Source organism: Pseudonocardia sp. OZ21 (assembly GCF_059359135.1).
In genome coordinates this window covers 171,214-283,878 of sequence record NZ_JCADBN010000004.1, presented here as the reverse complement: position 1 = coordinate 283,878, position 112,665 = coordinate 171,214, and the positions used below count along the sequence as shown (strand labels likewise).

At 72.2% G+C, this 112,665-nt stretch carries 115 protein-coding genes (2 of these 115 cut by a window edge); 58 read left to right on the top strand and 57 right to left on the bottom strand.

Translation table 11 applies throughout. The features are described 5' to 3' along the window. On the top strand, nt 1–377 hold the end of the coding sequence (gene ilvA, locus AC5L35_RS11235) for a threonine ammonia-lyase (RefSeq protein ID WP_495059521.1). Its footprint begins 868 nt before the window's first position; the window shows 377 of its 1,245 coding nt (coding positions 869–1,245); its start codon lies off the left edge, out of view; it ends in the stop codon at nt 375–377. Between the two features lie 49 nt (nt 378–426). Here the strand turns inward: ilvA and greA are convergent, their stop codons facing one another. Next, on the bottom strand, nt 427–912 hold the full coding sequence (gene greA, locus AC5L35_RS11230) for a transcription elongation factor GreA (protein WP_312859528.1): 486 nt from the start codon (nt 910–912) through the stop codon (nt 427–429). 550 nt (nt 913–1,462) lie between these two features. Between greA and mca the strand changes: the two genes are divergently transcribed. From mca to abmR, 4 genes are all read left to right on the top strand, one after another. Then, on the top strand, nt 1,463–2,377 hold the full coding sequence (mca, locus tag AC5L35_RS11225; protein WP_495059520.1) for a mycothiol conjugate amidase Mca: 915 nt from the start codon (nt 1,463–1,465) through the stop codon (nt 2,375–2,377). 21 nt (nt 2,378–2,398) lie between these two features. After that, on the top strand, nt 2,399–2,776 hold the full coding sequence (locus tag AC5L35_RS11220; RefSeq protein ID WP_495059519.1) for a hypothetical protein: 378 nt from the start codon (nt 2,399–2,401) through the stop codon (nt 2,774–2,776). A gap of 12 nt (nt 2,777–2,788) precedes the next feature. After that, on the top strand, nt 2,789–4,807 hold the full coding sequence (locus AC5L35_RS11215; protein WP_495059518.1) for a thioredoxin domain-containing protein: 2,019 nt from the start codon (nt 2,789–2,791) through the stop codon (nt 4,805–4,807). Nucleotides 4,808–5,101: 294 nt separating this feature from the next. Next, the gene (abmR, locus tag AC5L35_RS11210) at nt 5,102–5,722 is read left to right on the top strand and encodes an ATP-binding transcription factor AbmR (RefSeq protein ID WP_495059517.1); all 621 of its coding nucleotides are present in this window, start codon (nt 5,102–5,104) and stop codon (nt 5,720–5,722) included. A gap of 144 nt (nt 5,723–5,866) precedes the next feature. Here abmR and trhA read toward each other — a convergent pair whose 3' ends face one another. Next, entirely contained in the window at nt 5,867–6,547 is a 681-nt protein-coding gene (trhA, locus tag AC5L35_RS11205) for a PAQR family membrane homeostasis protein TrhA (protein WP_495059516.1), read from the bottom strand. 139 nt (nt 6,548–6,686) lie between these two features. On the opposite strand from trhA, the gene AC5L35_RS11200 reads away from it, so the two are divergent. Both AC5L35_RS11200 and phoH2 read left to right on the top strand, forming a co-directional pair. Next, nucleotides 6,687–7,442, top strand: a complete 756-nt coding sequence (locus tag AC5L35_RS11200) for an isoprenyl transferase (RefSeq protein ID WP_495059834.1) — start codon at nt 6,687–6,689, stop codon at nt 7,440–7,442. Nucleotides 7,443–7,898: 456 nt separating this feature from the next. Beyond that, the gene (gene phoH2, locus AC5L35_RS11195) at nt 7,899–9,236 is read left to right on the top strand and encodes an RNA 5'-3' helicase PhoH2 (protein ID WP_495059515.1); all 1,338 of its coding nucleotides are present in this window, start codon (nt 7,899–7,901) and stop codon (nt 9,234–9,236) included. 95 nt (nt 9,237–9,331) lie between these two features. Here the strand turns inward: phoH2 and AC5L35_RS11190 are convergent, their stop codons facing one another. The 10 genes from AC5L35_RS11190 to glpX all read right to left on the bottom strand — a co-directional run bounded on the left by AC5L35_RS11190 (nt 9,332) and on the right by glpX (nt 21,245). Next, complete coding sequence (locus AC5L35_RS11190; RefSeq protein WP_495059514.1) at nt 9,332–10,771, bottom strand: GuaB1 family IMP dehydrogenase-related protein; 1,440 nt, start codon at nt 10,769–10,771, stop codon at nt 9,332–9,334. Between the two features lie 138 nt (nt 10,772–10,909). Continuing rightward, the gene (locus AC5L35_RS11185) at nt 10,910–12,418 is read right to left on the bottom strand and encodes an ATP-dependent DNA ligase (protein WP_495059513.1); all 1,509 of its coding nucleotides are present in this window, start codon (nt 12,416–12,418) and stop codon (nt 10,910–10,912) included. A 113-nt stretch (nt 12,419–12,531) separates the two neighbouring features. Then, nucleotides 12,532–13,524: an ABC transporter ATP-binding protein gene (locus tag AC5L35_RS11180; RefSeq protein ID WP_495059512.1), complete on the bottom strand. Its 993-nt coding sequence runs from the start codon at nt 13,522–13,524 to the stop codon at nt 12,532–12,534. Beyond that, the gene (locus AC5L35_RS11175; protein WP_495059511.1) at nt 13,521–14,312 is read right to left on the bottom strand and encodes an ABC transporter permease; all 792 of its coding nucleotides are present in this window, start codon (nt 14,310–14,312) and stop codon (nt 13,521–13,523) included. Before AC5L35_RS11175 ends, AC5L35_RS11180 begins: the two co-directional genes overlap by 4 nt. Then, on the bottom strand, nt 14,309–15,211 hold the full coding sequence (locus AC5L35_RS11170; RefSeq protein ID WP_495059510.1) for an ABC transporter permease: 903 nt from the start codon (nt 15,209–15,211) through the stop codon (nt 14,309–14,311). Before AC5L35_RS11170 ends, AC5L35_RS11175 begins: the two co-directional genes overlap by 4 nt. Nucleotides 15,212–15,219: 8 nt before the next feature. Continuing rightward, on the bottom strand, nt 15,220–16,356 hold the full coding sequence (locus AC5L35_RS11165) for an ABC transporter substrate-binding protein (RefSeq protein ID WP_495059509.1): 1,137 nt from the start codon (nt 16,354–16,356) through the stop codon (nt 15,220–15,222). Between the two features lie 202 nt (nt 16,357–16,558). Then, complete coding sequence (locus AC5L35_RS11160) at nt 16,559–17,755, bottom strand: EAL domain-containing protein (RefSeq protein WP_495059508.1); 1,197 nt, start codon at nt 17,753–17,755, stop codon at nt 16,559–16,561. A 127-nt stretch (nt 17,756–17,882) separates the two neighbouring features. After that, nucleotides 17,883–19,289 carry a class II fumarate hydratase gene (locus tag AC5L35_RS11155; RefSeq protein WP_495059507.1) on the bottom strand — a complete coding sequence of 469 codons (1,407 nt, stop codon included), beginning with the start codon at nt 19,287–19,289 and terminating at the stop codon, nt 17,883–17,885. A 64-nt stretch (nt 19,290–19,353) separates the two neighbouring features. Then, the gene (locus AC5L35_RS11150) at nt 19,354–20,010 is read right to left on the bottom strand and encodes a L,D-transpeptidase (protein WP_495059506.1); all 657 of its coding nucleotides are present in this window, start codon (nt 20,008–20,010) and stop codon (nt 19,354–19,356) included. 158 nt (nt 20,011–20,168) lie between these two features. After that, entirely contained in the window at nt 20,169–21,245 is a 1,077-nt protein-coding gene (gene glpX / locus AC5L35_RS11145) for a class II fructose-bisphosphatase (RefSeq protein WP_495059505.1), read from the bottom strand. Between the two features lie 155 nt (nt 21,246–21,400). On the opposite strand from glpX, the gene AC5L35_RS11140 reads away from it, so the two are divergent. Continuing rightward, entirely contained in the window at nt 21,401–22,060 is a 660-nt protein-coding gene (locus AC5L35_RS11140; protein WP_495059504.1) for a DUF4245 domain-containing protein, read from the top strand. Between the two features lie 22 nt (nt 22,061–22,082). Here the strand turns inward: AC5L35_RS11140 and AC5L35_RS11135 are convergent, their stop codons facing one another. From AC5L35_RS11135 to AC5L35_RS11125, 3 genes are read right to left on the bottom strand one after another with little or no spacing between them, the layout of a single operon-like run. Then, nucleotides 22,083–22,301, bottom strand: coding sequence for an exodeoxyribonuclease VII small subunit (locus tag AC5L35_RS11135; RefSeq protein WP_495059503.1), 219 nt, complete (start codon nt 22,299–22,301; stop codon nt 22,083–22,085). Further along, nucleotides 22,298–23,632, bottom strand: coding sequence for an exodeoxyribonuclease VII large subunit (xseA, locus tag AC5L35_RS11130; protein ID WP_495059502.1), 1,335 nt, complete (start codon nt 23,630–23,632; stop codon nt 22,298–22,300). The genes AC5L35_RS11135 and xseA overlap by 4 nt, the downstream gene beginning before the upstream one ends. Further along, nucleotides 23,629–24,258, bottom strand: coding sequence for a lipid droplet-associated protein (locus tag AC5L35_RS11125; protein WP_495059501.1), 630 nt, complete (start codon nt 24,256–24,258; stop codon nt 23,629–23,631). The genes xseA and AC5L35_RS11125 overlap by 4 nt, the downstream gene beginning before the upstream one ends. 97 nt (nt 24,259–24,355) lie before the next feature. Between AC5L35_RS11125 and AC5L35_RS11120 the strand changes: the two genes are divergently transcribed. Then, a complete protein-coding gene (locus tag AC5L35_RS11120) occupies nt 24,356–25,327 on the top strand; it encodes a 4-hydroxy-3-methylbut-2-enyl diphosphate reductase (RefSeq protein ID WP_495059500.1) in 972 nt (323 codons plus the stop codon). Here the strand turns inward: AC5L35_RS11120 and AC5L35_RS11115 are convergent. The 8 genes from AC5L35_RS11115 to AC5L35_RS11080 form a co-directional block, all read right to left on the bottom strand. Beyond that, nucleotides 25,242–25,814 (bottom strand): DUF6542 domain-containing protein, encoded by a 573-nt coding sequence (locus AC5L35_RS11115; protein WP_495059499.1) that lies wholly within the window; start codon nt 25,812–25,814, stop codon nt 25,242–25,244. The genes AC5L35_RS11120 and AC5L35_RS11115 overlap by 86 nt on opposite strands. After that, complete coding sequence (locus AC5L35_RS11110) at nt 25,811–27,337, bottom strand: DNA recombination protein RmuC (RefSeq protein ID WP_495059498.1); 1,527 nt, start codon at nt 27,335–27,337, stop codon at nt 25,811–25,813. Before AC5L35_RS11110 ends, AC5L35_RS11115 begins: the two co-directional genes overlap by 4 nt. A 142-nt stretch (nt 27,338–27,479) precedes the next feature. Beyond that, a complete protein-coding gene (locus tag AC5L35_RS11105) occupies nt 27,480–27,983 on the bottom strand; it encodes a methylated-DNA--[protein]-cysteine S-methyltransferase (RefSeq protein WP_495059497.1) in 504 nt (167 codons plus the stop codon). Continuing rightward, entirely contained in the window at nt 27,980–29,512 is a 1,533-nt protein-coding gene (locus tag AC5L35_RS11100) for an AlkA N-terminal domain-containing protein (protein WP_495059496.1), read from the bottom strand. The genes AC5L35_RS11105 and AC5L35_RS11100 overlap by 4 nt, the downstream gene beginning before the upstream one ends. Before the next feature lie 102 nt (nt 29,513–29,614). Then, nucleotides 29,615–30,124 (bottom strand): hypothetical protein, encoded by a 510-nt coding sequence (locus tag AC5L35_RS11095; protein ID WP_495059495.1) that lies wholly within the window; start codon nt 30,122–30,124, stop codon nt 29,615–29,617. Between the two features lie 118 nt (nt 30,125–30,242). Continuing rightward, nucleotides 30,243–30,812 carry a hypothetical protein gene (locus tag AC5L35_RS11090; protein WP_495059494.1) on the bottom strand — a complete coding sequence of 190 codons (570 nt, stop codon included), beginning with the start codon at nt 30,810–30,812 and terminating at the stop codon, nt 30,243–30,245. Between the two features lie 80 nt (nt 30,813–30,892). Then, nucleotides 30,893–31,528, bottom strand: a complete 636-nt coding sequence (locus AC5L35_RS11085) for a DedA family protein (RefSeq protein ID WP_495059493.1) — start codon at nt 31,526–31,528, stop codon at nt 30,893–30,895. After that, nucleotides 31,522–32,118, bottom strand: a complete 597-nt coding sequence (locus AC5L35_RS11080) for a class I SAM-dependent methyltransferase (RefSeq protein WP_495059492.1) — start codon at nt 32,116–32,118, stop codon at nt 31,522–31,524. Before AC5L35_RS11080 ends, AC5L35_RS11085 begins: the two co-directional genes overlap by 7 nt. Nucleotides 32,119–32,251: 133 nt before the next feature. Between AC5L35_RS11080 and AC5L35_RS11075 the strand changes: the two genes are divergently transcribed. From AC5L35_RS11075 to ychF, 3 genes are read left to right on the top strand one after another with little or no spacing between them, the layout of a single operon-like run. After that, nucleotides 32,252–33,475 (top strand): sensor histidine kinase, encoded by a 1,224-nt coding sequence (locus tag AC5L35_RS11075; RefSeq protein WP_495059491.1) that lies wholly within the window; start codon nt 32,252–32,254, stop codon nt 33,473–33,475. Further along, the gene (locus AC5L35_RS11070) at nt 33,406–34,080 is read left to right on the top strand and encodes a LuxR C-terminal-related transcriptional regulator (protein WP_495059490.1); all 675 of its coding nucleotides are present in this window, start codon (nt 33,406–33,408) and stop codon (nt 34,078–34,080) included. Before AC5L35_RS11075 ends, AC5L35_RS11070 begins: the two co-directional genes overlap by 70 nt. A 24-nt stretch (nt 34,081–34,104) precedes the next feature. Continuing rightward, nucleotides 34,105–35,178, top strand: coding sequence for a redox-regulated ATPase YchF (gene ychF, locus AC5L35_RS11065; RefSeq protein ID WP_495059489.1), 1,074 nt, complete (start codon nt 34,105–34,107; stop codon nt 35,176–35,178). 28 nt (nt 35,179–35,206) lie between these two features. On the opposite strand, the gene AC5L35_RS11060 is transcribed toward ychF, so the two are convergent. Next, on the bottom strand, nt 35,207–35,530 hold the full coding sequence (locus AC5L35_RS11060; RefSeq protein WP_495059488.1) for a tyrosine-type recombinase/integrase: 324 nt from the start codon (nt 35,528–35,530) through the stop codon (nt 35,207–35,209). A gap of 750 nt (nt 35,531–36,280) precedes the next feature. Beyond that, entirely contained in the window at nt 36,281–36,493 is a 213-nt protein-coding gene (locus AC5L35_RS11055) for a helix-turn-helix transcriptional regulator (protein ID WP_495059833.1), read from the bottom strand. A gap of 273 nt (nt 36,494–36,766) precedes the next feature. Here AC5L35_RS11055 and AC5L35_RS11050 point away from each other — a divergent pair, with 273 nt between their 5' ends. Next, nucleotides 36,767–37,564 (top strand): DUF899 family protein, encoded by a 798-nt coding sequence (locus AC5L35_RS11050; RefSeq protein WP_495059487.1) that lies wholly within the window; start codon nt 36,767–36,769, stop codon nt 37,562–37,564. A gap of 401 nt (nt 37,565–37,965) precedes the next feature. Here AC5L35_RS11050 and AC5L35_RS11045 read toward each other — a convergent pair whose 3' ends face one another. From AC5L35_RS11045 to AC5L35_RS11000, 10 genes are all read right to left on the bottom strand, one after another. Further along, on the bottom strand, nt 37,966–38,985 hold the full coding sequence (locus AC5L35_RS11045) for an LLM class flavin-dependent oxidoreductase (RefSeq protein ID WP_495059486.1): 1,020 nt from the start codon (nt 38,983–38,985) through the stop codon (nt 37,966–37,968). Nucleotides 38,986–39,134: 149 nt separating this feature from the next. Beyond that, nucleotides 39,135–39,497, bottom strand: a complete 363-nt coding sequence (locus AC5L35_RS11040; protein ID WP_495059832.1) for a VOC family protein — start codon at nt 39,495–39,497, stop codon at nt 39,135–39,137. Nucleotides 39,498–39,596: 99 nt separating this feature from the next. After that, nucleotides 39,597–40,244: a class I SAM-dependent DNA methyltransferase gene (locus AC5L35_RS11035; protein WP_495059831.1), complete on the bottom strand. Its 648-nt coding sequence runs from the start codon at nt 40,242–40,244 to the stop codon at nt 39,597–39,599. A 44-nt stretch (nt 40,245–40,288) separates the two neighbouring features. After that, nucleotides 40,289–41,005 carry a hypothetical protein gene (locus AC5L35_RS11030; RefSeq protein ID WP_495059485.1) on the bottom strand — a complete coding sequence of 239 codons (717 nt, stop codon included), beginning with the start codon at nt 41,003–41,005 and terminating at the stop codon, nt 40,289–40,291. 738 nt (nt 41,006–41,743) lie between these two features. Further along, nucleotides 41,744–43,510 (bottom strand): MOSC domain-containing protein, encoded by a 1,767-nt coding sequence (locus AC5L35_RS11025; protein WP_495059484.1) that lies wholly within the window; start codon nt 43,508–43,510, stop codon nt 41,744–41,746. A gap of 174 nt (nt 43,511–43,684) precedes the next feature. Further along, nucleotides 43,685–44,827 (bottom strand): LLM class flavin-dependent oxidoreductase, encoded by a 1,143-nt coding sequence (locus AC5L35_RS11020; RefSeq protein WP_495059483.1) that lies wholly within the window; start codon nt 44,825–44,827, stop codon nt 43,685–43,687. Further along, nucleotides 44,824–46,194, bottom strand: coding sequence for an NtaA/DmoA family FMN-dependent monooxygenase (locus AC5L35_RS11015; RefSeq protein ID WP_495059482.1), 1,371 nt, complete (start codon nt 46,192–46,194; stop codon nt 44,824–44,826). The genes AC5L35_RS11020 and AC5L35_RS11015 overlap by 4 nt, the downstream gene beginning before the upstream one ends. Nucleotides 46,195–46,220: 26 nt before the next feature. Beyond that, nucleotides 46,221–47,405 (bottom strand): LLM class flavin-dependent oxidoreductase, encoded by a 1,185-nt coding sequence (locus AC5L35_RS11010; RefSeq protein ID WP_495059481.1) that lies wholly within the window; start codon nt 47,403–47,405, stop codon nt 46,221–46,223. Between the two features lie 492 nt (nt 47,406–47,897). Continuing rightward, complete coding sequence (locus AC5L35_RS11005; protein ID WP_495059480.1) at nt 47,898–49,013, bottom strand: sensor histidine kinase; 1,116 nt, start codon at nt 49,011–49,013, stop codon at nt 47,898–47,900. Nucleotides 49,014–49,045: 32 nt separating this feature from the next. After that, complete coding sequence (locus tag AC5L35_RS11000; protein WP_495059479.1) at nt 49,046–49,720, bottom strand: response regulator transcription factor; 675 nt, start codon at nt 49,718–49,720, stop codon at nt 49,046–49,048. A 66-nt stretch (nt 49,721–49,786) separates the two neighbouring features. On the opposite strand from AC5L35_RS11000, the gene AC5L35_RS10995 reads away from it, so the two are divergent. From AC5L35_RS10995 to AC5L35_RS10975, 5 genes are all read left to right on the top strand, one after another. After that, on the top strand, nt 49,787–50,470 hold the full coding sequence (locus AC5L35_RS10995) for a M15 family metallopeptidase (protein WP_495059478.1): 684 nt from the start codon (nt 49,787–49,789) through the stop codon (nt 50,468–50,470). 163 nt (nt 50,471–50,633) lie between these two features. Then, the gene (locus tag AC5L35_RS10990; protein WP_495059477.1) at nt 50,634–51,332 is read left to right on the top strand and encodes an alpha/beta fold hydrolase; all 699 of its coding nucleotides are present in this window, start codon (nt 50,634–50,636) and stop codon (nt 51,330–51,332) included. Between the two features lie 78 nt (nt 51,333–51,410). Continuing rightward, entirely contained in the window at nt 51,411–51,746 is a 336-nt protein-coding gene (locus AC5L35_RS10985; RefSeq protein WP_495059476.1) for a YciI family protein, read from the top strand. Then, nucleotides 51,743–52,984 carry an RNA polymerase sigma factor gene (locus AC5L35_RS10980; protein WP_495059475.1) on the top strand — a complete coding sequence of 414 codons (1,242 nt, stop codon included), beginning with the start codon at nt 51,743–51,745 and terminating at the stop codon, nt 52,982–52,984. Before AC5L35_RS10985 ends, AC5L35_RS10980 begins: the two co-directional genes overlap by 4 nt. A gap of 331 nt (nt 52,985–53,315) precedes the next feature. Then, nucleotides 53,316–53,813, top strand: a complete 498-nt coding sequence (locus AC5L35_RS10975) for a hypothetical protein (protein WP_495059474.1) — start codon at nt 53,316–53,318, stop codon at nt 53,811–53,813. Between the two features lie 58 nt (nt 53,814–53,871). On the opposite strand, the gene AC5L35_RS10970 is transcribed toward AC5L35_RS10975, so the two are convergent. Together AC5L35_RS10970 and AC5L35_RS10965 are read right to left on the bottom strand one after the other, a co-directional pair. Continuing rightward, nucleotides 53,872–54,930 (bottom strand): 3-deoxy-7-phosphoheptulonate synthase, encoded by a 1,059-nt coding sequence (locus AC5L35_RS10970; RefSeq protein WP_495059473.1) that lies wholly within the window; start codon nt 54,928–54,930, stop codon nt 53,872–53,874. Nucleotides 54,931–55,085: 155 nt separating this feature from the next. Beyond that, nucleotides 55,086–55,775 (bottom strand): DUF2848 domain-containing protein, encoded by a 690-nt coding sequence (locus tag AC5L35_RS10965; RefSeq protein WP_495059830.1) that lies wholly within the window; start codon nt 55,773–55,775, stop codon nt 55,086–55,088. Nucleotides 55,776–55,879: 104 nt separating this feature from the next. Between AC5L35_RS10965 and AC5L35_RS10960 the strand changes: the two genes are divergently transcribed. Beyond that, complete coding sequence (locus AC5L35_RS10960) at nt 55,880–57,244, top strand: MFS transporter (RefSeq protein WP_495059472.1); 1,365 nt, start codon at nt 55,880–55,882, stop codon at nt 57,242–57,244. On the opposite strand, the gene AC5L35_RS10955 is transcribed toward AC5L35_RS10960, so the two are convergent. After that, nucleotides 57,216–57,875, bottom strand: a complete 660-nt coding sequence (locus AC5L35_RS10955) for a GntR family transcriptional regulator (protein ID WP_495059471.1) — start codon at nt 57,873–57,875, stop codon at nt 57,216–57,218. The two genes, AC5L35_RS10960 and AC5L35_RS10955, sit on opposite strands and share 29 nt — an antisense overlap. A 31-nt stretch (nt 57,876–57,906) precedes the next feature. On the opposite strand from AC5L35_RS10955, the gene AC5L35_RS10950 reads away from it, so the two are divergent. After that, complete coding sequence (locus AC5L35_RS10950) at nt 57,907–58,695, top strand: carbon-nitrogen hydrolase family protein (RefSeq protein ID WP_495059470.1); 789 nt, start codon at nt 57,907–57,909, stop codon at nt 58,693–58,695. A 57-nt stretch (nt 58,696–58,752) separates the two neighbouring features. Here AC5L35_RS10950 and ppk2 read toward each other — a convergent pair whose 3' ends face one another. Together ppk2 and AC5L35_RS10940 are read right to left on the bottom strand one after the other, a co-directional pair. Continuing rightward, the gene (gene ppk2, locus AC5L35_RS10945; protein WP_495059469.1) at nt 58,753–59,547 is read right to left on the bottom strand and encodes a polyphosphate kinase 2; all 795 of its coding nucleotides are present in this window, start codon (nt 59,545–59,547) and stop codon (nt 58,753–58,755) included. Nucleotides 59,548–59,573: 26 nt separating this feature from the next. Next, nucleotides 59,574–59,900, bottom strand: a complete 327-nt coding sequence (locus AC5L35_RS10940; RefSeq protein WP_495059468.1) for an ArsR/SmtB family transcription factor — start codon at nt 59,898–59,900, stop codon at nt 59,574–59,576. An 89-nt stretch (nt 59,901–59,989) separates the two neighbouring features. On the opposite strand from AC5L35_RS10940, the gene AC5L35_RS10935 reads away from it, so the two are divergent. Further along, nucleotides 59,990–61,177, top strand: a complete 1,188-nt coding sequence (locus AC5L35_RS10935) for an MFS transporter (RefSeq protein ID WP_495059467.1) — start codon at nt 59,990–59,992, stop codon at nt 61,175–61,177. A gap of 97 nt (nt 61,178–61,274) precedes the next feature. Here the strand turns inward: AC5L35_RS10935 and AC5L35_RS10930 are convergent, their stop codons facing one another. The 4 genes from AC5L35_RS10930 to AC5L35_RS10915 all read right to left on the bottom strand — a co-directional run bounded on the left by AC5L35_RS10930 (nt 61,275) and on the right by AC5L35_RS10915 (nt 64,671). Continuing rightward, nucleotides 61,275–61,571: a 4a-hydroxytetrahydrobiopterin dehydratase gene (locus tag AC5L35_RS10930; protein WP_495059466.1), complete on the bottom strand. Its 297-nt coding sequence runs from the start codon at nt 61,569–61,571 to the stop codon at nt 61,275–61,277. A 177-nt stretch (nt 61,572–61,748) separates the two neighbouring features. Beyond that, nucleotides 61,749–62,609 carry an ABC transporter permease subunit gene (locus AC5L35_RS10925; protein ID WP_495059465.1) on the bottom strand — a complete coding sequence of 287 codons (861 nt, stop codon included), beginning with the start codon at nt 62,607–62,609 and terminating at the stop codon, nt 61,749–61,751. Then, nucleotides 62,606–63,589, bottom strand: coding sequence for an ABC transporter ATP-binding protein (locus AC5L35_RS10920; RefSeq protein ID WP_495059464.1), 984 nt, complete (start codon nt 63,587–63,589; stop codon nt 62,606–62,608). Before AC5L35_RS10920 ends, AC5L35_RS10925 begins: the two co-directional genes overlap by 4 nt. Next, nucleotides 63,586–64,671, bottom strand: coding sequence for a LolA family protein (locus AC5L35_RS10915; protein WP_495059463.1), 1,086 nt, complete (start codon nt 64,669–64,671; stop codon nt 63,586–63,588). The genes AC5L35_RS10920 and AC5L35_RS10915 overlap by 4 nt, the downstream gene beginning before the upstream one ends. 75 nt (nt 64,672–64,746) lie before the next feature. Between AC5L35_RS10915 and AC5L35_RS10910 the strand changes: the two genes are divergently transcribed. The 11 genes from AC5L35_RS10910 to AC5L35_RS10860 all read left to right on the top strand — a co-directional run bounded on the left by AC5L35_RS10910 (nt 64,747) and on the right by AC5L35_RS10860 (nt 79,490). Further along, nucleotides 64,747–65,430 carry a response regulator transcription factor gene (locus AC5L35_RS10910; RefSeq protein ID WP_495059829.1) on the top strand — a complete coding sequence of 228 codons (684 nt, stop codon included), beginning with the start codon at nt 64,747–64,749 and terminating at the stop codon, nt 65,428–65,430. Nucleotides 65,431–65,446: 16 nt separating this feature from the next. Beyond that, entirely contained in the window at nt 65,447–66,799 is a 1,353-nt protein-coding gene (locus tag AC5L35_RS10905; protein ID WP_495059462.1) for a sensor histidine kinase, read from the top strand. Between the two features lie 144 nt (nt 66,800–66,943). Then, entirely contained in the window at nt 66,944–67,804 is an 861-nt protein-coding gene (locus AC5L35_RS10900; protein WP_495059461.1) for an NUDIX domain-containing protein, read from the top strand. Between the two features lie 190 nt (nt 67,805–67,994). Beyond that, the gene (locus tag AC5L35_RS10895; protein ID WP_495059460.1) at nt 67,995–68,879 is read left to right on the top strand and encodes an endonuclease domain-containing protein; all 885 of its coding nucleotides are present in this window, start codon (nt 67,995–67,997) and stop codon (nt 68,877–68,879) included. 496 nt (nt 68,880–69,375) lie between these two features. Further along, the gene (typA, locus tag AC5L35_RS10890; protein WP_495059459.1) at nt 69,376–71,304 is read left to right on the top strand and encodes a translational GTPase TypA; all 1,929 of its coding nucleotides are present in this window, start codon (nt 69,376–69,378) and stop codon (nt 71,302–71,304) included. An 83-nt stretch (nt 71,305–71,387) separates the two neighbouring features. Next, nucleotides 71,388–73,280, top strand: coding sequence for an ABC transporter family substrate-binding protein (locus tag AC5L35_RS10885; protein WP_495059458.1), 1,893 nt, complete (start codon nt 71,388–71,390; stop codon nt 73,278–73,280). Nucleotides 73,281–73,509: 229 nt separating this feature from the next. After that, on the top strand, nt 73,510–75,267 hold the full coding sequence (locus tag AC5L35_RS10880; RefSeq protein WP_495059457.1) for an ABC transporter family substrate-binding protein: 1,758 nt from the start codon (nt 73,510–73,512) through the stop codon (nt 75,265–75,267). Nucleotides 75,268–75,408: 141 nt separating this feature from the next. After that, nucleotides 75,409–76,389, top strand: a complete 981-nt coding sequence (locus AC5L35_RS10875; protein ID WP_495059456.1) for an ABC transporter permease — start codon at nt 75,409–75,411, stop codon at nt 76,387–76,389. Further along, complete coding sequence (locus AC5L35_RS10870) at nt 76,382–77,323, top strand: ABC transporter permease (protein ID WP_495059455.1); 942 nt, start codon at nt 76,382–76,384, stop codon at nt 77,321–77,323. Before AC5L35_RS10875 ends, AC5L35_RS10870 begins: the two co-directional genes overlap by 8 nt. Then, nucleotides 77,320–78,438 (top strand): ABC transporter ATP-binding protein, encoded by a 1,119-nt coding sequence (locus tag AC5L35_RS10865; RefSeq protein WP_495059454.1) that lies wholly within the window; start codon nt 77,320–77,322, stop codon nt 78,436–78,438. Before AC5L35_RS10870 ends, AC5L35_RS10865 begins: the two co-directional genes overlap by 4 nt. Nucleotides 78,439–78,449: 11 nt before the next feature. After that, nucleotides 78,450–79,490 (top strand): ABC transporter ATP-binding protein, encoded by a 1,041-nt coding sequence (locus tag AC5L35_RS10860; RefSeq protein WP_495059828.1) that lies wholly within the window; start codon nt 78,450–78,452, stop codon nt 79,488–79,490. Between the two features lie 43 nt (nt 79,491–79,533). Here the strand turns inward: AC5L35_RS10860 and AC5L35_RS10855 are convergent, their stop codons facing one another. The 5 genes from AC5L35_RS10855 to AC5L35_RS10835 form a co-directional block, all read right to left on the bottom strand. Continuing rightward, nucleotides 79,534–80,550, bottom strand: coding sequence for an ABC transporter ATP-binding protein (locus tag AC5L35_RS10855; RefSeq protein ID WP_495059453.1), 1,017 nt, complete (start codon nt 80,548–80,550; stop codon nt 79,534–79,536). Continuing rightward, nucleotides 80,547–81,548: an ABC transporter ATP-binding protein gene (locus AC5L35_RS10850; protein WP_495059452.1), complete on the bottom strand. Its 1,002-nt coding sequence runs from the start codon at nt 81,546–81,548 to the stop codon at nt 80,547–80,549. The genes AC5L35_RS10855 and AC5L35_RS10850 overlap by 4 nt, the downstream gene beginning before the upstream one ends. Beyond that, a complete protein-coding gene (locus AC5L35_RS10845) occupies nt 81,548–82,510 on the bottom strand; it encodes an ABC transporter permease (protein WP_495059451.1) in 963 nt (320 codons plus the stop codon). Before AC5L35_RS10845 ends, AC5L35_RS10850 begins: the two co-directional genes overlap by 1 nt. Continuing rightward, nucleotides 82,503–83,429 carry an ABC transporter permease gene (locus AC5L35_RS10840; protein WP_495059450.1) on the bottom strand — a complete coding sequence of 309 codons (927 nt, stop codon included), beginning with the start codon at nt 83,427–83,429 and terminating at the stop codon, nt 82,503–82,505. The genes AC5L35_RS10845 and AC5L35_RS10840 overlap by 8 nt, the downstream gene beginning before the upstream one ends. Before the next feature lie 100 nt (nt 83,430–83,529). Then, complete coding sequence (locus AC5L35_RS10835; RefSeq protein ID WP_495059449.1) at nt 83,530–85,131, bottom strand: peptide ABC transporter substrate-binding protein; 1,602 nt, start codon at nt 85,129–85,131, stop codon at nt 83,530–83,532. Nucleotides 85,132–85,377: 246 nt separating this feature from the next. Here AC5L35_RS10835 and mshB point away from each other — a divergent pair, with 246 nt between their 5' ends. From mshB to AC5L35_RS10820, 3 genes are read left to right on the top strand one after another with little or no spacing between them, the layout of a single operon-like run. Then, a complete protein-coding gene (mshB, locus tag AC5L35_RS10830) occupies nt 85,378–86,262 on the top strand; it encodes an N-acetyl-1-D-myo-inositol-2-amino-2-deoxy-alpha-D-glucopyranoside deacetylase (RefSeq protein WP_495059448.1) in 885 nt (294 codons plus the stop codon). Then, nucleotides 86,246–86,644 carry a hypothetical protein gene (locus tag AC5L35_RS10825; RefSeq protein WP_495059447.1) on the top strand — a complete coding sequence of 133 codons (399 nt, stop codon included), beginning with the start codon at nt 86,246–86,248 and terminating at the stop codon, nt 86,642–86,644. Before mshB ends, AC5L35_RS10825 begins: the two co-directional genes overlap by 17 nt. Next, nucleotides 86,637–87,404, top strand: a complete 768-nt coding sequence (locus AC5L35_RS10820; RefSeq protein ID WP_495059446.1) for a hypothetical protein — start codon at nt 86,637–86,639, stop codon at nt 87,402–87,404. The genes AC5L35_RS10825 and AC5L35_RS10820 overlap by 8 nt, the downstream gene beginning before the upstream one ends. 24 nt (nt 87,405–87,428) lie before the next feature. Here the strand turns inward: AC5L35_RS10820 and AC5L35_RS10815 are convergent, their stop codons facing one another. Next, nucleotides 87,429–88,394, bottom strand: a complete 966-nt coding sequence (locus AC5L35_RS10815; protein WP_495059445.1) for a GNAT family N-acetyltransferase — start codon at nt 88,392–88,394, stop codon at nt 87,429–87,431. 115 nt (nt 88,395–88,509) lie between these two features. Between AC5L35_RS10815 and fdxA the strand changes: the two genes are divergently transcribed. The 3 genes from fdxA to AC5L35_RS10800 all read left to right on the top strand — a co-directional run bounded on the left by fdxA (nt 88,510) and on the right by AC5L35_RS10800 (nt 91,166). Continuing rightward, on the top strand, nt 88,510–88,836 hold the full coding sequence (fdxA, locus tag AC5L35_RS10810) for a ferredoxin (RefSeq protein ID WP_169396823.1): 327 nt from the start codon (nt 88,510–88,512) through the stop codon (nt 88,834–88,836). 30 nt (nt 88,837–88,866) lie between these two features. After that, nucleotides 88,867–89,964 carry a succinyldiaminopimelate transaminase gene (dapC, locus tag AC5L35_RS10805; RefSeq protein ID WP_495059444.1) on the top strand — a complete coding sequence of 366 codons (1,098 nt, stop codon included), beginning with the start codon at nt 88,867–88,869 and terminating at the stop codon, nt 89,962–89,964. A gap of 62 nt (nt 89,965–90,026) precedes the next feature. After that, nucleotides 90,027–91,166, top strand: coding sequence for an MFS transporter (locus AC5L35_RS10800; RefSeq protein ID WP_495059443.1), 1,140 nt, complete (start codon nt 90,027–90,029; stop codon nt 91,164–91,166). Between the two features lie 12 nt (nt 91,167–91,178). Here the strand turns inward: AC5L35_RS10800 and dapD are convergent, their stop codons facing one another. Then, entirely contained in the window at nt 91,179–92,129 is a 951-nt protein-coding gene (gene dapD, locus AC5L35_RS10795) for a 2,3,4,5-tetrahydropyridine-2,6-dicarboxylate N-succinyltransferase (RefSeq protein WP_495059442.1), read from the bottom strand. A gap of 170 nt (nt 92,130–92,299) precedes the next feature. Here dapD and dapE point away from each other — a divergent pair, with 170 nt between their 5' ends. From dapE to AC5L35_RS10750, 9 genes are all read left to right on the top strand, one after another. Further along, nucleotides 92,300–93,373: a succinyl-diaminopimelate desuccinylase gene (gene dapE, locus AC5L35_RS10790; protein ID WP_495059827.1), complete on the top strand. Its 1,074-nt coding sequence runs from the start codon at nt 92,300–92,302 to the stop codon at nt 93,371–93,373. A gap of 97 nt (nt 93,374–93,470) precedes the next feature. Beyond that, complete coding sequence (locus AC5L35_RS10785; RefSeq protein WP_495059441.1) at nt 93,471–94,250, top strand: LOG family protein; 780 nt, start codon at nt 93,471–93,473, stop codon at nt 94,248–94,250. Next, entirely contained in the window at nt 94,247–94,882 is a 636-nt protein-coding gene (locus AC5L35_RS10780) for an LOG family protein (RefSeq protein ID WP_495059440.1), read from the top strand. The genes AC5L35_RS10785 and AC5L35_RS10780 overlap by 4 nt, the downstream gene beginning before the upstream one ends. 62 nt (nt 94,883–94,944) lie before the next feature. Next, on the top strand, nt 94,945–95,760 hold the full coding sequence (gene folP, locus AC5L35_RS10775) for a dihydropteroate synthase (protein WP_495059826.1): 816 nt from the start codon (nt 94,945–94,947) through the stop codon (nt 95,758–95,760). 159 nt (nt 95,761–95,919) lie between these two features. Next, nucleotides 95,920–96,849: a glucosyl-3-phosphoglycerate synthase gene (locus AC5L35_RS10770; protein WP_495059439.1), complete on the top strand. Its 930-nt coding sequence runs from the start codon at nt 95,920–95,922 to the stop codon at nt 96,847–96,849. A gap of 27 nt (nt 96,850–96,876) precedes the next feature. After that, a complete protein-coding gene (locus tag AC5L35_RS10765) occupies nt 96,877–97,221 on the top strand; it encodes a DivIVA domain-containing protein (RefSeq protein WP_495059438.1) in 345 nt (114 codons plus the stop codon). Next, nucleotides 97,218–97,712, top strand: coding sequence for an SRPBCC family protein (locus tag AC5L35_RS10760; protein WP_495059437.1), 495 nt, complete (start codon nt 97,218–97,220; stop codon nt 97,710–97,712). The genes AC5L35_RS10765 and AC5L35_RS10760 overlap by 4 nt, the downstream gene beginning before the upstream one ends. Next, nucleotides 97,705–98,271 (top strand): DNA-3-methyladenine glycosylase I, encoded by a 567-nt coding sequence (locus AC5L35_RS10755; protein ID WP_495059436.1) that lies wholly within the window; start codon nt 97,705–97,707, stop codon nt 98,269–98,271. Before AC5L35_RS10760 ends, AC5L35_RS10755 begins: the two co-directional genes overlap by 8 nt. 144 nt (nt 98,272–98,415) lie before the next feature. Next, nucleotides 98,416–98,583 (top strand): DUF3117 domain-containing protein, encoded by a 168-nt coding sequence (locus AC5L35_RS10750; protein ID WP_084211001.1) that lies wholly within the window; start codon nt 98,416–98,418, stop codon nt 98,581–98,583. 126 nt (nt 98,584–98,709) lie between these two features. Here AC5L35_RS10750 and AC5L35_RS10745 read toward each other — a convergent pair whose 3' ends face one another. Further along, nucleotides 98,710–98,895 carry a hypothetical protein gene (locus AC5L35_RS10745; RefSeq protein WP_495059435.1) on the bottom strand — a complete coding sequence of 62 codons (186 nt, stop codon included), beginning with the start codon at nt 98,893–98,895 and terminating at the stop codon, nt 98,710–98,712. Nucleotides 98,896–98,971: 76 nt separating this feature from the next. Here AC5L35_RS10745 and AC5L35_RS10740 point away from each other — a divergent pair, with 76 nt between their 5' ends. Next, nucleotides 98,972–99,541 (top strand): CGNR zinc finger domain-containing protein, encoded by a 570-nt coding sequence (locus tag AC5L35_RS10740; RefSeq protein WP_495059434.1) that lies wholly within the window; start codon nt 98,972–98,974, stop codon nt 99,539–99,541. A gap of 5 nt (nt 99,542–99,546) precedes the next feature. Here AC5L35_RS10740 and glgA read toward each other — a convergent pair whose 3' ends face one another. Then, the gene (glgA, locus tag AC5L35_RS10735) at nt 99,547–100,716 is read right to left on the bottom strand and encodes a glycogen synthase (RefSeq protein ID WP_495059433.1); all 1,170 of its coding nucleotides are present in this window, start codon (nt 100,714–100,716) and stop codon (nt 99,547–99,549) included. Between the two features lie 188 nt (nt 100,717–100,904). On the opposite strand from glgA, the gene glgC reads away from it, so the two are divergent. Further along, complete coding sequence (gene glgC, locus AC5L35_RS10730) at nt 100,905–102,155, top strand: glucose-1-phosphate adenylyltransferase (RefSeq protein WP_495059432.1); 1,251 nt, start codon at nt 100,905–100,907, stop codon at nt 102,153–102,155. Nucleotides 102,156–102,196: 41 nt separating this feature from the next. Here the strand turns inward: glgC and AC5L35_RS10725 are convergent, their stop codons facing one another. Beyond that, complete coding sequence (locus tag AC5L35_RS10725; RefSeq protein ID WP_433278683.1) at nt 102,197–102,847, bottom strand: O-methyltransferase; 651 nt, start codon at nt 102,845–102,847, stop codon at nt 102,197–102,199. A gap of 242 nt (nt 102,848–103,089) precedes the next feature. On the opposite strand from AC5L35_RS10725, the gene sigE reads away from it, so the two are divergent. The 4 genes from sigE to tatB all read left to right on the top strand — a co-directional run bounded on the left by sigE (nt 103,090) and on the right by tatB (nt 106,686). Next, on the top strand, nt 103,090–103,722 hold the full coding sequence (gene sigE, locus AC5L35_RS10720; protein ID WP_495059431.1) for an RNA polymerase sigma factor SigE: 633 nt from the start codon (nt 103,090–103,092) through the stop codon (nt 103,720–103,722). After that, on the top strand, nt 103,719–104,504 hold the full coding sequence (locus AC5L35_RS10715) for an anti-sigma factor family protein (protein ID WP_495059430.1): 786 nt from the start codon (nt 103,719–103,721) through the stop codon (nt 104,502–104,504). Before sigE ends, AC5L35_RS10715 begins: the two co-directional genes overlap by 4 nt. Nucleotides 104,505–104,592: 88 nt before the next feature. Then, on the top strand, nt 104,593–106,116 hold the full coding sequence (locus AC5L35_RS10710) for a S1C family serine protease (protein WP_495059429.1): 1,524 nt from the start codon (nt 104,593–104,595) through the stop codon (nt 106,114–106,116). 162 nt (nt 106,117–106,278) lie between these two features. Then, nucleotides 106,279–106,686, top strand: coding sequence for a Sec-independent protein translocase protein TatB (gene tatB, locus AC5L35_RS10705; RefSeq protein WP_495059428.1), 408 nt, complete (start codon nt 106,279–106,281; stop codon nt 106,684–106,686). 3 nt (nt 106,687–106,689) lie between these two features. On the opposite strand, the gene AC5L35_RS10700 is transcribed toward tatB, so the two are convergent. Genes AC5L35_RS10700 through AC5L35_RS10690 form a run of 3 tightly spaced genes read right to left on the bottom strand, consistent with a single transcriptional unit; the run spans nt 106,690 to nt 109,533 of the window. Then, nucleotides 106,690–107,133: a nuclear transport factor 2 family protein gene (locus AC5L35_RS10700; RefSeq protein WP_495059427.1), complete on the bottom strand. Its 444-nt coding sequence runs from the start codon at nt 107,131–107,133 to the stop codon at nt 106,690–106,692. A 58-nt stretch (nt 107,134–107,191) separates the two neighbouring features. Next, nucleotides 107,192–108,616: an amidase gene (locus AC5L35_RS10695; protein ID WP_495059426.1), complete on the bottom strand. Its 1,425-nt coding sequence runs from the start codon at nt 108,614–108,616 to the stop codon at nt 107,192–107,194. Beyond that, nucleotides 108,613–109,533, bottom strand: a complete 921-nt coding sequence (locus AC5L35_RS10690; RefSeq protein ID WP_495059425.1) for a D-2-hydroxyacid dehydrogenase — start codon at nt 109,531–109,533, stop codon at nt 108,613–108,615. Before AC5L35_RS10690 ends, AC5L35_RS10695 begins: the two co-directional genes overlap by 4 nt. Nucleotides 109,534–109,677: 144 nt before the next feature. On the opposite strand from AC5L35_RS10690, the gene AC5L35_RS10685 reads away from it, so the two are divergent. The 5 genes from AC5L35_RS10685 to AC5L35_RS10665 form a co-directional block, all read left to right on the top strand. Beyond that, entirely contained in the window at nt 109,678–110,184 is a 507-nt protein-coding gene (locus AC5L35_RS10685) for a DUF3830 family protein (protein ID WP_495059424.1), read from the top strand. Between the two features lie 6 nt (nt 110,185–110,190). Further along, nucleotides 110,191–110,958, top strand: a complete 768-nt coding sequence (locus AC5L35_RS10680; protein WP_495059423.1) for a maleate cis-trans isomerase family protein — start codon at nt 110,191–110,193, stop codon at nt 110,956–110,958. Beyond that, nucleotides 110,955–111,731, top strand: a complete 777-nt coding sequence (locus AC5L35_RS10675) for a maleate cis-trans isomerase family protein (RefSeq protein ID WP_495059422.1) — start codon at nt 110,955–110,957, stop codon at nt 111,729–111,731. Before AC5L35_RS10680 ends, AC5L35_RS10675 begins: the two co-directional genes overlap by 4 nt. Beyond that, nucleotides 111,715–112,425: a GntR family transcriptional regulator gene (locus AC5L35_RS10670; RefSeq protein ID WP_495059421.1), complete on the top strand. Its 711-nt coding sequence runs from the start codon at nt 111,715–111,717 to the stop codon at nt 112,423–112,425. The genes AC5L35_RS10675 and AC5L35_RS10670 overlap by 17 nt, the downstream gene beginning before the upstream one ends. 106 nt (nt 112,426–112,531) lie before the next feature. Next, nucleotides 112,532–112,665, top strand: the beginning of a protein-coding gene (locus AC5L35_RS10665) for a cupin domain-containing protein (RefSeq protein WP_495059420.1). The gene runs 220 nt beyond the window's last position; only the first 134 of its 354 coding nucleotides appear in the window; the start codon lies at nt 112,532–112,534; the stop codon falls past the right edge of the window.

The following is a 112,665-nucleotide window of genomic DNA, read 5'->3' as shown; positions in this document are numbered from 1 at the left end:
CCGCGGTGGCCGCGCTCCTGGAGCACCCGCGCCGATTCGCCACACCCGCGGTCGCCGTGCTCTCCGGCGGCAACGTGGATCCCCTCGTGCTGCTGCACGTGATCCAGCACGGCATGGCCTCCGCAGCCCGCTACCTGTCGCTGCGGGTGCGGGTGGGCGACCGGCCCGGCGCACTCGCCGAGCTGCTCGCCCACGTCGGCTCGCTCGGCGCCAACGTTCTCGACGTCGAGCACTCGCGGATCTCGGGCACGCTGCCCCTCGGTGAGGTGGAGGTGGCGCTGGCGCTCGAGACCCGAGGAACCGAACACTGCAGCGAGCTGGTGCAGGCACTGCGCGGTGCCGGCCACGCCGTCGTCGAGGTGGCCGGACCGCGCTGAAGCCTGCTCCGGCCGTTGCCGGGCAGTGTGTGGTCGAGTGGGCTGTGCGTCAGCCCCGGAACGGCTCCGCGGAGACCAACGAGACCTTCATGTTGCCGCCGTCGGGCAGCTGGTACTCCCGTGTCTCCCCGGCTCGCGCGCCGAGCAGGGCGGCCCCGAGGGGCGAGTTCGGCGAGATCACCTGCAGGTCGCCGTGGCTGCCCTCCTCGCGGGAGCCCAGCAGCACGGTCTCCGAGTCCTCGTCGTCGTACCGGATCTTCAGCACCATGCCGGGGGCGGCGACGTCGGACGAGGTGGGCGGCGTGCCCACGTGTGCCGTGCGGAGGAGCTCCTGGAGCTGGCGGATGCGCGCCTCCTGCTGGCCCTGCTCCTCGCGCGCGGCGTGGTAGCCGCCGTTCTCCTTGAGGTCGCCCTCCTCGCGGCGGGCGTTGATCTCGGCAGCGATGACGGGGCGGTTGGCGATCAGCTCGTCGAGTTCCTGCTTGAGCCGGTCGTAGGCATCCTGGGTCAGCCAGGTCACCTGGGTGTCCGTCACGGTCATCACTCCTCCAGCCTGTCCAGGTCCATGCAGCCACGGACCGTTCGCCCGCGGGGAACGAGGTCCGCCGACAGCGCGGCCCCGGTCTCGTGGGCGGCATAGCCCCGAGTAAGGAAAAACACGACCCGCCTGCGGGCCGTGTGCGGGCAACGGTAACACGGTGGCAGCCGCTCGTCGCAGCCATTCGACGAACGGTTGGGGTGTTCGAGAAGTTCCCGGGGATCTCATCGTCGCAGGTCAATGGCCTCTCGGCGGTGACATGCGGCGCTCGGGCGGTACCCGGCCGGAGCCCCGGCGACCGCTCACCGTAACCGGAACCGCCGCGTGGGCCGTGTGGTAGAGCCCGGCGGGGTGTCGACCATCCGGTGGCGCAGGTGACCTTACCCGTCACAAGGTGGTGGCGGGCACCAATAGGAGGGGAAGCACTGGCGAGCCATCGGTGTTGACCAGGGGAGGAAGGGATTGTCCGGGTGATCTGCCACCATCGGCATCCGGCACGTTCTCTCTGAACTGTTCCGTTTCGTCCCGGAAGGACCGCCCGACCCCCATGTCCTCTCTTGCTCCGTACAGCGGCGGACCACTACGGCTCATGACAGTGCACGCCCACCCCGACGACGAGTCCAGCAAGGGCGCTGCCACCAGCGCCCGTTATGTCTCGGAGGGCCATGAGGTCATGGTCGTCACGTGCACCGGCGGGGAGGCCGGGAGCATCCTCAACCCGGCCATGAACCGTCCCGGTGTGCTCGACGATCTTCCCGCGGTCCGGCGCGCCGAGATGGCCCGCGCGGCCGAGATCCTCGGCGTGCAGCACCGCTGGCTCGGGTTCGTCGACTCGGGGCTCCCGGAGGGCGACCCCAAGCCGCCGCTTCCGGAGGGGTGCTTCGCGCTGCAGGACCTGGAGGTCGCCACCAAGCCGCTCGTGGCCCTGATCCGCGAGTTCCGACCGCACGTCGTCATCACCTACGACGAGACGGGCGGTTACCCGCACCCCGACCACATCCGCTGCCACGAGGTCTCCGTGGCCGCCTTCGACGCCGCAGGCGACCCCGACCGCTTCCCCGGCACCGGTGCACCGTGGCAGGCGCTGAAGCTCTACTACTCCCACGGCTTCTCGCGCACTCGGCTGGCGGCGCTCCATGAGGCGCTCACCGCGCGCGGCCTCGAGTCGCCCTACGCCGAGATGCTGACCAACTGGCCGGCGGACCGTCGCGATCCCGGTGAGCGCGTCACCACCCGCGTGACGTGTGCCGACTGGTTCGACGTGCGTGACAAGGCCCTGCTCGCCCACGCCACGCAGATCGATCCCACCAGTCGCTGGTTCATCATCCCGCTCGACATCCAGCGCGAGGTGTGGCCTTTCGAGGAGTACGAGCTTGCGCGCAGCTTCGTCGACGTGCCCGATCCGGAGGACGACCTGTTCGCCGGGATCGAGGCCGGGGTGGCGGTGCGCCCGGCCGTCTGACCGGCGCGTATCGTTCACGGTGTGAGTCCGCTGGCGGCCGAGCCGTTCCTGACCGGGTCGCTCCTGATCGGTCAGGGTGGCGCGGCTCCTGTCATGCCCGCGTCCATCACGGTGCTGGCGCAGGACCCGGCTCCGCCGCCGGGCAAGGGCCCGGAGTTCGGCGAGGCGTCGCCGATCGCGCTCGTGGTCATCGTCGTGCTGGCGATCGTCACGGCCGTGCTGATCCGGTCGATGACCAAGCGCCTCAAGAGGCTGCCGCCGAGCTTCGATCCCGTCGACGAGACGGCTGAGGGCCGGCCAGGCGAGACGCCCGACGGCTCCGGCGAGAAGGCCGACACCGAGCCGGGTGTGAGCCGGGCAGGGCGTCGCCCAGAGGATGCCGGGGGCGGCCGGCCCTGACAGGCTGGTGACATGCCGAACCGGCTCGCCGTCGCCACCAGCCCGTATCTGCTCCAGCACGCCGACAACCCCGTCGACTGGTGGGAGTGGTCCGACGAGGCGTTCGTCGAGGCGGCCCGCCGGGACGTTCCGGTGCTGCTGTCGGTGGGCTACGCGGCCTGCCACTGGTGCCACGTCATGGCCCACGAGTCGTTCGAGGACGGGGCCACCGCGAAGCAGATGAACGCGGACTTCGTCGCGGTCAAGGTCGACCGCGAGGAGCGCCCGGACATCGACGCCGTCTACATGTCCGCCACCCAGGCACTGACCGGCCAGGGTGGCTGGCCGATGACCTGCTTCCTCACCCCGGCGGGCGAGCCGTTCCACTGCGGCACCTACTACCCACCGGCCCCGCGCCACGGGATGCCGGCGTTCCGCCAACTCCTCGACGCCGTCACGAGGGCGTGGCGTGACGACGGCGAGCGCGTCCGTCGCTCGGCGGGCGAGATCGCGGCCCGGCTGGCCGACAGCGCTGCCGCGGCACTGCCGCCGTCGGCCGTCGACCCGGACTCCCTCGACCGGGCCGCCGCCACCCTCACGGAGCTGTTCGACGAGCGGGCAGGCGGGTTCGGGGGCGCCCCGAAGTTCCCGCCGTCGATGGTGCTGGAGTTCCTGCTGCGCAACCACGAGCGCACCGGCTCCGACAGCGCGCTGCGCCCCGTCGTCCTCACGTGTGAGCGCATGGCCCGCGGCGGGATGTACGACCAGCTCGCCGGCGGGTTCGCCCGGTACAGCGTCGACGCCGAGTGGGTCGTGCCGCACTTCGAGAAGATGCTGTACGACAACGGGCTCCTGCTGCGCGTCTACGCCCACCTCGCGCGGCTCACCGGAGCCGCGCTGCCCCGGCGCGTCGCCGAGGAGACCGCCGCATTCCTGCTCCGCGACCTGAGGACCGCCGAAGGTGGCTTCGCCTCCGCGCTCGACGCCGACACCGACGGCGTCGAGGGCCTCACCTATGCGTGGACCCCACAGCAGTTGCGCGACGTGCTCGGCGACGACGACGGGATCTGGGCCGCGGGCCAGCTGACGGTCACCGACGGCGGCACGTTCGAGCACGGCTCGTCCACCCTGCAGCTGCTGATCGACCCCGACGACCCCGAGCGCTGGGAGCGGATCCGAGCCGCGCTGCTGGCGTCGCGCAACACCCGGCCGCAGCCCGCGAGGGACGACAAGGTGATCACGTCCTGGAACGGGATGGCGATCCTCGCCCTCGCCGAGGGCGGAGCCGCGTTCGGCCGCAGGGACTGGGTCGACGCCGCGGCGGAGGCCGCCGACCTCCTGCTGCGGCTGCACATGGTGGACGGGCGGCTGCGCCGCTCGTCGCGCGACGGCGTGGTGGGCCACGCCGCGGGAGTGCTGGAGGACCACGGGTCCCTGGCCGAGGCGCTGCTCGCGCTGCACCAGGCCACCGGCGCCCCGCGCTGGCTCACCGCGGCCACGAACGTGCTCGACGTCGCGCTCGAGCACTTCGCCGACCCGGAGCGCCCGGGAGCCTTCTACGACACCGCCGACGATGCGGAGGCGCTCCTGCACCGGCCGCGCGAGTTCACCGACAACGCCACGCCCTGCGGCAGCTCCGCGCTCGTCTCCGCCCTGCTCACGGCGTCGGTACTGGTGGAGGACCCAGCCCGGTACCGCGAGGCTGCGGAAGCCGGCCTACGCGGCGCGGGCACGCTGGCCGAGCACCACCCCCGGTTCGCCGGCCACTGGCTCACCGCGGCCGAGGCGATGGTCCGGGGGCCCCTGCAGGTGGCGGTGGTCGGAGGCGACGGCGACCCGGCCCGGGAGGCCCTGTTGGCGCACGCCCGCCACATCGCGCCCGGCGGCACCGTCATCGTCCCCGGCCAACCCGATGCGGCCGGAGTCCCGCTGCTGGCCGACCGCCCACTCGTGGGCGGCGGGGCGGCGGCGTACGTCTGTCGCGGCTTCGTCTGCGACCGTCCCGTCTCGACGGTCGAGGAGCTCACCGCCGGCCTCACCCTCCGCCCCTGACCCCTACCCCCAAGCCCCCGCGAGTCGCCCGTTTTCGGTGCGCGAGTCGCCCGCCCCGCTCCGCGAGTCGCCGGCCCCCGTCCCGCGAGTCGCCCGCTTTTGGTGCGCGAGTCGCCCTTTACCGCTCCGCGAGTCGCTCGTTCCTGCTGCGCGAGTCGCCCCGCCCCGGGCCGCACTCTGGCCCGGCGAGGGTCACCCACCTCGGGCATGACGCGGTTCGCTCCCGGTGAAACCATCCCGTTCACGCCAGTTGCTGTGTAATCTCGTAATCAGTTCACACAGGAGGTGGCGTTGATGACCGGAAGGATGCACCGCGGGTGGCCAGGGGCCGGCGGACGAGGCGGCCGCGGCCCGGGCCGAGGGGGCTGGCAGCAGGCCGACCTGCCCGGTGCCGAGGACGCGTCGGCCTGGCTGCAGGGCCGGCTGCCCGACGGGTGGTTCGTGGCTGTGCCGGAGGTGACCGTCGACCGCGAGGAGATCCTCATCGTCGGGGCGCTGCCGCCGCTGGAGGGCGAGTTCGCCGACACCGAGGCGGGCCGAGCCGACCGTGCGGCTGCGGTGGCGGGGCGCATCTCGCGCTTCCGCGAGAGCACGCGGGAGGAGCGCATCGAGATCGCGCGGCAGGCGGAGCACCGCTACCAGCGCAAGGTCGCCTGGGGTGCGCGTCTCGGCGACACGGTCGAGCTGTTCACCGTGGCCTCCGTGCCGGTGATGACGCGGCTGCGTCAGCCGGAACGCATCGTGCTCGACACGTTGGTCGACTCCGGCGTCGCACGGTCGCGATCCGACGCCCTGGCGTGGGCCGTGCGCCTCGTCGGGCAGCACGCCGACGAGTGGCTGGGCGAGCTGCGTGACGCGATGGCGAAGGTCGACGAGCTGCGGGCGAAGGGTCCCACCGGCGGCGACGTCCCCTGACCGGCGCGCCGGACCGGCGACTCGCCGACGCAAAGCGGGCGACTCGCGGGCGTAGATCGGGCGACTCGCGGCGCTGGGGCGGGCGACTCGCGCACCAAAAGCGGGCGACTCGCGGGGCGGGGGGCGGGCGGCTCGGGGGGCGGCTCAGAACAGGATGAGCCAGATCGCGATGTAGTGGCAGATCGCGGCGAGCACCGTGGCCGCGTGGAAGAACTCGTGGTAGCCGAACGTGGCGGGCCACGGGTTCGGCCTGCGGGTGGCGTAGAAGACCGCCCCCACCGTGTAGAGCAGCCCGCCGGTCAGGAGCAGCACGAGCGCCGCGACCCCACCGCCGGTGAGCATCGCGGGGATGACGAACACGGCGACCCAGCCGAGCGCGATGTAGATCGGCACGCCGACCCACGCCGGGGCGTGCGGCCACACCGTCTTCAATACAACGCCTGCGAACGCGCCCGCCCAGACCACGATCAGCACCCAGCGGGCGGTGCTGGGGTCCATCGCCAGCGCGGCGACCGGAGTGTAGGTGCCCGCGATGAACAGGAAGATCATCGAATGGTCGAGCCTGCGCATCACGGTCCGGCTGCGCGGGGTGCGCCAGGTGCGGCGGTGGTACAGCGCGCTGATGCCGAAGAGGCCGAGGATCGTGACGCTGTAGACCGAGGTGGCAAGGGCGGCGCCCCTGCCCACGAGCGCGGCCGAGACGGCGATCAGCGTGGCCGACGCAGCGATCGACACGGTGAACGACCAGAAGTGCAGCCACCCGCGCATTCGTGGCTTGACCAGCGGCGCGCCGGGAGGCACGGGGACCGTCCGCATGCTCACCATGTCGAGGTTACGGCACGTCGAGTGCTCCACATGTGTACCGGTTTGTGAACAACACCATGCGGTTTTCCGGAGCTGCCGTGCGCCGCAGGGGCCCGTGGCGCCGGGCGTACGCTGACGGCCCGTGGGCGTCCGTGACGTGCTGTACTCGCTGTACGAACGCAAGCTGAGCCACGAGCTGAGCAGAGGCACGGCGGCCAGACCGCGGCATGTCGCTCTGATGCTCGACGGCAATCGTCGGTGGGCGCGCGGCGAGGGTTTCACCGACGTCAACGACGGCCACCGGGTCGGTGCCGCCAAGATCGTCGATCTGCTCGAGTGGTGCGACGAAGCCGGCGTCGAGGTCGTCACCCTGTGGCTGCTGTCCACCGACAACCTCAGCCGGCCTGCGGACGAGCTCGAGCCGCTGCTCGAGATCATCACCAACGTCGTCGACGAGCTGAGCAGCCCCACTGCTCGCTGGCGGCTGCGGATCGTCGGCGCGTTGGAGATGCTCCCGCGCGACATGGCCCACCGGCTCTCCGCCGCGGCGGCCCGCACGGTCGGGCGTCCCGGCCTGGAGCTGAACATCGCTGTCGGCTACGGGGGGCGTCAGGAGATCGCCGACGCCGTCCGCAAGCTGCTGCTCCAGCACGCCGAGTCGGGCACCTCGATCGAGGAGCTGGCCGAGGTGCTGGACGTCGACCACATCGCGGCGCACCTGTACACGTCGGGCCAGCCGGACCCGGACCTGGTGATCCGCACGTCGGGCGAGCAGCGGCTCTCCGGCTTCCTGCTGTGGCAGTCCGCGCACTCCGAGTTCTGGTTCTGCGAGGCGTACTGGCCCGCGTTCCGCCGCGTCGACTTCCTCCGCGCCCTGCGTGACTACGCCGCGCGTCACCGCCGCTTCGGTTCGTGAGCTTCGCCCCACTCCGTCACCGGCTCGAGCGACCGCCAGGTCCGGATAAACGGACAAATGCCGCAGCGTTGACGACAGGCGGTGTTCATTGGGCGATGAGCGGTAGTCCGTTCTGTTAATTCTCGCTGCGAAGTCTCAGGCTGACGCGGTGTTGCTGTTGACCGCACCCGGGTGACCGCCGGTAGCGTTCTCGTCAGCGGCCCGTACCCGATGCGGACCGCTCGGGAGGCCCTGGTCGTGGTGTCACTTGCACCCGAGGGGGCCGGCACCCGGCCCTCGCGGGCGTGGTCGGCGGCGAGCTCCAGGCCGTCGAGAACGCCCCGGCCAAGGCCCGCCGGCCCAACGGTGATGTGGGCGCGGTGTCGCGCTCACCAGGGAGCAATCGTCGGCTGTACTTCCGGAGTCGCCTCGAACGACCCGGGATTCGGCTGAGACGAGCGCTAGCGAGGAGCCTTCGTGACCGACCGTCGTACTGCCCCCGCTTCGCATTCCACCCGCTGCTACGTGCTCGACACCTCCGTGCTGCTGTCCGACCCGTGGTCGCTGACCAGGTTCGACGAGCACGAGGTCGTCCTGCCGCTAGTGGTGATTACCGAACTCGAGGGCAAGCGGCACCACCCGGAACTCGGGTGGTTCGCCCGCACGGCACTGCGCATGCTGGACGAGCTCCGCATCGAGTACGGCCGCCTGGACGCCCCGGTGCCGATCGGCACCGTGGGTGGCACCCTGCACGTCGAGCTCAACCACACGGATCCGGAGGTGCTCCCGGCCGGGTTCCGTACCGACTCCAACGACAGCCGCATCCTTGCATGCGCGCTGAACCTCGCCGCCGAACGCAAGCTCGACGGCCGGGGTGAGGTGGTGCTCGTCAGCAAGGACATGCCGCTGCGTGTGAAGGCGGCCGCCGTCGGGCTGCAGGCCGACGAGTACCACGCACTCGACGTGGTGCCGTCGGGTTGGACGGGGATGACCGACCTGGACGTGACGTCCACCGATGTGGACGCCCTGTTCCGGGACGGCGTGATCGACCACGACGCTGCACGCGACCTTCCGTGCAACACGGGCCTGCGGCTCACGGGCGGCGGTTCGGCTGCCCTGGGCCGGGTGACGTCCGACAAGCGCGTCCGCCTGATCCGCGGCGACCGCGAGGCGTTCGGGCTGCACGGTCGCTCGGCTGAGCAGCGCATCGCCCTGGACCTGCTGCTCGACCCCGAGATCGGGATCGTCTCCCTGGGTGGCCGGGCCGGCACCGGAAAGTCGGCGCTCGCGCTCTGCGCGGGGCTGGAGGCGGTGATGGAGCGCCAGCAGCACCGCAAGGTCGTCGTCTTCCGGCCGCTCTACGCCGTCGGCGGCCAGGAGCTGGGATACCTGCCCGGCAACGAGAGCGAGAAGATGGCGCCGTGGGCGCAGGCCGTCTTCGACACCCTCGGTGCGGTCGTCAGCCAGAACGTGCTCGAGGAGGTCATGGCCCGCGGCATGCTGGAGGTGCTGCCGCTCACGCACATCCGTGGGCGCTCGCTGCACGACAGCTTCGTGATCGTGGACGAGGCTCAGTCGCTGGAACGCAATGTGCTGCTCACGGTGCTGTCCCGGCTGGGAACGGCGTCACGGGTGGTGCTCACCCATGACGTCGCGCAGCGCGACAACCTCCGCGTCGGGCGGCACGACGGCGTCGCGGCGGTGATCGAGAAGCTGAAGGGCCACCCGCTCTTCGCGCACGTCACGCTCACCCGCAGTGAGCGGAGCCCGATCGCCGCGCTGGTGACCGAGATGCTGGAGGGCCCGGCGGCGTAGACGTCGCCACGGCCCGTCGATTGCAGCAAAGCCACTTTCACGCAACCACGTTGCATGAAAGTGGCTTTGCTGCAATCCCCCGGGGCCGCGGGGGGTCACAGGCCGTGCGGGGTGCCCTCCGTGAAGCCTGCTGTGGTCTGCACGCCCACGGCTGCGTGCTCGTGCAGCTCGTCGAGGGTGCGGGCGCCGGCGTAGGTGCACGCCGAGCGCACCCCGGAGCAGATGCCGTCGAGGACGTCCTCGACGCCGGGGCGGGCGGGGTCGAGCAGCTGCCGCGAGCTCGAGATGCCCTCCTCGAACAAGGCCTTGCGGGCCCGCTCGAAGCTGCCGTCGCCGCGGGTACGGGCCCCGACCGCGCGCTTGGACGCCATCCCGAACGACTCCTTGTAGGGGCGCCCGTTCTCGTCGCGCAACAGGTCGCCGGGTGACTCGTAGGTGCCGGCCAGCCAGGACCCGATCATCACGGCGGACGCGCCGGCGGCGAGGGCGAGCGCGACGTCCCGTGGGTGGCGTACGCCGCCGTCGGCCCAGATCCGGACGCCGTGGTCGCGTCCCGCGTCCGCGCACTCGAGCACCGCGGAGAACTGCGGGCGCCCCACGCCGGTCATCATCCGGGTGGTGCACATGGCACCAGGGCCGACGCCGACCTTGATGATGTCGGCGCCCGCCTCCGCGAGGTCGCGCACACCCGTGGCCGTGACCACGTTGCCCGCCACGATCGGCACTGCGGAGCCCGCGTCGGCCACCACCTTCCGGACGGCCCGCAAGGCGTCCAGCATCTTGTCCTGGTGGCCGTGGGCGGTGTCGACGACCAGCACGTCCACCTCCGCGGCCAGCAGCGCCTCGGCCTTGACGGCGACGTCGCCGTTGATGCCGACCGCCGCGGCGGTGCGAAGCCGTCCCCGCGCGTCGAGCGTGGGGGAGTAGATCGCCGAGCGCAGGGCCCCGAGCCCGGTGAGCAGGCCCGCGAGTCGCCCGTCCCCGTCGAGGCCGAGGGCGACCCGCCGCGTGCCGAGTGCGTCGAACACCTCTCGCGGCGGCGTGTCCATCGGCAGCATGACCGGCGAGGGGTCGAGCACGTCGCCCAGCCGCGTGAACCGGTCGACGCCGCTGCAGGCGGCCTCGTCGACCGTGCCGACCGGCCGGCCGTCCTCGTCGACCACGACGACCGCGCCGTGGGCGCGCTTGGACAGGAGGTTGAGCGCGTCCGCCACCGCGTCGGCGGGAGTGAGCACGAGCGGGGTGTCCCAGACGGGGTGCCGGGCCTTGATCCAGGCGACGATCTCGGCAACCGCGTCGGAAGCGACGTCCTGCGGTAGCACGGTGAGTGCTCCGCGGCGGGCCAGTGTCTCGGCCATCCGCCTGCCCGCGACCGCCGTCATGTTGGCCGCGACGACCGGGACCGTGGCCCCGGAGCCGTCGGCGGTGGTGAGGTCGACGTCGAACCGCGAGGCCACGGATGACCGGCCCGGAACGAGGAAGACGTCGTCATAGGTCAGGTCGTGGTGGGGCTCCTGGCCCTCGAGGAAGCGCACGAGAAGACGACGTTACGCCCGTAGGCCGCATCGCGCTCCCCGTCCGGCGGCGAATCGGCTACCGAACCGGCTGATCGGCCATCGACTGTGCGTTCAGGCCGACCAGCGCTCAGGCGGTATGAGACCGCCGCCCGGGCATCACTCCCGCAGCAGCGCGCGCACGGCGTCGATCGTGTCGGCCTCCGCGGGGGTCTTGTCGGGCCGGTAGCGCAGCACCCTGGCGAACCGCAGCGCGACGCCGCCCGGGTAACGGGGGCTGCGCTGGGCGCCGTCGAGCTCGATCTCGACCACGAGCTCGGGCCGCAGCAGGACCACGTGGTCCGACCGCTCCCGAGCCAGGGCGGGGAACGTGCTGGTCTGCCACGCGAGCAGCTCGTCGGTCATGCCCTTGAAGGTCTTGCCGACCATGATCGGCTCGCCGCCGTCGGGATCGCGGGCGCCGAGATGGATGTTGGAGAGCTGCCGGGAGCGGCGGCCGTGGCCCCACTCCGCGCCGAGCACCACGAGGTCGAGCGTGTGCACCGGCTTGACCTTCTGCCACGCCCGGCCACGCCGGCCCGCCGCGTACGGCGCGTCGAGCGACTTGACCATGACGCCTTCGTGGCCTGCGGCGATCGCCTGGTCGAGCAAGGCGGCGGCCTCCTCCGGGGTGGGGGAGAGCAGGCCAGGCATGCGGTGGCTGCCGACCGCGGTCTCGAGGGCGTCGAGCCGCCGGGAGAGTGGTGCGTCGAGCAGGTCGGTGCCGTCGAGGTGCAGGCAGTCGAAGAAGAACGGCTGTAACAGCAGCTCGCCCGCCGCCGCGCCGAACCGGCTCATGGTCTCCTGGAACGGGCGGGGGCCGCCGTCGTCGCGCAGCGCGAGCGTCTCCCCGTCGAGCACCACCGAACGGCACGGCAGGGCCCGCACCAGCTCGACCAGCTCCGGAACGCTGGGCGTGATCTCGCGCAGCGTGCGTGTCCACACCCGCACGTCGGGACCGTGGCGATGGACCTGGATGCGGGCGCCGTCGAGCTTGTACTCGACGCTCGCGCGGGGCCCGATCTCCGCCAGCGCGGCGTCGAGCGCCTCGGCTGGCGAGGCCAGCATGGGCCGCACCGGCCTGCCGACCTGCAGCCTGACGGCGTCGAGGCCCGCGACGCCCTCGGTGAGCGCCAGCCGGGCGGTGTCGGGGAGCCGGCCGGAGAGCATGAAGGCGCGCCGGACCGCGGTCGCGGGGACCTCGGCGGCCGCGGCGACGGACTCCAGCATGACGCCCTCCAGGGCGCCCTGGCGCAGCTCGCCGGTGAGCAACCGGCGCAGGAACGCCTGCTCATCGGCGGTGGCGGCACCGAACAGCTCCGCGAGCAGCGCGGCTCGCCGGGCCGTGGAGCCGGTACCCGTGGTGGCGGCGAGGGTGTCGAGCATGGCCTCGACCGCGGCCACCTCCAGCCCAGGCTCGGCGACGGGCGCGGCGTCGATCCCGGCGAGCGTGCGCCAGCCGGTGCCGAGGCGGCTCTGCCGGGGCTCGCCCGCCAGCCAGGCGGTGGCGGGCTCGACCTCGTGGGGCTCCGCGCTGCGCAGCAGGGCGGCCAGCGTGGCCGTCTTCGCCGTGCGGGAGCGCGTGGCCCCTACCGCGGCGGAGGCGGAGACGACGTCGGCGAGCAGCACGGACCCATCCTGGCAGCGCACACCGACACTGGATGGCCCCGTGGTTCAGGAAAGCCACTTTCCTGCCCGCAGAGGGCCTGAAAGTGGCTTTCCTGAACTTTGGGTGGGGACTCCTACGGGGCCAGGGTGACGGTCGTCGGCTCTCCTGCTGCCGGGAGGTCGGGCCGGCTCGTGACGTCGACGATCAGCTCGCCGACCTCGGTGGTGACCACGAGCCGGGTGACCGCACCGAGGAACGTGCTCGTGAGCACGGTGGCGGGCAGCCCGTCCGGGTCGCCGACGGCGAGCCCTTCCGGACGCACCTGACGCGTTTCCGCGCCGGGCCGGATCCGGCCGTCCACGACGGGGACGTGGTTGGTGACCCCGACGAACTCGGCGACGAACTCGGTGGCGGGCCGGGTGTACACCTCCTGCGGGGTGTCCACCTGCTCGAGGCGTCCCTTGTTGAGCACGGCCACGCGGTCCGCCACGGCGAGGGCCTCCGCCTGGTCGTGCGTGACGAAGAGCGTGGTGATGCCCTCGGCCAGCTGCACGCGCCGGATCTCGTCGCGCAGTTGGACGCGCACGCGCGCGTCGAGTGCCGAGAGCGGCTCGTCGAGCAGCAGCACCGACGGCGAGACGGCCAGCGCCCGGGCCAGCGCGACGCGCTGCTGCTGACCGCCGGACATCTCGTGCGGGTACGAACCGCCCCGGTCGCCGAGCCCCACGACCTCGAGCAGCTCCGCTGCCCGCTTGGCCCGCTCCGCCGCGCCCACGCGGCGCATGCGCAGCCCGAACGCCACGTTCTCCGCAGCCGTCATCGTCGGGAACAGGCTGTAGGCCTGGAACACCATGCCGGTGTCACGCTTCGACGCCGGGATGCCGGTGACGTCCTTGCCACCGATCAGGACCTGGCCCGACGTCGGGGTGTCGAAGCCGGCCAGCAGCCGCAGCGCGGTGGTCTTCCCGCACCCGGACGGCCCCAGCAGGGCGAGCAGCTCGCCGGGCTTCAACGCCAGGTCGAGCCCGTCGAGGGCGTGGGCGCTGCCGTAGGTGCGCCGCAGGGCACGGAACTCCACGGCGGTGCCGCGTTCCGTCGCCTGCGGTGCGGTGATGACGTCGGTCATGCGGAGGTCCTCCTCGAACGGGTGCGGCCGCCACCGGCGAACGACACCGCCAGCAGCAGCACCCAGGTGAACAGCAGGCTGGCCAGTGACAACGCCACCGAGACGCCCGCGGCGCTGCGCCCCACCTCGACGACGGCGATGGGGAACGTGTCGGTGTAGAGCAGGATGCGGGCGATGACGATCTCGCCGAGCACCAGGGCGAGGGTCAGGAACGCGGCGCCGAGCACGGCGGTGCGGATGGCCGGCAGGACCACGCGCACCAGCGCCGACGGCAGGCCCGCGCCCAGGTTGCGGGCCGCCTCCACGAGCGTGCGCAGCGGGATCGCGGCGAGCCCGTTGTCCACCGCCCGGTAGGCGAACGGGAGCGCGAGCACCACGTAGAACGGGGTGAGCGCGGTGGTGGACGAGGCGAACAGGGTGCGGAACACCGGGCCGCCGAGGTTGGCCTGCACGAACGCGATGCCGGCCGCCATCACGACCGGCGGGACGACGATCGGCAGGATCGTGGCGCTCTCCAGCAACCCGGCCACCGAGGGGAAGCGCAGGCGTACCCACACGGCTGTGGGTATGACGAGCACGAGCACCACCACGGCGGTGAGCACGGCGATCTGCAACGACGTGAGCAGCGAGGTGAGCAGCACGTCGTCGTGGGCGATCGCCAGGTAGTTGCCCAGCCCGTAGCCGCCGCCGGGGACGCGGAGGCTGAACTCGGCTGCCGACAGCAGCGGCACCAGGAAGTAGATCGCCGCGATCGTGAGGACGACGACGCGCCAGCGCCGCCCCCTCACCGTGCGCTCCAGCGAGCGGCCCTGCGCTGCAGGAACAGGTAGCCGACCATCACGACCGCGATGACGACCACCATGTCGAAGCCGAGCGCGAGCCCGACGTTCTGCTGGTTGGCGAGCACGTTGCCCGACAGCGCGGACGCGATCGCGGTGGGCAGCAGCGGGATCGAGCCGCTGGTGAGCGCCAGCGCGGTGGCGTAGGCCGCGAAGGCGTTGCCGAACAGCACGAGCGTGGCCCCGCCCAGTGCGGGCGCGAGCACCGGGAACGCGACGTGCCGCCAGTACGTCCACGCCGACGCGCCGAGGTTCTCGGCCGCCTCGCGCCACTGCGGGAGCAGCCCTTCGAGGGCCGGCGTGATCAGGATGACCATCAGCGGCACCTGGAAGTAGACGTAGGTGAGACCCAGGCCGGTGAGCGAGTCGATCCGGAACCCACCTGCGTAGAGGTCGATGCCGATGCCACGCAGGAAGATCGTGGCGAGCCCGGTCTGGCCGAGCGCGGCGATGAAGGCGAAGGCGAGCGGCACGCCACCGAAGTAGGCGAGCACGCCGGACGCCGTGGCGACGATCCGGCGCAACGGGCTGTCGGGGCGCCCGGTGAGCACGGCCTGGGCGAGGAACGTGCCGAACACGGCGCCGATCACGGCCGTGATGGCCGAGAGCAGCAGGCTCGACAGGAACGCCGCCCGGTACTGCGGCTCGGTGATCGAGGCGAGCACGTTGGCCGCGGTCGGGCGGCCGTCCGGGTCGGAGAAGGCACCGCTGATCACGAAGAAGAGTGGGCCACCGAGGAACACCAGCATGTAGCCGAGGAACGGCAGCAGCCCCAGCGCCGCCGCCCAGGAACGGGTGGATCGCACCCGTTCCGGGGGAGCGGCGGGGGCCTCGAGCAGTGCGGTCATCTCTGCTCCTAGGAGGTGGCCCCGGACCAGCCCTCGGCGACGACCTTCTGCGCCGCGTCGGTCTGGGCCTGCGTCGGGAACTTCGGCTCACCGCTCACCGGCGGCAGTGCCGCGGCGAGGTCCTTGTCGACGGTGCCGGCGTCCGTCATCGCCTGCAGCCGCACCGGGCGGGCCTTGCCTGCCAGCCAGAGGTTCTGGCCCTCGTCGGAGTAGAGGAACTCCTGCCAGAGCCGGGCCGCGGCGGGGTGCGGGGCGTTCTTGTTGATCGCCTGCGTGTAGTACTGCGCGAAGAGACCGTCCGACGGCACCGCGACCTTCCACTCGAACGACGCCTTGACCTTCTCGGCCTGCGCGACGTTCAGGTAGTCCCAGTCGAGGACGATCGGGGTCTGTCCACTCTCGACGGTGGCGGGCGTGGGGTCGACCTTCAGGAGGTTGCCGCCCTTGGCGAGCTTGCTCCAGTACGCGACGCCGGGGGAGATGTCGTCGAGCGAGCCGCCGTTGGCCAGCGCTGCCGCCCAGACACCCGCGAAGGCCGCCGCGGCCTGCGTGGGGTCACCGTTGAGCGCCACCTTGCCCGCGTAGTCCGGCTTGGCGAGGTCGGCGAACGTGGTGGGGCAGACCGGCACCAGCTTCGCGTTGCAGCCGATGGACATGAAGCCGCCGTAGTCGTTGACCCAGGCGCCTCCTGCGTCCTTGTTCCCGGCCGGGATCGAGTCCCAGGTCTGCACCTGGTACGGCGCGAAGAGCGGGGTGTTGCCGGTGGCGAAGGACTGCCCGAGGTCGAGCACGTCGGGCGCCCGGTCCTGGGTGCCCAGCTGCTGGACGGCGTTGATCTCGTCCTGGCTGCTGCCCTCGGGGTTCGCAGAGTTGACCTTGATGCCGTACTTGTCGCCGAAGGCCTTGATGATGGCGCCGTAGTTGGCCCAGTCCGGCGGGAGCGCGATGACGTTGAGCTGGCCCTCGGCCTTCGCGGCGGTGACGAGCGCGTCGAACCCGCCACCTGTCTGGGCCGACGTCGCGGTGGCCCAGCCGGTACCGCCGGCGGCGTCCGTGCTGGTCGAGCCGCCTGAGCTCACGCATCCGGCCGCGCTCAACGCCAGCGCGGCGCCGATCGCGGCCACCAGTACGCGGCGTGCGGTCATGGGGAGCTCCTTCTTCACTGACTGATTCACCCGATGGAGACGCCGCAGCCTGCACTGTTGACATTTCGGCCGCGTGGCGATCACCCGTCTGGGGAATGTAGCGGCGGGTACGGCCGGATTGCGAGACCTCGCCACGCTCGCGGCCACGTCCGGTATCCCCTCGTGACCTGCGCGAGACGGCGTGCCGGAGGGCCGACCATGATCAGGCGGCGGACGGGTTCCCGGTGGCTTCCTGCAGCAGATCGGTGACACGCACGATCCCGCTGCAGACGCGGCTTGCGTCGAGCAGCACGAGGTCGTCGTAGCTGCGGCTGCGGTCACCGGACAGGCAGAACTTCAGCGCGCTGTGCACGTCCGTGGTGGCGGGGATCGTGCGCGGCTCCTCCGCGAGTGCGATCGCAGGCCGGTTCGCGTACAGCGCCCGGCCGAACGGGCCCGAGATGGCCAGCATGAACCGGTTGCGGTCGAGGAAGCCGGTGGGCTGTCCGTTCACATCGAGCAGCACGACGCAGCCGGTCTGCGGGTGGTCGGCGAGCGCCTGGCGCACCTTCTCGGCGGTCACCGACTCCGGCAGCGCCACCGCGGCCTGCGCGAGGTCGGCCACGGACTGACGCGGACGTTGCTGTTCGAGGGGGGCGGTCTCCGGGCCACCGGGTGGGGGATGCGGGGCGCGGGTCCGGGGCATGAGCTCCACCGGGAGCAGGATCCCGCTCGTCGAGGGGCGCCTGCGCGGTTCGGCGAGCAGGGGTCCCTGGGCCCAGGGGATGCCGTGGTCGCGCACGGCGGCGAGCTGCTCCGGCGTGCTCACCCCGGTGGCGGACACCCGCACGCCGACCACGCGGCACACGTCGAGCAGGGCCTGCACCACGGCACGTGCTCGCGGCACGTGCGGCATCCGCGCGACGAGCGCCGGGTCGATCTTGACGAGGTCCGGTTCGAGCTCGGCGATGAGATCGAGCCCGAAGCCGCGGCTCACCGCGTCGAAGCCGATGCCGAAGCCGTCGGCCCGCAGCTCGGCGACCCCCTCGGCGAGGGCGTCGGGCGGCGCGGCCGACAACGCGGGGTTGATCTCCAGCAGGATCGGCGGGGTGAACCCCGCGGGGTCCCGGTTGCGGAGCGAGGTGCGCACCTGCGCCACGCGCCGCCTGGCCGCCACCACCGTGTCGGCCAGGACGTCGACGTGCAGCGGCACCGTCGCGTCGTACTCCGTGCCGTACAGCACCGACGCGATCGCGATGCCCGAGTCGAACTCCGCGAGCTGCCGGGTGCCCCACACGGACTGGCGGGCGACCACCTCGATCTGGTCACGCGCTTGGCAGCGGCGCACCTCCATGCCCACCGGACGGCCATTCACCAGGTTCAGCAGCGGCTCGAACGTGAACCTGCCGTAGTCGCTCACCAGGTTCTCCCTCCGCTACTTGCCTCCGCATGCAATCACGTGGTGTAGCGAAAAGGGTGAACATCGGGTGAATCATCACGCAGTGCGACGAGCTTCGAGCCGTGTGGGTGAAACCTCCCCCGTCGCGTCAGGAGGTTTTGCTGCCGCGGGCCATCGTCAGGACGTCGAGAGCGGCGTCGAGCTGGTCGGCCGTGAGCTTGCCCGAGTCGACGTGCCCGCGCTCCAGCACCACCTCGCGGATCGTCTTGCGCTCCTTCAGCGACTGCTTGGCGATCGACGCCGCCTCCTCGTAGCCGAGGTAGCGGTTGAGCGGAGTGACCACGGAGGGCGACGACTCGGCGAACTCCCGGGCGCGGTCCGCGTCGGCCTCGGTGCCGGCCACCACCTTGTCGGCGAGCAGGCGGGCCGCGGCGGCGAGCAGGCGCGCCGACTCCAGCACGTTGCGCGCCATCACCGGCATCATCACGTTCAGCTGGAGGTTGCCCTGGCTGCCCGAGAAGGCGACGGTGGCGTCGTTCCCGATCACCTGGGCGGCCACCATCATCGTGGCCTCGCAGATCACCGGGTTGACCTTCCCCGGCATGATCGAGCTGCCCGGCTGCAGGTCAGGCAGGTGCAGCTCGGCGAGCCCGGTACGTGGCCCCGACCCGAGCCAGCGGATGTCGTTGGCGATCTTGAACAGCGACACGGCCACGCCGCGGAGCGCACCGGAGGCCTCCACGAGCCCGTCGCGCGCGCCCTGCGCCTCCATGTGGTCGCCCGCCTCGGACAGTGCGTCGAGTCCGGTGGCCGTCCTGAGCTCCTCGACGACGGCGCCGCCGAACCCGTCGGGCGCGTTGAGTCCGGTGCCCACCGCGGTGCCGCCGATGGGCAGCTGCCCGAGCCGCGGGAGCGTGTCGCGCAACCGGGCGGCGCCGTACTCGGCCTGCGTCGCCCAGCCACCGGCCTCCTGGCCGAGGGTGATCGGCACGGCGTCCATCAGGTGGGTGCGCCCGGCCTTGACGACCTCGGCCCAGTCGTCGGCGCGCCGGCGCAGCGTGCCCGCGAGGTGCTCCAGCGCCGGGATGACCTCGGTGACGAGCGCTTCGGTGGCCGCGAGGTGGATCGTGGTCGGGAACACGTCGTTGGACGACTGCGACGCGTTGACGTGGTCGTTCGGGTGCACCTCGACGCCGGCGCCTGCCGCGACGGAGGCGATCACCTCGTTGGCGTTCATGTTGGAGCTGGTGCCCGAGCCGGTCTGGAACACGTCGACGGGGAAGTGCGCGTCGTGCTTCCCGGCGGCCACCTCGTCGGCGGCGGCGGCGATGGCCTCGGCGAGCTCGGGTGCGAGCACCCCGATCCGCCCGTTGACGCGCGCGGCGGCGCCCTTGACCAGGCCCAGCGCGCGGATCTGGGCCCGTTCGAGGCCTCGACCGGAGATGGGGAAGTTCTCGACGGCACGCTGGGTCTGGGCCCGCCACAGCGCGTCGGCGGGCACCTTCACCTCGCCCATCGTGTCGTGTTCGATGCGGAAGGCGGCGTCGTCGCTCATGTGGCCCAGTCTTCTCGTACCGGTAGGGACGCGCAGCGGAGAGTGCCCGACGGCACCAAACCGGCTAGCGTGCCACCTGCACGACGTCGCCGACGCCCAGCGAGGCGAAGAACTTCTGCGCGGCGGCACGCGAGAGGTGGATGCACCCGTGCGAGAGCTGCTTCAGACTGCCCTGGTGGAAGGCGATGCCGCCGTTGAAGAACACCGAGTACGGCATCGGGGCGTTGTCGTAGATCGAGCTGCGGTGGTTGATGCTCTTGAACGACACCTTGAAGGTGCCGGGCGGTGTGCGGTAGCCGGCGCGCCCGTGGGTGATCGGGACGGGGCCGTACTTCACGACACCGCCGCTGATCAGCCAGGCGCGGTTGGCCGACAGGTCGATGCATGCGTCGGCCGTGGACATGCAGGGGGTACCGGGCACCGCCCGGGGCCTGACCGGGACGGCCGCCGGGGCCGGGCGAGCCGGGGCTGCCGGTGCCGGGACAGCGACGGGGGCGGAGGCCGGGGCGGCTGCCGGTACCGGAGCGACAGCCTGTGCGACCGGCGGCGCTACGGCGCCATGCTGCACGACGGCCCCGGCGGTGGACACGGAGTTGGCGGGCACCATGAGGGCCGCCGAGACGATCGCGACGCTGGTGGGCGCGGTGCCGGCCGCCGCGCCGCTGAGCAGGGCCGTGAGGACCACCGCCCCGATGATCCCCAACAGCTTCAGCGCGCGCATGCCGAACTCCCGTGCTCGATACCCAGCTGACCGGCCGTGGGCCCCCGTGCGCACCCCAGCGCGGCCGGTCCTTTGAGCATCGGTCGTCGGCCCGTCCCGATCAAGGCTGGGGGCGCGAGTGCCTGCTCACGATTCCATTACGGAATGCATTGTTTCAGCTACGGAAGAGGAGGGGCAGAGTGCTCGACGGCGGCGAGTTGCTCATCGGACAGATCGAAGTCCACCGAGGAGTACTCGCGCAGCTTGGTCAGCCGGTGGTAGCCGTCGATCATCCGGACGGTGCCGGACTTCGACCGCATCACGATCGACTGCGTGGTGCAGCCACCCGCGCGGTAGTGCACGCCGCGCAGCAGGTCGCCGTCGGTGATGCCGGTGGCGCAGAAGAACACGTTGTCGCCGCGCACGAGATCGTCGGTGGTGAGCACCCGGTCGAGGTCGTGGCCCGCGTCGACGGCCTTGGCGCGCTCGTCGTCGTCGGTGGGCCAGAGCCTGCCCTGCATCGCGCCGCCCATGCACTTCATCGCGGCCGCCGTGATGATGCCCTCCGGGGTGCCGCCGATGCCGTAGAGCAGGTCGACACCGGTGTTGGGGCGGGCGGCGGAGATCGCGCCTGCCACGTCGCCGTCGGAGATGAAGTGGATGCGCGCACCCGTGCGGCGGATCTCCTTCACCAGCGACTCGTGACGTGGCCGGTCGAGTACGCACACCGTGACGTCGGTGACGTCGAGGTGCTTGGCCCTCGCGACGCGGCGGATGTTCTCCCCCACCGGGACGGTGATGTCGATGACGTCCGCGGCCTCGGGGCCCACCGCGAGCTTCTCCATGTAGAACACGGCCGACGGGTCGAACATCGCGCCGCGTTCGGCCACGGCGAGCACGGCCACCGAGTTGGGCATGCCCTTCGCCATCAGCGTGGTGCCGTCGATCGGGTCGACGGCGACGTCGCACCACGGGCCCTCGCCGTTGCCGACCTCCTCACCGTTGAACAGCATGGGCGCCTCGTCCTTCTCGCCCTCGCCGATCACGACGACGCCGCGCATCGACACGCTGCCGATGAGCTGGCGCATGGCGTCGACGGCCGCACCGTCACCGCCGTTCTTGTCGCCGCGGCCCACCCAGCGCCCGGCGGCCATGGCTGCGGCCTCGGTGACGCGGACGAGCTCCATCGCCAGGTTGCGATCGGGTGCCTCCCGACGCCGTTCGCGCGCGGTGGTCCCGTTCTCCGAAGCACTCATCTGCGGCTCCTCCTCCTGATGGCGAGCACGTGCGGTGCCCGTGGGGGCCGTTGGGATCGCTCCTGATCCTGGCAGATCGGCATCACCAACGGTGGTCAAGACGCCGGAAAGCGGCGCGGCTGAGACGATGCGCACGTGCTGGGACGATGGGTGCCGTGACCTCCGACCCCGACCTGCCGCCTCGGCCGACCGCCCGCCCCGACCCCGGCCCGCCGTCGAAACCGCCGCGGTCGGCGATGACCATGCGCGACATGCTCGTGGCGCTGGGCGTGCTGATCGTCGTGGTGATCGCCATTGCCGGGCTGCAGGGGTCGTGGTCGTTCGCGCCGGGCGGGCCGACCGTCGACCCCGGCGCCGTCCCGGTGGTCGACGCTCCTGCCGAGCTGCGCCAGCTCGCGCCGAATGTGCCGTTCCCCGTGCGGGTCCCGGCGGTGCCGGCGGACTGGCGGTCGAACTCCGTGGACCAGGACCCCGTGGACGGGGGCGGGAAGGCCGTGCAGGTCGGCTACATCACGCCGGACGGCCGCTTCCTGAGCCTGCTGCAGAGCGACGCGTCCGAGCAGGCGCTGCTGGCCGTCGTGGCCGGTAAGGAAGCCGTGCCGGGGCGCGGCCCGGTGGACGTCGACGGGCAGCAGTGGGTCGCCTACGGCGGGCAGGGCACGTCCGGCCCGCGGGACGAGCCGATCTGGATCACCGAGGTCGCGACGCCGGGCGGTGCGCCGGTGCGGATGCTGATCACGGGCAGCGGGTCCGAGGAGTCGTTCCGCACCCTGGCCGAAGCAGCACAGACGAGCACCCCGATCCCTCCCCGCTGAGCGGCCCCGCATGGGGGGTGGCTCAGTCGGTGGCGTCGGTCGCGTCCAGGACCTTCTGGACGCGTTCCCGGGCGCCTGCCAGCTGCTGCTCGCACCGGCGGGCGAGGGCCTCGCCCCGCTCCCACAGCGCCACCGACTCGTCCAGGCCGAGCCCGCCCGTCTCCAGAGCGCGCACCACCTCGGCGAGCTCGTCGCGGGCCTGCTCGTAGCCCAGCCCGTCGACGCCAGGCTGTTCGGTCATGTCGTGCTCGCCTTTCTCTTCCGGGTACGCGGCGGCTTCGCCGTATCGCCATCGGCGGCCCCGTCGCCTGCGCCGCGGTCGGTGCTGCCGGGTGCGCTGTCGTCCGCCACGGTGGCCGCGACCGCCCCGTCGGCCACCCGGATCCGCAGCCGGGCTCCCGGCTCCACCTCGGTGGTCGACCGCAGGACCGGGAGCACCGCGCCCGGCTCGGTGCCGTCGGGCACGCGTTGCACCACGGCGTATCCGCGGGCCAGCGTCGCGGCCGGACCGAGCGTCGTCAACCGTGCCCGGACGTGGTCCAGGTCGCTGCCCCGGCGGTCGAGGCCGCGCACGAGGCAGGCACGGGCCGCCTCGCGCAGCCGCTCGACCTCCGCGACGCGTCCGTCGAGTGCCTGCAGCGGGTCGGCCAGCACCGGCCGTCCACGCAGCGCGGTGAGCAGCCGCTGTTCGCGGTCCACCCAGCCGGCGAGCGCACGCCGGGCGCGGTCGCGCAGCCCCGCGATGCGCGCGGTCTCCTCGGCCAGGTCCGGAACGAGACGGCGCCCCGCCTCCGTCGGCGTGGAGCACCGGACGTCGGCGACGTGGTCGACCAGCGGGGTGTCCGGCTCGTGGCCGATCGCCGACACCACAGGGGTGCGGCAGGCAGCGACGGCCCGGCACAGCGTCTCGTCGGAGAACGGGAGCAGGTCCTCGACGCTGCCGCCGCCACGGGCCAGCACGATCACGTCGACCTGCGGGTCGCGGTCCAGCACGGCGAGCGCGTCGACGATCTGCGGAACGGCCAGCGCGCCCTGGGTGGCGGTGTGCTCGATCCGGAAGCGGACCGACGGCCAGCGTGCCGTCGCGTTCGACACGACGTCGTGCTCAGCCGCCGACGCCCGGCCGGTGACGAGCCCGATGCAGCCGGGCAGGAACGGCGGCCGGCGCTTGCGGGCCGGGTCGAACAGTCCTTCGGCCGCCAGCAGCTTGCGCAGGCGCTCGATCCGCGCGAGCAGCTCCCCGATACCGACGGCGCGGATCTGGTCGACGCGCAGGCTGAGCGTGCCCCGTCCGAGGAAGAACGACGGCTTCCCGTGGACGACGACCCGGTTGCCCTCGGCCACCGCAGGACCGCCGTCACGCACCAGGCCGATCGGCGCCGTCAGCTGCAGCGACACGTCCGCGGCCGGGTCGCGCAGCACCAGGAACGCGGTGCCGGTGCCGGCGCGGGCGGTGACCTGGGCGAGCTGGCCCTCCACCCACACCGCCCCGAGCCGGTCGATCCATTCGGCGATCTTCCTGGCGACCGTGCGGACGGGCCACGGCTGCTCGGGGGAGTTCGGCTGGGTCACCCTTCGGTGACCGTGGTGATCCGGTTCGAGAGCATCGTGACGAACGGCGGACGGTTGTCGTGGGTGGTCTCCCAGTCCAGGAGCGCCCGCAGGTCCTCCACGCCGAGGTGGCGCAGCCGGCCGCGCAGCTGGGGGATCGTCAGCTCCCGGTAGCCGGGCAGGACGTTCGGTCCCGCGCTCCCGGCGACGGTGGTGCCGGACTTCTGGGGAGAGGCATGACCCGCCGCGGTGGCAGTGGTCTCGGCCGCGACCTCGGCTGCCGTCTCCACCACCTTCTCGGGCTCCGCGGGAGCCGGTGCGGGCTCGGCGGCGATGGTGACCACGGCGTCCCGCGCCCGTTGGTGCAGCTCGCTGACGTTGCTCCCGCCGTTGTGTTCCACCGGCTCCTCGTCGTCGAAGACGGCCCAGCTCGGCCGCTCCTCGACCGGACGCAGCGTGCCGAGGGCGCGATCACCCTTGATCGCCAGCTCGGTGACCTTCTGCTGCACGCGCATGGACGCCTGCAGGGCCTGGCTCACCGCGGTGACGGGGAGCTCGACGACGAGTCGGGGCAGGTCACGGGCCTGCTCCACGGCGGTGGCGACAAGACCGGCGGCAATCCGCACCGGCAGCGGCAGCGGGCTCATGCCTCCAGTCTCCCCTGCCGGGTGCCGGGGAGCAGCCTGGGGGTTTCGCGTGGTGCACGACGTCTGCGCGATCGGGCGGGGGCCGTAGGCTGGGGACATGTCCGGAGCGAACAAGCGCGTACTGCTGGCCAAGCCGCGCGGTTACTGCGCAGGTGTTGACCGGGCCGTCGAGGCCGTGGAGCAGGCGCTCGAGCAGCACGGCCCGCCGGTGTACGTCCGGAAGCAGATCGTCCACAACGTCCACGTCGTGGAGACGCTCACCGAGCGCGGTGCGATCTTCGTGGACGACGCCGACGAGGTCCCGCAGGGTGCGCTCGTGGTGTTCTCGGCCCACGGGGTGTCCCCCGCGGTGCGCGACCAGGCCCGCCAGCGCGAGCTGCGCACGATCGACGCCACCTGCCCGCTCGTCACCAAGGTCCACCACGAGGCCAAGCGCTTCGCCCGTGAGGACTACGACATCCTCCTCGTCGGCCACCACGGTCACGAAGAGGTGGAGGGCACAGCCGGGGAGGCTCCGGCCCACATCCAGCTCGTCGAGACCGCAGCCGATGTGGCAGGCGTCACGGTCCGGGATCCGGAGCGCGTCGTGTGGCTCTCGCAGACCACGCTGTCGGTCGACGAGACCATGGAGACGGTGCGCGCGCTGCGGGAGCGGTTCCCGTCGCTGCAGAACCCGCCGAGCGACGACATCTGCTACGCCACCCAGAACCGGCAGGTCGCCGTCAAGGCGATGGCCGCCCAGTGCGACCTCGTGCTCGTGGTGGGCTCGAAGAACTCGTCCAACTCGGTGCGGCTGGTCGAGGTGGCGTTGCAGGCCGGGGCAGGCGCCGCGTACCTCATCGACTACGCGCGGGAGATCGACGAGAGCTGGCTCGACGGCGTGGGCACGGTGGGGCTCACCAGCGGCGCATCGGTGCCGGAGGTGCTGGTGCGGGGCGTGCTCGACCACCTCGCCGAGCGCGGCTGGAACTCCATGGAGGAGATCACGACCGCCGAGGAGACTCTGACGTTCTCGTTGCCCCGCGAGCTTCGCCCCGCGCGGGCCGCGCAGAGCTCCGCCGGGCGCTGACCGGCGGTTTCGTGGGCGGGCCCGCATCCGCCGTCGGAGCGTCGAGCGGGCGCTGCACGATCAGCCGGAACACGCCGAGGGCCAGCACGACGCCGGTTGTCCACGCCATCGTCGGGAACGCGTTGACCAGCGGTGCGCCCACTACGAGCAGGCGCTCGGTCACGCCAGCGCCCGGCTTCGGCGACCCGGCGGCCAGCACCACCACGGGCACCGCCACGGCCACCAGCAGCGGCGGCTGGACCATGGGCCCGAACAGCCCGTCGCGGCGCACCCAGGCCACCGCGAGCACGCATCCGGCGATGTAGCAGATGGTGAAGACCAGATCGAGGCTGCCGACGCGGACCAGGTCGACGAACACGCCCACCGCGGTCAGCACGGCGCCGAGCCCGACCGCCGCAATGGGCGGGACCCCGAGCACCGTGGCCAGCAGGGACCGGTCGGCCATCGGCCACCTGCCCCCGGAGCCCCGTACGCCGCGTTCGCTCACCTGGTCACGGTAGCTCTGCTCTCCGGCCGACCGTCGCCGGCAGGCCGCTCGGTGCGGCTGAGCTCATGGAGGGCGACCAGTGAGTCGGCCGCAGACGCCACGAGCTCAGGGGCGGCCACGGTGCGTGGCGCGCGTTCGACCTGAGCCGGGGCGGCGATCTCCTCGTCGGCCACCTCGAGGTCGGTGAACTTGCGCGCGGTGACCAGCACGCGCGCCTCCAGCGAGGAGACCGTCTGGTTGTAGCTCGCGACGGCCGAGTCGAGGCTGCGCCCCAACTTGGCGACGTGGGTGCCCATCGTGGCCAGGCGGCTGTGGAGCTCCTTGCCGAGCTGGTGGACCTGGGCGGCGTTGCGGGCCAGCGCCTCCTGCCGCCAGCTGTAGGCGACGGTGCGCAGCAGCGCGATGAGCGTGGTGGGCGTGGCGACCACGACGTTGTGCGAGAACGCGTGCTCCAGCAGCGCTGGGTCGGCCTGGAGTGCGGCCTCGAGGAACGGGTCGCCCGGCACGAACAGCACGACGAACTCGGGCGACGGTTCGAACGCCGCCCAGTAGCTCTTGGCCGAGAGCGCGTCGACGTGCTGGCGCAGCTGCCGGGCGTGGGCCGCGAGCCGCTCGCGGTGCACGTCGGGGTCGCGGCTCTCCACGGCCTCCAGGTAGGCCGCGAACGGCACCTTGGCGTCGACCACCACCTGCTTGCCCCCGGCCAGGTGCACGACCATGTCGGGCCGGACCGTGCCGTCCTCGCCCTGCCCGGTGACCTGCGTGGAGAAGTCGCAGTGCTCGACCATGCCGGCCAGCTGGACGATCCGCTCCAGCTGCAGCTCGCCCCAGCGACCGCGCACCTGCGGGGCGCGCAGCGCGTTGACGAGCTGCTTGGTCTCGTGCTGCAGCTGCTCCGAGCTGAACCGCATGGCGCTGACCTGCTCGCGCAGCCCCGCGTACGCCGACTCGCGTTCCTTCTCGACCGTGCGCAGCTGCCCCTCGACGCGCTGCAGCGTGGACGCCATCGGGTCGAGCAGCCGCGCGATGGCCTGGGCGCGGCTCGTGGCGTCGCCGTCGGCCTTCGCGGCCAGCGCGGCCGTGGCCTCCTTGATACGGCCCTCGGCCAGCGTGACGAACTGCTCGTTGTTGCGGGCCAGCGCGTCGGCCGACAGAGCCTGGAACGCCTGCTTGAGCTCGGTGTCCCGGCGCGTGAGCAGCTGTTCGCGCTGGGCGCCCGCCTCCCGTTCGCTCTGCAGCGCGGCCAGGGCCGCCGCCGCCTCCGACTCCGCGTGGCGCAGGCGCTCGGAGGCCCGCTCGAACTGCTCGGTGAGCTGGTGGAGCCGCTCCAGCAGCCCGGTGCGCTCAGCGCGCAGACCTGCGGCGTCGGCCCTGGCCATGGCGGAGGCGTCGGCCGCCGCGCGCCCGGCCTCCGCGGTGGCCACCCGGGACCGGGACGCGAGAAGGAGCCAGACGGCGCCCGCACCGAGCGTGGCGCCCACGACCAGACCGATGAGCAGCACGGAGACGGTGGCGGTGTCCACGGAGATCAGCGTGCACCGCGCCCCCGACGGAATCGGGACAGGCGCGCCGGACCCGCGGACCAACGGGCCACACCAATCGCCGAGCGGTCGAACAGATGGTCGAGAAGCGGGTGGCGGCCCCTGAACCCCCAGCGGAGGGGCCTCAGGCGCCTGGGGCTTCGTGTTTCAGGAGCCAGCCCTTGGCGGTGACGCCCCAGCGGAAGCCGCCCAGCGTGCCGTCCGTACGGAGCACGCGGTGGCAGGGCACGAACAAGGCTGCGGCATTGCGCGCACACGCCGACGCCGCGGCCCGCACCGCCGCGGGCCTGCCTGCCTTTGCCGCGTACTCGGTGTAGGTCACCGGGGCGCCGGGTGGCACCGTGCGCAGCACGTCCCAGGCGTGCTGGAGGAACTCGCCCGACCGCTGCCGCACCGGCACGTCGGCCACGGCCGAGAGCTCTCCTTCGTGGTAGCGGATCACCGCGTCCCCGACGGCGCCGATGTCGCCTGCGACGAGCTCGGTGGGCCGCAGGGACAGGTGGATCTGCGGGAGCAGCTCATCGAGGGACGCCGTCCAGCCCGAGGCGATGACGGCCCCGTCCTCGTCGACGACGGCAGTGAACGGCCCGATCGGTGTGTCGAGCGTGGACCACACGGCAGTGCTCATGACGTCCTCCTGGACGGTGTGGTGGCGGCGGTCCGCCACAGGTGGGTGGCGGCGTAGGACCGCCACGGCTTCCAGTTCTCGGCGCGTGCGGCGAGCCCGTCCACATCGGACGGAAGTCCGAGTGCGGCGGCACCGCGGCGCACCGCGAGGTCGGTGGCGAGCAGCTCGTCGGGATCGCCGAGCAGCCGCATCGCGAGATAGCCCGCCGTCCACGGTCCGATGCCGGGCAGGGCGATGAGGGCGGCCCGCAGGTCGGCGGGGTCGCGCCCCGCGTCGAGTACGAGCGAGCCGTCCGCCACCGCCTCGGCCAGCCGGAGCACGGTCGCGATGCGTGTGGCCGGGCCGGTGAGCACCTCGGCACCGCGTTCGGCGATCGCGGCAGCGGTGGGGAACAGCAGGTCCGGCGGGTCGTGCTCGGCGTCCGCGGATGCGGCACCGGTCAGCTGGGGTGGCAGCCGCTCGCCGAGCGCAGCGGCCAGCCGTGATGCCGCCGTGCGGGCTGCGGCCACCGACACCTGCTGTCCGAGCACGGTGCGCAGCGCCGTCTCGACGCCGTCGACGGTGCCCGGGAGCCGGATGCCCGGCGTCGCGGCCACGGACGGGGCCAGGTCGGGATCAGCACCCAGCAGTGTGTCGACGGCGACCGGGTCGGCGTCGAGGTCGAGCAGCCGGCGCAGCCGGGCCACCGCGGGCCCCAGGTCGCGCGGGTCGCCGAGCCGCACGGAGGCCACGACGTGGCCGGTGGTGGCGGCGCCGCCGCGGTCCGTCGGCCGGAGGTCCAGCGCCACCGTGGCCGCGGCGTGCGGCAACCGCAGTGTCCGGTGGTACGTGCCGTCCACCACGGACTCGACGCCGTCCAGAGCGCGCGCGGAGAAGAACGCGAGCAGGCCGTCGCCGTCGAACGGTGGGCGGTACGGCAGGCGCAGCACGAGCGTCCCGGCCGGGGCGGGCACCGCTCCTCGGCGCCTGCCCGCCTCCGTGCGCAGCGTGGTCGGGGGGACTCCGTAGACCTCGCGCACGGTGTCGTTGAACTGCCGGACGCTCGCGAACCCGGCCGCGAACGCGATGTCGGCCATCCCCAGCGGGGTGGTCTCGATCAGCAGCCGGGCCGTGTGCGCCCGGTGCGCCCTCGACAGGGCGAGCGGCCCGGCGCCGAGTTCGGCGGTGAGGACCCGGTTGAGCTGGCGCTCGGAGTACCCGAGCCGCGTTGCGAGCCCCACGACGCCGTCGCGCTCGACCACACCGTCGGCGATCAGCCGCATCGCTCTGGCGGCGAGGTCGGCGCGGATGTTCCAGTCGGGCGAGCCGGGCACCGCGTCGGGCTGGCAGCGGCGGCAGGCGCGGTAGCCGCGCTGTTGCGCGGCGCCCGCGGTCGGGAGGAACTCGACGTTGGCGCGCTTGGGTGTCATGGCCGGGCACGACGGCCGGCAGTAGATGCCGGTCGTGCGCACGGCGGTGATGAACTGCCCGTCGAAACGGGCGTCGCGGGCGGCGACGGCGCGGTAGCAGCGTTCCTGGTCCAGCAGCACGACACTGACTCTGCCACCGCAAACGCCTCTGCACTGGCGGAAATCGGACGCGACCAGCCGGGGCGGTGGAGGCGTCCCGCCTGCGCGGGTGGAGAGAGCGGGTCAGGTGCCTCGGCAGATCGAGCCGCGCAGTCGCCCGTCGTCGCACGCCTCGCGGATCCTGTTGTGCATGCGCTGGTAGGCCTCCTGCCGCGGGTCCGGCGGCGGCTTTGCGGCAGCGGCCCGCTGGGCCTCGGCGCGGGCCGCGGCGGCCTTCGCGGCCACCTCTCGGGCCGCGTCCTCGGCTCGCGTGCGTTCGGCGAGGATGGCGGCGACGCGGTCACGCGCCGGGTTCAGGGCGAGTCCGGCGATCTGTGCACCCGTGACGGGCGGGGCGGCGACGGGGGCGGCGGGATCGGGGACCGTGCTGTCGAACTCGGGCACCTTCACGGCGGCGGGGGCCGTGGTGCCGGACTCGGGGGCGTGGACGGCGGCGGCCGCCGTCTCGTCGAACCGGGGTGTCTTCTCGGCGGCGGTGGCGGTGCCGCTCGTCGCGATGAGCATCGCTCCGCCGCTCGCGGTCACGAGCCCGAACAGCGAGCCCGCGAGCAGCAACCGGGACGGGATCCCCACGACTATCCCCACTTCTGCGTGCCGACAGTGACTATCAGGACCATCGACGCGGGGTCATGAGTGTTAGCCGGTACACCCGATCGGGTGATGCATTCGGGCAATGGTGATCAATCCGTGATCACCGGCAGACGAGGCCGACGAGCGGCAGTCGCTCGCACGTGTCGAGCAGCGGCCGGGTGAGCTCGCCGAGCACGTCGCCGTCGTCCTGGCGCCGGGGTCCGTCGTCGCGGGACCTGCTGACGGCGTGGTCGCCGCGCTCGCCGTCGCGGGACGGCTCGGGCGAGGTGGACCGCCGGGTCTCGGGGAGCGCGGTGGGGGAAGGGGCGACCGGGGTCGGGACCGCGGCCGGCCGCGCGGACGGGGGCCGCGCCCGTTCCGCCCGGGTCAGAGGGGCACGGAGGACGGAGCGACCAGCGGGTTCGCGGAGCACCGGGTCCACCTGCCGGCCGGGTGCGGCCGCGGTGGTCCGGGCCTCGGCCGGCACCACAGCAGGCGGTTCGGCGGCCTCGGAGGTGGGAGGGGCGGTGGCGCTGGTGGTCAGGGGTGCTGCGGACGGGGCGACGACGGCCGCGCCGGGAGCGGCGACGGGGGTGGCGGCGGGCGCGGTGAGCGTGAACACCGCGCTCCCGCTCGCGACGATCGCCGCACCGACGGCGGCAGCGAGGAGGGTCCTGATCGTCGAGCGCACTGCTGCCTCCGCGGGTCGGCTGCGTCCGGAGCAGCGAGCGCGTTTCGTTGCCAGCTCAGCTCCATCCGGGTGGCGGCACGCTACCGAACGGAGGAGCCGGTGGCGACCGATCGCCGCCGGGACTGCAGCGTCAGTCCCCCGATCAGCACCACGACGAGCACGACGGGCACCCACGTGCCGTGGGTGAGCACGTGCTCTCCGACGCGGTTGCCGAGGAGGACGAACGTCGCCGCCCAGGCGGTGCCCGACGCCACCATCGCCGGACCGGCGATCCGGTAGGGCACTCCCGCCCCACCGGCGATCCGCGGCATCAGCGGACGGGCGGCGGCCGCCCAGTGTCCGCACGCGAGGAGCACGGCCGTCGCCGCAGGTCCCCGCCCTGCGAGCCAGTGCTGCGCCCGTACCGCACGCGCCTGCACGGCCCGCCGCCACCGCCCGGGGGAGTCGGAGGCCGACAGGAGCACGCCCTGGTGCGACCGGCCACGCCACCGGGAGACGTGGGCGCCGGTCACCGTGGCGGCCCCGGCGACGGCGATGGCGGGCAGCAGCGCGTCCGGCGCCGTGTGCGACCACAGCCCGAGCGCCACCAGGAGCGTGCTGCCCGGCAGCGCGATCCCCACGAGCGTGCCGCTCTCGGCCACCAGGACCAGCGCCGCGACCAGGAGCACGAAGGGCGCGGGCAGGCTCGCGATGGCGTCGAGCAGCACGGTCAGCACGATCGCGGACCGCGGCAGACGTAGAGGCGCGACGGCGGGACGTTGCGCCACACCGGCGCCGTCGCGGCGACCTCGGCGAACGTGGAGTCGAGGCTGCGGCGCAGCTCACGCACCCTGGGGGGCAGGGCGGTCAGGGTGGTGATGGTGGTGAAGACGCCACCGGGGGCGAGGGTGGACGCGATCCGGGCCAGCATGCCGCGCTGCCGGGCCGCGGGCAGCAGCGTCCACGGCAGCGACGAGACCACCACGTCCACCGGCCCGACCCCGGCCCCGTCCAGCAGCGTCGCGAGGTCGGCGGCGTCGCCGTGCAGCACCTCCAGCCACGGCATCCTGCGGCGCAGATGCGCGACGAGCTCGCCGTCCACCTCGACGGCGACGTAGCGCGACCCCGGCGAGAGCCGGCTCCGGATCGCCGGGGAGATTGCGCCCGTTCCGGCCCCCAGCTCCACGACGGTCGGGGTACCGGTGCCGGGCAGGACCGCGGCGACCTCCGCGGCCAGCGCCGCCCCGGTCGGTGCGGGTGCGCCGATCAGGGCGGGCCGGCGCAGAGCGCGGCGCAGGAAGGTGCGGTGGTCGGTCCATGCGGTCATGGCGATCACGCTCCCGTCGCGCGGGTCGGAATTCGATCGGGCTGGACCGCCCTTTCAACCACGGGCCAGCCGCATGCCGGGGGTAGGGCCAGACCCCCTGCGCCCACCCGTCGTGATCGGCCAGACTGCTCGCGTGACGCGTGTCCTGGACTGGCTCATCGCGGCCTTCCGGCTGGTCGGCGCGGTCGTCACGGCGCTCGTCGCGCTGGTGCTGCTCCTCGCGCTGCTCACCGGCCTGGTCCTGGCTCCGGTGTTCGGGGTGGGCGTGCCGGTCGTGGCCGGGGCACTGGGGGCCACCCGCGCGCTCGCCGACCTGCACCGCCGCGAGGCCGGCCGCGTGCTCGGCGTGCCGCTGGCCGGCTCGTACGCCTCGCAACCCAGCTGGTCGTGGCGCGACCTGCTCGCCTGCCTGCGCGACCAGCAGAACGGCCGCGACGCGATCTGGCTGGCGGCGCACGGCGTGGCCGGTGTGGTCGTCTTCTGGGTGGCCTACGGGCTGCTGGCCGCTCTGTCGGGCCTGGCCGTCGGGGCCGGTGGCCCCTTCTCCGTCCTGACGTTCCCGGTGCTCGTCATCGCCGCCGTGATCTGGTGGATGGTGCCGTGGACCGTCCGCGGGTTCGCGCTACTGGCCCGCGTGCTGCTCGCCCCGTCCGACGCGGGGCTGGCCCGTCGCGTGGAGCAGCTCACCGAGTCACGCGCGGCGGCGGTGGATGCGCAGGCCGCCGAGCTGCGCCGGATCGAGCGCGACCTGCACGACGGCGCCCAGGCGCGGCTCGCCGCTCTGCGGATGACCCTGGGGCTGGCCGCCCAGGCCGTCCGCTCCGACCCCGACCAGGCCGCAGCGCTGCTCGAGGAGGCCCGCGCCGACGCAGGCAAGGCGCTCGCCGAGCTGCGCGACCTCGTCCGCGGGATCCACCCACCGGTACTCGCCGACCGGGGTCTCGTCGGTGGGCTCGAGGCGGCCGCCCTGCTGTGCCCGGTGCCCGTCGCGCTCGAGATCGACCTGCCGGTGCGGCCGCAGGCCCCGGTCGAGTCGGCGCTGTACTTCGCCACGGCCGAGGTGCTGGCCAACGTCGGGCGGCACTCCGGGGCGGCCACGGCGTGGCTGCGGGTGCGCCACGCGAGCGGCGTGCTCTCCGTCGTCGTCGGTGACGACGGCCGCGGCGGCGCCGACCCGCGACGTGGCACCGGGCTGCGGGGCATCGAGCGCCGGCTCGCCGCCTTCGACGGCACCCTGCGCGTGACCAGCCCGTCCGGCGGGCCGACCGAGATCATGATGGAGCTGCCGTGCGCACTGCCCCCACCAGCCTCAGGACCGTCATCGCCGAGGACCACGTCCTCCTCCGCGACGGTCTGATCCGGCTGCTCGGTGCCAACGGCTTCGACGTGGTGGAGGCGGTCGACAACGGGCCGATGCTGCGCGAGGCGTTGCTGAGGCACCGCCCGGACGTCGCGGTGGTCGACGTCCGGCTCCCGCCGACCTTCACCGACGAGGGACTGGTGGCGGCGATCGCGGCCCGCCGGGACGTCCCGGGGCTGCCGGTGCTCGTGCTCTCCCAGTACGTCGAGCAGCTCTACGCCCGTGAGCTGCTGGCCGACCAGGCAGGCGGGGTCGGGTACCTGCTCAAGGACCGCGTCGGGAACGTCGACGAGTTCGTCGCCGCGGTGCGCCGGGTCGCGGCGGGGGGCACCGCGATGGACGCGGAGGTGATCGGCCAGCTGCTCGGACGCCGCTCCGCACCGCTCGCACGGTTGACGGCGCGGGAGCGGGAGGTGCTGGAGCTCGTCGCCGAGGGCCGGTCCAACACCGCGATCGCCTCGGCGCTGTTCGTCACGGAGAAGGCCGTGGGCAAGCACATCACCGGCATCTTCACGAAGCTGGACCTACCGCCGTCCGACGACGACAACCGCCGGGTCCGGGCCGTCCTCGCGTACCTGCAGGCGGCGCCGGGGGGACGCTGACCGGCGCGACTACCCTGGACCCTCGTGTCACTCACCCTCGGCATCGTCGGCCTGCCCAACGTCGGCAAGTCGACTCTGTTCAACGCCCTGACCCGCAACGACGTGCTCGCCGCCAACTACCCGTTCGCCACGATCGAGCCGAACGTCGGGGTGGTGCCGCTGCCCGACCCCCGCCTCGACGTGCTCGCCCGCATGTTCTCCTCGGCGAAGGTCGTGCCCGCCGTCGTGTCGTTCGTCGACATCGCGGGGATCGTGAAGGGCGCGTCCGAGGGCGCGGGGCTGGGCAACAAGTTCCTGGCGAACATCCGTGAGTCCGACGCGATCTGCCAGGTCGTCCGCGTGTTCGACGACCCCGACGTCGTGCACGTCGACGGGCGCATCGACGCCGCAGCCGACATCGAGACGATCTCCACCGAGCTGATCCTCGCCGACCTGCAGACCCTGGAGAAGGCCGTCCCGCGGCTCACCAAGGAAGCTCGCATGCAGAAGGACCGGCGGGTGGTGCTGGAAGCCGCCGAGGCGGCCGTCGAGATCCTCAACTCCGGCACCACACTGTTCGCGGCGGGCGTCGACCGCGAGCCCCTGCGCGAGCTGACCCTGCTGACCACCAAGCCGTTCCTCTACGTCTTCAACGCCGACGAGGGCGTGCTCTCCGACGAGTCGAAGCGCAAGGAGCTCACCGAGCTCGTGGCACCGGCCGACGCCGTGTTCCTCGACGCGAAGGTGGAGGCCGAACTGCTGGAGCTCGACGAGGACTCGGCCCGCGAGCTCCTGGGGTCGATCGGCCAGGACGAGCCCGGCCTGCACGCCCTCGCCCGCGCCGGCTTCCACACCCTCGGCCTGCAGACCTACCTGACGGCAGGCCCCAAGGAGTCGCGGGCCTGGACGATCAAGAAGGGCGACACCGCTCCCCAGGCCGCCGGCGTCATCCACACCGACTTCGAGCGCGGGTTCATCAAGGCCGAGATCGTCTCCTACGAGGACCTCGTGGAGGCCGGCTCGATGAACGCGGCGAAGGCGGCCGGGAAGGTGCGGATGGAGGGCAAGGACTACGTCATGGTCGACGGTGACGTGGTGGAGTTCCGCTTCAACGTCTGAACGGGCCCTCTTTCGCCTGGTCAGGGCCCTACGCCGCCGGTTCGTTCGTCACTGGTTCGTCAGCAGCACCGAACACGTCGACGAGCAGGGCGGCAACCGCGGTGCGCGTGCGGTCCTCGGCCGTGGGCCACAGATGCGCGTACGTGTTCAGCGTGACCGTCGCGCTGGAGTGCCCGAGCGCGCGCTGAACGGTGACGACGTCGCACCCGGCAGCGATCAGTCCCGAGGCGTAGAAGTGCCGGAGGTCGTGCAGCTTGATCGTCGGGTGGCCGGCGTGGCGACGGGTCTTGCGCCACCAGTAGCCCACGGTGTTCTGATGCGGCGGGTTGCCGTTCTCGGTCCGCGAGGCCATCCGCCAGATAGATCGTCCGCTCGCTCCCGTACTTCGGCGGTCGCAGGTCGACCTCCCCGGCGTTCTTGCGCTGCACCTGCCGACGCACCACCAGGCGGCGCCCCGGCAGATCGAAGTCCCCGACCTGGAGCGCGGCGGCCTCGCCGAGCCGGAGCCCAGCGAACGCGCACAGCGCCACGAACTCTCGAAAGTCCCGATCGGCCGCGTCGAGAAGCTCGCGCACCTGTTGAGCGGTGGGCAGCTCCATGGCCACATCAGCACGTCGACCACGCGGCAGCTGCACGCCCTCGCTCGGGTCAGCGGCGATCACGCGGTCCTTGACCGCTCCGCGCAGCGCACCCCGGACGTTGTTGAAGCGGGTACGGATCGTGCCCGGCGCGAGCCCGGCCGTCCTGCCCTCGCCGCGGTCGGCGGTCTGCATCTGCTTGACCCACGCCTCGATGTGCGAGCGCACGAGCATGCGCATGGGCACGTCCCAGAACGTGACCGAGCGAGCGGCGAGGTACATGGCGCGCTCCGTGCCCGGTGCCCAGACCTGGCGAGCTGCCCAGCGCCCGAAGTAGGCGCCGAAGGGGACACGTCCCGCGTTCGGGTCGACGTAGTTCCCGCTCACCAGGGCCGTGGTCTGCTCGTCGAGCCGGCGTTGCGCGTCGACCTTGCGCCGCGTCGTCCTCGTGAACTGCTTGCCGCCCGGCACCGGTCGGTACTGCGCCTGCCACCGGCCGTCGGACAGCTTGCGGACGCTCGCCATCAGGCCGAGGCCTTCACGAGCATGGCGACCCACGCCCGCACGTCCTCCGGGCGGTACTTCACGTACCGGCCCACGCGCACTCCGGGCGGTCCGTAACCCTTCGTGCGCCACTGGTAGACCGTCTGCGCTGGTACGTCGAGGTACTCAGCCACGTCCTGGACGCCCCACAGTCGCCTATCCCGCGCATCGTCCAGCGGGAAAATCTGGTCCATCACCGTCGCGCCCTCGTCGAGTATCGCGTGTCAGCTGATACCGGTAGACCCGCTCGGTCACGCCCGTAGCGCTGTGCCCCACGAGCCGGGAGACGCCCTCGATCGGCACCCCGGATGCCGACGGCACGGACACGAACGAGTGCCGCAGCTCCCGAGGAGTCCACTCCTGCGGGCGCAGGCGTGGCGGTCGAATTGATGAGCCTGCCGACCGATGACTTTCGGCAGGCGCGCGAGTCAGCACCGTGGAAGCCAGTCCGAGCGAGGGAGCAGCGCATGACCAGCATCCACGAGAACCGCCCGACCCAGCACGAGGCGTCGGCCGCGTCCGCCGCCCCCCCGATCGTCGACAGGGGGGCCTGGCAGGCCGCCCGCGACGAGCTACTGGTGCGCGAGAAGGCGTACACCCGCGAGGGCGACGCGATCGCCGCGGCCCGCCGTCGGCTCCCGATGACGGAGGTTGACGCATCCATCAGTGTCGTCGGGCCGGACGGGCCGACGACCCTCCTCGACCTTTTCGATGGGCGCGAGGAGCTCGTCGTCTACAAGCACATGTGGCACCTGGGCGAGCCGTTCGAGAACCAGTGCCCGGGCTGCACCCTGACCTACTTCGCCGTGCAGAACCCGGCCTACCTCCACGCGCGGGGCGTCTCGTTCGCCGTGTTCGCCAAGGCGCCCTACCCCGACCTCGCGGCGTTCGTCGGCTTCATGGGCTACCCCCACCACTGGTACTCCGTGGCCGACGTCGAGGACGACATCGTGAGCGGCGACGACTTCGGGACCTGGGTGTGCTTGCTGCGCCATGGCGACCGGGTGTTCCTCACCAACACCGTCACCGGCAGGGGCTGCGAGGCGACGATGCCCGCGCTCGCCCTCCTCGACATGACCGCCCGCGGACGCATGGAAGCCTGGCAGGACTACCCCGAGGGCTGGCCCGAAGGCAAGAACCCAGGCTGGTTCTGGCGCAGCCACGAGGACGGCATCGGGAACAACTGGACCGGCGGGCGGCCCACCGTTCAGTGGACCCGTTCCGGCGTCGGAGCAGTGACGCCCGAGCCCCACCGTCACCACTGACGCCACCGGGACAGCACGACATCGAGAGCCGATCTTCGGCAGCACGGCCGCCTCCGTCGACGGCCCCATCACGGGCCGGATGTACGAGGCGAGTCATAGTGGGAACGGAACGGGGCTCACCTGCAGACCGTCCGAGCAGTCTTTGTGACACTGTCTCAGGCAACGGCCGCCCACATCGTCCATCTCACTGTCGACGGGATGCCGCACGAGCCCCAGCGTGGCGGAGAACGATGGCCGAGTCGTTCGTCAGCCGTTCGTCAGGACATCCACCGGCAGCGCGAAACGCCGAGAACCGCCGACGAGCGTCCATGCAGCTCAGGGGCCTTCCCCGGACATCGGTGCAGGTAGGGGTCCTGCCCGGATTCGTTCCGCTCAACGTGTAGCGCCGCCCTCCCGTCGGATCAGCGCCAGCCCAGCTCGGGGGCGAGGTGGGTGAGCACGCTCTCGATGACGTGGGCGTTGTAGTCGACGCCCAGCTGGTTGGGCACCGTCAGCAGCAGCGTGTCCGCAGCGGCGATCGCCTCGTCCTCGGCGAGCTCGGCGACCAGCTTGTCCGGCTCACCCGCGTATGTCCGGCCGAACCGGGCGTTGCCGCCGTCCAGCCGGCCGACCTGGTCGGTGCTGTCCCGCTGCTGCCAGAAGAGCTGCCGGTCGAGGTCGTTGACGATCGGGAAGATGCTGCGGCTGACCGAGACGCGCGGCTCGCGGTTGTGCCCAGCGGCCTCCCAGGCGGTCCGGAACCGCTGGATCTGTTCGGCCTGGAGCTGGTGGAAGGGCACGCCGGTGTCCTCGGAGAGCAGCGTCGAGCTCATCAGGTTCAGCCCCTGCTCGGCCGTCCACTCCGCGGTCGCCCGGGTTCCGGCGCCCCACCAGATCCGGTCCCGCAGACCCGGTGAGTGCGGCTCGACCCGCAGCAGGCCCGGCGGGTTGGGAAACATCGGGCGCGGGTTGGGCCGGGCGAATCCCTCGCCCTTGAGCACCTCGAGGAACGCCTTGGTGTGCTCGCGCGCCATGTCGGCATCGCTCGTGCCCTCCGGCGGCACGTGCCCGAAGTAGCGGAAGCCGTCGATCACCTGCTCGGGTGATCCGCGGCTGATACCCAGTTGTAGCCGGCCACCGGAGATGAGATCCGCGGCCCCGGCGTCTTCTGCCATGTAGAGCGGGTTCTCGTACCGCATGTCGATCACGGCCGTGCCCAGCTCGATCCGGCTGGTCCGCGCCCCGGCCGCGGCCAGCAGCGGGAACGGGGAGGCGAGCTGCTGGGCGAAGTGGTGGATCCGGAAGTACGCGCCGTCGGCGCCCACCTCCTCCGCGGCAACCGCGAGCTCGATCGACTGCAGCAGGGCGTCCGCCGCTGACCGCACCATCGAGTGCGGCTCCGCCGACCAGTGCCCGAAGGAGAGGAACCCTATCTTCTTCACTCTGCAACCAACTCGGCGGCGACGAGCGGCATTCCGCGCCCCGGCACGGGAGTTGGGCTGCGGACCGGGCGAGATCGACCTCAGCGGGTTTGCGACTGCGCCCCAGCCCCACCATGTCGATCTCGCTTGCTCGCCCCGATGAAACGAGATCAGCCCTCGTCCAGGCAGAGGCAGAAGGGATGGCCTGCCGGGTCGAAGAGCACTCGGACGTTCCCCTGCGGTTGCTCGTCTGCCTCCGTCGCTCCGAGAGCGAGAGCATCGGCGACCGCCGAATCGAGGTCGCCGACCTGGAAGTCGAAGTGCATCATCGGACGCTGCTGCCCGTCCACGGGCGGCCAGACCGGGGCCCGGTAGTCGTTTGCCTGCTGGAACACGAGGTAGATGGAGCCCTGGGGCGGCACGATGATGGCCGTTCCCGGTTCCTCGTGACCGATGGGCCAACCCAGCAACTCGGAGTAGAACCTCGCCAAGGCGCCGGGATCTGGCGCTTCTATGGAGGTTCCCCACCACATACCGGCCATTCGTGAGCGCACCCGCGCAGCCTGGCGCTGTGGATCAAGCACGTCAACAGGAAGTCCTGGTCGACGCGGAATGCCGGACCGTCGCGCTCACTACTCGCCGCGCCGAGCCATCAGGTAGCCGGCACCCGCCGCCCCCTGGTCGACCGGATCGAGGACGAGGCGGGCCTCGACCGTGAACCCGGCGTTCCGGAGGAGGGTGGCCACGTCGTCGGAGGTACGTCGGTGGATGTGGACGCGCATCGGGTGCTCCCCGTACCCCTGGGTCTTGAGACGGCTCCCGTTTCCGTGGTGGAAGCCGACGAGCGCCACCCCGCCGGGACGCAGCACCCGGTGGAAGTGCTCGAAGACCGGGGGGAGGACGTGGTCGGGGGCGTGGTGGACGACGTACCACGAGAGAAGCCCGGCGAGTGACGCGTCGGTCGGCGCGAGATCTGTCATCGACCCGACCTCGAACCGCAGATCCGGATAGGTGCTCCGGGCCACATCGATCATGCGGGGGGACAGGTCGATTCCGAACGCGTCGAGGTCGAGTTCCCGGAGGTGCGCCGTCAGATGGCCCGGACCACAGCCCACATCCGCCACGGGCCCCCCTCCGCTTGTTTCGACAAGCTCGGCGAAAAGCGCCAGCACGGCTCGCTCGTACGGCCGTTCCGCCAGCGCCGTGCGGTAGAGATCGGCATAGCTGTCGGCCACCGTGTCGTAGGAGTCGCGGGTGTCGGACAACCATGCATCGGTGATCACCGGTCGATGCTAGAGCCGTGCCGGTGATCGTCCCGGAGGGTTCAGCAGACCAGGTTGGTGTCGAAGCCACCGTCCTGGCTGAACTGCACCAGCTTGGTCCGGCCGCCGGTGAAGCTCGTCGAACACGTCGTCCTCGCCCGGTCGGTGGTCCCGTACGTGGCGATCCACAGCGGGGCGTCGTCCAACGGGTACAGCGGGGTGAACTGGGACTTCCACGCCGCCCGGTAGCCGTCCGCGGACGCTGCGGTGTACCCGCCGGTGATCTTGTGCCACTGGTAGGCGGTGGAGTACAGCCCGACCTCGGCCACTCCGTGGCTCAACAGGAAGTCGGCCATGCCCTGCAACATGGAGGTGTTGGAACTGCCGTCGCCGTTCCACTTGTTGGCAATTTCCACATCGAGCCACCAGATGTGCCTGGTCACCGAACCGTCGAGTTGAGTCGCATTGTCGAACGCGTTGGCGGCCGCGTGCCAGCCGTAGTCGTAGGAACAGCCCGGATCGGTTTTCGAGGTGCCGTCGTTGCACAGCACGGGATCGGCGACGCCCGACCGTGGCCAGTAGTCGGAACTGCTCGGTGCAGGATTGCTGGTATTGACGTAGACCGCCGCTTCGAAAGGGCGGCCGGCGGCCCACTGATACTGCGCGGCGAAACAGGGGTTGACGGAGAAGGGTCGTCCCTTGTTGATACCGACGATGCCGAAGGCGCTGTTCGAGGGGAGGGTCCCGCCGCACTGTGGATGGGACACGTCCTGCCCCACGCCGCCTGCGGGCATGTCGGTTCGGAGATCACTGACGGGAGCGGCGGGAGCGGCAGGAGCGGCAGGTCCGGTTGCTCGCGCTGGGGAGGCCTGGATGTCGCCGGGGGGAGTCGCGGGCCGGCCTGGGGGAGCCTGAGGGACGGCGGGGGGAGCCGGGGGCCGGCCCCGGGGGGCCTCCGGCCGGCCGGGGGGAGCGGTGGCACCTCCGGTCGGAGGATCGGCCCAGGCGGCCGACGCCACGAGGGCCGTGCTCAGCGTCGCCAGTGCCACCATCAGCACGATCGTCCGTGTCCACATTCGAACCAGTGCCCGACGCATCTTGTCCATTCCCCTACCGCCAGCAGTGGACGGGCGGTCTTTTCGCCGTCGCGATGCCGATCGGGTCAGGAGTGCGGATGTGTTGCCCGCGGGGCGGTCGGGTGGACGGAATCATGGGTCAAGAGGTTAATCCCGGAGGCCGCCCGCGGGCGGTAGGCGTGGCCCATTTCATCTGAACCTCGACGTTCCGCCGACCGGGACGATTCGATCAGAAACGTGCACACCGGCCACATTTGCTTCCATATCGGAAAGGTATCGGATTCAGTTCTACATCGGCATCTGAGATATCCGCAGATGACGCCTGTTTCGATGCGCAGGATTCCGGTCGGGAGCATCGAACAGCGACGTGGACACATGTCGCTGTTCCCGCGCTCGTCCAGCCACGACATGTGTCCATGTCGCGGGCCGGGTCGAGGACGCTCAGAGGTCGAGGACTACATCGTCCTTCGGTCGCGAGCAGCAGATCAGGAGGTTGCCGTCCCCGGGTGGCTCCACCGGGTCGGGCGAGTAGGCGACGGTGCCGGACAGCAGCCCTGTCTCGCAGGTGTGGCAGATGCCGGTGCGGCAGGACCAGCGGGTGGGCACGTCGCACGCCTCTGCCAGTTCGAGCAGGGTGGCGTGGTCGGTGTCCCACCGCACGGCGAGGCCGCTGCGGGCGAAGGAGACCGTGGGCCCGGTGCCGGGCGGCCCCGGGGGCGGGTGCGGCGCCCGGGGGGCCCCGGCAGCGATGCCGGGGGTGAGGGCGGCGCCTGCGCCGAAGAGTTCCGTGTGGGTTCGGGCGGGATCGATGCCGAACTCGGCCAGTGCGGGGACGAGGCCCTCCATGAACGTGGACGGCCCGCACAGGTAGGCGTCCGCCGTCCGGGGCACGCCGAGGCGGTCGAGCAGGTCGACCGACAGCCGTCCAGCGCTCTGGTAGTCGATGCCAGGACGGTCCTCGGGGGCCGGTTGGCTGTACGCGACATAGCCGTGCGCACGGGGGAGCGCGTCGAGCAGGGTGCGGCTCTCGCGGGCGAAGGGGTGCTCCGCGCCGTTGCGCGCGCCGTGCAGCCACCACACCTCACGGCCGGAGTGCTCGGCGGCCAGTTCGTGGAGCATCGCGAGAACGGGGGTGACTCCGACTCCGGCCGACAGCAGGAGGACCGGTGCCTCGCCGTCGCGGAGGGTGAAGGTGCCGCGAGGGGCGGCGACGTCGATGGAGTCACCGGCACGGACGTGCGTGTGCACGTAGGTGCCTGCCACCCCGTGGGGCTCCCTCTTGACGCTGACGCGGTACTCCGGATCGCCGGGACCACCCGAGAGCGAGTAGCTGCGGATGACCGGCGGACCGTCCGGGTCGGGGCGCAGCCGCAGGGTGAGGAACTGGCCCGGTCGGGCGGCCGGCAGGGGGGACCGGTCGGTGGCCGCCAGCCGCAGCGACACCACCTCGCGGCTCTCGGTGTCGACGCCGACCACCTGCAGCGGCCGGAACCCGGACCAGGCGGGCGGCGGGCCGCCGGCCACGCCCGACAGCCCCGGGTTGCCCGCTCCGGCGTGGTCGCCGTCGGCCTGGTCCAGCAGCGCCTGCATGGACGCCTGCCAGCCGGGGCTGAGCGCGGGGATCCGCAGGGCACGGGCGAGTTGCGGGCGCGGGTGGTCGTGCAGGTAGAGGAGGGCGTCGATCTCCGCCACGGTCATGCGCTCGGGGCCGGATCCGACCTTGACGATCTCGTCGCCCGCCTGCACCTCTCCTTCGTCGACGACGCGGAGGTAGAAGCCGGGCCGGTGGTGGGCGATGAGCAGGGCGGGCATCTGCGGTTCCCCCAACCGCAGGCCCACCCGATAGCAGGTGACCCGCGGCTGGGTGACCTCGAAGACCGCGCCTCCGATCCTGTAGCGGTCGCCGATGCAGACCTCGTCGTCGGGCAGCCCGTCGACGGTGAAGTTCTCGCCGAACTGCCCGGGCACGAAGTCGTCGCGCCCGAGGACCTTCTGCCAGTAGCGGTAGGAGTCGAGCTGGTAGACGAGCACGGCTCGGTACTCACCGCCGTGCCCGTCCAAGTCGCCCTGGCCGTCACCGTCGATATTGGTCCGGCGGGCCATCCGCGGCCCCTCGACCGGGTGCTTCCAGACGCCGGTGTACACCGTGCGGCCCTGCCACGGCACATCCTGCGGCAGCCCGACGTTCAGCGCCGACAACGTTGGCATCGGGGCCTCGCAGAGTGGTTGCGGATCCGCGGATCAGTTCATCAGGCACTTATCGTGCATTTCCCGATACGGTGTGTGCATTCATCATCCGCCGAGAACCAGCACATTATAATTCGCCGAACGATCCGATGATCGCAATGTGTGGGCTCAGCCCTGCGGCGCCCCGGCGGTCGGTCATTCTCGTGCCCCTTGCTGGTGGGAGGCGTTGTCGTCGGGGTGCTCGACGGCGGTGAAGCCCGCGGCGCGTCCGGTGTCCTGCGGTCCCCAGAGGGTGGTGGAGACCTCGCGGCGGACCAGCGGTGCCACCTCCTCGGCGAACCGTGTGAGCACCTCCTGCTGCTGCTCGTAGGGCAGCATCGGGAACACCGAGACCGACTGGACGTCGTGGCGGTAGGCCTTGTGGTAGTCGATGATCTTGGCCGCCACCCGCTCGGGGTTGCCCACCAGCGCGGGCCCGTGCGCCACGGCCTCCTCGATCGTCGCGAACGAGGTGGCCTTGCCCGGGCGGTTGTCGCCGGCGTGCGCCGCCCGCATCCTGGTGGCGATGGCCTCGTAGATGGGCCGGTACTGCTCGATCGCCTCCGCGTCGGTGTCGGCGAGGAAGAGACCGCCGGACCCGGAGCCGACGTAGCCGACGGCGGGATCGTGCCCGTTGGCCTCGAGCTGCTCGCGGTAGCGGTTGATCAGTACGAGGTAGTTCTCCCGGGGCTGGAAGGCGTTGGCCGAGAAGATCGGGTCGCCCCACTTGGCGGCGAGGTCGACCGACGTCGTGGAGGTCGCGGACCCGTGCCAGATGCGGAACGGTCCGTCGAACGGCCGCGGGTACGTGGTGACCTCGTGGAGGTCGGCATGGTGGGTGCCCTGCCAGGAGACCTTCTCCTCCCGCAGCAGCAGGCGCAGCAGTTCGTAGTTCTCGGTGAGGTACTCGTACTGCTTCTCGAGCTGGAGCCCGAAGAGGGGGAAGTGCTTGTCCTCGTTGCCCTTCCCGATGACGATCTCCAGCCGGCCACCGGAGAGCTGGTCGATCGTGGCGTAGTCCTCGGCGACACGGACGGGGTCGAGCAGCGAGAGCACCGTGACGCCCGTGCTCAGCAGGATCCGGTCGGTGGCGTTGGCGAGCGCCCCGAGCAGCACCGTCGGCGCGGAGGAGACGAACTCACCCGCGTGCCGCTCGCCCACTGCGTAGGAGTCGAAGCCGAGCCGCTCGGCGAGCACCGCGGTCTCCACCACGCGCTCGAGCCGCTCGTGCACGCTGATGATCTCGCCCGTCACGGGGTGGGGGGTGTGCGGGACGATGTCGAGAACCTGGAACCTCACGGGCGGACCCCTTCGGATGCGGAGCGGACGGGAGCAAGCCCCAGGTGCTCGCGCAGCGTGGTGCCCTCGTACTCGGCACGGAACGCGCCGCGCTCCTGCAACAGCGGGACGACGGAGTCGGCGAACTCGTCGAGGCCGCCGGGCGTGATGTGCGGGACCAGCACGAAGCCGTCACTCGCGTCGGTCTGCACGAACTCGTCGAGCGCGTCGGCGACCTTGGCCGGGGTTCCGATGAACGACTGCCGGCCGCTGACCTGGATGATGAGCTCTCGGATCGAGAGCCCCTTCTCGTCGGCCAGAGCACGCCACTCGCGCGCGGTGGTGATGGGGTCCCGGTGCTGGCGCACGCTCGCCCGGCCGCGCGAGATGTGGTTCTCCGCGACGAGCGGGTCGCTCTCCGGGAGCGGGCCGTCCGGGTCGTAGGCCGAGAGGTCCCGGTTCCACAGCTGTTCGAGGAACTTGATCGCGGTCTGCCCGCTCACCTGCTGGTGGCGGATGACGTCGGCCTTCTCGTGCGCCTCGGCGTCGGTGTCGCCGAGCACGAACGTCGCCGCCGGCATGATCTTGAGGTCGTCGGGTGAGCGGCCGTACTTCGCGAGCCGTGCCTTCACGTCGGCGTAGAAGGCCCGACCGGCCTCCAGCGTGCCGTGCCGCGTGAAGATGGCGTCCGCGCCGGACGCGGCGAACTCGCGGCCCTCCTCGGAGTCGCCCGCCTGCAGGATCACCGGGCGCCCCTGCGGGCTGCGCGGCACGCTGAACCGGCCGCCGATGTCGAACTGGTCGGACGTGATGCGGAAACGCCCGGCGTCCGGGTCGGTGAGGAAGGTGCCCGACGTGGCGTCGGCGACGACCTCGTCACCCGACCAGGAGTCCCACAGCTCCTGGGTCGCGGCCAGGAACTCCTTCGCCCGCAGGTAGCGCTTGTCCTGGGGCAGGAACCCGCCCCGGCGGAAGTTCTCCCCGGTGAACTCGTCCCATGACGTCACGACGTTCCACGCCGCCCGTCCGCCCGAGAGGTGGTCGAGCGAGGCGAACTGGCGGGCGACCTCGTACGGCTCGTTGAAGGTGGAGTTGATGGTGCCGGCGAGCCCGAGCCGGTCGGTGACGGCGGCGAGCGCGGCCAGCACCGTGAAGGTGTCCGGGCGGCCCATCACGTCGAGGTCGTAGATCAGCCCGTTCTGCTCGCGCAGCCGCAGCCCCTCGGCGAGGAAGAGGAAGTCGAACTTCGCCCGTTCCGCGGTGCGCGCGAAGTGGGTGAAGGACCGGAAGTCGATGTGGCTGCCGCCTGCCGGGTCGCTCCACACCGTGGTGTTGTTGACGCCCGGGAAGTGGGCGGCGAGGTGGATCTGCTTGCGTGGCCTGGTCATCGTCGCGTGTCCTCTTCTCGTGGCCCTCAGGCCGCCGCGTAGCGGTTGGCGGGGCGGGACAGGCCGAGCAACCCGCGCAGGGTGTCCGCCTCGTACGCGGTGCGGAAGGCACCGCGGCGCTGCAGTTCGGGAACCAGACCGCCGGTGATCAGCGGCAGGTCGTGCGTGACCCCGGCCGGTCTCAGGCGCACCCCGCTCAGCCCCGCGTCGTGCCAGTCCTGCACGAGGTCGGCGAGCTGGACCGGGGTGCCCGTGAAGATCCGCGCATCGCTGCGGAGCACGGCTCCGTCCAGGTCGTCGAGGCGGGCCCTACGGGCAGCGGCCTCGCCCGGGTCGTCGTCGAGGAAGACCAGCACGTCGCCCAGGACGTGCACGGTGTCGTCCGCGCGGCCCGCGGCGGCCTGCTCGGCGCGGATCTCCCGCAGGATCGCGTCGATGTCGATCCTGGTCTGCGGGGTGACGAAGCCGAGGTCGGCGGAACGGGCGAGCAGCCGGTAGGCGACGGTCCGGTGGGCGAGCGCGCTGACGATCGGCTGGCCCTGCGGCGGCCGCGGCGTGATCGACGGCCCCCGGACGGAGAACTGCGCGCCCTCGAAGTCGATGTAATGCAACTTGTCCCGGTCCACGAACCGCCCGGTGGCCACGTCACGGATCTCCGCGTCGTCCTCCCAGCTGTCCCAGAGCCTGCGCAGGACCTCGACGTAGTCGGCGCCCTCGTCGAACAGCGCGGCGAGCGCGTCGTCCGCGAGCCGGACGGGCGGGAAGTCCCGGCGGCCGAACAGCGCGGCCTCGTCCGGACGGTCCGAGACCCGGACCCTCACCCCGGCACGGCCCGTGCTGACGAAGTCGAGGGTGGCGATCGCCTTCGAGAGGTGGAACGGCTCGGTGTGGGTGGCGACCGCGGTCGGGACGAGGCCGATGTGCTCGGTCAGCGGCGCGACCCGGGCCGCGACGAGCACCGCGTCGAGCCGCCCCCGGACGTGGTCCGTGCGTTCGTCCGGCTTGAATCGGTGATCGGACTGGAGGACGAGGGAGTCCTCGATCGTCACGAGATCCAGGAGTCCCCGCTCCGCCTCCTGCACCAGGTCGGTCCAGTACCCGGCGGTCAGCAGCTCGGCAGGCCGGGCGCCGGGCTCGCGCCAGGACGCCGGATGCCAGCCGGTGCCGTCGAGCGCAACGGCGAGGTGCAATGTGGACTGCGGTTCACCCATGGAGATCATCGCTCCTCTGTGCGATGCGGACGCGCGCAGGAGCGGGGCCGGAACGCCCCGGTCGTGCGACGCGCACTGGAAGAGCTGGAGTCGTGGCTCACGGGCTCGGGTGAGCGGGAGCGGTCAGCTCCGACAGCTCGCGCTCGCCACCCTGAGGAGGTCGACGTGCAGTCTGTGAGCCGCACAGAACGAGCTGTGTGCGCGCACCTCGGCCTCCATCGCTTCCGGCGCGAGCGCCCGCTCCGGCGGGGTTGTCGCGGCGTCGTCGAGCCGGGTCTCCCGGCCGCTCCGAACGGGTACGGCCGATAGTCCGTGACACGACTGTAGGGATCCGAGCCTGCTGCTTGTCAACCATCGAGTGTCCGGATCACACGGGGTGGTCGGTGACGGCTGAACGGGGACGTCCGGTTCCTGCCGTTCTCGCTCGGTCAGGTCGTTCATCGCAGGCGACCAGGCCGCCTTCGTCCGGCTGGTGGCCCGATCTCAACGAGTTCAAGCACACGTCGATCCCGCGCCGACCGGCGCGCGGGTGCTGAGCACGGCGGTGACGACGAGCCCACCGCCGGGCCTCGGCTCCAGGGCGAGCGTGCCGTCGTGGGCGGCCACGATCCGTGCGACCAGGGCCAGTCCCAGCCCGTGGCCCGTCACCTGGCCCGCCACTCTGACGCGTCCCCCACCCCGGAGGAACGGCTCACTCAGCTGAGCGGCCGTCTCGGGGGAGTACTCCGGTCCCGGGTTCTCCGTGCGGAGGGCCACGGTGCCGGAGGCGGGGTCGTGGCCGGTGCTGACGTAGGCGGTTCCCGGCCGCGTGTTGTGGCGTATCGCGTTCTGCACGAGGTTGGTGACGAGCTGCTCGAGCAGGACGGGGTCGCCGAAGGTCGGTGCCGGATCCAGCCGGCCGTGGACGGTCACCTGATGGCGCACTGCTTCCGTGTGCTGCTCGGTGAGCGACCGGTGCGCGACGCCGGCGAGATCCACCAGCACCGACGTGGCCCGGACGGAGGCAGCGTCGGCGTCGGCGAGCCGTAGGAGGGCGTCGGTGATCCGGATCGCGCGGTCGTTGGTGACCTGGAGCTGGTCGAGAAGCCTCGGATAGTCCGGCTGCTCGGGACTCGAGCGCGCGACATCGAGCAGGGTCGAGGTGACGGTGAGCGGTGTGCGGAGCTCGTGCGAGGCGTTGGCCGCGAAGCGCTGCTGGGCGTCGAACGCGTCGCTCAACCGGGTGAGCATGTGGTCGAAGTTGTCGGCCAGCTGCTGGAACTCGTCGTTGCGACCCACCAGGTTGATGCGGTGGTCGAGCTTCCCGGTGGCCGCGATCTGCGCGGCCTCGTTGATCTGCTGGAGCGGTCGCAGCACCCAGCCGGCGAGCGCCCAGCCGCCGGCAAGGCCGATCGCGGCGAGCAGCAGCAGGATGCCCCAGGAAATGGTGAGCAGAGTGTCCAGGATCTCCCCACGCGCGGGTGTCCACGACGTGTCACGGGGGTTGGAGGCCGTGAGCGGATAGCTCGGGATGTACCGGATGATCACGTATGCCGCCGCCGCCGTGACCATTCCCGCGGCCACGAGGAACCCGGCGTAGCCCAGGGTCAGCCGCATGCGGGCGCTCACCCGCCGGCGGTTCCTCGCCCCCGCGGCGGACGTCACGGGGCGGGGACCTGGCGAGCGAGGCGGTAGCCGACTCCGGCGACCGTCGCGATGAGATCGGGATCGCCCAGGCGCTTGCGCAGCGTGGAGATCGTGACCCGCGGCGCGCTGGTGAAGGGATCGGCGTTCTCGTCCCAGACCTTCTCCAGCAGTTCTTCGGCGCTGACCACGCCGCCGCGGGCGCGCATCAGGAGTTCGAGCACCGCGAACTGCTTTCTCGTCAGCTGGACGTACCGCCCGGCGCGGTACACCTCGCGCCGGTACGGGTCGAGCCGCACATCCCGGTGCTCGAGCACCGGCGGCGCGGTCGCCGCCGGGCGGCGGGCCAGCGAGCGCAGCCGGACCACCAACTCCTCCAGCGCGAACGGCTTCGTCAGATAGTCGTCGGCGCCGCTCTCGAACCCGGCGACCTTGTCCCGCAGCGTGGCCGCCGCGGTGAGCATCAGAACCCGCACCGTGGGGTGCTCGCGGGCCACCACGGCGCACACCTCGTCGCCGTGCGTCCCCGGGATGTCGCGGTCGAGCACGACGATGTCGTAGTCGTTCGTGCCCAGGTGTTCCAGTGCGTCGTCACCGTCGAGCGTGACGTCGGCCGTGATCGCCGCATGCCGCAACCCGGTCTGTAGCGCCTCGGCGAGGTAGGGCTCGTCCTCGACGATCAACACGCGCACACGGACCTCCAAGCCGACCCCGCTGACGCCGCGGCACGCTACCTCCGTGGATGTTGCGTCGATGTTGTGAAAGGAGTCGACGGCGGCGCAACGACAGCTCCGTTGTGCTCCAGGAACCAGGCCGCGGCGCATCGCCCGCTGCCACCACAGGAGGGTTCCTCAGTGCGACTGCCGATTCCGTTCTCGGCGCGTTGCCGCCGCCCGCTCGCGGTTCTGCCGGTCGCGTTCGTGATCGTCTGCCTTGCCGCCGGGTGCTCGGCGAAGGTCGACGGATCAGCATCCGCCGACCCGGGGGCAGAATCCGCCTTCTCGGCTGCCGACGGGCACATTCCGCAGGGGGAGATGATGTCGCCGTTCGCCGATGTGCCGGCGATCATGAATCTCGATCCCGCCCTCCGCGCGGCCGTTCAGCAGGCGACCGAGGATGCCGCGGCGAGGAACGTCGAGATACGGATCTCCTCCGGGTGGCGCAGCGAGCGCTATCAGAACTTTCTGCTGCAGCAGGCCGCGGGCAAATACGGCGGAGAGGAGGAAGCCCGTCGTTTCGTCCGGACCGCGGAGACGTCCAGTCACGTGACCGGGCGCGCGGTGGACGTACTGCCGACCAGGGCGGACGACTGGCTCATCCAGCACGGCGACACCTACGGCCTGTGCCAGTCCTACGCCAACGAGATGTGGCATTTCGAGCTGTCCGTCGCCCCCGGCGGCACCTGCCCCCCGCCGGCGTCCGACGCCGATGCCGCCGGCTGAGCTTGGTGTTCCGCGCGCCGGCTCCGGTCCGCACAGCGCCCGTGGGTGCTGCGAGGACCCCAACGGGCGCGCATCGCGATCGACATGTCCGGTTCGCCGATGAGTTCCGGGTGCCCGGGCTGTCTCACCTACGGCCCGGCAACCCGACGACGAGGACCCCCGCATGCGCACTCACGCGAGCCCCACCTTCGTGCTGATCCCCGGCGCCGGGGGGAGCGCCTTCTACTGGTACCGGCTCGTCGAGGAGCTGACCGGGCGCGGCCGTGAGGCCGTCGCCGTCGAACTGCCCGGAGCGGACGACTCCGCCGGGCTCGCGGAGTACGCGGATGCGGTGGTGGCCGCGATCGGCGACCGCGCCCGGATCGTCCTCGTGGCCCAGTCGATGGGCGGGTTCACCGCGCCCCTTGTGTGCGAGCGCATGCCGGTCGACCTGCTCGTCCTGCTCAACGCGATGGTGCCGGCGCCGGGCGAGACACCGGGGGACTGGTGGGAGAACACCGGCCAGCCGCAGGCCCGCGCCGCCCACGCGGCGAGCAAGGGCAGGCCGTCGGGTGGTGAGTTCGACGCGCTCGTGGAGTTCTTCCACGACGTCCCGCCCGAGGTGACGGCCGCCGTGCTCGCCCGGCACGAGCCCGACCAGTCCGGCACGCCGTTCGAGAAGCCGTGGCCGTTGGAGCGGTGGCCGGACGTTCCCACCCGGTTCCTGCAGGGCCGCGACGACCGCTTCTTCCCGCTGGAGTTCCAGCGGCGGGTGGTGGCGGAGCGGCTCGGCATACCCGTCGACGAGATGCCCGGTGGTCATCTCGTCGCGCTGAGCAGGCCCCGGGAGCTGGCCGACCGCCTGGAGACGTATCTGCTCTGAGATTTTCCGCCCGGGCTGTCGATCCTGGCGTCTCCCGATTGTCGATGTGGCGACCGGACGGAAACGATGGAGGATCCCGTGCAGTACATGCTGTTGATCTGTGGCACCGACGATGCACAGCCGGCGCCCGATTTGGACATGGCCGCCGCCACCGAAGCGTGGGTGAAGGAGATGGACGGCCGCGGCGTCCGCCTGCAGGGCAACCGGCTGCGCCCCGTCACGGACGCGACGACGGTCCGGGTGCGGGCGAGCGAGGTGCTGGTCTCGGACGGCCCGTTCGCGGAGACCAAGGAACAGATGTTCGGGTTCGACCTGATCGAGTGCCAGGATCTCGACGAGGCGATCGAGGTGGCCTCGAAGCACCCCGTCGCGCAGTTCGGGATGATCGAGGTGAGGCCGCTCTGGACGGAGTGAACGGCGTCGCGGCGGCGGCAGAGGCCGTCGCCGCGACGTTCCGCGAGGAGTGGGGCCGGATCGTCTCCACCCCGATCCGGGTCACGGGCGACTGGGATCTCGCGGAGGAGTGTGCCCAGGAGGCGCTGGCTCAGGCGGTGGCCCGTTGGCCGCGCGACGGCGTCCCACGCAGCCCGGGAGCGTGGCTCACCACCACGGCGCGCAACCACGCGCTGAACCGCCTGCGCCGCAGCGCACTGGAGGCGACCAAGCTGCGGGAGGTCGCGCGGGAGCCCGTCGCCCATGACGAGTCCGAGGGGAGCGCCGTGCAGGACGACCGGCTCCGACTGATCTTCACCTGCTGCCACCCCGCGCTCCCGCTCGAAGGCCGGGTGGCGCTCACCCTGCGCACCCTGGCCGGGCTCACCACCGCAGAGATCGCCAGGGCGTTCCTCGTGTCGGAGCCGACGATGGCGCAGCGCCTGGTGCGCACCAAACGCAAGATCCGCGAGGCCGGGATCCCGTTCCACGTGCCGCCCGGCCACCTCCTGCCCGACCGGACGGCTGCCGTCCTCGGTGTGGTCTACCTGCTGTTCAACGAGGGGTACGCCGCCGCGGCCGGTTCCGAACTGGTGCGCCACGACCTGTGCGCCGAGGCGATCCGGCTCGCCCGCACGCTCGCCCGGCTGATGCCCGACGACCCCGAGGTCCTCGGCCTCACCGCCCTTCTGCTCCTCCAGGACTCCCGACGCGGGGCGCGGCTGGACGGCAGCGGCGAACCGGTCACGCTGGAGGACCAGAACCGCTCCCTGTGGGACGGCGCCGAGGTCACCGAAGGGCTCGCGCTCCTCGACGCCGCCCTGCGGCGCGGGCAACCCGGGCCGTACCAGGTGCAGGCGGCGATCGCGGCCTGCCACGCCCAGGCGGAGCACGCTGCCGACACCGACTGGCCACAGATCGCGGCGCTCTACGGGAGGCTCGTCGAGCTGACACCGTCGCCGGTCGTGCGGCTCAACCGGGCCGTGGCCGTCGCCATGGCAGAGGGCCCCGCTGCCGGGCTGGAGTTGGTGGACGAGCTGGCGGGCGAGCTCGCGGACTACCGCCTCCTCCCCGCCACCCGCGCCGACCTCCTCCGCCGCCTCGGGTGCCGCGAGGAGGCGGCGGAGGCGTACCGGGCGGCGCTGGAACGCACGGAGAGCACGGCGGAACGCCGCTTCCTGACTCGCCGCCTCGCGGAGGTGACCGGGCCGCCGGCCTGAGCGTCTTCGCAGAGGTAGTCCATTCTTCGCAGAGCCGGTGTGCTCGTCGCAGGTGCTGTGGGGTCTGCGAGGAACACACCGCCCTTGCGAGGAGACCCTGAGCGATGGGCCAGCCGGGTGGATATGTCCCTTGTAGATCGATTCGGGTGGTTCTGCGCCTAGCCTCACGAGTCGATCACCCGAGGAGGGCGTCTTGCCGCGGCACACCAAGAGGGACGACAAGGGGCGGTTCGCGCGGCACGGTGGAGGAGCCCTGGCTGTCGTCTTCGCTGTTGCGCTCGGGACCGGGGGGACCGCGGTCGGGGTGTCGGCAAGCGGCGGTGGTGCGAGTGTGTCGAGTACGTCCAGCTCGTCGAGCGCGGCGCGGAGCGGCCAGGCCCGTCAGCGGTCCTCGGTCAACGTGAAGCTGCGTCTCGAGCAGCGCGGCTTCAGCGTCGATTCGAAGTTCGACTCGAGCGCTGACTGCGCTGCGCGCTCCTACGGCCAGGTCCGGGAGTTCTTCCGGCGCCAACCGTGCGTGGAGCTGTCCCGGGCATCGTTCGAGGTCCGCGACAGGCGGGGCAACCTCGTTCTGGTGGCCGTCGCCTGGGTGGAGATGCCCCACTCCGCCGCCGCGCGGGAGTTCCACGAGTTGGTCGACAGGCACGGCACCGGCAACGTCACGGAACTCTCCCGTGAGCAGGGGCGGCACCGGAGCGTGCGGTTCACCGGCGAGTACTACGCGTCACGCCGGGACGGGACGACCGTCGTGAACGTGCAGGCCCAGCCGGTGGGGCGGGCCGCCGTGGCCGTGGGCCTCGCGGAGGTCGTCGCCGAATCCGCGCGGTGAGATGGACACCAGCGTTGTTCTCGCCCGAGAGAACAACGCTGGTGTCCATCTCGACCGGCTACCGGCGGGCGGCCACCGCCTTCGCGAGCTCGGCCAGCAGGTCGGCTGTGGTCGCCCAGTCCATGCAGGCGTCGGTGATGCTCTGGCCGCGGGTCATCGAGGGGCCGAGGTCCTGCCGGCCGGCGACGAGGAAACTCTCCATCATCACCCCGGCCACGCCCGTCTCGCCGTGGGCGATGCGCCCGGCGATCTCGCCGACCACCTCCGCCTGCCGGACGTGGTCCTTGTTGCTGTTGCCGTGGCTGGCGTCGATGATCACGCGGTCGGGGAGGCCGGCGGCCTGCAGCCGGTCGAGGGCGGCGGCCACCGAGGCGGCGTCGTAGTTGGGGCCGCCTGAGCCGCCGCGCAGGATGACGTGGCAGTCCGGGTTGCCGGCCGTGGTGATCAGGGCGGCGAGGCCGTCGGGGTTGATCCCCATGAACACGTGGCTCGCGGCCGCGGCGCGCACCCCGTCCACCGCGACCTGGACGTCGCCCTCGGTGGAGTTCTTGATGCCGACGGGCATCGACAGCGCGCTGCACAGCTGTCGGTGGACCTGGCTGGCCGCCGTCCGGGCGCCGATCGCGCCCCAGCTCACGGTGTCGGCGAGGAACTGAGGCGTGATCGGGTCGAGGAACTCGCACCCCACGGGGAGGCCGAGCGCCGAGACGTCGAGCAGCAGCCGCCGTGCCGTCCGCAGCCCGGTGTTGACGTCGAACGTCTCGTCCAGGCCCGGGTCGTTGATCAGGCCCTTCCAGCCGACGGTGGATCGCGGCTTCTCGAAGTAGGCCCGCATCACGACCCGGAGCTCGCCGGAGACGCGCGACGTGTGCTCGGCGAGCCGGTGGGCGTAGTCGAGGGCGGCGTCGGGGTCGTGGATCGAACACGGACCCACGACGACGATCAACCGGTCGTCACGGCCGTCGAGGATGTCGACGACCTCGGCGCGAGCCCGGGTGACGGTCTCGGCGACGACGGAGTTGATGGGGAGCTCGTGGCGAAGCAGGGCCGGGGACAGCAGGGGACTGATCCGGGTGGTGCGATGCTCGTCCAGCGCGGGGACGGCGGCGACGGTCATGACGTGGGCTCTCTTCTCAGCCGAGCCGCCCGTCGAGATTCCCGCCGAGCCGGCTCGTGTCCGGCTCGTGGGGTGGAGGTCAGCGCAGCGGTTCGCCCGCCGACCCGTCACGGGCCGGAGCGGTAAACCAGTACAGGCGCTGCACGGCCGCGACTCTAGCCGATCGGATCGAGCATGCGCTCGACGCGGTACGAGAGCTCGAGCACCTTGCCGGTGACGGAGTCGGCGAGCTCCACCCGCCAGGAGTCGGCGAACTGGTCGACGCCGGGGAGCATCGCGACCGTTCCCGACAGCAGCACCGTGCCGGGCACCAGGAGCTCGCCCAGCTCGTCCAGCCAGTACCTCGGCGGCAGCAGAGCGGACAGTGCGGCCTCCTGGATCAGCTGTTCCTCGTCGCCGCCCCTGGTGACCCACGCGCGTAGCCACACGTCGTCGAGATGGTCCTCGACGTCGGCGAGCCGCCAGGCGCCCCGGCCCAGGACGTCGAGGCCGGCGTTCTTGCTCCACGCGACGCCGTGCACCTCGAGATCCCGGTCGGTGTGGTCGCAGGCGACGGTGAGCAGGACGTCCTGCGGTGTCTCGCCCGCCACGACGAGCGCCCACTCGGCCTCACCGGACGTGCGCCCGTGCTGGACGGGTACCTGGCTGACCTGCGCGGCGAGGTAGGGCGCCACCGGGTAGAGGGCAGGAGTGGTCCTGGGGGCCGGGACTCCGAGCTCGGCCAGCTCGGCGATGTGGGCTGCAACCCCGTCCTGGTCGCTGCCCGCGTACCCGGCGTTGAGCAGCCGGGTCACGGTGACCGCAACGGTGCTGTCGTCGGGTAGGTGAAATACGAGGTCATTCAGCACGACTTCTCCAAAAGCTTGCGCATGCCGCTTGTATACAGCAAGTATTGCGACTCCGGCGACCGCGTGTGCCACTGCGCACCCGCCACCGACAGGAGGATTTGATGCCCGACCCCACACCCGGGGCCCCGGCACCGGAGATCGACCGGCGTTCGCTGACGCGAGCGTTCGCCGCGAGTCTCACCGGCACGTCGCTCGAGTGGTACGACTTCGCCGTCTACTCCGCAGCCGCTGCCCTGGTCTTCCCCCAACTGTTCTTCCCCGGCTCCGACCCGCTGACCGGCACGCTCCTCGCTTTCTCGACCTACGCGGTGGGATACGTCTCGCGTCCGCTCGGGGGGCTCGTCTTCGGGCGCCTCGGCGACGTCATCGGGCGCAAGCAGGTGCTCGTGCTCACGCTGCTCCTGATCGGGGTGGCCACGTTCCTGATCGGTCTCCTGCCCACCTACGCCTCGATCGGCGCGGCGGCCCCGGCCCTCCTCGTGGTGCTGCGGTTCGCGCAGGGCGTCGGTGTGGGCGGGGAGTGGGGCGGCGCGGTGCTGCTCTCCAGCGAGTACGGCGAGCCGCGCAAGCGGGGGTTCTGGTCCTCGGCCGCTCAGATCGGGCCGCCTGCGGGCAACCTCCTGTCCAACGGCGTTCTCGCCCTGCTCACCCTGGCGATGTCGAACGAGGCGTTCCTCGCGTGGGGCTGGCGGATCGCGTTCCTGCTGTCGGCGGTGCTGGTCGGCTTCGGGCTGTGGATCCGGCTCAAGCTCGAGGACACCCCGGTGTTCCGCGCGATCCAGGAGCGGGGCGACCAGCCCGCGGCACCGGTCGGCGAGGTCTTCCGCACGCAGCGCCGCGCGCTGGTGGCCGGCGTGCTCTGCCGGATCGGGCCCGACGTCACGTACGCGCTCTTCACCGTCTTCGTGATCACCTACGCGACCGGCGAGCTGGGGATGAGCCGCGGTCAGGTGCTCACGGCCATCCTCGTGGGCTCGGTGTTCCAGCTCGGGCTGATCCCGCTGGCGGGTGCCGTCTCCGACCGGGTCAACCGCAGGGTCCTCTACGGCTCCGCCGCAGTGTGTGCCGGGATCTGGCCGTTCCTGTTCTTCCCCGCCATGGGCGACTCCTCCATGCCGATGCTGGTCATCGGCACCGTCGTCGGGCTGGGGCTGCACTCGTTCATGTACGGGCCGCAGGCCGCGTTCGTCACCGAGCAGTTCTCCACCAGGCTTCGCTACACCGGTAGCTCGCTCGCGTACACGATCGCGGGCGTCTTCGGGGGTGCCGTGGCGCCGCTGGTCTTCACCGCGTTGCTCGGCAGTTCGGGGTCGTGGGTGCCGGTGGCGGTCTACGTGCTGGTGGCGTCGCTGCTGACGCTGGCCGGGCTGGCCATCGGGCGCGACCCCGACCCGGCGGAGGACGAGGCCTACCTCGTCCTCCGAGGCGAGTCTGCGGTCATGCCTCCAGGAACAGCCGCAAGGTGATCGCCAGGTGGTCCTCGATCGCCGTGTGGGCGGCGGCCTCGTCGCCGGACTCCAGTGCGGCGACGATGCGGGCGTGCTCGTCGCACACCCCGCGCTGCCGGTCGGTGGTGCGGAACATGGCGGCGACACCCACCCGTACCTGGCGGGTCCGCAGGCCCGCGTAGGTGCGCGCGATGAGGTCGTTGCGGGCCGCGTCGACGAGGACCTGGTGGAAGCGGCGGTCCCATTCGATGAACACCTGCGCGGTGGCGGGGTTGGCCACCGCGTCGGTGAACCGCTCCTGCTCGGCGAGGGCTTCGCGCATGGCCGCCAGCGGCACTGTGCCTTCGGTGAGGGTGACGGACGCGGAGTGCCGTTCCAGCAGCCCGCGCAGCTCCATCAGCTCCTTGATCTGCCGTCCGGACAGCGGGGGCACGTACGCTCCCCGTTTCGGCACCATCTCGACCAGGCCTTCGGCTACCAGTAGCAGCAGGGCCTCACGCACCGGTGTGCGCGACACGCCGATGGCCTGGGCGAGCCCACCCTCGTTGAGGAAGGTTCCTTGCACCGCTGGATCGACCAGCACCGTTTCCCTGAGGTGGCGGTAGGCGCGATCGCGCCCCGACTCGGGGGACGGGTCCGCTGCTTGCATGCAACATGTATACAGTAACCGGAGGCTTCCTGTGCGTATCGCGCTCGCCCAGATCCTGTCGACACCCGACAAGGCCCACAATCTCACCCTGATCGAGGACGGCACCTGCCGCGCCGCCGAGGCAGGGGCCGCCGTCGTGGTCTTCCCGGAAGCGACCATGAGCTGCTTCGGGGTGCCGCTCGGTCCCGTCGCCGAGCCGTTGGACGGGCCGTGGGCCGAGCGGGTGCGGGCGATCGCCGCGGCCGCAGGCATCACCGTCGTCGCCGGCATGTTCACCCCCGCCGACGACGGCCGAGTGCACAACACGCTGATCGCCACCGGCGGTGGCGTGGAAGCCTCCTACGACAAGATCCATCTGTTCGACGCGTTCGGCTTCGCCGAGTCGCGCACCGTGGCTCCGGGGTCGAAGCCGGTGAGCATCACCGTCGACGGCGTCAGCGTCGGCCTGGCCACCTGCTACGACCTGCGCTTCCCTGGGCTGTTCCAGGAGCTCGCCGACGGCGGCGCCCGTGTCGTGCTGGTGCCGGCCTCGTGGGGTGCCGGGGTGGGCAAGCGCGAGCAGTGGGACCTGCTCGTGCGGGCCAGGGCGCTCGACAGCACGGCCTTCGTGGCGGCCTGTGACCAGGCCGACCCCACCACGGCAGGCCGCGAGCCGGGCAGCGCGCCGACCGGGATCGGCGCGAGCCTCGCGGTGGGGCCGCTGGGTGTGGTGCTCGACCAGCTCGGCGCGGAGCCCGGCCTGCTGGTGGTCGACCTCCCCCTCGACGAGGTGGAGCAGGCGCGCCGTGCCGTACCGGTGCTCGCCAACCGCCGGTTCTGACCGCGCGGCCGCCGGCGCCCGACGCCGGGGAGCGTGGAGAACCGGCCGGTGCTCGGCTCAGGCCTCCAGGGCCGCCGCGTGGTCGGGAACCTCGTGGAAGCGTTCCCGCGGGGGGCGCTTGTAGCCCCGCCGCGCGGGCCGGGCGGGGAGCTTCAGGTCCCGCGACGGCACCGGCTCCCACGGGACGCTGCTCAGCAGATGCGCGATCATGTTGATCCGCGCGCGCCGCTTGTCCTCGGCCTCCACCACGTGCCACGGGGAGGACGGCGTGTCGGTGTGGGCGAACATCTCGTCCTTCGCCCGTGAGTAGTCCTCCCAGCGCGTGATCGACTCGAGGTCCATCGGGGAGAGCTTCCACTGCCGCATCGGATCGGACATCCGGTCGCGGAAACGTCGCTCCTGCTCCTCGTCGCTCACCGAGAACCAGTACTTGCGCAGGAGGATCCCGTCCTCGGCGAGCAGCTCCTCGAACACCGGGCACTGCCGAAGGAACCGGGCGTACTCGTCGGGCGTGCAGAAGCCCATCACCCGCTCGACGCCGGCGCGGTTGTACCAGCTGCGGTCGAGCAGCACGATCTCCCCGGCCGCGGGCAGGTGCTCCACATAGCGCTGGAAGTACCACTGCGTGCGCTCCCGCTCCGACGGTGCGGGGAGGGCGACGATGCGGCAGATGCGCGGGTTGAGGAACTCCGACACGCGCTTGATCGCGCCACCCTTGCCTGCGGCGTCGCGACCCTCGAAGACCACCACCAGGCGAGCGCCGCTGGTGCGGACCCACTCCTGCATCTGCACCAGCTCGCCCTGAAGGCGCAGGAGTTCCTTCTCGTACGGCTTGCGGGGCAGGCGCGTCATCCCGGCATCGTGCCAGGTCGGCGTCCTCAGTGCGGGGCGCCGAGCACGGCGTCGAGCAGGCCGGGGTAGAGCGTGTCGAGGTCCGAGCGGCGCAGGGTGCTGATCCGTCGGGTGCCCTGCGCCCGAATGGTGAGCACCCCTGCCTCGCGGAGGATGCGCATGTGGTGGGTGCGCGTGGAGTTGGTGACGGGCAGCGGGACCGCACCACAGGCCAGGCCGTCGGTGGCCGGTGCGAGCGCCCGGACGATCTGCAGGCGCACCGGGTCTCCGAGCGCCTGCAGCACCTGTTCGATCCGGATCTCCTCCAGCGCGGGCTGGGGGAGGGCGGTCTGCACCGCGGCGCTGGGCGACATGGAGCAATGATACGACGCACATCGTACTTCGACCATTGTCGTAGTACGGTCATCGTCGTAAGAGATGGCGCCGCCTCGGAAGGTTCTTGATGTCCGCACGCACCTACCTGCTCGCCGCCGGTGCCTTCGCCGTCGGCACGAGCGCCTACGTGGTGTCGGGCGTCCTGCCCGCCGTCAGCGACGAACTGGGCGTCTCACTGACGGCCGCGGGGCAACTCGCAACAGCGTTCGCGCTCTCCTACGCCATCGGCGCCCCGCTGCTCACCACCGTCACCGGACGCTGGGACCGGCGCACCGTCCTGCTCGCCGCGCTCGCCGTGGCCGCGGTCGGGAACGGCATCTCCGCCCTGGCCACCACCTACCCCCTGCTGATCGCAGGCCGGATCATCGCCGCGCTCGGCGCGGCCGCCTACACCCCCGCCGCGACCCTCGTCGCCACCGCGTTGCTTCCACCCGCCCAGCGCGCACGGGCCGTCGCCATCGTGTTCGGTGGCCTGACCGTGGCGCTTGCTGTCGGCGTTCCCGCCGGTGACCTGCTCGGGAGCACCATCGGCTACGGCGGCGTGTTCGGAGCGGTGGCCGTGGTCTGTGCGGTGGTCGCCGCCGCAGTACCCGTGTTCCTGCCCCGCATGGCGGCGCCGCCCCCCGTATCCCTACGCAAGCGCTTCGCCGTGGGGGCGGACCCACGCGTCCTGACCGTGCTGGCCATGACCGTGATCGGCGTCCTCGCCGTGATGGTCGTCTACATCTACGTGTCGCCCCTGCTGAAGGCCACGGCCGGGCTCGACGGCACCGGCACCACCATCGGGCTGCTGCTGCTCGTCTACGGCATCGGAGCGGTGATCGGCAACGTCTGGGGCGGCCGCGCCGCCGACCGGTTCGGCACCATCCGCACGCTCTTCGTCGTCCTCGCCGGGATCGCGGTCACGCTCGCGACGCTGACGCTGACCGCGAGCACCGTCGCGGGTGCGGCGGCGGGCCTGTTCCTCTGGAGCGTCTTCAGCTGGGCGTTCAACCCCCCGCTGCAGTCACTGCTCCTGGAACTGGCGCCCACCGGCGGGCTGGTGCTGTCGCTCAACGCCTCCGCGATCTATCTCGGCACCGCGATCGCCGGGGTGGTCGGCGGCATCGTGATCGGCATGGGAGGGGTCCTGGTGCTGCCCATCGTGGGCGGGGGACTGGTGCTGGTCGTGATCGGCCTGCTGCTCGCCCTGCACCTGGGCTCGCGCCGACAGTCGCAGGCCCCGGCCCGCGCGGTGCTGGAGCCGGCGACGTAGCGGCGGGGCGGGCGCGTCCGGAGGTTCAGGAAAGCCACTTTGCAGTCCGGAGAGGGCGTGAAAGTGGCTTTCCTGAACTCCGCAGGCCGGCCGGGGGTCAGCCGGCCGTCGCGTCGATCTGCTCCGAGATCGACGCGGCCAGCGCCACGTCCTTCTCCGTGATCCCGCCCGCGGAGTGCGTCGAGCACCGGAACCTGAGGGTCCGCCAGCGGATGTCGATGTCGGGGTGGTGGTCGCGGTCCTCCGCGATCTCGGCCACCCGGCCCACCACCGCGACCGCGGCGGGGAACGAGGGCAGGATCGCGGTGCGCACGATCGCGTCGCCCTCGCGTTCCCAGCCGGGCAGGTCGGCGAGGGCGGTGGTGATCGCGGCGTCGTCCAGCAGTTCGGCCATGGGCGACATCCTGCACCGCACCCGGTGAGCCGGGTCCGGATCCGCATCCTCATATCGGGCGACTCGCGCAGCCGGCCCGGGCGACTCGCGGGTCGGAAACGGGCGACTCGCGGGGCTGGACCGGGCGACTCGCGGGCGCGAAACGGGCGACTCGTGGGGTGGGGTGGGGTGGGTGGGTCAGGCGTCGCGGCGCAGCATGCGGTGCACGGTCAGCCCGGAGCCGATGGCGGTGTAGCAGAGGGCGCGTAGCGAGCTCTCTGCCATGCCGCCGAGGGGGAGGGGGTCGCGCAGGGCGTCGGCACCGGCCGTCCACCCGCTGGTGAGCAGGTAGGGCTGGAGCCAGTCCAGCGCGGGGATCGCAGTGAGCACCCCGAACACGATCAGCCCGCCGAGCACCGACGCCAGCACGACGAGCGGGTGCTCGGTGAACGAGGAGATCGCCAGCGCGACCGCGCCGACGGCCGCGAGCTGCCCCACCGTCCAGACGACGACGAGCGCCACCCGGGCCAGGGCCTCCCCGACGCCGACCGTGGTGCCCGACAGCGTGACGAGCTGACCGTCGGCCCCGCCGACCACGACGAGTCCGGCCACGACACCGACCACCGCGAGGGCCAGCGTGGCCAGCGTGGCCACGACGAGCACCCCGTACGCCTTCATCACGACCAGCCGCAGCCGCCCGACGGGCGCCACGAGCAGGCCCCGCAACGTGCCGTGGGACGCCTCACCCGCGATGGCGTCGGCCGCCGCCATCGACACCGCCAGTGGCAGCAGCAGGGCGAGCGCAAGGGTCATCGCCGCCACCGGCAGCACCAGCCCGTTGCCTGCGACCGCCCCGACCAGGCCCCCTCCCGGGCCGGAACCCCGACCGGCGACGGCCACCCCCACCGAGATGAGCACGGGCACCAGCGCGAACACTCCGAGCATCACCAGGGTGCGCGGGCGGCGCAGCACCCAGCGCAGCTCGGCGCCGAGCAGCCTGCCGAGAGGTGCGCTGCGCGGAGCGTCGACCGGCGTGGTGGTGAGAGCGGTGCCGGTCATGTGGACTCCTCGGTCAGCCGGGCGAACAGCTCCTCGAGGTTGGCACGGCTGCGGCGCGCCTCGTGCACGGCGACGCCCGCGCGCACCAGCAGGGCGATCACCTCCGGGGCCGGGGGCCCGTCGTCCTCCACGACCACAGCCTGCTCCTCACCGGGCGCCCGCTCGGCCCGGTAGGCCTTGGCGCCCGCGCCGCGCAGCGTGTGCAGCGCGAGGTCGACGTCGGGGGTGGCGATCACGAGCCCGCCACTTCCCGCCTGGAGCAGGGTGCCGAGCTCTCCCGCCGCGACGAGCGACCCCGACTGCAGCACGGCCACGTGGGTGCACGTGGCCTCCACCTCGGCGAGCAGGTGTGAGGAGACGATGACCGTGGCCCCTCCGGCGTGCAGTTCGGCGATGATCCGCCGGACGTCACGGGTGCCTGCCGGGTCGAGGCCGTTGGTCGGCTCGTCGAGCACCACGAGCGAGCGGGGCAGGAGCAGCGCCGCGGCGAGCCCGAGGCGTTGCTTCATGCCGAGGGAGTAGCCGCGGAACCGCCGGTCCGCGGCGTGGCCGAGCCCGACGCGCTCCAGCGCCGCGTCGACCGCCCCCGTGATCTGCCGGCTGCCGAGCAGCGGTTCGGTGGCCGCGGCCCGGCGCAGGTTCTCGCGGCCGGACAGGAACGGGTGGAACCCGGGCCCCTCCACCAACGCGCCGACCTGTGGCAGCGCCCGTGCCGCCTCGTCGGGGACCGGGTGGCCCAGCAGTTCGGCGGCTCCCGCGGTGGGCCGCGTCAGCCCCAGCAGCATGCGGATCAGGGTCGTCTTGCCCGAGCCGTTCGGCCCGAGCATCCCGAGCACCGCACCGGCCGGGACGTCGAGGTCGATCCCGTCGACCGCGACGGTGCGGCCGAAGACCTTGCGCAGCCCGAGGGCCCGCGCGGCAGGCGGCCGGTCGGGCGCGTTCCGGACGGGAGCCGCGTCGAGCCGGGGAGTGGTGGTCACGCGGCGAGTGCCTCGGCGAGGACCGGCTCGGGCACGGCCCCCACCGCGATCCGGCCGTCGTCGGTGATGATCGCACCACCCAGTGCCGTGGTGATCAGGTGCCCGGTGCCCCACGGTCTGTTGACCGGCGTGCTCAGCGCGGACAGGTCGGGGACGTCAGACCGACGGCCGTCGGTTCCCTCGCTCTGCGCGGGCGCCGGCATCCTCGCGACGACCACGGCGTCCCAGCCCGTGCCGACCACGGTGCGCTCCACCTCCGGCTTCGCCGGCCGGCCGTCGTCCCGCTGCTGGTCGTCGCGCACGGTGGAGCCGGGCGGCGGGGTGAAGGTGAACAGCCCCGGATCCTGCGCACCGAACGTCAGGTCGGTGAAGCCGAGCCGCAACGCAGGATCGGACGACCCGTTGGCCAGCACGGTCAGCCGCAGCGGTGCGCGCGTGGCGGCGTCGACCGCGATCCGCACCTCGCGCAGCAGCGTGCGCTCCGAGGGCAGCGGGGAGAGCACGAGCTCGTAGGCCGGGCGCCCCGCCACCTCCGCGGTGCCGTCGACACCGACCTCGCTGCTGGACCGGAGCGCGGCGAGGGCCTGGGTGGCAGCCGCGGTGGGGTCGGTGGCGGCGCCGGGGGAGCCCTCGGCCCGCTGCCCGGTGTGCTCCGGCGCCCGGGTGACCGTGCGGTCCTCGGAGTTCCATGACCAGAACGTCGTGCCGTCCGAGACCAGGGTGCGCTCACCCGAGTCGGTCGGCAGCTGGATCCGGCCGCGGCCCTCGCCGTCGGACCACACCCGTGCGGTGCTCGTGCCGTCGGCGGCCTGCGGCAGGTTCGGCAGCGACGGCAGGCCGAGCTGGTTGTCCAGCTCGACGGTGCCGCCGAACGGCCCGGGGTGGGCCGCCAGCACCGAGCTGACCAGTGCCTCCGCCGTGATGGGCGGCAGCTCGGGCGCCGCCCCGGCGCCTGCGGGGATCGTGAGCAGTCCCAGCCCCACCGCCCCCGCGACGGCTACTCCTGCGGCGACCGCCCGTCCGGTCGTCCGCCCACTCCGACGTCCCGCCATGATCCGTCCCGGCCTGATCCGCGCTGCCATGTGCACAGCCTGACTCATGCCTGCTGAGAGTGTTCTGAGGTAATGATCCGCTCGGGCCGGTAGCGTCCGCCGGTGATGGCACGCGTGCTGGTGGTGGACGACGAACCGGGCATCCGCACGGCCGTGGCACGCGGGCTGACCGCCGAAGGCATGGAGGTCGTGGCCGTCGGCGACGGACCGACCGCGCTCCGCGCCGCGCTCACCGGCGGCTTCGACGCGATCGTGCTGGACATCATCCTTCCCGGCCTCTCCGGCTACCGCGTGATCGAACAGCTGCGCGCGGCCGGCGTCGACACGCCGGTGCTGGTGCTGTCGGCGAAGGACGGCGAGTTCGACCAGGCCGACGGGCTCGACCTCGGAGCGGACGGGTACCTCCCCAAGCCGTTCGCGTTCGTCGTGCTGGTCGCACAGCTGCGCGCGCTGCTGCGGCGCCGCGACGCCGCGCTCGGCCGCACCGGGCAACGGGTCCGGCTGGGGCCGCTGATCGTCGACCCCGTGGCCAGGGCGGTCAGCTGGGAGGGCGCCACGGTGGAACTCTCACCTCGGGAGTTCGCGCTGCTGCACGCGCTCGCCTGCCGGCCCGACACGGCCGTCGCGAAGGACGAGCTGCTGCGCCTGGTCTGGGGCGACGAGCAGGCGGCCAGCCGCAACGTCGTCGAGGTGTACGTGGGGTACGTGCGCCGCAAGCTCGACGCGGTCGGGGCCGGTCACGTCCTGAAGACGGTGCGCGGATACGGCTACATCGTCGAGACGCCATGAGCGGGCTCGGCCTGCCGTGAACCGGCGGGTGGAGCGGCTGCGGCGGTGGTGGGCCGCGCGGCCGCTGCGGTTCCGGATCGCGACCGTGGTGGGCGTCGTCGCCCTCATCGCGCTGCTGGCGCTGAGCCGGCTGGGCGTGGGTCTGCTCTACGGAACGATGCTCGGTGCGGCCGACGCGGAGCTGCGTGGCACGGCCACGGGGGTGGCGGGCCAGCTGGCCCGGGGAGTCCCTCCCCCGCTGGTGCGCGGTCCGGAGGTGCGTGTCGTCGACAGTGCCGGTGACCCCGTCGACGGCGGTCCGGACCTGCCGCTGGGCCCCAAGCAGATCCGGGAGCTGGCGGCAGGCGAGGCACTCACCGCCGGTCGTTTCACGGAGCTGCGGCGCTGGCTCGCCGTGAGCGCCGTGACGCCGGACGGCTCCACGCGCCTCGTCGTCGTCACGGCCGACATCGTCGGTGGGGCGATCCTGCTGGCGCACGCGGCGGTCGGGTTCCTGGTGGGCGCGCTCGTGGTGGCGGGCGTCGTCGTGCTCGCGGCGTGGGTGGCCACCAGGGCGGCGCTGCGTCCGGTCGACCGGATGCGCACCGCGGCCGCGGCGCTGCCGCCGGGGGAGCGCCTGCCCGTTCCGGTGCCGCGGGACGAGCTGCGCGCACTGGCCGAGGAGATCAACCTCCTGCTGGCGAGGCGGGACGAGGCCGTGACGCGGCTGGAACGCTTCACCGGCGACGCGGCGCACGAGCTCAGGTCGCCGGTTGCGGCGATCCGCGCGCAGGCCGAGGTGGCGGTCGCGCACCCCGATCCCGATCTGGCGCAGGAGTCGTTGCGTTCGGTGGCCGAGGAGGCGGCCCGGCTGTCCACGCTGCTCTCGGACCTGCTCGCACTGGCCAGAGCCGACGCCGGGCAGCGGCTGCGGGCGCGGCCCGTCGACCTGGTGGCCGCGGCCCGGTCGGCGATGGCCAGGGCCGGGGAGGGCGACGCCGACGAACCGGTGTTGCAGCTCGTCGCCCCCGCCCCGGCCCATGCTGCGGCGAGCCCGTCCGAGGTCGATCTGGTGCTGGACAACCTCATCGCCAACGCGCGCCGCTACGCCCGCTCGTTCGTGCGGATCGGCGTGCTCCCGGCGAGCCGTTCGGTGCGGCTGGTCGTGGAGGACGACGGCCCCGGTATCCCGGAGGCCGACCGGCAGCGCATCTTCGACCGCTTCCTGCGCCTGTCCCCGGAGGCTGGCGGGGGCGCCGGCCTCGGGCTGGCGCTGGTGGCGGCCCTGGTCCGGGGGCGCGGTGGCTCCGTGACCGCGGGCGCCACCCCGTCCGGTGGCGCCCGCATCGAGGTGCGCTGGCCCGCCGCCCCCGCCCCCGGCCCGGAATGACCCTCGAGCGCACCTTCGCGAGCGCGAGATCGACGTGATGGGGGGCAGTTCGGTCCGGGAACCCCGCTGAGGTCGATGTCGCGGCAGTCCTGGGGAACGGACCGCGGTGCGTGGCGGCCGGGGATTCGCTGGGAACATCGCGGTGTGCCCGTCCTCAGGTCGACCGTGCTCATCGACGCCCCACCTCGCACGGTGGCCGGGTTGCTCCGGGACGCCGACGTGGCAGCGGCCGCCCTGGAGCGCTGCGGCCACCGGTTCACCGCGCCGGTGCGCCTGCTGATCCCGGGCACCCGGGTCCGGATCGGTGTTCGGGTCGGGCCGGGTGTCCGGGTTCCGGTGCACACCCGGATCGACGCGGTCTCGCCGTCCGGGATGACCTCGACGCTGGTGGCGGGCCCGTTGCGGGAGCTCGTGCACACCGTCGGGCTCACCCCGACCGGAGCGGGCACCCTCGTCCTCGACGAGCTGCGGTGGACGGCGCCGTTCGGGCGGCCGGGCCGGCTCGCCGACGTGCTGCTCCTGCGGCGGCTGATGCTGCAGATCCTGGCCGCCCGGTCGGAGGCGCTCGTCGAGCGGGCTGCGGCCCTCGCCGCCGGGCCGGTGGTCGTCGCCACCGCGGCGGTGCGCGGCGGCCTGCTGCTCATCGCCCAGCGGACCCGCCCACCTGCCCTCGCGGGCCGGTGGGAGCTGCCCGGTGGGCGGGTGGAGCCGGGGGAGTCGGAACCGGACGCCGTCGTCCGGGAGTGCCGGGAGGAGCTGGCCACGCAGGTGCGGGTGACCGGGAGGCTCGGCACCGACCTGCCGATCGACGCCGGCGTGCTGCGGGTGCACACCGCCGAACTCGCGGCCGACGATCCCGAGCCGCAGGCGCTGGAGCACGCCGCCGTGCGCTGGGTCGGGCCGGACGAGCTGGCGGAGGTGGAGTGGGTGGACGCCGACCGGGCCGTGGTCGCCGACCTCGAGGCGCTGCTGCGAGCAGGCGTGCCCGCGGTGGAGGACGTGTAGGGGGCCGCCCCCCAAGTTCAGGAAAGCCACTTTCCTGCCCTCTGCGGACCGGAAAGTGGCTTTCCTGAACTTCGGCACGGGGCCTCCGCCGGGGCCGGCTCCGCGTCGCCCTGGGACTGGTGCGTTTTCGAACGCAAACGACCGTGGTCGCCGGTGGAACCGGCGTCGGGCCGCCGCCGTCGATGGGGGCGTGTCCATCGACGACATCCTCGCCCGGCAGGCCGGCGTGATCGGTCGCGACCAGGCGGTCCGCGCCGGCCTCTCCCGCCACTCCGTCGACCACCGGCTGCGGTTGCGCCGCTGGCGGCCGCTGCATCCCCGCGTCTATCTCGCCGGCGGCCACCGCTACGACGACGAGGCGAGGGTCCGGGCGGCCGTGCTCTGGGCGGGTGACGGCGCGGTGCTGTGTGGCGTCGCCGCCGCCTGGTGGCAGGGCATGGCCGCGCGGCCCCCCGCCACGGTGGCGGTCACGGTGCCCCGGCAGCGCCACGCCCGTGCGCGTCCCGGGGTCACGGTGCGCTGCCGGGACCTCGCGCCCGAGGACGTCGTCGAGCGGCGCGGGGTCGCCGTCACCGCGCTGCCGCTCACGGTGCTCGAGGCCGCCGTCGAACTCGGTGCCGGCGGGGGGCCGCTGCTCGACCGCGCGCTGCAGCGCCGGGTGGGGTTCCCGGAGGTGTACGAGGCGCACTGCCGCAACCTCGGCTCTCCCGGGTCGGCCACCGCCGGTCGCCTGCTGGTGGCGGCGGCCGACCGTTCGGCCGCCGCGGCGGAGCGCCTGCTGGTGCGGATGCTGAGCGAGTCGGGCGCCACGGGCTGGCGGTGCGGCTGTCCCGTTGCCGGCCACCTGATCGCCCTAGCCTCCCCCGCCTCGCGCGTCGCGATCGAGGTGGACGGCTGGGCGTGGCACATGGACGCGGAACGGGCCCGGGGCGAGAAGCGTCGTCGGGACGCGTTGCTCGGGCAGGGCTGGACGATCCTGCGCTTCACCTGGCTCGACCTCGTCCACAGGCCGCGGTCCGTCCTCGCCGAGATCGCCCGGGCGGTGGCGAACGGTCTCGGAGCCGCCGGGAACTGATCGCCCTGAGATCCGGGTACGGGCCGTGCGGAGGCCGAACGGCGGATCCGGGAGCGACCATCGCCGCTCGGCATCGGCCATTTGAGTGATCCTCGACACGTTGCCGGCGCCCGCGGGGGCCCGGTGCGCCGGGTCCGGCCGGGGGGTGGAGACCGCGTGGACGGCGTCTCGCCGTGGTTTTCCGTCGCCTGCCCCGCCCGCCACGGCCGGCCCCTCCTTGTTTCCCTGGTTGTCACCCTCTGGTGCCGGCCGGACCGTCCAACCCCTGGTCGCCGCCGCTCGGCGCACGGATCTGGCCGAATCGGTTCAGTTGGCCGGGCCGGGTGCCACCGTTCGTCGCACAGGCTCGCTGGCCGACGCCACCGGAAACGGGTCGGTGCTCCCGCGGCGCACGCGTGGAGCAGGGCGTCGTCACCGCCTCCCGGAGAAGCGGGGGCAGGTGAGGCTGCGCTCACGCCTGCGTCCGGACGGGGGTGCGGGCGGGCTACCCTGAATTGTGAGCACAGCAGCATCTACTCTCGCGGCCCCCGCGGACAGTCCTCGCGCGACCCGCGGGACGGACGCCTCGCTCCGCAACGTCGCCATCGTCGCCCACGTCGACCACGGGAAGACCACCCTCGTCGACGCCATGCTCCGCGCCTCCGGCGCATTCGGGGAGCGTGCCGCCCTCGTCGACCGGGTCATGGACTCCGGCGACCTGGAGCGGGAGAAGGGCATCACCATCCTCGCCAAGCACACGGCGATCAACTGGCACGGCCTGACGGTCAACGTCGTCGACACCCCCGGCCACGCCGACTTCGGCGGTGAGGTCGAGCGCGGCCTCTCCATGGTCGACGGCGTGGTGCTGCTTGTCGACGCGAGCGAGGGCCCCCTCCCGCAGACCCGGTTCGTGCTCCGCAAGACACTGATCGCCGGGCTCCCCGTCGTGCTGGTCGTCAACAAGACCGACCGGCCGGACGCCCGCTGCGCCGAGGTCGTGGACGAGAGCCTCGAGCTGCTCCTGGAGCTGGCCGACGAGCTGGAGCTCGACGAGGCCATCACCTCGCGCCTGCTCGACCTGCCCGTCGTCTACGCGAGCGGTCGCGCGGGGCGCGCGTCCCGCAACCGCCCCGCCGACGGCGACCTGCCCGACGAGCCCGGCCTCGAGTCGCTGTTCGACGTGATCGCCGAGACGGTCCCGCCGCCCGCCGACGACCCGAACGCGCCGCTGCAGGCCCACGTCACCAACCTGGACGCCACGCCGTTCCTCGGCCGTATCGCGCTGTGCCGCGTCCGCGCCGGCGTGATCCGCCGTGGCCAGCAGGTCGGATGGTGCACCGCCGACGGCAAGGTCACGCGCGTCAAGATCACGGAGCTGCTGCGCACCGAGGCACTCACCCGCGTCCCGGCCGAGTCGGCCAGCGCGGGCGACCTCGTCGCCGTCGCCGGCATCCCGGACGTCACGATCGGCGACACCCTCGCCGACCCGGACAACCCGGTGGCACTGCCGCGCATCCACGTGGACGAGCCGGCCATCTCGGTCACGATCGGCATCAACACCTCGCCGCTCGTGGGCCGCGACCCGCACCCGGGCACCAAGCTCACCGCCCGCCAGGTGAAGGGCCGGCTCGAGTCGGAGCTGATCGGCAACGTCTCCCTGCGCGTGCTGCCCACCGAGCGTCCGGACTCGTGGGAGGTGCAGGGCCGCGGTGAGCTGGCGCTGGCCATCCTCGTCGAGACGATGCGCCGCGAGGGCTTCGAGATGACCGTTGGCAAGCCCGAGGTCGTCACCCGCATGGTCGACGGCAAGCTGCACGAGCCGTTCGAGCAGCTGTCGGCCGACGTGCCCACCGAGCACCTCGGCGCCGTCACGCAGCTGCTGTCCGCCCGCAAGGGCGAGCTCGTGCAGATGGTGCACGGCGACACCCGCGTGCGCATGGACTACCGCGTCCCGAGCCGCGGGCTCATCGGCTTCCGCACGGAGTTCCTGACGATCACGCGCGGCGCCGGCATCGTCAGCCACGTCTTCGACGGCTACGGCCCCTGGGTCGGTGAGATCAACAACCGCCTGCGCGGCTCGCTGATCGCCGACCGCAGCGGCCCGGTCACCGGTTACGCCGTCGACGCGCTGTCGGACCGCGGCGTGCTGTTCGTCGGCCCTGGCACCATCGTCTACGACGGAATGGTGATCGGGGAGTACACGCGCGCCGAGGACCTCGAGGTCAACATCGTCCGTGAGAAGAAGCTCACGAACATGCGCAAGTCCACGAGCGACGAGCTGGTGAAGCTCACCCCGCCAACGGTGCTCAACCTCGAGCAGGCGCTGGAGTTCTGTGCCAACGACGAGTGCGTCGAGGTCACGCCGGAGTCGGTGCGGATCCGTAAGGTCGAGCTCGACTCGCACACCCGGGCGCGGATGCGCTCGCGGGCGCGGTCAGTCTCCTGACGGCCCGGTTCGCAGCACCTGACGGCGGTGCGAGGATGACCGCCCGCGGGCGGAGCGCCCGCCGGACCAGGTGGAGGTCGAGGGTGCCCAAGCACGCCCCGTTGGCGCGGCGCACGGGGGCGGTGCTGTGCCTGCTGCTCGCCGTGCTGCTGACGGCGTGCACGAACAGCCCCGTGAGCGGCCCGGTGCAGCCTCCGCCTCCGGCGCCGATCCCCACGCCGCAGCCCGAGCCCACGCGGCTCGTCGTCGGCGTCGGGGAGCTGGGTGCCGGATTCAACCCGCACCTGCTCGCGGACCTGTCCCCGGTCACCACGGCGCTGGCGACGCTCGTGCTGCCGTCGGTGTTCCGTCCCGACGCCAACGGCGTGCTGCAGCTCGACCAGACCGTCGCCACCAGTGCGAAGGTGGTCTCCACCGCGCCGTTCACGGTGAACTACGAGCTCAACCTCGAGGCCTCCTGGTCGTCGAACGCGCCGATCGCCGCTGAGGACTTCGTCTACCTGTGGGAGCGGATGCGCAGCGAGCCGGGCGTCGCCGACGCCGCCGGGTACCGGCTCATCACCGACGTGCGGTCACGGGCCGGGGGCAAGGCGGTCGACGTCGTGTTCTCCCAGCCCTACCCGGCCTGGAAGACCCTGTTCTCCGACCTGCTGCCCGCCGCCATCCTCAAGGACGCGCCGGGTTCGTGGACGGGGGCCCTCACCGACGGCCTGCCGGCCTCGGGCGGCCCGTTCCGCATCAACTCGGTCGATCGGGCGCGCGGCGAGATCGTCCTCGAGCGCAACGACCTGTACTGGGACACCCCCACGGTCCTCGACCAGCTCGTGCTGCGCCGGCTCGACGGGCCCGTGCTCGCCGACGGTCTGGCCAGCGGTGACGTGGACGTCGCCCTCCCCGAGTCGACCCCGGAGATCCGGATGGTCCTCGGCGGGCTGCAGCCTCCTCCGCGGTTGCAGCCGGCACCGGTGCCCGTGGTCACGCAGCTGGGTATGCGCTCCGACTCCGGCCCGCTCGCCGACCCGCGGGTGCGCCGAGCCATCGCGTTCCTCGTCAACCGGGACGCGGTCCGCACCGCCGTGGCTCCCGAGTCGCTCCCGGCCGACTCCTTCGGGCTCGCGCCGTCCGAGCCCGGCTACGCCTCCACCGCACCGCCGGACGCCCCGCTGCGCCCGGACCCGGTGGCCGCGGCCCAGCTGCTGACCGCCGCGGGATGGACCCGCAGCCAGGCCGGCCGCTGGACGGTCGACGGTTCGCCTGCCCGGCTCGTGCTGGCCGCCGCCGCCGAGCGGCCCGAGGACGTGCGCGTGGCCCAGACCATCGCCACGCAGCTCGACGCGGCCGGCATCGAGGTCTCGGTGATCGCCCCGCCCGGGGTGGCGCTGTTCGGGCAGCCGGAGGTGCCCGCGGTCCCGCCGACGACCACGGCACCCCCCACTCCGACATCGACCCCGACGCCACAGGCACCGTCGGCGACGCGGTCGGGGACGCAGCCGGTCGATCCCACCCAGTCGGTACCGCGCGGCGCCAGGGTGACCTCGTCGACCAGTCCGTCCGCATCGCCGTCCTCGACGCCGACCGCCACCCCGACCCCGTCCGCTGCGGGGGGCAACGTGGAGGCGGACATGGTGATCCTGCCGCGCACGGTGGGCGGCGACCCGGGCACGGAGCTCGCATCCGATTTCAGCTGCCCGGCCCCGACGGCTCTCGTGCCCGACCCCCCGCGTTCACCGACGGGATTCTGCTTCCCGGCGCTGCAGCCGTTGTTCGACGAGCTGGTTTCGGCCACGCCACGGCCTACCACCGCGGCAGCGGTGGAGCGGGTGCTGTGGGAGCAGCTGCCGGCACTTCCCCTGTTCCAGCCGGTGAACCTGCTGGTCAGTACGTCGGCAGCCGACTCGGCCACGGATGTCGGGCCAGGTCCACTGTCGACCGGACCGCTCACCGGGGCCCAACAGTGGCATCCCACTAACGGGTGACATGATGCCGCGGCGCTCGGGTTACCGGAAGGTAATCTGGTTGTGTCGGTGTGTTCAGACCTGATCACCCTTTGGTCACGATCAGTGGGCCGCGGGTGACGGGTGCGACCTCGGTTTCTACCGTGCCCTGGGTCGGTGTGCCCGGTTCGTCGAGACATGACCGGGTCAGCCGCCGTGCGCACGCGGGGCGTCCGACCGGACGATCCAGGTAGAGAGAGGTCAGAATTTCATGAGGAGAACGAGGGCTGCGTCCCTTGCCGCCACAGTGGCGGCGGCGGCGCTGGTGCTCGCCGCATGTGGCGGCGGTGGCGGTGGCGGTGGCGGAAGCCAGGACGCTTCCGAGGGCGGTGTCTTCGCCGACTGTGCGACCAGCCCGAACACCTGCAACTCGGCGCCGGCCGACCAGCTCCAGCAGGGTGGGACGGTCACCGTCGCGGCCGAGAAGAACATCGACAACTGGAACACAATCTCCTCTGAGGGGAACGTCGACTGGACGGCGATGATGACCAAGCCGCTGGTCCCGTACGCCTTCTACACGGCGCCCGACCTGAAGTCGACGATGAACACCGACCTGCTCACGTCGGCCGAGGTCACCAGTGACAGCCCGTTCACGGTGACGTACAAGATCAAGCCCGAGGCCGTCTGGAACGACGGCACCCCCGTCTCGGCCGATGACTTCATCATGAACTGGAAGTGGCAGAACACCCGCGACTGCCCGGAGTGCGAGACCTCGGGCACCGGCGGGTACGACCTCGTCACGAGCATCGTCGGTTCGGACGGCGGCAAGACGGTCACGGCCACGTTCAGCAAGCCCTACACCGACTGGCAGGGTCTCTTCGCCTCGGGCTCCCCGCTCTACCCCGCGCACATCGGCGCCCAGCAGGGTGACCTCAACACCCCGGCAGGCCAGAAGGCGGCGTTCGACTACTTCGGCGCCAACGTGCCGAACTGGTCAGCCGGACCGTTCCAGGTGCAGAACTGGCAGAACAACGTCGCGCTGACGCTGGTGCCCAACCCCCAGTGGTACGGGGCCACCAAGCCGAAGCTCGAGCAGCTGATCTTCCGCGTCATCACCGACGCGACGCAGGAGCCGATCGCGCTGCAGAACAACGAGGTCCAGGTGCTGTTCCCGCAGCCCCAGGTGGACCTGGTGTCGCAGCTGCAGCAGATCCCGAACGTCTCGCAGTTCCAGAACCAGGGCCTCACCTGGGAGCACTTCGACTTCAACCTGCAGAACAAGTTCCTGGCCGACAAGTCGCTGCGCCAGGCGCTGTTCACCGCGGTGAACCGCCAGGAGATCATCGACAAGACCGTGGGGCAGTTCAACAAGGACATCAAGCCGTTGAACAACCACATGTTCATCCCGCAGCAGGATGGTTACAAGGACAACATCACCGCCACGGGCCAGGGCGCCGGTGACATCGAGAAGGCCAAGAAGATCCTGACGGACGCGGGCTACACGGGTGTGGGCACCGCGCTGGTGGCGCCGGACGGCCAGCCGGTCCCGGCTCTGCGGATGCGCTACACCACCGGCAACGCCGTGCGGCAGAACGAGTGCGAGCTGTTCGCCGGCTACGCCAAGCAGCTGGGTGTGAACATCGACATCTCCACCACCGACTCGCTGGGCGACACGACCTCGTCGGGCGACTACGACGTGATCGTGTTCGGCTGGATCCAGTCGCCGTACGCCTTCAACGGCGCGCAGCAGCTGTGGCTGTCGAGCTCGGGCAGCAATTACGGCAAGTACCAGAACCCGGCGATGGACCAGCTGATCAACGAGGCGGCGGCGTCCATCGACCCGGCCGACGCCACGGCCAAGCTGAACCAGGCCGACGAGATGCTGTCCGCGGACGCGTACGTCCTGCCGCTGTACCAGAAGCCGACGCTGGCCGCGGTGCAGAACAACATCGGCAATGTCCGCAACAACTCCTCCCTCGACGGAATCAGCTACAACACCTCGGAGTGGGGTATCAAGTCGGGCAGCTGACCCGGTAGCGAGGCGTCCCGGGCGGGCCAACCGCCCGGGGCGCCCCGCCGGGTAGCTACCCTTGATTGGTCAACAAGGGCGGTGCTCACCTGCTGCCGCCCCCCGGCCGCCCCTCCGCCCGGAAGAAGCAGGACGACCTCCATGCTCGCCTTCGCCGTGCGCAGGATCCTCATCTCGATCCCGATCCTGCTGCTCGCCTCGTTCATCGTGTTCGCGCTGGGCGTCAGTTCCGGCAACCCCCTGGCGCCGCTACTGGAGAAGAACCCACCGGCGCCCCCCAACGTCATCGCCGCCGAGACGGTTCGCCTCCATCTCGACCAGCCCTTGATCCCGCGCTACTTCTCGTGGCTAGCCGGCCTGTTCCACGGGGACTTCGGCCCGTCGGTCGTCTCCACCTTGAACATCGGCTCGGAGCTGGGTGCCCGGTTCTGGGTGACCATCCGGCTGATCGCGCTCGCGATGGTGATCGCGCTGGTCCTCGCCGTTGTCGTGGGCGTCCTGAGCGCGGTGAAGCAGTACACGGTCACCGACTACACCACCACGTTCCTGGGCTTTCTGTTCCTGGCCATGCCGTCGTTCTGGCTGGCGATCCTGCTCAAGCAGGGCGGTATCGAGTTCAACAAGGCCGTCGACGCGCAGGTGATCTATACGATCGGCGCCACGTCGATCCCCCCGCCACCCGGCGCGGGCGCGCAGATCGTCGACGTGCTGGGGCACATGGTGCTCCCCACGATCGCGCTGGCCCTCATCTCGTACGCCTCCTGGAGCCGGTTCACCCGGGCGTCGATGCTCGAGGTGATGAACAGCGACTACGTGCGGTTGGCCCGGTCGAAAGGCCTCTCGCGGCGCACCGTGATGGTCAAGCACGCGCTGCGCACCGCCCTCATCCCGTTGACCACCGTCACCGCGCTCGACATCGCGTCGATCATCGGCGGGGCCGTCGTCACGGAGACCGTGTTCCAGTGGAAGGGCATGGGTGACTTCTTGCTGACCGCCATCCGCACCGAGGACGTCTACGCGGCCTCGTCCTGGCTGCTGCTCACCGGCGTCATCGTCGTGATGTTCAACCTGATCGCCGACCTGCTCTACGGCGTCCTCGACCCCAGGATCCGCTATGCGTGAGGTAGCCCCGACGCCCGAGACCACGCCGGTGCCCGCCCCGGCCGGCGGAGGGCAGGCCACGGTGGAGCGCGAGTTCACCGTGGCCGAGCGCAGCCAGGCGCAGCTGGTGCTGCGGCGGTTCCTGCAGCACCGGGCCGCGATGATCAGCCTCGTCATCCTGGTCATGGTGGTGCTGCTCGCGTACGTGGGTGGCCTGCTGTGGCACTACCAGGCAGGCGACATCACCCCGGACAACTCCCAGCCGCCGTCTCTCGACCACCCGTTCGGCACCGACTCCGTGGGCAAGGACCAGTTCGCGGAGGTGCTGCGCGGCACCCGGATCTCGCTCCAGGTGGCGGTGTCCGTCGCGGTGTTCGCCACCGTCGTCGGCACCATCTGGGGTTCGCTCGCCGGGTTCTTCGGCGGCCGCACCGACTCGTTGCTCATGCGGCTCGCCGACCTCATCCTGACCCTGCCGCTGATCGCGGTGGCGGCGATGCTGGCGCACAACTTCGGTGGCACCTGGTACCTCATCGCGCTGGTCGTCGCGGTGCTGTACTCCCCGTACGTCTCGCGCGTCTCCCGCGGTGTCGTGCTCTCGCTACGGGAGAAGGAGTACGTCGAGGCCGCCAGGGCTCTCGGCGCCACGAACACCCGCATCATCGTGCGGCATCTCGTGCCCAACGCGCTCGGCTCGATCCTCGTCAACCTGACGATCCTCGTCGCGCTGGCGATCCTGCTCGAGACGGCGCTGTCCTACCTCGGCTTCGGTGTGCAGACCCCCGACACATCGCTCGGCCTGCTCGTCAGCCAGGCGCAGACGGCGCTGACCACGCGGCCGTGGCTGTTCTACTTCCCCGGCCTGTTCATCATCGTCATCGCACTGACCATCAACTTCATCGGTGACGGTCTTCGCGACGCGCTCGACCCGCAGCAGAGGAAGGTGCGCCAGTGACGGAGGATCCTCTCGCCGTGTCGACCACCCCGTCCGCATCGAGGAACGGCGCCGCCGCCGACGTCGTGCTGGAGGTCAGCGACCTGACGGTCGGCTTCCCGAGCGACGACGGGCTGGTGCAGGCCGTGCGCGGGGTCAGCTACGAGCTGCGCGGTGGCGAGGTGCTCGGGATCGTCGGTGAGTCCGGCTCCGGCAAGTCGGTCACCTCGCTCGCCGTGATGGGACTGCTCCCGGGCAACGCCCAGGTGTCCGGCTCGGTGCGCTTCAAAGGCAAGGAACTGCTGGGGGCCCGGGAGTCCGAGCTGAACTCCGTGCGCGGTCGCAGCGTGGCCATGATCTTCCAGGACCCCATGACCTCGCTGAACCCGGTGTACTCGATCGGCTACCAGATCGCCGAGGCCGTCCGCGCGCACCACAACGTCAGCAAGGCCGCTGCGCTGGACCGGGCGGCTGAGCTGCTGGAGCTCGTGCGTATCCCCAACCCGCGTCAGCGGCTGGAGAACTACCCGCACGAGATGTCGGGCGGCATGCGCCAGCGGGTGGTGATCGCCATCGCGATGGCCAACAACCCCGACGTGATCATCGCCGACGAGCCGACCACCGCGCTCGACGTCACGGTGCAGGCGCAGATCATGGACTCCCTGCAGCTCGCGCAGCAGGAGACCGGCGCGGCGATGGTGCTGATCACCCACGACCTCGGTGTCATCGCCGGGCAGGCCGACCGCGTGATGGTGATGTACGCGGGCAAGCTGGTGGAGGTCGGCACGGCCGAGGACGTCTTCTACACCCCGCGGATGCCCTACACCGTCGGACTGCTGGGCAGCCTGCCGCGGCTCGACCGGCCCAGCGAGCGGCTGACCCCCATCGAGGGCGCACCGCCGTCGGTGGTCAACATGCCGCCGGGCTGCCCGTTCACCCCACGCTGCCCGCTCGCGGTGGCCGTCTGCGAGGAGATCGAGCCGGCGTTGGCCATCACCACCGGACCGGGCCACCTCGCCGCCTGCCACCGCTCCGACGAGCTCGTCGGGGCGAGTGCCGGCGACGTGTTCGAGACCGAGGTCGTCGACACGGAGGCGCTTGCGCACTTCGTGCGCGAGAACGAGGGGCAGTCGTGAGTGCGCCTGTGATGCACGAGAGAGGCTCGTCCGCCGCCGGTTCCGAGCCGATCCTGTCGGCCCGCAACCTGGTGAAGCACTTCCCGATCCGCTCGACGGGCCTGATCCGCCGCCAGGTCGGCACGGTGCACGCGGTCTGCGACGTCTCGTTCGACCTCGGCCACGGAGAGACGCTGGGCCTGGTCGGTGAGTCGGGCTGCGGCAAGTCGACCACCGCCCGGCTGGTGCTGAACCTCATCGAGGCCACGTCGGGCGAGGTGCTCTACGAGGGCACCGACCTCACCGCGCTGTCCCCGAAGAAGATGCGCGAGCTGCGCCAGGACCTGCAGATCGTGTTCCAGGACCCGTACGCGTCGCTCGACCCGCGGATGCCGGTCAACGAGATCGTGGCCGAACCGCTGCGCATCCACGGCCGCTACGACCGGGGCGGGCGCACCGCGGTGCAGGACCTGCTGCGCACGGTCGGGCTCAAGCCCGAGCACGGCAACCGGTTCCCCCACGAGTTCTCGGGTGGCCAGCGCCAGCGGATCGGCGTGGCGCGGGCTCTCGCGCTGCGGCCCAAGGTGCTCGTGCTGGACGAGCCCGTGTCGGCTCTGGACGTCTCGATCCAGGCCGGCGTGCTCAACCTGCTCGACGAGCTTCAGGCCGAGCTGGGATTGTCCTACCTGTTCGTCTCGCACGACCTGTCGGTGGTGCGCCACATCGCCGACCGGATCGCGGTCATGTACCTGGGCCGGATCGTGGAGACGGGCACGGCGAGCGAGCTGTTCGACGGCCCGGCGCACCCCTACACCCAGGCGCTGATCTCGGCGATCCCGCTGCCCGACCCGCGCAAGCAGCGGGCCAGGGAGCGGATCACGGTGGTCGGTGACGTGCCGAGCCCGGCCGACCCGCCGAGCGGGTGCCGGTTCCGCACCCGCTGTCCCAAGTTCGCGGCCGAGCTGAGCGACGCCGAGCGCAGCCGGTGCGTCGACGAGATCCCGGAACTGGTGGACCGCGGCCAGGGCCACCCGGCGGCGTGCCACTACGCGGAGCGCAAGACGCTGATCTGATGTACGCGCCGACCGGGCGCGGTGCGCCCGGTCGGCGCGCGGGTCAGCCGGGGAGCAGGTGCTGCTCCTCGGCGTGGTGACACGCGCTGGGGTGGTGGCCGCCCGGTCGCACCTCCAGGGCGGGCTCCTCCTCCGCGCAGATCTCGGTGGCCTTCCAGCACCTCGTCCGGAAGCGACAGCCGCTGGGCGGGTTCACCGGGCTGGGGACGTCGCCGGTGAGCCTGATCCGCTGCCGCCCGGCGCGGACCGACGGGTCCGGCACCGGCACGGCGGAGAGCAGCGCCTGGGTGTACGGGTGCGACGCCCGGTTGTAGATCTCGTCCTGCGTGCCGATCTCGACGATCTTGCCCAGGTACATCACCGCCACCCGGTCCGACAGATGCCGGACGACCGACAGGTCGTGGGCGATGAAGATGTAGGACAGCCCGAACTCGGTCTGCAGGTCGCCGAGGAGGTTCATCACCTGCGCCTGGATCGACACGTCCAGCGCCGACACCGGCTCGTCGCAGATGATCACCTCGGGGCGGAGCGCGAGGGCCCTGGCGATGCCGATCCGCTGGCGCTGGCCGCCGGAGAACTGGTGCGGGTACCGGTTGATGTGCTCGGGATTCAGCCCGACCACGTCGAGCAGGTCCTGCACCTTCCGCCGCCGGTCGCCCTTCGGCGCGACCTCGGAGTGGATCTCGAACGGCTCGCCGACGATGTCGCCGACCGTCATCCGGGGGTTGAGCGACGTGTAGGGGTCCTGGAGCACGATCTGGATCTGCCGGCGCAGCGCCTTCAGGTCCTTGCCGCGCTTGCCGAAGATGTCCTCGCCGTGGAACCGCACGGCTCCGGCCGTCGGTGGCTCGAGGCGCATCAGCACCTGCGCGAGGGTCGACTTGCCGCAGCCGGACTCGCCGACCACGCCCAGCGTCTCGCCGCGCCGCACGTCGAACGACACCCCGTCGACGGCGCGGACGTGCCCGACCGTGCGCTTGAACACCACACCGAGCTGCACCGGGAAGTGCTTGACCAGGTCCTGGACCTGCAGGATCGGCTCGGTCGCCGTCGCGTTCATCGGGTCACCAGCTCGTCGGCGAACAAGCAGGCCGATGACCGGCCGCCGGGCAGGAGAGCCAGCGCAGGCACCACCTCGTGGCAGACGTCCACGGCCATCGGACAGCGCGGGTGGAACGGGCAGCCCGGCGGGATACGGGTGAGGTTGGGTGGCAGGCCCGTGATCGCCCGCAGCTGCGTGCCCTTCGTGTCCACCCGCGGGATGGACTCCAGTAGCGCGCGCGTGTACGGGTGGCACGGGTTGGAGTACAGCGTGTGGACGTCGGCGTGCTCGACGATCCGGCCCGCGTACATCACGGCGATCCGGTCGGCCACCTCGGCGACCACACCGAGGTCGTGCGTGATGAGGATCAGGCCCATGTTGCGCTCGGCCTTGAGCTCGGCGAGCAGATCCATGATCTGGGCCTGCACCGTGACGTCCAGCGCCGTGGTGGGTTCGTCGGCGATCAGGACGTCGGGGTCCAGGGCGAGTGACATCGCGATCATCACGCGCTGGCGCATGCCGCCGGAGAACTGGTGGGGATGGTCGCGCACCCGCTGCCGGGCGGCCGGGATGCCGACCTGGTCGAGCAGCTCGACGGCCCGCCTGCCGGCGTCGCGGCGGCTCATCCCCCGGCGGGTGCGCAGCTGCTCGGCGATCTGGAACCCCACGGTGAGCACCGGGTTCAGGGCCGACAGTGCGTCCTGGAAGATCATCGCCATGTTCTCGCCGCGCAGGTCCCGGCGCCGCTCCGGCGTGGCCGTCAGCAGCTCCTCGCCCCGGTAGCGCACCGAGCCTGCCGTCACGACGCCCGGCGGGCTCTCCAGGATCCCCATGATCGTGTTGGCGGTGACGCTCTTGCCGGAGCCCGACTCACCCAGCACGGCCAGCGTCTCGCCTGCCTCGACGTGGTAGTCGACGCCGTTGAGGACCTTGGCGATGCCGTCCCGGGTGCGGAACTCGACGTGCAGGCCCGCCACCTCCAGCAGGGGCGCGTCCAGCGGGGGTGGGACGGTCATCAGCGGCCCTTCGGATCGAACGCCTCGCGCACGGCGTCACCCAGCATCACGAAGGCGAGCACGGTGACGGCCAGGAAGGCGGCGGGGAATAGCAGCAGGAACGGGGCCACCCGCAGGTAGTCGCGGGCCTCGCTGATCATCACGCCCCAGGAGACGACCGGGTCGCGCAGGCCGATCCCGAGAAACGACAGGGTGGCCTCGGTGCCGATGAACGCACCCAGCGCGATCGTGGCGTAGACGAGCACCGGGGCCAAGCAGTTGGGCAGCATGTGCCGCCAGATCACGCGGGGCGCGCTCGCCCCCAGGCCTCGCGCCGCACGGACGTAGTCCTGGTTGCGGGCGGCGATGGCCGCCGAGCGCATGATCCGCATCGTCACCGGCCAGGACAACGCCGACATGGTCAGCACCACGAGCGCGGTGATCCCGACGGGCCCACCGCCGACCGACTCGCGGAAGGTGGACAGGATCACGATCGCGCCCAGCACGAACGGCAGCCCGAAGAAGACGTCGGCGAAGCGGGACAGCACGCCGTCGACCCAGCCGCCGTAGAACCCGGCGAGCAGCCCCATGGAGCCGCCGATCAGCACGGTGAGCGTGGTGGCCAGCATGCCGACGATGATCGACACCCGGGTGCCGTGGATGGTCCGCGCGTAGACGTCGCGTCCGAGCAGGTCGTAGCCGAACCAGGCCTGCGCCGACGGCGCCTGCCGGCTGCGGGCCAGGTCGCCGGCGCTCGGGTCGACGGACGTGAACAGCTGGGGCACCGCGGCCAGCACCAGCAGGACGGCGATCAGACCGACCGAGAGCAGGAACAGGGGGCGGCGGCGCAGGTCGTGCCAGGCGTCGGCGGCGAGGCTGCGTGGCCGCTCCGCGCCGTCGGTGGTGCCGACCGGACCTGCCACGAGGTCGTGGCTCGCCTCGGCGAGCGGGCCCGCCGTGCCGAGCGACGCGGGGTCAGTCATAGCGGATCCTCGGGTCGAGAACGGCGTAGAGCACGTCCACCAGCAGGTTCATCAGCAGGTAGACGATCACGAGCAGGACGACGACACCGGTGACGGTGGCGCCCTCCTTCGTCTGGATGGACCGGAAGATCAGCCCGCCGACCCCGCGGATGTTGAAGATGCCCTCGGTGACGATGGCGCCGCCCATGAGCGACCCCAGGTCGACGCCGAGGAACGTGACGACCGGGATGGCGGAGTTGCGCACCAGGTGCACGCCCACCACCCGGCGCGGGGTGAGGCCCTTCGCCACGGCCGTGCGGACGTAGTCGGTGCGCCGGTTCTCCGCGATCGACGTGCGCGTGAGGCGCGCGACGTAGGCCATCGACAGGCTGCCGAGCACGAAGCCGGGCACGATCAGCTCGCCGAACCCGGCTGCAGGCGAGACGGTGGGGGAGATGAGCCCGAGGCGCAGGCCGAGCACGGTCTGCAGCACGTACCCCGTGACGAACACCGGGACCGCGATGAGGAACAGCGTGGACACCAGCACCAGGTTGTCCAGGTACCCACCGGAACGCAGGCCGGTGAGCACACCTGCCGCCAATCCGATCACGGCCTCGATCAGCAGCGCGACCAGCGCGAGCCGCACCGTCACCGGATAGGCGGCGGCGATCAGCTCGCCGACGGACGTGCCGGAGAACGTCACACCGAAGTCGCCCTGCACGAGGTTGGCCAGGTACCGGGCGTACTGCACGACGACGTTGTCGTCGAGGTTGAACTCCGCCCGCATCCGCGTGATGTAGGCGTCGGGGCAGGGGCGGTCACCGCACTTGCCTGCGAACGGGTCGCCGGGGATGGCCCAGACGAGCAGGTAGATCAGGAACGTCGTCCCGAGGAACACGGGCACGAGCTGGAGCATTCGGCGCAGGACGTAGCGCCCCACGGTTCACCTCCATGGGCTGGGCGTGACTTTGTGGGCCGACGCCGACCGCGGTGCCGGCGACCGGGACGGGTGGTCCCGGCCGCCGTGACCGTTGGCGCTGCTACGAGGATGCGGTGACGCTGAACAGGTCGAGCTCGCGGAGCTGGGTGACCGTGACGTCGGCGAGCCGCGGCGACCAGCCGGCCTGCACCGACTGGAAGTACAGCGGGATCGCCGGCATGTCCTGGATGATCAACCGTTCCGCCTCCTGGTAGAGCGCGTTGCCCTCCTCCGTCGAGGGGGCGGCGTCGGCCCGCGCCAGCAGCGCGTCGACGGCCGGGTTGGTGTACTCACCGTCGTTGGTGGACCCGCCGGTCCGGTACATCGGGTTGAGGAAGTTCTCGATCGACGGGTAGTCCGCCACCCAGCCGGTGCGGTAGATCCGGCTCATCTCGCGGCCGTTGATCGCCGTGCGGAACTCGCCGAACGTCGGGACAGGCACGAAGTTGCACTCGCGGCCCAGCGCCTGGGTGATCGTGACGCAGGTGGCCTGCATCCACTCGGCGTTGCCGGAGTCGGCGTTGGAGGTGAGCTCGATCGGCCCCTGGAACCCGGTGGCGTCGAACATCTGCTTCGCCTTGGCGGGCTGGTACGTGCAGAGCTCACCGCACTGGCCCTCGACGCGGCCAGGGACGTTGGGCGCCACGAGCCCGTCGGCCGGGGGTTTGAGACCGTTGAAGATCTGCTGGTTGACCGCCTCCCGGTCGATCGCCATCGAGAGGGCCTGGCGCAGCTGCGGGTTCTGGAAGCGCGCGTCGTAGAGCGGGAAGCCGATGCGTTGCAGGCCGAGGTAGGTCTGCGACACGCTGCGGCCCGGCAGGTCGGTCTCGAACAGGTTCCCGGCGATCGCCGACGGCGGGATGATCTCGAGGAAGTCCAGGTTGCCCGACACCACGTCGGCGTAGGCGGCCTCGACGCTCTCGTAGAAGCGGAACTCCACCCCCTTGACGCTGGGATTGCGCTCCCCTCCGAACTCCTCATAGCGCTCCAGCACGATGTTCGCGCCCGGCTGACGAGACACGAAGCGGAACGCTCCGTTGCCGATCGGGTTGGCCTCGAACGCCGCCCGGTCGGTGAAGAAGGCCTGCGGCAGCGGCATGAACGCCTGGTAGCCGAGCTGGGTCGGGAAGACCGAGAACGGCTCGGCGAGGGTGACCTCCAGCGTCCGGTCGTCCACCGCGCGCAGCCCCGACATCGCCTGCGCAGGCGGCTGCGGGGCCGGGAGCGGTCCGCTCGTGCCGTCCGGGTCCTCGGTGTTGACCTGGTCGAAGCCCGCGATCTGGGCGAAGAAGCTGGCGTTCTGCTGGCCGTTGGGGGAGTAGGCCGTGTAGTTCCAGGCGTCGACGAAGCTCTGCGCGGTGACGGGGGTGCCGTCGTGGAACGTCCAGGGCTTCAGCCGGATCGTGTAGACGCGGGAGTCGGTGGTCTCGATCGACTCCGCCACGGCGTTGCTCGGCTCCGCCGTGCGGGGGTCGTACTCGACGAGGCCGGTGAACAGGGCGTCGACCACCTTGCCGCCGCCGGTCTCGTTCGTGTTGCCCGGCACCAGCGGGTTCTCCGGCTCGGTGCTGTTGACACTGATGGTGGCGTCGGTCTGCTCGCTACCGGACCCACCGCTGTCGGACCCGCCGCCCGGTCCACCGCATGCGCTCGTGAGCAACACGATGGAGATCGGAAGGGCGAGCCAAGCGGTACGACGACCTGTGCGCATGGGCTCCCAATCCTTGATACGACGCAGGGGTGACCTACGTCGCATTTCGGGTGATGTTCGCGCACGGAGAGTAGCTGCCCAGATCGTTACGGCGAGCTGCCCGAATGTCACAAATCGGTTTCTGATGCTTACGAAGTCCGAGACCGGGCGAACCGGGCAGGTCCAGCGTGTGCTTGCCGCCGCACGTAGAGTGCGCTCGTGACGCCCGCTCCCCGGCGCCGGCTGCTCCTGGTGCACGCCCACCCGGACGACGAGACGCTCACCACCGGCGGCACGATCGCGCGCTACGCGACCGAGCCGGACACCTCGGTCACCCTGGTGACCTGCACCCTCGGCGAGCAGGGCGAGGTGATTCCTGCGGAGCTGGCGCTGCTCGCGCCGGAGGAGTCCGACCAGCTCGGTGGCTACCGGATCGGCGAGCTCACCCGCGCCTGCGCCGCGCTCGGGATCGGCGACCACCGCTTCCTCGGCGGGACGGGTCGCTGGCGCGACTCGGGCATGGCGCTGAGCGGGCACGGCGTACGGGCTGCCGTCCCCGAGCGGTTGCATCCCCGCGCGTTCGCCCGCCCGGAGGCCTTCGACGAGCAGGTGGACGAGCTGGCCGCGGTACTGGAGCAGGTGCGCCCGCAGGTGGTGGTGACCTACGCCGCCGACGGCGGCTACGGCCATCCCGACCATGTCCGTGCCCACGAGATCACCGTGGCGGCGGTGCGGCGGGTTCCGGCCCGGCTGTACTTCACGGTGATCGCCCGCTCGACGCTGGCGGCCGGGCGCGCCGCACTGGCGAACGCCAGCGGGCTGCCGTTCCGCATGCCGGGGCCCGACGAGCTGCCGAGCGTCCCGGATGCGGAGATCACCGCCCGCCTCGACGTCACGGCGCAGCGCGCTGCCAGGATCGCGGCGATGCGGGCCCACGCCACCCAGATCGCCCTCTGGGAGGGAGACGGCACGCTCGCGCTGGCGATGAGCAACCTCATCGCCCAACCGCTGCTCGACGTGGAGGAGTACGTGGCGGCTCAGGGTGCAGGCGACCGATCTGCGCGGGAACCGATCGGGGACCTGTTCGATGACGACGATGAATGAGCCGGAGCCACCGGCGGTCTCCGACGGGACGCTGCTCGGGCTGCTCGTCCTCGACGGCGTGCTGGTGGGTGGTCTGGGGCTGGTGTTCACCCCGCTCTACCTGGGCGGTGTGCCCGTGCCGCTCGGGGTCCTGCTCTCGGTGCTGGTCCTGCCGTGGCTCGTGTTCCGGGCGGGAGAGATCGACGTGCGGCCGTCCCGTGCGGGTGCCCCCCTGCTGGGGTGGGTGCTCACCGTCGGGGTGCTCGGCCTCGCCGGGCCCGGTGGCGATGTGATGCTGCCGGCCACGTGGCAGTCGCTCCTGCTGGCGGTCGGCGGTATCGGGGCCGGGCTGTGGGCGTTGCGCAGCGTGCTCAACTCCGAGTACCGGAGGAACAGTGGCTGATCCGGCCTCCGACGGGCCCATCCCCGACAGCGCGATCGTCGGGGTGCTGCGGCCGTTCGTGCGGGCCACCCGCCCGGTGCTCGACGGGTTGCGCGAAGCCGACCCGTTCGGCCTGCGGGCGCGCGTCCGGTCGTCCGACTTTCCCGCGTTGGGGATGCGGGAGCGGCTGCTCGACATGCTGGCCGGCGTCGAGGTGCCCGGCACCTCGGCCTGGGCCGGGATGGACGTCGAGGCCCGTTCGCGCTGGTGGGTGCGCCGGGTGGGGCGCTTCACCACGCTGGTCGCCGCCGTGCCCGGGCTGGGCGGTGCGCTGCTGAGCAGGCTGCCCGTGTCCAAGGTGCTGGGGGCCGCAGGGCAGGGGCTGCTGCTGGTCGCGATCGCGGGGGAGCACGGGGTCCGCGAGGAGGACGAGCTCGTGGCCCTGCTGGGCGCGGTGATGTTCCGGCGTGAGCTGACCGTGCGCCCTCCCAGCACGGCGGACGACGCTGCTGCCGACGCCCGTGCCGCCGAGCTGACCGCCGACCTCGCGAAGCCCGACGACCGCCAGCCCATGGTGGCGCGCGTCGCGAAGGTGGTGTGGCGGCTCGGCCGGGCCCTGTTCGCGGTGGAGGACGAGCTCGACAAGCGCCCGCACGGGAACTTCCTGCACGAGGGTCTCGGGATGCTGCCGGTCGTCGGGGTGCTCGGAAAGTACCTCGGCGAGTGGTCCGGGCTCAAGCGCGCGGCGCGGGAGGCGGAGAAGCGGCTCCACGGCCGGTGAGCCCGGGGCGGGTCAGGGTCGAGGTCAGCGTGGCGGGGGCACCAGATAGCGGTACTGGTGGTGCTCGACGTAGCCGAGGCGCTCGTAGAGCGCCAGCGCGCCGGTGTTGTGCAGCGCCACCTGCAGTACCGCCCAGCGGGCGCCGTGCTCCCGGCCCCACCCCGCCGCCGAGGCGAGCAGCGCCGTCGCGAGCCCCTGCCGTCGGGCGGTCTGCGTGACCTCCAGCATCGACACGTGCAGGTGGTCCTCCACGACAGTGGCCCGGACCGTGCCGATGACGGATCCGTGCGGGCCGGGGACCTGCGCGAACACGGTGCGGGGGCGGCCACCCGGATCGAGGACGTGTCGCTGGGCGGGCGTCGGGGGCCCACCCAGCCCGAGCTCCCACCACGCGTCGGAGGGCCGCTCCGGCAGCTCCACGCGAGGGTCGCGGGTGCCGTCGAGGGGCGCCACCAGCACCGCGACCTCGGCGCCACGCTGGTGGCCGACGTCGAGCACCCAGCCCTGCGCCGTCACGGCCCGGTCCCACGGCGAGCCGACCGGCACGTGCACACGCGGCCGGATCGCCTGCTCCCTGGCGAACGAGCGCACTTCGTCGAGCGCGGCCGGGACCGGCATGCCCGGGTCCCCGATGGCGAGACCGGCGTTGGCGCGACCGGTGTAGCCCTGCGCGGCACGCAGCCGCCAGGCCCCGAGCGGCCGGTCGACCACCGCGGGCCAGGCGTCCGCGCAGAGGCCTTCCAGCCGGGTGATCGCGGCCAGGGACGCCCGGCGCGGCGGGGCAGGGGGCACCGAGCGCACGGCGACCACGGCGGCGCGGTCGACGTGGACGGGGCCGCGCCGGGTCTGCACCAGCACCACACCCGGGCCGGACACGCTGAGCTCGCCGACCGCGTCGGTGTAGAGGAGGCGGCCGTCGCGCTGCCCGATGCGGTACCGCAGCGCCACCCGCTGCCCGATGAGCTCGTCGGAGATCTCCACCTGGCCCATCCTGGTGCAGGATCCCGTCGCCGGTACGAGCCTTGTCACACTGCCCCGGCTCCCGGTTACCTCAGCTACAGGGACATACTGAGGGACATCTGAACGCCCGAGTGGAGGACCACCCGTGACCTACGTGATCGCCGAGCCCTGCGTCGACCTCCTGGACAAGGCGTGTATCGAAGAGTGCCCGGTGGACTGCATCTACGAGGGCGGCCGGATGCTCTACATCCATCCTGACGAGTGCGTCGACTGCGGTGCCTGTGAGCCCGTCTGCCCTGTCGAGGCGATCTACTACGAGGACGACGTCCCCGAGCAGTGGAGCGCTTACACCAAGGCGAATGTCGACTTCTTCGACGAGCTGGGCTCGCCCGGTGGTGCGTCGAAGATCGGCAAGGTCGAGCGGGACGTCGAGCCGGCCCTGAGCCTGCCGCCGCAGCAGCACGACGAGTAAGGAGACCTACGCAGTGACGGTCGCTGCCGCATGGTGAAGATCGAACTCCCGGACTTTCCCTGGGATTCCCTCGCCGACGACACGAAGCTCGCCAAGGCCCACCCCGACGGGATCGTGGACCTATCGGTGGGAACTCCGGTCGATCCGGTTCCGGCCGTGGTGCGCGCGGCTCTCACCGGCCCCGCCGCCGACGAGCCCGGCTATCCGACCACCCACGGTCCGGACTCACTGCGCGAGGCACTGGCAGGCGCTCTGTCCCGCCGGTTCGGCGTCACCGTCGACCCGGTGTCGGTCCTCCCCACGATCGGTCTCAAGGAGACCGTCGCCTGGCTGCCCACCCTTCTCGGGGTCGGAGCAGGAGACCTCGTGGTGATCCCGGAGCTCGCCTACCCGACCTACGAGGTCGGTGCGCGGCTGGCCGGTGCCGACTTCGTCCGCTCCGACTCCACCGCGCGGCTCGGCCCGCAGCGGGTCGCGCTGGTCTGGCTGAACTCCCCGTCCAACCCGACGGGGAAGGTCCTGCCGCGCGAGCACCTCCGCAAGGTCGTCGAGTGGGCTCGCGAGCGCGGCGCGGTGGTGGCGTCCGACGAGTGCTACCTGTCGCTGGCGCCCGCAGACCAGAATGCGGTCTCGGTGCTGCATCCCGACGTCTGCGGCGGCTCCCACGAGAACCTGCTGGCCCTGCACTCCATGTCGAAGTCCTCCAACATGGCGGGCTACCGGGCGTCGTTCCTCACGGGCGACCCGTCGCTGGTCGCGAGCCTGCTGGAGCTGCGCAAGCACCTCGGCATGATGGTTCCGCGGCCGGTGCTGGCGGCGTTGGCCGCCGCGGCGTCCGACGACACCCACGTGGCGGCGCAGGCCGAGATCTACGTCCGGCGCCGCGCGCGGCTGCGCACCGCGCTGGAGGCCGCCGGGATGCGCGTCGACCACTCCGAGGCGGGGCTGTACCTGTGGGCCACCGCGGGTGAGGACGGCCGGGCCACGGTGCACAGGCTGGCGAAGCTGGGTGTCCTGGTGGCGCCAGGGGAGTTCTACGGACCGGCGGGCGCCCAGCACGTGCGGGTGGCCCTCACGGCGTCCGACGAGCGGATCGCGGCGGCGGCGGAGCGGTTGCCCGCGGCGTGACCCCAGGCACGGGGACAGCGTCGTCCTCGGGGGCCGGAACACAGAGGGTCCGGCCCGGTGTCGTGCTGCTCGGGCTGCTCGCACTCGCGATCAACCTCCGTGCGGCGCTGGCCGGTTATCCGCCGCTGCTGGAGACGGTGCGCGACGAACTCGGCACCTCATCGGGTGTCGCCGGATTCGTCCAGGCGGCTGCCGTGCTCATGATGGCCGCGGGCTCGTTCGCCGGCTCCTCGCTCGGGGCCCGGTTCGGGCGTGAGCGCGCTCTGGGCGGCGCGGTCGGGCTGGTGGCGCTGGGCAGCGCGGTGCGCGGCATACCCGCGCTGGCGAGCCTGATCGGCGGGAGCCTGCTCGCCGGACTCGGCATCGGGCTGGCCGGGGTGCTGATCGCCGGCGTGGTCAAGGAGCACCTCGCGGAGCGGGCCGGTGCCGTGACCGGTGCCTATGTGGTCTCGATGATGGTCGGGGCCACCGTCGCCAGTGCCGTGGCCGTGCCGCTGGCCACCGCGCTGGGCGGCTGGTCGCTCTCGCTCGCCGTGTGGGCGGTGCCGGCGGCGCTCGCCGTGGCCGTCTGGGTGCCGGTGGCACGGCGGACGGCCGTGCCGGACCGCGACGCTGCGCGCGCGCCGTTGCCCTGGCGACACGGGTTCGCGCGGCTCGCCGCGTGCTACCAGGCCGGCACCTCGCTGCTGTTCTACGGCTGGCTCACCTGGCTCTCGCCGTACTACGAGGGGCAGGGCTGGAGCCCCCAGCGGGCCGGGCTCCTCCTGGCCGTCTGGAGCGTCGCGCAGATCCCCGCTGCCCTGCTCGCCCCGGCACTCGCGGAACGGCGCCGCCGCTGGCGGTTCTGGGCCGGCCTGACGCTGGCCTGCGGCGTGGTGGGCACGGTCGGCGCGATGCTGCTGCCGATGCCGTCGGGCGCCGCTCCGTGGGTGTGGGCGGCGCTGCTCGGGATCGGGGTGGGTGCGGGCTTCCCGCTCGGCCTCACCGTGATCGCCTGGCGCACCCCGGACGGCGCCGCCAGCGCCGCCACCAGCGGGCTGGCCCTGGGCGTCGGTTACGTCAGCGCGGGACTCGGCCCGTTGCTGATGGGCGTGCTGATCGACCTGAGCAAGGGGTTTCCGGCCGCGATCGCCGTGCTGCTGGCGGCGGCCGCGCTCCAGGCCTGGGCGATCTGGCGGATCGGCGACCGGCCCGCCACGTGACGCCCGGAGGCGTCAGTTGGTGTGCAGGGCGCTGTTGAGCTCGATGCCCTCACCGGTGCGGGCCAGCACCTCGACGGCCCCGGTCACCGAGTTGCGCCGCAGCAGCATCCCGTTGCGCCCGGAGAGAGTGCGCGCGGCTGCCTTCTCACCGGTGGGGAGCACCACCTTCGTGCCCGCGGTGACGTACAGCCCTGCCTCGACCACGCAGTCGTCTCCCAGGGAGATCCCGATCCCCGCGTTGGCCCCGATGAGGCACCGCTTGCCCACCGAGACCACCTCCTTGCCGCCGCCGGAGAGCGTCCCCATGATCGACGCTCCGCCCCCGACGTCGGAGCCGTCGCCCACGAGCACCCCGGCCGAGATCCGGCCCTCGACCATGGACGCGCCGAGCGTTCCCGCGTTGTAGTTGACGAAGCCCTCGTGCATGACCGTGGTGCCCTCGGCCAGGTGGGCCCCCAGCCGCACGCGGTCGGCGTCGGCGATCCGGACGCCCGAAGGGAGGACGTAGTCGACCATCCGCGGGAACTTGTCCACGCCCAACACGGTGACCGGGCCCTCGGCGCGCAGCCGGGCGCGGGTGAGCTCGAAGCCCGGCACGGCGCACGGGCCGCGGCTGGTCCACACCACGTTGGCGAGCAGCCCGAAGACGCCGGCGAGGTTCACCTCGTGCGGGGCGACCAGGCGGTGGCTGAGCAGGTGCAGCCGCAGGTAGACGTCGTGCGCGTCGACCGGTGGGTCGGCCAGCGACTCGATCGCGGTGCGCACCACGACGGTGCGCACGCCACGGACGTCGTCGGTGCCGGCCAGGGGCTCGAGGTCGGCTGCGACGTCCGGCGCGTCCGCGCCCAGAGCGGGCGAGGGGAACCAGGTGTCGAGAACGACGCCGTCACCGCCGTCAGCGGGCAGGGTGACGGTGGCGAGGCCGGTGCCGGAGGCGCCCTCCCGGCGGGGTGCGGTGCTCACGCCACCACGGTATCCGCCCGCCGGCCCCAACCCGCGGCCGGAACCGCCGCCACGGGCGGTTCACGAGGTTCAGGAAAGCCACTTTGCTGCCCTGAGAGGGCCTGAAAGTGGCTTTCCTGAACCTTCGCGGGGGGTGGTGAGGGTGGCGGGTAGCGTCGGTCCGCGTGACGATCCCCGCGCTGGACCTCACCGCCGACCCCGTCGACCTGTGCGCCGCGCTCGTCGACGTGCCCAGCGTCTCCGGTGCCGAGCGCGTGCTCGCCGACGCCGTGGAACGGGCGCTGCGGGAGCAGGCTCCCCACCTCGAACTCCTGCGGTCCGGCGACGCGGTGCTCGCCAGGACGAACCTCGGACGCGAGCGCCGCGTGCTGCTCGCGGGGCACCTCGACACCGTCCCGATCGCCGACAACGTGCCCAGCAGGCGGGACGGGGACCTGCTCTACGGCTGCGGCACGACGGACATGAAGTCGGGCGACGCCGTGATCGCCCACCTGGCGGCCACCGTCACCGAGCCGCGCCACGACCTCACGGTCGTGTTCTACGAGTGCGAGGAGGTGGAGGCCGCCCGCAACGGGCTCCTGCGCATCGAGCGCGAGCACCGGGACTGGCTGCAGGCCGACCTCGCGATCCTCAGCGAACCGACCAACGCAGGCGTGGAGGCCGGGTGTCAGGGCACGCTCCGCGCCGAGGTCACCACCCGCGGCCGGCGCGCCCACTCCGCGCGGTCCTGGCACGGCACCAACGCGATCCACGCCGCCGCCGCCGTGCTCGACCGGCTGAACGCCTACACCGCCCGCGAGGTCGACATCGACGGCTGCGTCTTCCGCGAGGGGCTGCAGGCGGTGCGGATCGGCGGTGGTGTTGCCATGAACGTGGTGCCCGACGAGTGCGTCGTCACGGTCAACTTCCGGTTCGCCCCCGACCGGGACGGAGCGGCGGCCGAGGCACACGTTCGTGAGGTGTTCGACGGGTTCGAGCTCGCCGTCACCGATCTCGCGCCCGGCGCCCTTCCCGGGCTCGGCGAGCCCGCCGCCGGCGAGTTCATCGTGGCGACCGGAGCGACGCCGTCGGCCAAGTTCGGCTGGACCGACGTCTCGCGCTTCGCCGCACTCGGCATCCCCGCGGTGAACTACGGCCCCGGCGACCCGAACCTCGCCCACACCCGCGAGGAGCACGTCGACACCCGGCAGATCACCGACACCGCGGCCGTCCTGCGCCGGTTCCTGGCTCCCGAGGGCCGCTGAGAGCGCCCGCGCCGTTGACGGAACGGCGGGCGCCGCGGGGCGCCCGGGCGGGCGGCGGCCCGGCACGGTGGGCATCGGTCTCATTACTCTGGCGACCATGACCGCCAGCGGGAACCGGCGTCCTGACGACAAGCAGCCCGAGCAGAAGCAACGTGGCCCGGTGGTGCTGCGGGGTGAGTACCGCAACGAGACCTCCACCACCGACCAGCGGCTTCTGGACTCACGCGGGCCCAGCGACTGGGTGCACACCGACCCGTGGCGCGTGCTGCGGATCCAGGCCGAGTTCGTCGAGGGCTTCGGCATGCTCGCCGAACTGCCGCGCGCCGTCACCGTGTTCGGCTCCGCCCGCACCCCGCGCGACCATCTCGAGTACGCCCAGGGCCGCGCACTGGGCACCGCGCTGGCCGAGGCCGGGTTCGCGGTGATCACGGGCGGTGGCCCCGGCGTGATGGAGGCCGCCAACAAGGGTTGCTCCGAGGCGGGTGGGCTCTCGGTCGGGCTCGGGATCGAGCTGCCGTTCGAGCAGGGCCTCAACGACTGGGTCGATCTCGGCATCAACTTCCGGTACTTCTTCGCCCGCAAGACGATGTTCGTCAAGTACTCGCAGGCGTTCGTCTGCCTTCCCGGTGGCTTCGGCACGCTCGACGAGCTGTTCGAGGCGCTCACCCTGGTGCAGACGAAGAAGGTCACGAAGTTCCCCGTGGTGCTGCTGGGCAGCGAGTACTGGGGCGGCCTCTACGACTGGATCGCCAACACGGTGCACACCAGCGGCAAGGTCGGGGACAAGGACCTGGCGCTCCTGCACGTCACCGACGACGTCGACGACGCCGTGAAGATCGTCCAGGAGGCCTGGCGGGCGTGGGAGGAGGCGCATTGAGCGAGCTTGCGAGCGAAACACCGGCATTGAGCGAGCTTGCGAGCGAGACATCGAACTCGTCCGCGCGGCCGCTCGCCGTCTGCGTCTACTGCGCGTCCATCGAGGGCATCCCGTCGCACTACCTCGACCTCGCCGCCGAGGTGGGCCGCCAGATCGCCGCGCGCGGCTGGGGCCTGGTGTCGGGGGGCGGCCGGTCCGCGATGATGGGCGCGCTCGGCGTCGCGGCGCGGGCGGCCGGGGCGCGCACCACCGGGGTCATCCCGCGCGCGCTCGTCGACCTCGAGTGGGCCGACCACGACTCGGACGAGCTGCTCCTCGTCGACACCATGCGCGAGCGCAAGGCGCTGATGGAGGCCCACGCCGACGCCTTCCTGGCGCTGCCGGGGGGCATCGGCACCTGCGAGGAGCTCTTCGAGGTGTGGACGTCGGGCTACCTGCGGATGCACCCCAAACCGGTGGTGCTGCTCGACCCGGACGGGCACTACACGGGCCTGCTCGACTGGGTGCGCGGGCTGGGTGAGCGCGGGTTCGTGCGGCCGGAGGCGCTGACCCGCCTGGTGGTCGTCACCGACGTGGCCGCCGCTCTCGACGCCTGCGCCAGCCCGGTGGACATGTCACGATCCCCGTCGTGACGGGTACGGCCGGCCTCATCCGGTTCGGGAAGCGCGTACCGGCCCAGGACCGGGCGCTGGTGATGGCGATCGTCAACCGCACACCCGACTCGTTCTACGACCGGGGCGCGACGTTCGCCGACGACGCCGCCATGCGGAAGGTCGACGCCGCGCTCGCCGAGGGCGCGGACATCATCGACGTGGGAGGCGTGAAGGCGGGCCCGGGCCCCGAGGTGGACGTCGCCGAGGAGATCCGCCGGGTCGTCCCGTTCGTCGCGGCCGTCCGCGAGCAGTACCCGGACGTCGTGATCAGCGTGGACACCTGGCGCGCCGAGGTCGGGAGGCTGGCCGTCGCCGAGGGCGCCGACCTGATCAACGACACGTGGGCGGGCGCCGACCCCGCGCTGGGCGAGGTGGCCGCCGCCACCGGCGTGGGCATCGTGTGCTCCCACACGGGCGGTGCGGTGCCGCGGAGCAGGCCGCACCGCGTGCGCTACACCGACGTCGTGGCCGAGGTGCTGGCTGACGTCTGCGGCCAGGCGGAGCGGCTCGTGGGGCTCGGGGTGCCCCGGGAAGGCATCCTCGTCGACCCGACGCACGACTTCGGCAAGAACACCTTCCACGGGCTCACCCTGCTGCGGCGCTGCGGCGAGCTGGTGGCCGCCGGCTGGCCGGTGCTCATGGCGCTCTCCAACAAGGACTTCATCGGCGAGACGCTGGGCGTCGCGGAGGTGACCGACCGGCTCGAGGGCACCCTGGCGGCCACGGCGCTGGCTGCCGCGGCCGGTGCGCGGGTCTTCCGCGCCCACGAGGTGGCCGCCACCCGCCGCACCGTCGACATGGTGGCCGCGATTACGGGTACCCGGTCACCGTCTCGAACGGTCCGTGCCCTGGCGTGACGCGCCGCGTCACCGACACGGTCGAGAGGTTGACCACCGCCGCCGTTGATCACCACTAGCCTCCTTCACCACCACCGACGACCGGAACACGCGTCACCGGCACCACAGCATCAGTCGGCAACGAGGCCGGCCCCTTCGAGCGTGTAGGAGAGGCCCACCATGGACCGCATCGCGGAGGACTGGTTCCGCCGTCGCACGTGGCAGGAACCGAGCTGGCACGTCGATGAGCTGGTGGCGGCGAAGGCAGGCCGTCGCGTGTCCGTCGTGCTGCCCGCCCTCGACGAGGAAGCCACCGTAGGGGCGATCGTCGCGGCGATCGTGCCGCTGACGCGCGGGGCGTCCCCGCTGGTGGACGAGCTGATCGTGGTGGACTCCGGGTCCACCGACCGCACTGTCGAGGTCGCGGCGGAGGCCGGGGCCACGGTGGTGCTGCGCACCGACGTCCTCCCCGATCTCGTGCCCGTGCCGGGCAAGGGGGAGGTGCTGTGGCGCTCGCTCGCCGCCACCACCGGTGACGTCATCTGTTACCTCGACTCGGACCTGATCGACTTCGACGCCGGTTTCGTACCGGCGCTGCTCGGCCCACTGCTCACCGAGCCGGGTGTCGCGCTGGTCAAGGGCTTCTACCGGCGTCCGCTGCGGTTGGAGGCGGCCGAAGCCGACAACGGTGGGGGCCGGGTCACCGAGCTGCTCGTGCGGCCGTTGCTCGCGGCGCTGCGGCCCGAGCTCGCCGCTGTCGTGCAACCGCTGGGAGGGGAGTACGCCGGCACCCGGGAGCTGCTGGAGTCGGTGCCCTTCGCGGCCGGGTACGGGGTCGAGATCGGGCTCCTGCTCGACACCTACGCCACGTCGGGGCTGGACGCGCTGGCACAGGTCAACCTCGGTGTGCGGAAGCACCGCAACCGCTCGCTGCTGCAGTTGGGGGTGATGGCGCGCCAGATACTCGCGGCGGCACTCACCCGATGTGGTGTGCCGGACACGGGGGCGCCTCTCACCCAGTTCCTGCAGGTAGACGGCGAATGGCTGCCCTCTCACACGAAGGTCGCGGTCGCCGAGCGACCCCCGATGCGTGAGGTCTTGGTGCGCTGATCCGGCACCCGTGGTGGGATTGCCCGGGTGGGGACCGCGCTGATCTATCTGATAGTCGTCGCTGCGGTTGCCGCGGCGCTGTTCGGGCTGGCCGCGGTCGTGTTCGGGCGCGGCGAGGAGCTGGCACCGCTGCCTCCCGGCACCACGCCGACACGACTGCCTGCGGGTGAGCTCGACGGCGAGGACGTCCGGGAGCTGCGGTTCCAGCAGGCGCTGCGCGGCTACCGGATGGACGAGGTCGACTGGGTGCTCGACCGGCTGGCCGACGAGCTCGACCGGTCCGGGGTGGAGCGCGACGGACTGCTGGCCCGGGTCGCGGAGCTGGAGGCCGAGCTCGCGTCGGCCGGGATGCCCGCCGAGGGCGAACGGTGAACGAGCGTGCTGGCTCCCGGGTCGAGCTGACGATCCCGGTCGACGTCGAGGCGCCCGCCGAGGCCGTCTGGCGGATGGTCACCGACTGGGAAGGGCAGGGCGAGTGGATGCTCGGCACCCGGGTCGACGTCATGAGCGCAGGTGACGGCCGGGAGCTGGGCGCACAGCTGCGCGCCGTGACGGGGGTCGGGCCGCTGGCGTTCGCGGACACGATGGAGATCGTGGAGTGGACCGTGCCGGCGGAGGGCGGTCCGCGGCGGTGCGTCGTGCGCCACACCGGCAAGGTGGTGCGCGGCGACGGGGTGTTCGAGGTGGTCGAGCTGGCGCCCGGGCGCGCGAGGTTCGTGTGGTCGGAGCTGCTGGACCTGCCGCTCGGGGCGGTCGGCCGGTTCGGCTGGGTGCTGGTGCGGCCCGCGTTCCGGGCCGGTGTCGCCCACTCCCTGCGCCGCATGGCCAGGCTGTGCGAGGCGAGGTACCGCGCCGGTGCCTGAGTCCGACGCGCGGCAGCGGTGCGGGTGGGCAGGCACCGCCGCGGAGTACGTCGCCTATCACGACGACGAGTGGGGCTGCCCGCTGCACGGGATCCCCACGATGTTCGAACGGCTGAGCCTGGAGGCGTTCCAGTCGGGGCTGTCGTGGCTGGTCATCCTGCGCAAGCGGCCGGCGTTCCGCGAGGCGTTCGCGGGCTTCGACCCCGCGACGGTGGCCGGCTTCGGCGCCGCGGACGTGGAGCGGCTGCTGACGGATGCCACGATCGTGCGCAACCGGGCGAAGATCGAGGCCACCGTGAACAACGCCCGCCGGGTACTGGAGCTGGACCGGCCCCTCGACGAGCTGCTGTGGTCGTTCGCGCCGGATCCGGCCGCCCACCGGCGGCCTGCCACGCTCGCCGAGGTGCCCGCCACCAGCGTGGAGTCCGTGGCGATGGCCAAGGAGCTGAAACGCCGCGGCCTGCGCTTCGTCGGACCCACCACCTGCTACGCGCTGATGCAGGCCGCCGGGCTCGTCGACGATCACGTAGCGGGGTGTTGGCGTGCCTCGTCCCGGTGACGCCGCAGGTGTCGATCCGGGAGAGTTGATCGCTCCGGTTACACCCCGGCCCGGTGGATGAGGAAAGATGTTCGCAGCATCCCCGCCGCGCGCTTCCCCCGGCGCAGCGGCGCACCCTGCAAACGACGACGGAGGGAGCAGGAGATGGCGGCGATGAAGCCCCGGACCGGCGACGGTCCCCTGGAGGTGACCAAGGAGGGTCGGGGCATCGTGATGCGCGTCCCGCTCGAGGGCGGCGGCCGTCTGGTCGTCGAGATGTCGGCCGAGGAGGCCAGCGACCTCGGCGACGCGCTGAAAGCCGCCTCTGGCTGAAACGAACGAGTACGGGCCCCGCACCACGGGGCAGCGCCGGGTTCCTGAACGGCACCGACGAACGGAACGCACCGTCCGCCGGTGCCGTTCGTCGTTCCTCGTTCGGGGGACGCCCGGACGGGTGGGCTATCTGGTGTCGGCCGACCAGGCCACCGGCGCGGCGACCGGGCCCGAACTACCGCCCGCAGTGACGAGCTGGATCGACAGCGTGCCGCACACACAGCGCCGGTAGCGCACCCAGCCCTGAGATGTCGGGTGGGTCGACAGCACCGCCGCCTCGTCGGCGGGCCATCCGCAGCGCTCGCACCTCATGATCTGCGGCCCCTCTCCGGTAATAGGTATCCTTTGTTGGCATGTTACACAGCAAACGGGCTGGAGTAATAGACCAATGAACTTCATCGGTTACCGCAGTGACGCGCTCGGCGCTGCCGTCGCGCTGGTCAACGAAGTGAGCGCGGGTCCGGGCGGACAGGCGGAGACCGAGGACCAGCAGCCCGACCGGATGCGATCGGTGCTCGTGGCGCACGGCTACCTCGCCGAGCAGGCGCCCGACTCGGTCGAGCCTGCACTGCGGGCGTGGGCGCGCCGGCTGCGCACCGTGTTCGACATCGCCGAGGTGGAGGAGGCGGCCGTGGCGGTCAACGCCCTGCTCGCCGACGTCCGCGTCGAGCCGCACCTGTCCAACCACGACGGCCAGGAGTTCCACCTGCACTACACGCCGCCCGAGGCGGACGTGGTCGACCGGCTGCGCACCAGCACCGCGTTCGCGCTGGCGATGCTGGTGTCGGAGTACGGCGTGGACCGGCACGGGCGCTGCGCGGCAGAGGGCTGCGCGCGGGTGTACGCCGACACCTCGCGCAACGCCGCCCGTCGCTACTGCTCACCCGCGTGCGCCAACCGCTCAGCAGTGGCCGCCCACCGGGCCAGGGCGCGGGCGTCGGGTGCCGCCGTGCGCTGACGCGGTCAGCACACGGCCCGGTAGATCTCCACGGTGCGCTCCGCCGCCTGTTCCCAGGCGAACTCCCGCTCGGCCCGCACCCGGCCGGCCGCCCCCATCGCCGCAGCCCGCCCGGGGTCGGCCAGCAGCGTGTTCACCGCATCGGCGAGGCCCGTCCGGAACTCGTCGACGGCGTGCTCGTCGAAGTGCACCAGCAGTCCGGTGCCGCCGTCGGCGACGACCTCGGGGATGCCGCCCACGTCCGAGGCCACCACGGCGGTGCCGCAGGCCATCGCCTCGAGGTTGACGATCCCGAGCGGCTCGTAGACCGACGGGCAGACGAACACCGTGGCCGCCGACAGCAGCTGTCGCACCTCCGAGGTGGGCAGCATCCGGCGGACCCACACCACTCCCGGACGTGACTCGCTGAGCTCGGCGACGGCCTTCTCGGTCTCCTCGGCGATCTCCGGGGTGTCGGGCGCCCCGGCGCACAGCACGATCTGGGCCTCGTGGTCGATCTCGTGCGCCGCGGCCACGAGGTGCGCGAGCCCCTTCTGCCGGGTGATGCGCCCGACGAACACCACGCTCGGCCGGTCGGGGTCCACGCCCGCGGCGCGGACCGCGTCACGGGCCGGGTCGGGGTGGTAGAAGGCGGTGTCGATGCCGTTGTGCACCACATGGACGCGAGCGGGGTCCAGCGCCGGGTAGCAGTCGAGGACGTCGCGCCGCATCCCCTCGCTCACCGCGATCACCGCGTCGGCGTTCTCGTAGGACGTGCGTTCCACCCACGACGAGAGCCGGTACCCGCCGCCGAGCTGCTCGGCCTTCCACGGCCTGCGCGGTTCGAGGGAATGGGCGGTGACCACGTGCGGCACGCCGTGCAGGATCTTGGCCAGGTGCCCGGCCATGTTGGCGTACCAGGTGTGGGAGTGGGCCAGGTCGATGGCGGGCGGGCCGGCCAGCGCCGCGACCATCGACAGGTCGACACCGAGGGTCTGCAGTGCCGGGTTGGCACCGGCCAGCCCGGTGGGAGCGACGTGCGCGTACGTGTTCGCCTGCTCGGGGCGCGGCTCTCCGAAACAGTGCACGTCGACGTCGATCAGCGCGCGCAGCGCGGGCACGAGATGTTCGACGTGTACGCCGGCTCCGCCGTAGACGTCCGGGGGGTACTCGCGGGTGAGCAGACCGATGCGCACACCGGGACGGTAGGGCATTAGCGTCGGCACGGCATTGACCAGGAGAGTGGCGGGTACATCGGAGGCATGATGTTCGCCGGTTCGACTCTTGCCAACGGTGGCCCGCCACGGTCCGAGAGCACTAGTGTCGGCGGCGTGACGATGCTGCCGGCACGCCAGGGCCCTGTGCCCACCGACGGAGCGCCGGAATGACCGCGGCCCGCCTGTCGCCCGCCTCGCCCCGAGCGATGGCCGCCAACGTGCTCGGCATCGTGCTCGCAGGTGGCGAGGGGAAGCGGCTCTGGCCGCTCACCGCCGACCGGGCCAAGCCCGCCGTGCCCTTCGGGGGCCACTACCGGTTGATCGACTTCGTGTTGTCCAACCTGGTCAACTCCGGGATGCACCGCATCTGCGTGCTCACGCAGTACAAGTCGCACTCGCTCGACCGCCACATCTCCACCACCTGGCGGCTCTCCAGCGTGCTCGGGCAGTACATCACCACCGTGCCGGCGCAGCAGCGGCTGGGGCGGCGCTGGTACACCGGGAGCGCCGACGCGATCTTCCAGAGCCTCAACCTCGTCTACGACGAGCGGCCGGACTACATCGCGGTCTTCGGCGCCGACCACGTCTACCGGATGGATCCCGGCCAGATGCTGGCCCGCCACATCGAGAGCGGCGCGGGAGTCACCGTCGCCGGCATCCGGGTGCCCCGGGCCGAGGCGAAGGCGTTCGGCGTGATCAACTCCGACGCCGAGGGCCGGATCACCGAGTTCCTCGAGAAGCCGTCCGACCCGCCGTCGGTGCCCGACGACCCGGACGTCACCTTCGCGTCGATGGGCAACTACATCTTCACCACCGAGGTGCTGCTCGACGCGCTGCGCGTCGATGCCGAGGACGGCGACTCCGACCACGACATGGGCGGCGACATCATCCCGAGGCTGGTGCGCCAGGGTGACGCCGCGGTGTACGACTTCGCCGACAACGTCGTGCCCGGCGCCACCGACCGCGACTCCGGCTACTGGCGCGACGTCGGCACCGTCGACGCCTACTACGAGGCGCACACCGACCTCGTCTCGGTGCACCCGATCTTCAACCTCTACAACGACCGCTGGCCCATCCGCACCGCCATGGCGCCCCTGCCGCCCGCCAAGTTCGTGGAGGGTGGCATCGCCCAGGACTCGATCGTCGGAGCCGGCACGATCATCTCCGGCGCCATCGTCCGGCGCTCGGTGATCAGCCCGAACGTCCGCATCGAGGCAGGCGCGGAGGTGTCCGACTCCGTGGTGCTGCCCGGTGTGCGGGTCGGGCGGGGGGCCGTGGTGCGTGGCGCGATCCTCGACAAGAACGTGGTGATCCCGGACGGCGCGCTCGTCGGCGTGGATCTCAGCCTGGACCGGGCCCGCTACACGGTCAGCCAGGGTGGCGTCGTCGTGCTTGGCAAGGGCGCCACCGCGCTCTGAGGGCGGCTGCGCCTCACCGGGGCCACCGGGGCGCGGGCCTCTCAGGCCGTCTTGACCGCCGCGAGCAGGCCACCGCCGAGGGGCAGCAGCACGGGCGCCAGCCGGTCGTCGTCGCGGACCTGACGCGCCACCTCGCGGAGCGCCACCGTGCCTGCGTCGGTGACGTCCGGGTCGAGGACGCCGGGCGAGAGCACCCCGTGCAGCGCGATGATGCCGCCGCCGCGCAGCAGCCGGACGGCCTCGTCGAGGTAGCGCGGGTAGTCGGCCGGGCCGGCGTCGACGAACACCAGGTCGTAGCCACCGTCGGTGAGCCGGGGCAGCACCTCGAGACCCAGCCCGTTGATCAGCCGGAGCCGCGACGGCCCGTACCCGGCAGCGGTGAACGACTGCCGCGCGGCGCGTTGGTTCTCGGGGTCGATGTCGATCGAGGTGAGCACTCCGTCGCCGGCCATCCCGCGCAGCAGCCACAGCCCGCTGACGCCCATCCCGGTGCCGACCTCGACGACCGCCCTCGCCGCCGTGCCTGCCGCGAGGAAGCGGAGTCCGGCTCCCGCTCCAGGGCCTACCGGAGCGTTGCCACGCCGCGCCGCAGAGGCTCTCGCCGCGAGGAGTACGTCGTCCTCGGGGAGGTAACCTTCGACGTGGTCGCGCAACGCCCACGGGTCGGGAGCGCTGTCCGGGCGGCCGGTCATGGTCAAAAGGCTACTGTGCTGGCTGTTTTCCGCGCTGTTGGCCCGTCGGTCGGGGTCGTCGGCCGCCGGAGGGCCCGTTGGTTTCACAGGTTTCTCTCAGTCGTCTCTCACACCACGTTCACGGCCATCAGGCACGGTAGGTTGCATCGGTCGGGGTCGTCGACCGCTGAAGGCCCGGGGGAACGTCTATCTCCGGTGCTTCGTTGGTCGGAGGCACGCCCGCCGCAGGAGGTTGACCCACCATGACCGACGGCTCCGCCACGCTGCTGAGCGGTACGGTGCTGCCCGGTGAGGGAGCCGAATGGACGCCCCCGAGCTGGGACGACGTCGTCCGGGAGCACGCGGACCGGGTCTACCGCCTCGCGTACCGGCTCACCGGCAACCCGCACGACGCCGAGGACCTCACCCAGGAGACGTTCGTCCGGGTGTTCCGGTCACTCGCGGCCTACAAGCCCGGCACGTTCGAGGGCTGGCTGCACCGCATCACCACCAACTTGTTCCTCGACATGGTGCGCCGCCGTTCCCGCATCCGGATGGAGGCGCTCCCCGAGGACTCCGACCGGCTGCCCGGCCGGGGCCCGGAGCCGGAGCAGGTCTTCTCCGAGACCCACCTCGACCCGGTGCTGCAGGCCGCGCTCGACGAACTTCCTCCGGAGTTCCGGGCCGCGGTCGTCCTGTGTGACGTGGAGGGACTCTCCTACGAGGAGATCGGCGCCACCCTCGGCGTGAAGCTGGGTACGGTGAGAAGCAGGATCCACCGTGGACGGGCTGCCCTGCGCAGCGCGCTGGAGCGTCACCGCGCGGCCGAGGCGCAGAGTGCCGCCGCCACCGCGGAGGATTCCGACGTCGGTGTGCTGGAGGAGGTTCGCGGGTGAGCGAAGGGCGCTGGCGCATCACGGTGACGCCCCCCGACTGGGGGCAGGATCACCTGTCGTCCGACGCCATCGTCGCCTATGTCGACGACGAGCTCGCCCAGGGTCCGCACGAGCGGGCCACGCAGCACATCGCCGGGTGCGCGGAATGTGAGGCGCAGGTACTCGCCCAGGGGCAGACGCGTTCGGCGCTGCGCACCGCGGGAGGCCCGGTTCTGCCGTCCACGCTCCTCAGCACCCTCCGCTCGATCCCGGAGAGCGCCGAGCTGCCGCCTCCGCCCGCCGGGCTCGCAGTCACCCCGGACGGTCAGTTCGTCTCCGTGCTCCGCCCGCAGACCGACAACCTCGCCCTCGCAGGCGCCGAGCACGCCTCCGGCGCCGAGACCTCACCGGCGGTCCACGGCAGGCGCAGGCCACCGGGACGCTCCCCGGTGCAGCGGCGGATCCGGCTCGGCACGGGTGTGGCGGTGTCGGGCCTCGCGCTCGGCGCGCTCGCCTACGGCCTGCCTCCCACCTCCACCGGGCCCGGTGCGTCCACCAGCGGCCCGTTCGGCGGCTCGGTGCTCGGTGGCGGCACGGCGAGGACCATCGTCGACGGGCCCGGCCTGCTCGACGCGCAGATGCGGCTGGAGCGCGCCGTGAGCCGCGACTCCGACTCCGGCGCCCCCGACCCCGACTCCGACCCCGACTCCGACCTCGGCACCATCACCGGCTCGGAGTTCGAACCCGATCTCCTCGAGGGTCGGCTCGACGTGGTCCCCGGCTCCTTCATCGGTATGCCCTGAGCCGTCTCGACCCGGCTACGCGGACTTCACTGCCACTGGGGCAGGCTGAGGGACGTACGGTCGGCACACCTCAGGAGCCTGCAGCGCGATGAACGAACGCAGCCCTGCGACGCGTTCGAGCGATCGCGCGGGCGGTGAGCCCCCGCGGCTCGGACCGCGCCCGCTGGAGCGCACGCCCGTCGATCCGGGCGCGGCGGAGATGTTCGGACGCCCCAACGGCGTGGAGGGCGGCTTCGCAGCCCCGCGGGGTGACACTCCGGCCCCTTCTCCCGCCACCCTGGCCGCTCCGCCGCCTGCCGCCCTCGCCAGTGCCTTCGGCAGGCCGACCGGCGATGCACCGGCGTTGCAGCGGCCTCCGGGCGGCAGCAGTACCAACGGTGCCGAGCCCGACGACGCGTTCTGGGTCGACGGCGCCGACCGCGACCCGTGGCGCGACCCGGACAGCGCTGTCGCTCTCGGTCCGCCCGCGGCTCCGGACCGGCCGGCCGGGGCCCCGCCCCGCGGCGAGGGCCCCCGGCTCAGCCTGCGGGAGCTGGTGTTCGGCCGTCGGGTCGATCCGCGGGCGCTGGCCGCGCTGGCACTCGTCGCGGTGCTGATCGGCGCGGCGGGCGGGTTCATCGGACGGCTGACGGCCGACGGCGCCAGCGGGCTCACCGATCCCGACCCGACGATCACCCAGACCATCGACGCGAAGGAGCGCCCGCCCGGCTCCGTGGCCGACATCGCCAGGCGCACCGTGCCCGCCGTCGTCTCGATCGAGATCAGGGTCGGCCAGGAGGGCGGCACGGGTTCCGGCGTCATGATCGACCCGGCCGGCTACATCCTGACCAACAACCACGTGGTCGCCCCGGCCGCCGGTGCCAACGGTGCGCAGATCGAGGCGATCTTCCACGACGGCACGCGCACCGCCGCCCGGATCGTCGGGCGCGACCCGAAGACCGACCTGGCCGTCGTCAAGGTAGACGTGGCCAACCCGGTGGTCGCCACCATCGGTTCCTCTGCCGGGCTCGTCGTCGGCGACGGTGTGCTCGCCATCGGCTCGCCGCTCGGCCTCGTCGGCACGGTCACCGACGGCATCGTGAGCGCGCTCAACCGGCCGGTCCGGCTCGACGGCAGCGGTGCCGACGCCAACGCGGTGATCGACGCGATCCAGACCGACGCCGCCATCAACCCGGGCAACTCGGGAGGCCCGCTCGTCGACTCCACCGGCGCGGTCGTGGGCATCAACACCGCGATCCGCAGCCTCGGCATGGGCGAGGGCGGCTCGATCGGCCTCGGCTTCGCCATCCCCATCGACGACGCCCGCACGATCGCCGAGGAGCTGATCCGCACCGGCGTGGTCACCCACGCCGAGATCGGGATCAACGCCCGGTCGGTCAGCGACGGCACCACCGACGGCGCCCAGGTGCAGAACGTGCAGCAGGGCGGCGCGGCTGCGCTGGCCGGCATCGTCGAGGGCGACGTGATCGTGCGGGTGGGGGACCGGCCGATCGCGGGCGCGGACGAGCTGGTCGTGGCGGTCCGGGAGCACAACCCGGGCGACGCGCTGCCGGTCCAGCTGATCAGGGACGGCAGGCCGCTGACCGTCTCGGTGGTCCTGACGTCCGACTGAACGCAACCGCCCGCTGAGATCGTCCCCTGCGCTGAGGTCGTCCCCTGCGCTGAGGTCGTCCCCTGCGCTGAGATCGTCCCCTGCGCTGAGATCGCCACAGCCTGCGCTCGTGTTCACATACTGTCGGCTCTCCGGACGCGTGTTGGCCCGTACGATGGTCAGGTGTTCGAGAGCGTCGGCTGGGGCGAGATAGTCGTGTTGGTCGTGGCCGGGTTGTTCATCCTCGGTCCCGAGCGGCTTCCGTCTGCCGCGGCATGGGTGGGCCGCTCGGTCCGGCAGGTCAAGGAGTTCGCCAACGGGGCGCGCGACCAGCTCCGCGGCGAGCTCGGCCCGGAGTTCGACGAGCTGCGCAAGCCGCTCGAGGAGCTGCGCGGGCTGCGGGACCTCCACCCGCGCAACGCCGTGCGCCGCACGCTCTTCGACGACCCGGAGCCGAAGCCCAACGGCTTCGCGCCCGGTCCGAACCTCACCAAGAGCAACGGCACGCCGCAGGCCCGCCCGGCTGCGCCGCAGCCCCCGGCACCGCTGGCCCGCAACGAGCGTCCGCCGATCGACCCCGACGCCACCTGAGCGTCAGCCGCCTGTTGGCGCCACGGCATCGGCTATCGCGGCGGTGTCCCAGTAGAACGGGCGGACCTCGCTGATCCGGCTGTCCCGCACGGTGACGGTCTGCAGGATCGGGAAGCGGAGCTCTCGGCCGGTGGCACGGGCCCGTGCCCGGACATGGGTGAGGACCACGATCGGTCCTTCCTCGACCAGGAACTCCTGCTGGAGCATCTCGAAGATCTCCCAGGTCCGCCTCATCGCGACGAAGAACCGTTCCATGCCGTCGTGGCCGCGCCAGGTTCCCCCGTAGGGAAGTGTCTCGGCCTGGTGCAGAACGACGTCCGGGGCGAAGAACGGCGCGAGGCGCTCGAAGCTCGCCACGCCCGCTCCGCCTGCGGCGAGGTACTCCGTCTCGGCCGCGTACATCCCTGTCAGTACCGCGATGGGCTCGTTCATTGCCGTCGTGCGCATGACACCAGGGTGGTGGCTGCGGCGGGACATGTCCGGCGGTGATCGGCCGTCGCGCTGCTCAGCCGGAGTGCGGACTTCGCCGGTGCCACGCGGTGGCTTCCTGGAAGGCGTGCGCGGCGGCCAGCACCGCGTTGTCGGCGTGCCGCGGGCCCACGATCTGCAGCCCGACCGGCAGTCCGGCCGAGGTGAAGCCGCACGGCACGCTGGTCGCCGGCTGCTGGGTCATGTTGAACGGGTAGCTGAACGGCGTCCAGGACATCCAGCGCTTCCGCGGCCACCCCGGCGGGACCTCCAGGCCCGCCTCGAACGCGGGGATCGGCAGCGTCGGGGTGAGCAGCAGGTCGTAGCGGGAGTGGAACTCGCCCATCAGCGTGCCGAGCTCGTTGCGCACGGCCATGGCGTCCAGGTACTCCAGAGCGGTGGCGGTGGCGCCCTGCTCGGCGATCTCGAGCAGACCCGGATCCAGCATCGCCCGCTCTGCCGGCCCCAGGTGCCCGATCGACTTCGCCGCGCCGGTGACCCACAGCACCTCGAACGCCGCCACCGGGTCGCCGAAACCCGGGTCGGCCTCCTCGACCTCGGCGCCCATCGCGCGGAACACCTCGACCGCGGCGGTGAACGCGGCGGCGATCTCGGGGTCCAGCTCGACGTATCCGAGCGTGGGGCTCACTGCCACCCGCAGGCCGCTGACGGGCGTTCCCAGTGCGGCGACCGCAGACGCGGTGGGCGCCAGCGCCCAGGGATCGCGGGCGTCGAGGCCGGAGACGACGTCGAGCAGCAGCGCTGTGTCGGCCGCGGTGCGCGCCATCGGGCCGACGTGCGCGAGCGTGCCGAACGGGCTGGCCGGGTGGGCCGGGACCCTGCCGTAGGTGGGCTTGTGCGCGGTGATGCCGGAGAACCCGGCCGGGATCCGCACCGAGCCGCCGCCGTCGGTGCCGAGGCTGAGCGGTCCCATCCCCAGCTGGATCGCCGCCGCGCTGCCGCCCGAGGAGCCGCCCGCGGTGCGCGTCGGGTCCCAGGGGTTGCGGGTCACGCCGGTGAGCGGGTTGTCGGTGACGCCCTTCCAGCCCAGCTCCGGGGTGGTGGTCTTGCCGAAAAGGACGGCGCCGTGGGCGCGCACCCTCGCGACCGGGGGACCGTCGACGTCCCACGGGCCGCTCGGGTCGATCGTGCGGGAGCCGCGCAGCGTCGGCCACCCCGCGGTGAGCAGGACGTCCTTGATCGAGACCGGCACCCCGTCGAGCAGCCCGATCGGATTCCCGCGCGCCCACCGCTCCTCGGAGCGCTTGGCGCTCGCCATGGCCGCGTCCGCGTCGACCAGGCAGAACGCGTTGATCTCGGCGTCGCGCTCCGCCACCCGGTCGAGCACGGCCCTGGTGACCTCCACCGGGGAGAGCTCCCCGGCCCGGTAGGAGGCGAGCAGTTCGGTGGCCGTGAGGTCGGCGGGGGTGCGCGTGCCGGCCCCGGTGGTCGTGCCCGTCATGAGATGCCTCCGGTGACGTAGCCGAGTGTCTTGTCCACGACGTTGCGCAGCGGTTCCCCCGTGCGGTAACGGGTGAGGTTGTCGGCGAACACCTCGACGAGCTCGTCGCGCCAGCCGAGCACGTCGCCGGACATGTGCGGCGAGACGATCACCCCCGGCAGCTCCCACAGCGGGCTGTCCAGGGGGAGTGGTTCGCGGGCGAACACGTCCAGGGCGGCCCCGGCGAGCCGGCCGCCGCGCAGCGCGTCCACGAGGTCGGGTTCGACGACGAGCGCCCCCCGCCCCACGTTGATCACGCGCGCGGACGGGCGCAGCGCGGCGAGCGCCGCGGCGTCGAGCATGCCGCGGGTGGCCTCGGTGAGGGGCGCGGCGAGCACGAGCCAGTCGGCCAGGGGCAGCAGGCCAGGGAGCGCCCCGGCCTCGTGCACCCCGTCCGACGCGCGGCGTCCGACCAGCTCCACCCGCATGCCGACGGCCGCGAGCAGCCGCGCGATCGCGCGCCCGATCGGGCCGCCACCCACCACCACGGCGCAGGTGCCTGCGACCCGCTCGCTCTCGCGGTGCCGCCACTCCCGGCGCAGCTGGGCGGCCACGGTGACCGGGATGTCCTTGGCCATCGCCAGCACGAGCCCGAGCACGTACTCGGCCATGGGCGCGTCGAAGACGCCGCGGGAGTTGGTCAGCGTCACCGGGGAGTCGCAGAGCTCGGGGAAGATCAGCCGGTCGACGCCTGCGCTGGCGGTGTGCACCCAGCGCAGCGCATCGGCGGCGGCCCAGTGACGGCGCACGGCGTCGGAGGTGAAGTCCCAGACGAGAAGGACCTCGGTGCCGGGGAGCGCGTCGCTCAACGTGTCGTCGGTGGCGAAGCGGATCCCGTCGGCCACGAGCCCGGGCGGACGGTCCTCGGAATGGAGCACGGTGATCGTCGGATGCCGCTGATCAGCGGAAACGGGCAAATCCGGCCACCTTCCGAGCCATGAGCGGAGTATTGACACGCTAAGAAGCCATCGTATTATTGTCAACAATCCGCGGCGTTGCGGGATCCGTCGGACGGAGTGCCCATGACGAATTTCCTCCGCATCAGCCTCACCCGCCGCGGTGTCTCCTGCGTGGCCGAGATGCTCGACAAGGACGCCCCCCGCACGTGCGCCGCCGTGTGGGATGCGCTGGCCGGCGGCCCGCTCGGCGGCGATGCCCAGCACGCCAAGTACGCGCGCAACGAGGTCTACACGATGGTGCCGCGCTTCGGGCAGATCGGCCGTGAGAACCCCACCGTCACACCGATCCCGGGCGACGTCGTCCTGTTCGACTTCGCGGGCGGCATGCTCGACAGCGCGTTCAAGGCCGACCAGGGGATCGACGCCGAGGAGGGCGCCATCGATCTGGCGATCTTCTACGGGCGCAACAACCTCCTGATCAACGGGGACGTGGGCTGGGTGCCCGGCAACGTCTTCGCCACGATCGTCGAGGGCCTCGCCCCGATGGCAGAGGCGTGCCACGACGTGTGGCGATCGGGCAGCGCGGGTGAGCGGCTGGTGTACGAGCGCCTCGACGCGGACCTCCGGTAGGCCGCGATGCCCACCGAGCTGTCGGTGGGGCTCGCCGAGCCCGCCCACCAGCACGGGATCGGCGTGGTCGCACCGTTCGACTTCGCGCTCGACCGTGAGCTCTGGCGCTGGGCGCCGGAGGACGTCTCCCTCTACCTCACCCGGCTGCCGTTCTTCACCACCCCGGTCACGGTCGAGATGGCGGTGGCGTGCGGCGACCGGCGGGCGGTCCGCCGGGCCACCCGCGACGTCCTCACCCCGGAGCCGGCCGTCGTCGCGTACGCGTGCACGTCCGGGAGCTTCGTCGACGGTGCCGCGGGCGAGGAGGTGCTGCGCCGCACGATGGTCGGCGCGGGAGCGCCCGCGGCCTGCACCACGTCCGGGGCGCTGATCGACGCGCTGCGTGTGCTCGGCGTGTCGCGGCTCGCGATCGCCACCCCGTACGTCGAGCCGGTCACGCGCAGGCTCGTCGGCTACCTGGCCGAGCACGACGTGCGCACGGTCGCGTCGGAAGGGCTGGGGCTGCTCGGGCACATCTGGCGGGTCACCTACGCCGATGTCGTCGAGATCGTCCGGGCCGTCGACGCCGTCGACGCCGAGGCGCTGTTCATCAGTTGCACCAACCTGCCGAGCTACGACCTCATCGAGCCCCTCGAGCAGGCGCTCGGCAAACCGGTGCTCACCGCCAACCAGGTCACCATGTGGGCGGCGCTGCGGGCCATGGGCCGGGAGGCGGTCGGCGGTGGCCGCCTGCTGCGGGCCGGGGTGCACCACCTCGAACCGGGAGCGGCATGACCCGGGAACCAGCGGCGGTGACCGTCGGCATCCTCTATCCCGGCTTCTCCGCCGAGGACGACTACCCGCGCGCGGAGGCGCTGCTCGGCGGTCCGCGGCTGCCGCTCGTGCACACCGAGATGCGGGAGGACGCCCACCGCGTCGACGCGCTGCTCGACATCGGTGCCGACGACGTGCTCGCCTCGGGGGTCAGGGCGCTGCGCGACAACGGGTCGGGGCCCCTGGACGCCGTGATGTGGGCGTGCACCAGCGGGAGCTTCGTCTTCGGTCGCGACGGGGCCGCGGCGCAGGTCGCCGCGTTGGAGGTGGCGGCGGGCGTACCGGCGTCGAGCACCTCGTTCGCCTTCGTCGACGCGTGCGCGAGCCTCGGCGTCACCCGGGTCGCCGTGGGCGCCACCTATCCCGACGACGTGGCCGAGCGGTTCGTAGTGTTCCTCGCCGCGGCCGGCATCGAGGTGCTCGTGCGGTCGGCGCGCGGGATCGTCACCGCGGCCGAGGTCGGCACGCTGCCTGCGGGCGCCGTGCTGGAGTTCGCCGCGGCGGCCGACCATCCCGACGCGCAGGCCGTGCTGCTGCCCGACACGGCGCTGCACACGATCGGTCAGCTCGACGCCCTCGACGCGCGCGTCGGCAAGCCGGTGCTGACGGCCAACCAGGTCAGCATCTGGCAGGGCCTGCGACTGGCGGGCGCGGACGTCGTGCGGCCCGGGCTGGGTAGCGTGTTCGCCCACACCGCCCCGGTCCGACGGGGCGGGCGTGACCAGGGGGAATGAGCGCGTGGACCTGAGCGACCTGGAACCGGTGGAACGCCGTTCGACCGCCGCCATCGTCGCCGACCGGCTGCGGGAGGCGATCATGCGCGGGACGCTGCCTCCCGGCACCCAGCTGGGCGAGGTCGAGCTGGCCACGCGCCTCGGGGTGAGCCGCGGCCCGCTGCGGGAGGCCATGCAGCGGCTGGTCGCCGAGGGGTTGCTGCGCAGCGAGCGGCATCGCGGGCTGTTCGTGCGCGATCTCGACGCGGCGGACGTGCGCGACGTCTACACGGCCCGCAGCGCCGTCGAGCGCGCTGCCGGCCTGCTCCTGATGGCCGGCGACCGTGCTGAAGCCGCCCGGCGTCTGACCGCGGCGCTGGCGGTCATGGAGGAGGCCGCGGGCGACCCGGTGGCGCTGGCCGACGCCGACCACGCGTTCCATGCCGAGTTCGTGGCCGCGGCCGGCAGCCCGCGGCTGCGGCGGATGGCCGACGCGCTGCTCGTGGAGACCCGGATGTGCCTGGCCGCGCTGCAGGACACCGCCCCGCCCGCCGACGCGCTGGTGGCCGAGCACCGGGAGCTCCGCGACGCCGTGCGCGACGGGGACGCCGACCGGCTGGCCGCCGTCCTGGAGGCGCACATGGCCGACGCCGTGGAGCGGATCCTGGCGCCGCTCGCCGCGGCTGCCCCGCCCCCGCCCGCCGTGCCCGCCTGACCGCGCACACCTGGTGGCCACCGCACACACGTCCTGACGTGTGCACGGTGGCCACGGGATGTGTGCCGCCGCGATTACTTTCCGTCCCGGACGGGGTCGTATCGCCATGAGTATCTCCGACGCCACCCCCTACCAGCTGCTGACGGTCCTCGGCGACGGCGCCGTGTCGGGTCAGGTCGAGGGTCGCGAACACGGGGGCACGGTCTCCGTGATCCTCGTGAGCACCGACGAGCCCGGGGC

Excerpts from the sequence above, each read along its gene's own strand:
- mca (WP_495059520.1), top strand. The coding sequence starts at position 1,463 with ATGTCCTCTCTTGCTCCGTACAGCGGCGGACCACTACGGCTCATGACA.
- AC5L35_RS11215 (WP_495059518.1), top strand. The coding sequence starts at position 2,789 with ATGCCGAACCGGCTCGCCGTCGCCACCAGCCCGTATCTGCTCCAGCAC.
- abmR (WP_495059517.1), top strand. The coding sequence starts at position 5,102 with ATGACCGGAAGGATGCACCGCGGGTGGCCAGGGGCCGGCGGACGAGGC.
- trhA (WP_495059516.1), bottom strand. The coding sequence starts at position 6,547 with ATGGTGAGCATGCGGACGGTCCCCGTGCCTCCCGGCGCGCCGCTGGTC.
- AC5L35_RS11180 (WP_495059512.1), bottom strand. The coding sequence starts at position 13,524 with ATGACCGACGTCATCACCGCACCGCAGGCGACGGAACGCGGCACCGCC.
- AC5L35_RS11170 (WP_495059510.1), bottom strand. The coding sequence starts at position 15,211 with ATGACCGCACTGCTCGAGGCCCCCGCCGCTCCCCCGGAACGGGTGCGA.
- AC5L35_RS11165 (WP_495059509.1), bottom strand. The coding sequence starts at position 16,356 with ATGACCGCACGCCGCGTACTGGTGGCCGCGATCGGCGCCGCGCTGGCG.
- AC5L35_RS11155 (WP_495059507.1), bottom strand. The coding sequence starts at position 19,289 with ATGAGCGACGACGCCGCCTTCCGCATCGAACACGACACGATGGGCGAG.
- AC5L35_RS11150 (WP_495059506.1), bottom strand. The coding sequence starts at position 20,010 with ATGCGCGCGCTGAAGCTGTTGGGGATCATCGGGGCGGTGGTCCTCACG.
- glpX (WP_495059505.1), bottom strand. The coding sequence starts at position 21,245 with ATGAGTGCTTCGGAGAACGGGACCACCGCGCGCGAACGGCGTCGGGAG.
- AC5L35_RS11135 (WP_495059503.1), bottom strand. The coding sequence starts at position 22,301 with ATGACCGAACAGCCTGGCGTCGACGGGCTGGGCTACGAGCAGGCCCGC.
- AC5L35_RS11125 (WP_495059501.1), bottom strand. The coding sequence starts at position 24,258 with ATGAGCCCGCTGCCGCTGCCGGTGCGGATTGCCGCCGGTCTTGTCGCC.
- AC5L35_RS11120 (WP_495059500.1), top strand. The coding sequence starts at position 24,356 with ATGTCCGGAGCGAACAAGCGCGTACTGCTGGCCAAGCCGCGCGGTTAC.
- AC5L35_RS11105 (WP_495059497.1), bottom strand. The coding sequence starts at position 27,983 with ATGAGCACTGCCGTGTGGTCCACGCTCGACACACCGATCGGGCCGTTC.
- AC5L35_RS11080 (WP_495059492.1), bottom strand. The coding sequence starts at position 32,118 with ATGACCGCATGGACCGACCACCGCACCTTCCTGCGCCGCGCTCTGCGC.
- AC5L35_RS11060 (WP_495059488.1), bottom strand. The coding sequence starts at position 35,530 with ATGGCCTCGCGGACCGAGAACGGCAACCCGCCGCATCAGAACACCGTG.
- AC5L35_RS11055 (WP_495059833.1), bottom strand. The coding sequence starts at position 36,493 with ATGGACCAGATTTTCCCGCTGGACGATGCGCGGGATAGGCGACTGTGG.
- AC5L35_RS11050 (WP_495059487.1), top strand. The coding sequence starts at position 36,767 with ATGACCAGCATCCACGAGAACCGCCCGACCCAGCACGAGGCGTCGGCC.
- AC5L35_RS11040 (WP_495059832.1), bottom strand. The coding sequence starts at position 39,497 with ATGTGGTGGGGAACCTCCATAGAAGCGCCAGATCCCGGCGCCTTGGCG.
- AC5L35_RS11025 (WP_495059484.1), bottom strand. The coding sequence starts at position 43,510 with ATGCCAACGTTGTCGGCGCTGAACGTCGGGCTGCCGCAGGATGTGCCG.
- AC5L35_RS11015 (WP_495059482.1), bottom strand. The coding sequence starts at position 46,194 with ATGACCAGGCCACGCAAGCAGATCCACCTCGCCGCCCACTTCCCGGGC.
- AC5L35_RS11010 (WP_495059481.1), bottom strand. The coding sequence starts at position 47,405 with ATGGGTGAACCGCAGTCCACATTGCACCTCGCCGTTGCGCTCGACGGC.
- AC5L35_RS10990 (WP_495059477.1), top strand. The coding sequence starts at position 50,634 with ATGCGCACTCACGCGAGCCCCACCTTCGTGCTGATCCCCGGCGCCGGG.
- AC5L35_RS10970 (WP_495059473.1), bottom strand. The coding sequence starts at position 54,930 with ATGACCGTCGCCGCCGTCCCCGCGCTGGACGAGCATCGCACCACCCGG.
- AC5L35_RS10960 (WP_495059472.1), top strand. The coding sequence starts at position 55,880 with ATGCCCGACCCCACACCCGGGGCCCCGGCACCGGAGATCGACCGGCGT.
- AC5L35_RS10955 (WP_495059471.1), bottom strand. The coding sequence starts at position 57,875 with ATGCAAGCAGCGGACCCGTCCCCCGAGTCGGGGCGCGATCGCGCCTAC.
- ppk2 (WP_495059469.1), bottom strand. The coding sequence starts at position 59,547 with ATGACGCGCCTGCCCCGCAAGCCGTACGAGAAGGAACTCCTGCGCCTT.
- AC5L35_RS10940 (WP_495059468.1), bottom strand. The coding sequence starts at position 59,900 with ATGTCGCCCAGCGCCGCGGTGCAGACCGCCCTCCCCCAGCCCGCGCTG.
- AC5L35_RS10935 (WP_495059467.1), top strand. The coding sequence starts at position 59,990 with ATGTCCGCACGCACCTACCTGCTCGCCGCCGGTGCCTTCGCCGTCGGC.
- AC5L35_RS10930 (WP_495059466.1), bottom strand. The coding sequence starts at position 61,571 with ATGGCCGAACTGCTGGACGACGCCGCGATCACCACCGCCCTCGCCGAC.
- AC5L35_RS10925 (WP_495059465.1), bottom strand. The coding sequence starts at position 62,609 with ATGACCGGCACCGCTCTCACCACCACGCCGGTCGACGCTCCGCGCAGC.
- AC5L35_RS10915 (WP_495059463.1), bottom strand. The coding sequence starts at position 64,671 with ATGGCAGCGCGGATCAGGCCGGGACGGATCATGGCGGGACGTCGGAGT.
- AC5L35_RS10910 (WP_495059829.1), top strand. The coding sequence starts at position 64,747 with ATGGCACGCGTGCTGGTGGTGGACGACGAACCGGGCATCCGCACGGCC.
- AC5L35_RS10880 (WP_495059457.1), top strand. The coding sequence starts at position 73,510 with ATGAGGAGAACGAGGGCTGCGTCCCTTGCCGCCACAGTGGCGGCGGCG.
- AC5L35_RS10875 (WP_495059456.1), top strand. The coding sequence starts at position 75,409 with ATGCTCGCCTTCGCCGTGCGCAGGATCCTCATCTCGATCCCGATCCTG.
- AC5L35_RS10870 (WP_495059455.1), top strand. The coding sequence starts at position 76,382 with ATGCGTGAGGTAGCCCCGACGCCCGAGACCACGCCGGTGCCCGCCCCG.
- AC5L35_RS10860 (WP_495059828.1), top strand. The coding sequence starts at position 78,450 with ATGCACGAGAGAGGCTCGTCCGCCGCCGGTTCCGAGCCGATCCTGTCG.
- AC5L35_RS10855 (WP_495059453.1), bottom strand. The coding sequence starts at position 80,550 with ATGAACGCGACGGCGACCGAGCCGATCCTGCAGGTCCAGGACCTGGTC.
- AC5L35_RS10850 (WP_495059452.1), bottom strand. The coding sequence starts at position 81,548 with ATGACCGTCCCACCCCCGCTGGACGCGCCCCTGCTGGAGGTGGCGGGC.
- AC5L35_RS10845 (WP_495059451.1), bottom strand. The coding sequence starts at position 82,510 with ATGACTGACCCCGCGTCGCTCGGCACGGCGGGCCCGCTCGCCGAGGCG.
- AC5L35_RS10825 (WP_495059447.1), top strand. The coding sequence starts at position 86,246 with ATGACGACGATGAATGAGCCGGAGCCACCGGCGGTCTCCGACGGGACG.
- AC5L35_RS10815 (WP_495059445.1), bottom strand. The coding sequence starts at position 88,394 with ATGGGCCAGGTGGAGATCTCCGACGAGCTCATCGGGCAGCGGGTGGCG.
- dapC (WP_495059444.1), top strand. The coding sequence starts at position 88,867 with ATGGTGAAGATCGAACTCCCGGACTTTCCCTGGGATTCCCTCGCCGAC.
- AC5L35_RS10785 (WP_495059441.1), top strand. The coding sequence starts at position 93,471 with ATGACCGCCAGCGGGAACCGGCGTCCTGACGACAAGCAGCCCGAGCAG.
- folP (WP_495059826.1), top strand. The coding sequence starts at position 94,945 with ATGGCGATCGTCAACCGCACACCCGACTCGTTCTACGACCGGGGCGCG.
- AC5L35_RS10770 (WP_495059439.1), top strand. The coding sequence starts at position 95,920 with ATGGACCGCATCGCGGAGGACTGGTTCCGCCGTCGCACGTGGCAGGAA.
- AC5L35_RS10750 (WP_084211001.1), top strand. The coding sequence starts at position 98,416 with ATGGCGGCGATGAAGCCCCGGACCGGCGACGGTCCCCTGGAGGTGACC.
- AC5L35_RS10745 (WP_495059435.1), bottom strand. The coding sequence starts at position 98,895 with ATGAGGTGCGAGCGCTGCGGATGGCCCGCCGACGAGGCGGCGGTGCTG.
- AC5L35_RS10740 (WP_495059434.1), top strand. The coding sequence starts at position 98,972 with ATGAACTTCATCGGTTACCGCAGTGACGCGCTCGGCGCTGCCGTCGCG.
- glgC (WP_495059432.1), top strand. The coding sequence starts at position 100,905 with ATGACCGCGGCCCGCCTGTCGCCCGCCTCGCCCCGAGCGATGGCCGCC.
- AC5L35_RS10725 (WP_433278683.1), bottom strand. The coding sequence starts at position 102,847 with ATGACCGGCCGCCCGGACAGCGCTCCCGACCCGTGGGCGTTGCGCGAC.
- sigE (WP_495059431.1), top strand. The coding sequence starts at position 103,090 with ATGACCGACGGCTCCGCCACGCTGCTGAGCGGTACGGTGCTGCCCGGT.
- AC5L35_RS10710 (WP_495059429.1), top strand. The coding sequence starts at position 104,593 with ATGAACGAACGCAGCCCTGCGACGCGTTCGAGCGATCGCGCGGGCGGT.
- AC5L35_RS10700 (WP_495059427.1), bottom strand. The coding sequence starts at position 107,133 with ATGCGCACGACGGCAATGAACGAGCCCATCGCGGTACTGACAGGGATG.
- AC5L35_RS10695 (WP_495059426.1), bottom strand. The coding sequence starts at position 108,616 with ATGACGGGCACGACCACCGGGGCCGGCACGCGCACCCCCGCCGACCTC.
- AC5L35_RS10685 (WP_495059424.1), top strand. The coding sequence starts at position 109,678 with ATGACGAATTTCCTCCGCATCAGCCTCACCCGCCGCGGTGTCTCCTGC.
- AC5L35_RS10680 (WP_495059423.1), top strand. The coding sequence starts at position 110,191 with ATGCCCACCGAGCTGTCGGTGGGGCTCGCCGAGCCCGCCCACCAGCAC.
- AC5L35_RS10675 (WP_495059422.1), top strand. The coding sequence starts at position 110,955 with ATGACCCGGGAACCAGCGGCGGTGACCGTCGGCATCCTCTATCCCGGC.